This window comes from Victivallis vadensis (assembly GCF_003096415.1).
Taxonomy (GTDB): domain Bacteria; phylum Verrucomicrobiota; class Lentisphaeria; order Victivallales; family Victivallaceae; genus Victivallis; species Victivallis vadensis.
Window position 1 is genome coordinate 1 of sequence record NZ_QEKH01000026.1, and the last position, 83,866, is coordinate 83,866.

Consider the following 83,866-nt stretch of genomic DNA (forward strand, 5'->3'; position numbering starts at 1 on the left):
TTAACATACTTGGCATTATGCGAAACAACAGCCCCTTCAATCTGACACAGTCACATCTTCAATATAATTATATTACACTTTAAAATAAAAAGCAATACCTTCAAAAAGAAAAATCAGTTTTTTTGAGATAAAAAAACAGCATGAGACAAAATTGACCTCATGTCGGAATAGTTGACGACGGAATTTCAGAGGGCGCGCAATACGACCGACGCGCAGAAACAGCCGAAGGCGGCAGGCATATAGGAGAAGGTGCCGACCGTGGAGTGGTTATGGCCGGCTTCGTCCTGCCAGGCGTGAACGGCGGCCCTGGAAACCTCCTCCGGAGAAAAAACGGTTTTGACCCCTTTGTGGACACCGAGATCCCGCAGCCGGGTGCGAACCGCACGGGCCAGCGCACATCCCCGGGTTCTGGAGATATCCGCAACCTGAATCAGCGACGGATCAGTCTTGCCGCCGGAACCCATCGAGGAGATCAGCGGAATTTTCCGCTTCCGGCAGCCGAGAATGAAAAACACCTTCGGGGAAAGCTGGTCGATCGCATCCACCGCATAATCGAAACGGGTTTCCAGCAGCCGGTCGATCTTTTCGTCGCGGATGAATTCCACGAGCGGAATGACCTCAATGGCCGGATTGATTTCCCGGAACCGTTCCGCCATCACCTCCGCCTTGGGGCGGCCGAAGTTCGCGGTCAGCGCCGGAAGCTGGCGGTTACAGTTGGAGGGTTCGACCACATCGCCGTCCACCAGCGTCAGACGCCCCACTCCGGCGCGGGCCAGCTGTTCGGCCGCATAGGCGCCGACGCCGCCGACGCCGAGCACCAGCACGTGCGCCCGCCGCAGCCGCTCCAGCTTCCCATCGCCGACCAGCAGCCGGGTCCGCTGCTGCCGCCTCTCAAAATCCTCGTATTCATTCATGATGCAAAAACTCTTGAAAAGTTTGATCCGTGATCCGTTCCAGCTCCGCATAAGAGAGATTCAGCCGCCGGGCCGCCCGCTCCAGAATCCATTCGACCGGCTCCGGCGATGTATCGGTCTCAAAACCGATCCCGCCCAATCCGGCGGAACGCAGATGCTCCATCAGCTCCGGTCGTTCCAATGCCGCCGGGGCCAGCGATACATAAAAGCCATGACTTCGCAACTCCTCCAACAGCTCCGGGCTTCCCCGGAAACCGTGAAACAGCCGTTTCAGGCCGCCATAGGGTTTCGTTTCGGCCAGCAGCTCCGGCACCATCCGCACACAGTGGAACACCACCGGCTTTTTCAACGCCCGCGCCGCTTCCAGCAGCAGCTTCAGCCAGCGGCGCTGCACTTCGCAGACCGGCCCGCGCAGCCGGTCAAGCCCGACTTCGCCCAGCGCCGCCGCGCTTTCCAGCAACTCCGCAAAGCCGCCGGGCAATCCACCCTCCACGGTCTCCGGCAGGTGCCACGGATGGAACTCCAGCGACCACGGCCATCCGCCGCCCGGTTCCGGGTACGGAACCGACAACAGCGTGACGGCGCCGCTCTTACACACATGGCTGTGGAAATCGCTCGCCACTACAGGGGTTTCCCCATCTTCTCCGCCAGCGTCGGACGCATCGCCAGCTGTGCGTGGCAGATCGCCAGCGCCAACGCATCGGTGGAGTCCAGCGGAATGCGTTCGATTTCGATCCCGAGCTCGGCGGCAAGCAGGATCGCAATCTGCTCCTTGGTGGCCATGCCGGTGCCGACGGCGGCGCGCTTTGCGGTCTTGGGGGAATATGCGTAGGTCGGCACTCCGCTTTCGACAAGAGCGGTCAGGATGCCGCCACGCGCCATGCCGAGAATGATCGCAGTGGAGGCGTTGCGCCCCATGAACGGCTCCTCGATCGAAGCGTAATCGGGATGAAACGCCTGAACCAGCTCGCGGATACCGCCGGCAAGCCGCCGCAGACACTCGGAATGGGGCAGCTTTGGGGAGTTCGCGATCACGCCGCAGTCGAGGATTTCCAGATGCGACAGCGAATCCGTGCGGATCACGCCGTACCCGGTAGTGCGAATCGCCGGGTCGATGCCGAGAATGACCATAATGACCTTTCCATAAAAATTTACCCGCCGCCGGGTACTGCCCGGCCGGGGGTTCGGGAGGCAAAGCGCCCCGACCATCGGAGACTTTACATGGGCGGAACGCCCGGCTGCCGGAGCCGGATTGTAAATCCGGCCCGCCTTTGAAACGGCAGGCTTTCCCCCGCCTCCTGATCCTTTACAACTTCCGCGGTTAAAATCACTCTATTACAACTTGCGCGCCATCTCTGTTTACGCACATGACCGTATAAGGGCAATGTGCGACTTGAAGGCGGAGATGAATCTCCGCACTCCAAAGACGCTTCGCGTCAGGGGGGAACGCTCCCGCGCCCGCACGGTTGCGTCTGCAATTACCAACTGATGTTGACGCCCCTCGCAACGGCTCCGCGCTCCGAACCGGCCGCTCAAAGGCGCTTCGCTTCCTTGAGCGGCCGTGCACTCCGCCGGGCGGTACTGCCGCATCGCGGCCGGCAAGCTGCCGGCGGCGCAAACCGCCTTCGGCGTTTTTTATATGATTTTTTTATGTGAAGAGGGGACGGGTCCATCTCTGAAACCGCCCCCTTTGCTTCAACCGCGCACCGGCTTACTCTTCTTCCAGCTGATCCGCAATCGAATCGTCGATTTCGTAGTTCGCCGTCACCTGCTGCACGTCGTCCAGCTCTTCCATGCGTTCCACCAGCCGGAGCACCTGGCGCGCAATTCCCGGATCGGTCAGCGTCGTGACCATCTCCGCACGGCGGGTCACCTCGGCTTCTTCCGTCGGAATGCCCTTTTCCTCAAAGACCTTCGCCAGCGGTTCGAAGAATTCCGGTTCGGCCCAGACTTCCGCGACGCCGTCCTCGACGGTCAGGTCGTCCGCGCCCGCTTCGAGCACCACATCCATCAGCTTTTCCTCATCCGCCCAGTCGCCGGTGATCGTGAAGTGCGCCATGCGCTTGAACATGCGCGCCACCGCGCCGGAAGCCGCGAGGTTGCCGTTGTTGCGGTCGAACGTCATGCGCACATCGCTGATCGAACGGTTCTTGTTATCGGTCAGGCACTCGACCATCACCGCCACGCCGCCGGCGGCATAGCCTTCATAGGTGATCTCCTCGTACACGACGTCGCCGAGTTCGCCCGCGCCTTTCTTGATCGCGCGCTCGATGTTCGCATTCGGCATGTTGACCGCCTTCGCGGAGGTCAGCGCGGCACGGAGCCGGGGGTTCGCATTCGGATCGGAACCGCCCATCTTCGCGGCGACCATAATCTCCTTGGCGATGCGCGAAAACGCCTTGCCCTTGACCTTGTCGGCAGCTTCTTTCTTATGCTTGATGTTGGCCCATTTACTATGCCCGGACATGATGTTCTCCAGTCGTTGAGTTATGAAATTCCAAATAATTGCCTATAAATTAACCCGCGAAACCGCAAATTTCAAATTTTTTTACGGGTTTTCACGCGCAAGCTCTTCCAACGGAATCCGGTTGTCCTTTTTTTCGATCAGTTTGATCCTGCGCCACTTCCCGGTATTGAAGCGCCACAGGAAGATCATCGCATCCACCAGACAGACGCAGGCCACGAAGCCCCAGACCATATAGATGGAGCTTTTGAACACCTGCGTCAGCAGCACCACGCCCGGCACCAGCAATCCCCACGCCGTCAGCGAATTCAGCAGGAAAATCGCGATGGTGTCGCCCGCGCCGCGCATCGCGCCCATGAACACGAATTTCACGCTGTCCCCGGCGTTGAACAGCGCCGCCGCCGCCAGCACCCCGACGCAGATATGCCGTACCTCGTCGAAATCCACCGACTGCTCCGCCGGAGAAAAGAACTGCGCGAGCTGGTCGGGCAGTCCGGCGTAGATCAGCGCCCCCAGAAAAGCGTAGACCGCCGACAACCGCCACGCCCGGTAGGTCGCATTCTGCGCGATGCCGTGCCGGTTCCGGCCGATGTACTGGCCGACCACGATCGCGGTCGAATCCGACAAGCCCATCAGCGGCACGAAAAAGATATTGTTGATCGACAGAGCGATCACGCTCGCCGCCAGCGCCGCCGGGCCGAGGTTGCCGATCATGAAGGTCACCATCGTCCAGGCGCCGACGTCGATGAAGGTCTGGAAACCGGCCGGAGCGCCGAAGCGGACCAGCTTCATCAGCAGTTCCGGGCGGAACTCCCAGCGCTTCCGGGTCGGAATTTTCCGCTGGTTCTGGCTGTAGAAGTAGACCATCACCGCAATCATCAGCGCCATGCAGCAGATGCTGGTCGCGATGCCCGCGCCGAAAATGCCGTAGGCGGGCAACCCGAGCTTGCCGAAAATGAAAATGTAATCGAGAAAGATGTTCAGCAGACATGCGCCGATGTTGATCACCGCGACCGGAATCGTCCGCCCCTGTCCTGAAAAGAATGCGAAATAGGGCGCCGCCATGCAGATGAACACACCGCTCGGCAGCAGGCTGGTGAAATACTCGATCTCCCGTGACAGCAGTTCAGTCGGATGGCCGCTGCGCTCGATGAAAAAGATTCCGATCGGCGGGATCACGAAGGTAATCACCAGCCCGGCGAAAACCGCCAGCGTCTGCCCCGCCCACACCGCGCGCAGCAGATTGCTCCGGTCGTTCGCGCCGTGATACTGCGCAACCAGCGCCGACGTGTAGTTGCAGGTCGCCAGAAAGAACGCGAACAAGGTGAAATACAGAATGCCGCCCGGCATCGACGCGGCGACGTCAAGCGTTGAGTTTTCGGCCAGAAACTTCCGGTCGACGAACTGCATGATGCTGTTCGTCGCACTCATGATCACCAGCGGATACGCGATTTTGCAGATTTCCAGGTAGCCGCCGTGGCCGACAAAACTGCGGCGGCTGAACGAACTTCGAATTCCAAAGAGTTCCATATGATTCCTTTATAATAAAAGAGTCATTAATATAGAGGCTGTGTTGCAAAATTCAAACAAATCCGCCTTTTTATAATCAAAAAATCCGAATGGTTTTCATTCAGAGCCGTTCTTCGTCCGGGTCGAACTCGTATTCGGGAGCGGACTCCTGCGGCTCGATCCGTTCCCGCCACCGCTCGGGGCGGCGGTTTTTGAGCCAGAAGAGCAATGCGCGTACATCCGGCACGATCTCCTTGGTCACCTTGCGGCGTTTGGCGGTCTCCAGCACCTTGCCGGACTCCCGGTCGATCATCTCCTCGGTGTGGACCTCCTCCTGCTTGAAACCGAGCGCCCGCTTGAGCAGGGCTTTTTCAATCGCGTCGAGCGGCTTCTCCTCCGGCGCGGCGTATTTTTTCTGAGTCATGGCAATCTCTCCTGATTCCGGTGAAAACTTTTCAAAAGTTACAATTTTGTCAACCTTCCGCTTGTACGGAGCCGCTTTCGGGGTTAAATTTTATGGAATGCCATTGACACAGGAGAACAGTCATCATGCAATTGATTACCGATGAAATCAAAGGATACGTCGCGAATTCTTCCATGATCCGCCGGATGTTCGAGGCCGGGATCGAACTGCGCAAAAAATACGGCGCCGACAAGGTGTACGACTTCAGCCTCGGCAATCCCGACCTGCCGCCGCCGCCGGAGGTCAAACAGGCGCTCGAAACGATCGCGGCGCGCGCCGACCGCCCCTTCGCGCTCGGCTACATGCCCAATGCCGGTTATCCGGCGCTGCGCGAAAAGCTCGCGGTCCATCTCTCCAAAGAGCAGAACGTGACGGTTCCGGCCTCCCATGTGATCATGACCTGCGGCGCGGCGGGCGGCATCAACGTGTTTTTCCGTGCCGTGCTGGAGGCGGGCGACGAGGTGATCTGCCCGGCCCCGTACTTCGTGGAATACGGCTTCTACGCCGGAAACCATCGCGGCAGGCTGATCCCGGTGCCGTCGAAGGATTTCACCTTTGAACTCGACCTCGACGCGCTGGAAAAGGCGTTCACCGCGAAGACCCGCGCGGTCATCCTGAATACGCCGAACAATCCGACCGGCCAGATTTACACCCGCGCCGAGCTGACCCGGTTCGCCGAAATCATCGCGGCGATGGAAAAGAAATACAACCGCACCATCTACGTGGTTTCGGACGAGCCTTACCGCTTCCTGAATTTCGACAACGTGGAACTGCCGGGGACTTTCGAGCTTTTCCCGCACAGCGTGGTGATCGGTTCCTACTCCAAGAACCTGTCGCTGGCGGGCGAGCGGCTCGGCTACATCGCGGTCTCTCCGAAAATCGAGGGCGGCGACGAGCTGGTCGCGGCGCTGACGATCTGCAACCGGATTCTGGGTTTCGTGAACGCTCCGGCGCTGGCGCAGCAGATTCTGGAGGTGTGCATGGAAGCGCAGGTGGATCTTGAGATTTACCGGGCGCGGCGCACGGCGATGGCGAAAATCCTGACCGACGCGGGAGTGGAGTTCAACATGCCGCGCGGGGCGTTCTACTTCTTCCCGAAGTCGCCGGTGGCGGACGACCGGCAATTCGTGGACGCGCTGCTGAAGGAGTGCATCCTGGCGGTGCCGGGGTGCGGCTTCGGCGGGCCGGGCTACGTGCGGCTGGCGTTCTGCGTAGACGCGAAGGTGATCGAGGGAGCGGCGGAAGGGATGAAACGAGCCGTAGCCTCCCTCAAAAAATAAAAATTAAAAAGAATAGCCGCGCAGCGGCGTCCGCACCGGCACGTTGCCGGTCGCAGTCCAGCGCGCGAACTGCGCTGGTCGCTTTGCGCAGGCGCGGGGCCGGAGCGAAGCGAAATGTAAGGCCGGCGAATACCGGCCGCAATGCGGCAGTACTGCCCGGCGGAGCGCGCGACCGCTCAAGGAAGCGAAGCGCCTTTGAGCGGTCGGTTCGGAGCGCGGAGCCGCCGCGGGGGGGGGCGGCGACGTCAGTTGGTAATTGCAGACGCAACCGCGCGGGCGCGCGAGCGTCCCCCCGACGCGAAGCGTCTTGGGAATGTATGGCTGTTTTCAAGTCGCACATTGCTCTTATACGGTCATGGGCGTAAGCAGAGGTGACGTGCGATTGGAAAGCGGAGCTGAAGTCGGCTTCGCCGCCCCTGCGGGCTCCGCACTCCAAGGTTGTATAGGCTGCACGACCGACAACATGCCGGGGCGGAATATCGACAGGAAAGTTTCATGAACCGTTGCAAAAATCTTGAGATGGCCGTGCTGAACCAAATCAGCCAGGCCGTGCTTCGCGAGAAGAACGTCTCCGCGATGCTGCAGCTCGTGCTCGGCATTCTGTACCGCGAGATGGGGCTCCTGCGCGGCACCGTCACCCTGCGGCGCGGCGACCTGCTCTATATCGAAGCCTCCCACGGGTTGAGCGAGGCGGAGATGCGGCGCGGCAAGTACCATCTCGGCGAAGGCATCACCGGACAGGTCGCCCTGACCGGCAAGGCCCGGATCATCCCCGACATCTCCCGCGAACCCGAATTTCTCGACCGCACCGGCGCACGCGGCCGCAACTCCCACGTCGCCTTCATCTGCGTGCCGATCCTGCACAAGGACGAAGTGATCGGCACCATGAGCATCGACCGCGAAATGCTTCCCGGCGCCGACCTCGAACGCGACTTCAATTTGCTCGAAATCGTTGCCAACCTGATGGCGGAAGCGGTTTCGCTGTGGCTGGGCGAGCACGAGGAACGCTCCCGGCTGATGGCGGAAAACGCCCGGCTGAAGCAGGCGCTCGACCGCATCTCCGTCCCTGCCGAGGTGATCGGCAACTGCCAGGCGATGCGGGCGGTCTACGCGATGATCGAACAGGTGGCCTCCAGCAGCGCCACCGTGCTGATCCGGGGCAATTCCGGCACCGGCAAGGAGCTGGTCGCACGCGCGATCCAGCGCACCGGCAGCCGCAAGGACAAGCCCTTTATCGTGGTCAATTCCGCCGCCCTCCCCGAGAACCTGATCGAGAGCGAGCTTTTCGGCCATGAAAAGGGAGCGTTCACCGGAGCGGTCAGCCGCCGGATCGGCCGCGTCGAAGCCGCCCACACCGGCACGCTGTTCCTCGACGAGATCGGCGACCTCAGCATTGCGATGCAGGTGAAGCTGCTGCGCTTCCTGCAGGAGCGCACCTTCCAGCGGGTCGGCAGCAACGAGGAGCGCAGCTCCGACGTGCGGGTGATCGCCGCCACCAGCCGTAATCTGGAAAAACTGATGGAGCAGGGGCTTTTCCGCGAAGACCTCTACTACCGGCTGAACGTATTCCCGATCCACCTGCCTGACCTCGCGGAACGCCGTTCCGACATTCCGCTGCTGGCGGCCCATTTCCTCGCGAAGTTCAACAAGCTCCACCGCCGCCGCATCCGCCGGATCTCCTCCTCCGCGATGAACCTGATGACCGCCTACCACTGGCCCGGCAACGTCCGCGAACTCGAAAACTGCATCGAACGCGCCGTGCTGACCGCCACCGACGACTCCATCCACTCCTACGGACTGCCCGCCGCACTGCAGGCGGCGGCCCGCCATCCCGGTTCCAATTCGCTCGGCGATTTCGCCAGCCGGGTCGAAGCGTTTGAACGCACCCTGATCGTCGAGGCACTGAAAGCCAACCGCGGCAACGTCGCCGCATCCGCCCGGATGCTGAATCTCACGATCCGCATTCTGCACTACAAGATCGGCAAACTGGGCATCACACCGGCCCTCTACCGCTGATCCGCCGTTCATCCGCTGATTTTCCGTTACTTCCGCAATCAATTGCAGTTGTGTAGATTACAAACCGTCACTTCTCGATCACGCACGCGGAATGCGCCGCGAGACGCACGCGCAGCGGCGACAGGAAGTCCACCCCGGCATCCCCCGGGTTGAAGAAGAAATACAACGTGCGCCCATCCCGCTCCGCAACCGCGGTTCGAAATTCCGGGTCGAGAAAACGGGCCGGAGCCCCCGCCAGCCGGATCAGGCGGCGCAGCGTATCGCGGGCGGCGCCGTCCAATTCCGGAATCTTATCCCCGGAGAGGACCAACCCGCCGGAAGCCAGCAGATGCGCCGCGTGAAAGCCGAACTCCGCCGGGGTCAGCGCGGAACCGTTCTGATTGGTCAGCACCGCGCAATCCGGGTCGTTCAACCAGAGCCGCCCGTGCTGCCAGTTGCGGCGGAAACATTCGGCAGCCAGCATCCGGAAAGTTTTCCAGTTCCGGTTGATGTCCCCCGTGACCCGCATTCCGTCGCAGCAGCCGAGGCTCGGCCACATCGGCGCGTTGCAGCCGAGGATGAACGCCCCTTCGCCCGCGCCGTCGCGGATCGCCGCCATGCCGGAGCGGTACGCTTCCACCGAGGTCACCGCACCGTGCCGTCGGCCGAAGGGGAATCCGCCCCACACATTCGCATCGAGCTTGAAATAGCGGCAGCCCCACTCCCGGCGCATCACCCGGAACACCTCCCGCAGCCACGCACACGCGCCGGGGTGCGAACCGTCCAGCATATACCACGGCCCATTGCGCCAGCCGCCGAAGGAGCAGTCGCCCGACGAGAGCGGCTCGCCCGCTTCATTCCGCACGAAAAACTCCGGGTGTTCCCGGAACAGTTCGGAATCCGCCTCCGCGATAAACGGGGCCACCCAGAGCGCCGGTTCAAATCCGGCCTCCCGGACCCGTTCGCAAAGGCTCCGCACCCCGGCGGGGAAGTTCGGGTGCGGCGTCAGCCAGTCTCCCATCTTCGCCTGATAACCGTCGTCGATCTGGATGAAACGCAACTCCGGCAGCGACGCGCGGATCGCGGCGAGATTTTCAAAGATATCCCGCTCGGTCACCTCCGGCCCGTAACTGTACCACGAACACCAGCCCGCCGGCTGCGGCCCGTTCCAGCCTGGGCGCGAATGGTTCGCGGCCAGCCGGGCGGAGAACTCCGCCAGCAGCGTTTCCCGGTCGAAGCCGGAAGCGGTGAAGAACTCCTCCAGCTCGACCGTTTCACCGGGAGCAAGCTCCAATTGCTCCAGCTCCAGAACCGCCTCAAACCGCTCCGGGTTGAAATGGAATTTCCCGCTGAAGCGGCGGCAGGAGCTGAATCCGGCCAGTTGCACCGGTTCCCCGGCCGGAAACAGCAGCCACAGATTGTAACAGCTGAAAAAGCCCTCCTTCCCCGGCAGCCGGTAGTGCCCGGCGTCGGAGTAGGGGGTCAGGCTCTCGAACCGCTCCAGCGTGCCCTGATATTGCGAAAGCATACTGTATCCCTCGCCGTAGAAACGGGTCGATGCCGGACAGCCGGGAGTCCCGGCGAACAGCACCACCTCACCAAAGCGGCGCGGCGCATCGCCGGTGTTGGTCAGCATAATGCGGCAGCGGTTGCCGCTCCATTGAAAGTTCAGCTCCGGCGACGCGGCGGCACAGGCGGCAAAATCGATCATGGTTCCCGGCTCCCGAAATTCGGCGCGGTCGCGCCGGTTCTCTCTCCGTCATACACATTCAAAAACCAGCAGCGCGCCGTCTCCGGCAGCGCGGCCCGGATCACATTCCCGGCGATCTCCGCTTTGACGCTCCTGTAATTCCGCTTCTGCTGCGGTGTCTCCGCCGGGTCCTCGCTGCAGTACAGCTCCGCCCGGAGGTTTCCAGCCGCCGGACTCAGCAGCGGCGCGGAAACAACGCCGTCCGTCAGCGTCATCGCGCCGACTTCCGGCGGAGGCGGCGCCCCGTTCAGCCCGGCGTCGACGGCCCGGAGCACCGACGGCAGTTCAAAGCCGACGTGGGAATGCGATTGTTTCGGCAGCAGCAGCCGGCTCCGGGTGGTTGGCGCGGTTTCCGTGCTTTTCAGCCAGCTTTCCAAACCGAAAGAGCCGTCGTCCGCCCCGATCACCCAGTACAGCGGCACCTTCGCGAACGGCAGGAACCGCCCCGGATCGTACCAGCATGAACGCCGCCCCCTGCCGAAATCCGAACTGGCGTCCCCCGCCGCCCAGAAGCCGCAGCCGTAGACCGGCACAATGAGCCGGAACCGGTCATCCAGCGTCGACACGATCGAACCGAATACGCCGCCCCAGCTCACGCCGACCAGCCCGGTCTTTTCCGGGTTCACGTTCGGCAGCGAACGCAGCAGCGAATGCGCGCTGATCACGTCCGCCACGCTCCGCAACTGCCAGTCGGCGTCGGAGCCGCCCGCCAGCGGCACTCGTTCCGTACCGTCGGGAGCCAGCGGGCGCTTGCCGTAGAGGTCGGGAGCCAGCACCGCGTACCCCCGTGCCAGATACTGCTTCGCATAGCGGGCGAAGGCGGTTCCGCCGCCGCCGTGCACCAGCAGCACCGCCGGGAAACCTCCCGCCGGAGGCGTTCCGGCCGGAATGCCGCAGTAGGCGAACACCCGGCCCGGCCTGCCGTCCGGCAGCGGCCAGCCGTCGTAGGTCAGCGCCTGCAGTCCCGGCACCTCACTCTCCGGGAAGCCGGCAGGACGGTGCGGCGGCACCTGGAAAAGCCGTTCCGTATCCCAGATCGCGGCGGCCGGGTTGCCGTCGCGCCGCTCCGGCAGCAGCAAAGTCGCGAACTTCACGTCTCCCATGAAGAGCGGCACGCCGCCCGCAAGGCTCATCTCGCGGTGCAGGTCCTGCCGGACCTCCTCCGGCGTATCCACGTCGTGAAGCGTGATCCCCAATCCGAGTGATTCATCCGGCTTCGCGCCGAACAGCGTCAGCGGCAACGCCAGTTCGTAGACGGTGGTTTTGCCGTTCTCATCGCGCCGGATCGCCGCATCGAGCGTTCCGGCGGGCAGCGGCACCACTCCCTTCGGCGGCGAGCCGAAAATCTCCTGCGCCAGCACCGACCCGTCCGCATTGCGCGTGAAACTCAACCGGCGGCAGTTGCGGAATTCGCCGTTGCCGTCCGAATCGCGTCCCAATGCAATGATCAGCGAATCTTCCCGCCACGGCTGGGCCGGATTCACCGTCGGCAGCGCGACGTCGTCCTGTACCCGCACCGTCAGGAACAACCGTTCCCGGTCGACGCCCAGCGCATAGCGCGCCGAAAAATCGGCGTTTCCCCGGTGGCGCTTCTGCTGATAGGTCAACGCCCCGCCGCCGAAGTCGCGGCTGAAGAACTGCGGCGGCCAGTCCTGCTGCAGGCCGTCGATTTCCGGGGCGGCCATCACCGCCGGAAGCAGCGCGCCGAAGAACCGTTCCCGCTGCGCCTGCTTCCCGGCGGAGGTGGATGCCTCCACTTTCAGGGTCTTGAGCCTGAGCCCGTCGTATTCGAGCTTCCCCGCCGGAAGTTTCGCCTCGACGGTCCGCTTGCCCGGAACCGCAATCTCCGCCGCCGCGAACTCCCGGCCATCGTAGAAAGCGCGCAGTGTGAACCGCTGTTCCCGGGCGGAGAGATTGGCGACCGGCACGGTGAACTCCAGCCGCCCGGCCCCGTCCAGCCCCTCGCGAAGCTCTCCGAGTTCGGCCAGGCCGGTCACATCGAGCAGCATCGACTCCAGCGGCCGCCCCGCCGCATCCAGCGCCGCCAGCTCATAACAGCCGGTTGCCAACTGCACCGGCAGCCGTTCCGAAACCGGCTGAACCCTCCCGGCGCGACGCAGTTCCAGCCGGGGCGGTGCCGCGGCGCGGAACACTCCGGCCAACGCTTCACCCGGCGCGACGGCACGGCGGGAAACGGCGAACACCGACTCCGCGCTCCGCAGAGCCGTCGGCAGCACCGCGTCCGCCACTCCCAGAATATACTGCGGGAAACGGCCGACTGTCAGCGTCAGCACGCCGTCCTTTGTTTTCACGGTGCGCACATTGCCCATGATATCGTAAACGGCAAGCTCCGGCACTCCGGCCGGCAGGCTCAGTTCCCGCTCCCCCTCCGGGCTCCACACCGCGATCAGGTTCGCATCGCCGCGCCGGAAGCTGTACGCGAAGACCGCCGGATCGAGCTGATCCAGCCGCCCGAGCGATTTCGTCCCCTCCAGCAGCCGGGTCATCGCGGCGGCGGCCATCATGGTCGGTTTCGGCTCCAGCGAGGCCGCGCCGAATTTGTGATCCTTGATATAGCTCGAAGTGTTGAAGGAGATTCCGTACCCCTGTTCGCCGCCGGAGCTGTCGAAACTGCAATAGTCGGTGGTGTAGAAAAACCACGTCGCGTCGAAGCCCTCACCCAGCGCGATCAGGTGTCCCCGGGTGAAGCGCGAAACATGGTTCATCAGCAACTCGTGGGTCAGGTCGCGCACTTCGCCGCCGCGGTAGTCCACACCCCACTCGGTGTTGATCACCGGAGCGCCGGGCGCGATGTAGCGGTCGGCAAGCTGCCGGACCCGGCGGCAGTCACGGTGAAGTCCCGCCTTCTCCGGTTCTTCCCGGACCGGCAGGAAATAGAGGTGGATCAGGACGCCGTCCAGATAGTTTCCGAGCCCTTTTTTGAACAGCGTCTCCATCTTGTCCGCGCCGCGGGCGATCACGCCGTAGTTCGCGCCGAGCAGCCGGGCGTCCGGGTCGGCGGCGCGAAGCCCCTCGCGGGCGGCGCGGTAGTATTCGATGAATTCGTCGTCGTTGCCCTGCCAGTGCCAGTCCGGCTCCCAATGGAGCTGAAAATAGTTGTGTCTGCGCTGCGGGAAAAAGACTTCCCGGCGCGCTTTCAGATCGCGCGCAATTTTCTCCACCACGGCAGTGTAGCCCGCCGCGTCGCCGAGCGGCCACGCCTGCGCCTGCACGTTGTTCCACTTCCCCTCCTTGTCCACGTAGGCAGGCAGCTTCAGCAGATGGCGGGGGACGCCGTGCAGGTCATGGATCTCCATCATGCCGTTCCGCGCGGTGTAAGGCGGTTCCTTCCGGCGGTAAGCGGCGGCGTCAAGCGGCCGGAACGTCCCCGGGGTCGGCTCCAGGGCGGCCGGGGAACGGCTGTCGTAAACCCACTTCATGCCGACCGTCGGGTAAAAAGGGCGGTAGGGGTCCCCTTCCATGAATCTGCCGCTCTCAATGAAGTTCGTCCCCTGTCCGCCAAAACGGGATTCCGCGCTGTCGGCGAGCGGCAGCGGTTCGATTTCAGGTAGAACGCCGAAGCAGACATAACCCGGCAGCCGCGAACCCTTGAACGGAACCGTCGCCCCGGATTCCGCCAGTTTGAGGTAGAGAAAATAAGACCCCGCCGCAGCGGGGGGAGGCAACGTCAGCTCCACGCCTCCGGCGAGCTGCCCCGGAGTGACGGCGGAGCTGCCGCGCGCGACCTCCCGGTTCAGGAAATCGCACAGCTTCCACTCCAGCGTATCGTCGGCGGCGATCCGGTCCGAATGAATCCGCAGCATGACCGGCTCGCCTTTTCGATAGATGCTGAACCGCTGCTGTTTTCCGGTGAAATCGGCGGTGATCGCCGGAGCGTCGGGATCGTTCTCCAGCTCCGTAAAGCGGACGTCGTCCAGATAGATATCGCCGTCGCCGGTGGTGAACAAATGCAAATAAACATGTTCCGCCCCCGCCGGAGCCGTCGCCGTCACCTGAATCAGCCGGTATTCGCCGCCGTCGAGCGCCATCGGTCTGGTATCCAGCTGTGGTCTCGCGAGCTTGCCGAGCCACTGCATCTGCACCAGCCCCGTCCCCTTGCCCTTCATTTGCGCGCTCAGCCGGTAGGTCCTGCCCGGCGTGATTTTCCTGAAATCGACCGTGACCCGACCGTTGCCGGTCAACTGCATCGCGCCGACGCCCCGGTACGCCTGCTGCCCGGAATCGTCGTACCGGAAGCTGCCGGTCGGATTCACATAGCAGCCGCCGACGTTTCCGGCACCGGTCAACGGTTCTTCAAAGTCGAGCAGCGCCGGGTCCTTCTCCGCCGCGACCGGCTTCATATCGATATTGTCGATGTACATCGAACCGCCTTTTTCCGGGAAAAAGAACAAATAGGCGTGGTTTGCCCCCGCCGGAGCCGTCGAGGAAAGCGAAAGCCGCCGGTAGGCCTCCCCCAGCTTCACCGATCGCGTTTCGGAGCCGATGATCCGGTTGCCGTCGCGCCACTCCACCTTCGCCGCCGCCGTCCCGGAACCTTTCACGAACGCGCTCAGCCGGTAGCGGCTCTCCGTCGCCGGTTCCTTGAAATCGATGGTGATCCGTCCGTCGCCGGTAAGCTGCATCGCCCCGATGCCGTTCCGCGCCTGTTCGCCGGAGTCGTCATACCGGAAAGTCCCGGTCGGATTCACGAAGTGCGGCCCGATCCCGCCCGCCTTGCGCACCGGCGTTTCAAAATCCAGCAGCACCGGATCGGTTTCAACCGCCAGCGCCTCCATCGAAACATCGTCGAGCAGCATCTCGCCGCCTTTGGCCGGATAGAAGACCAGATAAACGTGCTTCACCCCCGCCGGAGCCTCGCCGGTCACATTGATCCGGGCATATTTCCCCGTCAGCGGCAGGGAGGAACGGTCGGCACGCAGCACCTTATGCTGCTCCCCGAGCCACAGCAGTTCCGCCTGCGCCGTCCCGGAACCTTTCGCAAACGCGCTCAACCGGTAACGCTTTCCGGCCTCCGCCTCCCGGTAGTCCATCGTCAGGCGGCCGTCGCCGGCCAGCGCCAGCGCCCCCTTGCCGGAGCGTGCGTTCTCTCCGCCGCCGTCATACCGGAAATTTCCGGTCGGATTCACGTAAACCTTCCCCGACGGCCCCGCCTTCAGCAGCGGCTCTTCAAAATCGAGCGTCCACGCCCCCGCCGAAATCCCGGCGAAGCAGCCCAGCGCCAGACAATAAGTAAAAACAGGATTCATCGAAACACCCTTTCTAACGTTTCACATAATAGACGCGGCTGTTGATCACGGTACTCTCCATCCCCCCGACCTGTTCCGGGGACTTCATCTGAAGAAAACCGTATGCGGCGACATGCCCGTCGATATGGCCGAAATTGCCGGTCATGCCGCTGTGCGGATAAGCCGTCCGGTCGATCGAATTCGTCAGAACCGGCAGATCCGGCATATTGTTGGTAAAGCCGGTATGAATATTGGAATCTCCAACCAGGATAATCTGACTGGGACGCCTGACCTGATTCAGTTTCAAATAATCATGCCACTCATCCACCGGTTTACCATTGCTCGGATTGATCCATCCCATGTGCATATTCCACGAAAGTGTGGGATTCTTGGTCTGTACCGGGTTCGCGCTGCAATCCCGCTTCCGATTGCGGGCGCGCGGAAAACCCCACGCCGCCTGATCCCACTCGTAGAACCCTTTGACGCCCATATAGGGAACCAGTTTGTACGACCAGTATTCCGAACCGTTGAAGCCGCCGGTGCAGTATTGGTCCTGCGCCTGCCGCGGCGTCGATCCGGGCAGCACGAAATCATCGTTGTCGCCGATGTAGAGATAAGCCCCCTGACTGATGCCCTTCAGATTCCCGGCGCACTCCACCGCGAACGCCTTCGCCCGCGCCTTGTTCAGCGCCGGCAGCAGCATCGCCGCCAGAATCGCGATGATCGCTATCACCACGAGCAGCTCAATAAGCGTAAATTTCCGATACATTTCCTCCCGCTGCCTCTCGCCAACCTTTGCCGCATTGTACATATTTCCTCCATTGTAAGCAAATTATGTTTACCGATTCCACGTCGTCCGATATCGACATCGCCGCGAGCCTGTTCCCGTGATGCGAAACATCTCTGGAGTGCCAAAGCCTTTTGGCTTGCTCCCGTGACGCGAAGCGTCTCTGGAGTGCCAAGCTTTTGGCTTGCTCCCGTGACGCAAAGCGTCTCTGGAGTGCGGAGATTCATCTCCGCTTTCCAATCGCACATACATAAGCAGCCTTGCCGCCCGGCCAATCCCCTGCTGTTTCAACCGCCGCTCACCGGCGGCGCGGCGGGGCTGTCGTCTTTTTCACGACCAGCTCCGGCACCACCCGGATCTCCTGCCACGGGGCTTCGGGAGCGGCGATCCGGTCGAACAGCGCCGTCACCGCCGCCTCCGCCAGTTTTCCCGCGTGCTGTTCCAGGCTGGTGATCCCGTGCGACAGAATCGCCGGATCCGACATATTCGCAAACCCCACCACCGACAGCTCCTCCGGCACCCGGCGCCCCACGATCCGCGCCGCTTCCAGCAACTGCGCCGCAAAGATATCGGTAAAAGCTCCGACCGCGGTCAGTTCCGGATGCGCCTGCAATGCGGCGGTCAGCACTGCCGCCTCCGGCGTGTCCCAGCCGCCGTCTCCGATCAGGATCAGCGTGCAATCGGCGTGTTTCCGGCAGAAATCTTCAAATCCCTCCCGCCGCAGCCGCGCCGGGCTTGCCCCCTGCGGCCCCTGATAGTATCCGAGACGGCGGTGTCCGAGTTTGTACAGATACTCCGCCGCCATCCATCCGCCCGCATAGTCGTCGGTTCCGACGAAATCGATATCCGCCGGGACCTTGCGGTCGATCGACACGATCGGCAATCCCCGGCTGGTCGCCTCCGTGAAATACCGGTTGTCCGCCTGGTCGTAGCGCGGCACGATCAAAATGCCGTCCACCCGGTGTTCAAGCAGCCGCCGGATGCACGCCTGATCGTCGATCTCATCGTCGTCGTTCAGCGAAACCAGCCCCAGATAATCCCGCTTCACCAATTCCCGGTTCAGCGCGGAAAAGAGTTCGGCGAAAAAGGTGCAGTGAATGCCGCTCACGATTCCGACGGTTCCGGTCTTGCCGGTGCGCATTCCGTTGCTCAGGCGGTTGTCGTGATAGCCGAGCCTGCCCGCCACCTCCAGAATCCGGTCCCGCGTGGCCTGCGCGATCTCCCCTTTCTTCTTGATCACCCGGGACACGGTTGAAATCGAATATCCCGTCGCTTCCGCGATATCCTTCAAATTGACGATGTAATCCTTGGTCATACCATTGCTCCAGAAGTATCCGCAAACGTTACCGCAAACGATTGCGGACTATTTTAATTATGATCGATTTCAATGGAAATGTCAATACCGGACGGAAAGAAATTCGTGATTTTTCGGGGATTCCGGCTGAAAACGGCACAAAAAAACGGCCGGAAGTCCAACTTCCGGCCGCCATTGCGTTCCGCTTACCACTTGTGGATATAGCGCAAATACAGATAGATCATGCTCAGGAACGTACTGATCAGCATCAGCGGCGCGCCGTAGCAGGTGAAATCCTTGAAGGTGAGCTTATACCGGTTCTTGCGGGCGATCTGGCTGATCACCACGTTGGCCGAAGCGCCGATCAGCGTGCCGTTGCCGCCGAGGCAGGCGCCAAGGGCCAGCGACCAGAACAGCGGCTCGCTGATCTGGGCGCGGATCGCCTCGGTATCGGCCTCGATTCCCATCTGCCTGGCGAAAACCGGCACGATCGAGTTGATCAGCGGAATCATCGAAATCACCAGCGGAATGTTGTCGATCACCGCCGACAGGATCGCCGCTCCCCACAGAATCACCATCATGGTCAACGCGAAGTTGCCCTTGGTGAGTTCAACCATCCCATGCCCGAGCATCGTGAAGACGCCGTTGATTTCGAGCGCGCCGACCATCATGAAGAGGCCGCAGAAAAACAAGATGGTGTTCCACTCCACCTTTTCGAGCATATGAGCCAGCTCCACCCGGCAGACCAGCGCCATGATGAAAGCGCCGCAGATTGCGATCAGCCCCGGCTCCAGATGGATCAGGCGGCTGGTGAAAAAGCCGAGCAGCACAAAAGCGAATACGATCAGCGAACCTTTCAGCCGCCCGGCGTCGAGAATCGCCAGGCGCGGTTCGGTCAGCTGCACCTGCGCCACCGCTTCCGGATTGCTCCTGAGCCTTTTCCCCATGAAAACCACCACGATGCCGAGAATCGCCAGCGTGATCACCACAATGATCGGGGTCAGGTTGATCAGGAAGTCATTGAAGCTCAGGCCGCAGCTCGCGCCGATCAGGATGTTCGGCGGGTCGCCGATCAACGTCGCGGTGCCGCCGATATTCGAGAAGATCGCCTCCAGGATCAGGATCGGCACCGTCGGCAGTCCGAGCAGCTGGGTGATCAGGATCGTCACCGGAGCCATCAGGATCACCGTGGTCACATTATCCATGAAGGCCGACACGATCGCGGTCGCCAGCAGGAATTCCACCGTGACCAATACGCCGTTTCCTTTGGTCTGCCGGGCAATCTGCACCGCCAGATATTCAAATACGCCGGTCGTGGCCATGATGTTCACGATGATCATCATGCCGACCAGCAGCCCGAGCACATTCAGATCCACCTTGCCCAACATGTCGTTGAACCCGGCGACCTTGAACACCACCATCAGTCCGGCGCCCAGCATCGCGGCGATCGTCTTATCGATTTTCTCCGATGCGATCGCGATGTAGGCGAGGACGAAAATAACAATTCCAGCTATCATGATCCGTCACGCTTTCTTACAGGTTGATGATTCGTTCGAGCAGTTGCGCCTGCGTGATCACGCCGAGCAGCCCGTTGTCGCGGTCGACCACGTAGACCACCGCCTGATGCTGAACGCTGATCGCGAACACGATTTCGATCAGTGTAGCTTCCTGCGGAAACAACGGAAGCTCCCGGTTCATCACATCTTCCACATGGGAAGCGGCTTCCACTGAAAAATATTTTTCAAACGGGTCGAAATAACGGATAAATCCGACACTTTTCAACTGGCTGAAAAAATCCGGGATGCCCAGCTTGAACAGCTCGGAACTGCTCAATTCTCCGACCAGCTTCCTGCCGTCCAGCACCGGAATCACCTCCTGCCGGTTCTCCGCCATCAGCCGGGTCGCCTCTTTCAGCTCCATCTTCGGAGTCGCGAAAACGCGGCAGGGCACCATGATATCCGCCGCAATCAGCGTATGGATCGCCTTGCGGACCTCCGCCAGCAGCTTTCTGACCTCCTCCGCTTCGCGCGCGCCGGACAGCCGGCGAGCTTTGTCGTCGGCCCGCAGACAGCTGCCGAGGTCGGCCATGAAACGCAATCCCTCCACCGGATTTTCCTCCGGAACCAGCAGCAGACAGGCCATCGTCAGCGGCCGATCGTCGGGAGTCGGGCAATCAAAGGGTTTTGCCAGCTTCGCCAGCACGACGACCGGCGACTCCAGGCCGGGCAACCGGATATGGGGCAGAATCAGTCCGTTGCCGACCGCAGTGGGGGACTGCTCCTCGCGGATTTTGACCTGTTTGAAGATTTCAGTCGGTGAGATTCCGCATTTTTTCGCGTACTCGTCCTTTACCGCGGCCTTGGCTAAAGTGAGAAAAAGATCGTCTTCGTCCCTGATCTCCAGATCGGGAAGAAAGCTGACCGACACCGGATATTCATTGAGGTTCATAATTGTACTCCTGAGTAAACAAGGAAACCATGTCAATTCAAATTCTGTTCAGATACCGGAATTCCCTGTCGCTGCAGGAAATTCAACAGAACGGCACAGGAGGCGACCGCCCGGCCGGCAGTTCCGAATAAAGCCTGTGCCGCGGCCGGCCGCGGAAATCGGGATGAAACTTTTTCCCCGCCGTTCCCGGCAAGCCCTGCTCGCCGCAGGGCTGAACTTCCGCATATTCACCGATAAATCCGGATTTTTTCCACGAGTCCGGCAACAGTTTTTCCATTCCGGTCACCGCCGGCTCCGTCATCCCGAAAACCGTTACGCCATTTCCCCGGTCCGGCGTGCCGACCGCTGCTGCCGTAATCCGGGCCGATCCGAAATTCACCGGCGCACACCACCCTTCTCCGGCGGCAAAAATTTCGCCGCCGAACCCGAATCCGCACAGCGCCGTCAGCACCAGGATCAATGATAGGCCGATAAACTTCAAATTCATAAAAACCGAACAGGTTTACAAATGGAACTCTCTTATAAAATAGTTGCATATCCCGTAGTTTTCAAGTTCAGAATAGTTCGGGAATGCTGAAAAAAATCCGAATCTTCCGGTTTCCCGGAGAATCAGGAGGGGGCTGTACAGTGCAAGCCGGGGCTACGCCAGCGGCAATGTTGTCGCGGCACGGGTCATCTCGTCGTGATACCCGATCACGGGGTCCAGCTTGCCGATATAAGGGCCGAGCGACTCCAGATAATGACAGGTCGCGAAATGCTCCGATTTCTCCTGATATCTCTCCAGCCAGCGGTTGAGCCGCAGCTCGTGCTCGGGAGTCGTCGGCCAGACCGCCTTGATCCCGGATTGGCCGATCCGGTAAGGTTTCGGAGTCAGCCGGGCGCGATAACAGTGCTGGGCGCAGCAGAGCTGGGCATACAGCGCGTCGGAATTGAAATCGGCCATCAATTTCTCCATCGGTTCCGAACCGGGTTCGAAGCCGCCGCGCGGCAGCAGCAGCCGGTATCCGGCGCAGGTTTTGTAAACCCGGATCGTCACTTCGCGGTACTCCGGCCGGGCCGCTACTTTGCGGATGCGGTCCAGAATCTCCGGGTCGGTCAGCGGCTTGCCGCCTCCGAACGAGATGCCCAGAAAACGGAACTTCGGCTCGGAAAAAATTTCATTCGCATCCACGTCGATAAAGACCAGCTTTTCGGAATTCAGCACCAGCGCCCCGTAGCGGTTGCGCGTGACGATGTTTTCCGGCGAAAACTCCCGGACGATCTCCTCGCGGATCGGCCGCTCCTGATATCCCCACTCCGTCTCCTCGCCGTTCACCCGCAGCTGGATCTGGCTGAGCAGCCACTCGGCGCGCTCCTCGGCATCCTCATGCGAGATGTCGGAGTAGCCGTAAACGCGGGTCGGCTGAACCGAATCGCCGACCTGAATCGCCCCGAGCTTCTCGACCCAGTAATGGTAAATCTTCATCGTACTTCCTGAAAATGTTTGGAAACCTGCAATTGAATTAATAATAACATCCTGACGCGGAAAAGCAAGCGGAATTTCCAACCAAACCGCTATTTCCGCATGAAAAGCATTTCCCGGCGATTGTAAAAACACCGAAAAAGTGGTATATTTCCAGTCAAGACAAGGGAGATTTTTTTATGAGAGACCTCAGGGAACTTCCGCTCGACCGGATTCTGGTTTCCCCGTCGGTGCTGGCGGCGGATTTCACCGAACTCGCCGCGGAAATCGACCGGGCGGTTCAGGGAAAAGCCGACCTGATCCATCTGGATGTGATGGACGGCTGCTTCGTGCCGAATATTTCCTTCGGGCCGCCGGTGATCAAAAGCATCCGCAAGCGGACGGAGCTGATCCTCGACACCCATATCATGATCGAACATCCGGTCCGTTATGCGAAAGCATTCGCCGAAGCCGGTTCGGATCACCTGACCTTCCATCTGGAGTGCGCAGATCCGACCGCCGAAGCGATCGAAGCGATCCGGCAGGCGGGCTGCACGGTCGGCATCTCCCTGAAACCCGCCACTCCGGCGGAGGCGGTTTTCCCGTGGCTCGACCGGATCGACCTGGTATTGGTGATGACCGTTGAACCCGGTTTCGGCGGCCAGAAATTCATGGCGGACCAGATGCCGAAAATCGCCGCGATCCGGCGTGAAATCAAACGGCGCAACTTGCATGTCCAGTTGGAAGCGGACGGCGGCATCGACGAAACGACCGTCATTCCGACCGCCTCCTGCGGCGCCAACATGATCGTGGCCGGCACCAGCGTCTTCCGCCATCCGGGCGGCGCCGCCGAAGGCATCCGGCTGCTGCACGACGCCGTTTCCGTACTGGATACGAACCTCTAACCCCGCAGGGAGCGCAGTATGGCCGCACTAAAAAACACTCCGATCGTGGAATACCATATCGAACTCGGCGCCAAGATGGTTCCGACCTCCGGCTGGAATATGCCGCTCCACTACGGCGAGGGGATCATCGCCGAACACCGGCACACCCGCAAGGCCTGTTCCGTTTTCGACATGTGCCACAAGGGCGAATTCCGGATCGCCGGGCCGGAAGCGGTCCGGGCGATGGACCGCATCCTGGCCCGCCCGGTCGCGGACCTGCCGGTCGGCGGCTGCCGTTATAACTTCCTGCTAGATGACGACGGCGGCGTGCGGGACGACCTGCTGGCGTTCCGGATGGCGGACGACGACCTGTTCCTGGTGGTCAACGCGGGCAACACCTTCGCCGACGCCAACTGGATCAGGGAGCGCCTGCCGGAGCGCGGCGCGGAATTTTACGACCTTTCCGCCGATATCGCGATGCTCGACCTGCAGGGGCCGCGCTCCGCCGACGTGCTGCTGGAGCTGGGGATGAAACTTTCGGACCTGCCCGGCCATTTCCATGTGTCGCTGGCCGATCTGGACGGCATCCGCTGCATCATCAGCCGGACCGGCTGCACCGGCGAACTGGGCTTTGAGATCTATTTCGACGCGGAGTACGCCGACCAGCTGTGGGATCTGTTTCTCTCCACCGACCCGGTGATGCCGGCGGGTTTGGGCGCCCGCGATACGCTGCGCCTCGAAATGGGTTATCCGGTCCACGACCACGAACTCCACCGCGAATGGTCCCCCTTCGACTCCGGCGCCGGCTCCCTGATCGACCTCGAATCGGAACGTGATTTCATCGGCAAGGCGGCGCTGCTGCAGCGCAAGGCGACCCGCCAGCTGATCGCGGTGGAACTGGAAGGGCGCCGCGCCTCCCGGCCCGGCAGCGCGGTGCTGAATGAACGCGAGGAGATCATCGGCGTGGTGACCAGCGGCTCTTTCTGCCCGACCCTTGAAAAGGCCGCCGCGCTGTGCAGTATCGAAATCGACTGCGCCAAAGTGCCCGGCGACCGGGTCCTGCTGGAAGCCGGTGACGTCCGGCTGCCCGGAACCGTGGTGGAGCGCCCGTTTTACCGCAACGGAACCGCCAAAGAAAAACTGGAACCCGAAGCATGATGATCCCGTTGCTGGTGCTGGTCGCGTGGGTGCTGCTCACCGTCTGGCCGCTTTTCTTCCGCCGCTGGAAATATTGGAAATACCTGCTGCCGCTCAGCAATTTCATCGTGGTCGCGCTGGGGGCGTGGCTGCTCTGCTACTTCCAGATGGAACGCAACTTCACCCGGGGAGCGGAGGCGGAGGCGGTCAGCACCACCCGGGAGTACCTGAAAAACGGCGGCGATCCGGCAATCCTTTCCCGGAAGCTCGAAGCGGTTTCCGATTCGCCGCCGCCCGCCACTCCGCGCGGAGTGATGCGTCATTGGCTTGACGCGATTCCGCCGCTGCCGGAGGAACAGCCATGAACATCATGATCATCGCCAATCTGCTGATCGTGGTCATGGTGTTTCTGGTGCTGCCGTACTGGCTGATCGGCAAACTGAAATTCGACCGCAAAGTAAAACTTTCGATCGGCTTCAACTACTACGGATTGATGATCGTGATCTATCTGGGGCTGATGATCTGCTCCAGCTTGAACACCGCCCGGAAGGTCGCACAGGAAAACGTGAGCACGCTCTCCCGGGCGCTGAAAGAATATCCGTCCGCCAGGGTGCAGGCGGCGCTGGAAAAATGGCTTCACAACGGGGAAGAGAGCTACTTCCTGCTGAAAAATGAGCTTCCGGTTGAAGCGCCGGAGCCGGAACCGCCGGCCGGGAAATAGTTTTTTGCAAGTTTCCCGGCTTCTCGGTTTGACAAACCCTCCAAACGGATATATATTCAATACCATCTCAAACGAGGCGTGGTAGCCAATCGGTTAGGCAACGGTCTGCAAAATCGTTTAGACCGGTTCGACTCCGGTCCACGCCTCCATTTTTTTGCCCTCAAATCCCGGTTTCCGCGATGGAAACCGGGATTTTTCTGTATCGTAATTGAAATTTCCCGTAAGCGGTTTATATTTACAACGGACAGGAGGAGATCATGTGCAAACTCGATGAACTCAGAGCAAAACGGGAAGATATCTACCGGATCGCGCGAACGCATAAGGTGGAAAAGCTCTACGTGTTCGGCTCCTGCGCCCGCAAGGAGGAAACACCGGATAGCGACGTGGACTTCATCGCCAAGTTTTCGCGTGGAACCACGCTGTTCGACCAAGCGGAGTTATTGGAACAACTGTCTGAATTTCTGCACTCCAAAGTTGATGTGGTTTCGTTGGGCGCGTTAAACGGCGATACGTTCAGCCGCGAAGTAGAAAAGGATATGGTGGCACTTTGAATCCTGACATCAATCGGTTGGAACATATACTCAAGGGCATTTCCCGTGTCGAAGAGACACTGACGGTGTCTTATGATGAATTTATCCGCAATCAGGATAAAAAAGACATTGTCTTCGCTAATTTCGCCATGATTGGCGAAGCCGCCGCCCGAATATCCGATGACCTGCGGAAAGCGCATCCTGATGTTTCATGGAAACGTTCCGTTGCCATGCGCAATGTACTGATACATAATTATATGGCTGTTGACTACAGCATTGTCTGGGATACGGCGATGGATGATTTGCCGGTTCTGAAAAAAACAGATACAAAAGATACTGGAGGATATATCGGAGAAATAACCGAATCTTACAATTGTATATGACAAGTCTATTTTGACTTTCAGCAGATGCTCAACTAGAAACCCACTACACTTCTAACACGAGAGCCATTGCTGGAGGAGGGTGCCATATTTGGTGCTCCCCTCTTGCATTCTCGTGTGGGCTCGTAGTGGGGCCTCTAGTTGGTGCAATTGGGGTTGCACCTCTTTTTTTGCACAAATTTTCATCTGCCGCGTAAGATTGCCGATAGCTTCCGTATAAAATGACGAAGGAGATGAAAACAATGAAACGAGTATTGCTTCCGCTGTTCGGAATCCTGCTGCTGGCCGGATGCGCCGCCGGTCCGCAAACACGGAATAAGCCTTATCCCGATGTCAAAGTCTCCCGCCTCCTGAAAGTGATCGACGGCGACACCTTCCGCTGCGACATCGACGAACACTCGGCTATCGCGGGCAAAAACATCTCCATCCGCCTCCGGGGGATCAACACACCCGAACTGAGAAGCAGGAATAAAGAGGAGCGCCGATCCGCCCAGCTTGAAAAACAACGCCTTTCCGATCTTCTGCACAACGCCCGCGTGATCGAGCTGCGCAACATCGGCCGGGACAAATACTTCCGGATCGACGCCGACGTCTATATCGACGGCGAGCCGCTCCTGCCGAAGCTCAACCGGCAGTATCTGACCCGGGGGAAATAATCCACAAAGGCAAGCAAAGCAAAAAGCGCGTCGATGCCTTTCGGCCTGCTTTCCGGTAGTTTCCGGTTCAGAACCGGAGCCGCAGCAGCCCCGCTGCCGGCACTCCCACCCGCTGCGGCCCGGCGGCCGGCAGCGCAATCTCCAGCGCCATCCCGGTTGCAGAGAAGAGCTCCACCGCAACCGGGGCTTCCGCCAGATCCAGATAAACGCCGGACTTGCCGGAAGCGTTCACAATACAGAGTTCATCTCCCGGCGCCGGAGCGAATTCCACCACCTGATCCTGCGCATACAGCGCCGTCACCTGGCGCCTGCCGCGGATCGCGGTCACACGCGGATAGTCCAGTTCCGGGTGATCCGCCCGCAGCGTGCCGTCCAGCAGCACGTCGCGGTACTCCCTCCAGAATCCCAGATAGAAACGCAGCATCGCCCGGTGTTCCGCCGGAACCGCCTCCAGCCGCACCGACACCTGCGGCACCGAAAACAGCACATTGAGCAACTGAAGCGCCGCCGTTTCGACCGGTTCGGCATAGTTCCACATCAGCATGTCGGCGTGGACGGCGCTGTCTCCGGCCAGCATCCGCACATCGATCGTGCGCACCCGGTTGGTCACCGCGTCGTTCGGACAGTCCGCGGCGCGGAACATATTGCCGTACTTGCGCATCGCCGGGCCGATATAACGCTGCCGGAATTCGATCATCACCTCCGGCTTGATCGCCCGCAGCCGCCGCATCGTCTCCGACAGCAGCACATCGACCGCCTCCGGCAGGGATTTGAAGTCGCGCCCGGCGTAATTCTCCGCGACGGCGGGATCTTCGCCGCGAATCTCGAAGGTGTCGATGAAATCCAGCTTGAAGCCGTCCAGGTCCCACTCCCGCAGCGCCTTCTCATACAGGCCGATCAGGTAGTCGCGCACCTCCGGGAAACGCGGATCGAGCGCCGCCGCCCCGAGGCGCTCTTCAAAAAACAGGGTCTTGTCCCGGAAACGCTCAAACGCCCGGCACTTCTTCCCGAGCCACGGCATCGAATACCACAGCACATATTTCAACCCCGATGCGTGGACGTTGCGCACGTGCGCCGCCATATCCGGGAAACGCTCCTGGCAGACCTCCCAGTCGCCGCAGAACGCATATCCCCGATGGTTGTCCAGCGTCTGCCAGCCGTCGTCGACGATGATGCTCTTCATGCCGAATCCGGCCGCCGCCCGGCACTCCGCCTCCAGCTCCGGCGCGAACAAATCCTGATGATAGCTGTACCACGAGGAATAGACCACCTCCCGCGCCTCCGCAGGAACCGGGCTGGGACGGTATTCGGGCATCTCCGCCCACCAGGCGGCGACATCGTTCAACGCGCGCTCATAACGCACCGGACGGATATCCAGCCGCAAGGTGCACTCATATCCGGAAACGGGAGCCGTCGGACTGCGGAAGGCCTCAAGCGCGCACTCCATCACGGAATTGCGCTCCTCCACTCCGCAGTGCATCTCAAGTTGATTCATCGCATCGGAAAAAGCGAACGTCAGACGGTTCTCACCGGCCTGATTGAACAGCGTCATCACCGGGGCACCGCTGGCCAACTGGCTGACCTCCCGGCTCCCCCAGTTCGGCGGAATCAGCTTGCTCCGGAATGCCAGCGGCGACCACCGCCCCTGCAAATCGATATCGGGGAACTCCCAACGCAGCGCAAAAGCCGGCATCACCGCCGGTTCCGGGCGGCTGAATTGAAAATGAAACTCGGCAATTCCACTTTCCACCTCTTCCATGAAAGCCGCCACCTGCCAATCGGCGCACTCCCCCTCCAGCCTGACCTCGATTCCCGCCCATGCCATCGGCTTTACCATAGTTTCCTCCCGAAAATTTTTCATTCCAACCGGCACAATTCAAAACACTCTCCAATATACCCGTCCCGCACCGGATTGCAAGCGGCAACCCTCAAGCGGCCTGCCGGTTCGCACAAAAAAACCCGCACTGCGATAAGCGGTGCGGGTCTTCTGTTTCAGCTTCGGGCAATTACTTACCGGAAACGACGCCGTGATCCTTGAAGGAACGGGTCAGGGCAAATTCGCCGAGCTTGTGTCCGACCATGTTTTCAGTGACGAAAACCGGCACGAACGACTTGCCGTTGTGGACGTTGAAGGTGTGACCGACAAAGTCCGGAATGATCATGGAGCGACGCGACCAGGTTTTGATCGCAGTCTTGGGACCGGTCATCTTCTCGACCTTGTCGATCAGATACTGATCCACGAACGGGCCTTTCTTAATCGATCTGGCCATTACTTCTTCCTCCGTTCAACGATGAAGTTCTTGGAAGTCTTCTTCGGGTTGCGGGTACGCTTGCCCTTAGCCAGCACGCCCCACGGCGAAACCGGATGGCCGCCGCCGGAAGTGCGGCCTTCGCCGCCGCCCATCGGATGGTCGACCGGGTTCATCGCCACGCCGCGGACATGCGGACGGAAGCCCATATAGCGCTTCTTGCCGGCCTTGCCGAGCTTGACGTTCATCCGTTCCAAGTTGCCGATCTGCCCGATCATCGCGCGGCAGTTCAGATGCAGCATCCGGACTTCGCCCGAAGGCAGCTTGATCTGCGCATAGGTCTCTTCCTTGCCGCGGAGAGTCGCCACCTGGCCCGCGGAACGGACCAGCTTGGCGCCGTTGCCCGGCTGAAGCTCGATGCAGCAGATGTTGATGCCGACCGGAATATCCCGGAGCTTCATGCTGTTGCCCGGCTTCAGTTCGGCCTTCGGGCCGTTCATCACCACATCGCCGACCTTCAGGCCGACCGGGGCGAGGATATAGGCCTTCTCGCCGTCGGCATAGCTCAGCAGAGCGATGTTCGCAGTACGGTTCGGATCGTATTCGATCGAAACCACCTTCGCCGGCACGCCCTCCTTGGCGCGGACGAAGTCGATCATACGATAACGACGCTTGTTGCCGGCGCCGCGGAACCGGGTCGTGGTACGACCGTAGTTGTTGCGTCCGCCAGTGGACTTCTTACCCTTTACCAGACTCTTTTCCGGCTTGTCGGTGGTGATTACAGCTGCGTAATCCAGCACCGCCATATGACGCCGGGAGGGAGTCACGGGATTAAAATTCTTAACCGCCATTTAAACATTCTCCCCCGTCTTAAATGATTTCAATGCTGCCTTCGGACAAGGTGACAACCGCCTTTTTCCAATCGGAGCGGCGTCCCGTCTTCATGGAACGGCCGGCCCGCTTGGCCTTGCCCTGATAGTTCAACACATTCACGGATTTGACCTTGACCTTGAAGAGTTCTTCGATGGCCCGGCCGATCTCAATCTTCTCGGCATCGGTCCTGACCTTGAAGGTGTACTTCTGCTCCGCAATCAGAGCATTGCACTTCTCGGTGACGACCGGCGCGATGATGATATCAAACGCACTTCTCATTGTTGTTCCTCCTTACGCCAGCCGCTGGATGAACGCGTCCAGAGCATCCTTCGTGAAAAGGAGCTTCTTGAAACGCAGAAGTTCATACACATTGACCGTGTCCGTCTTGCGAAGCACGACGTTCGGGATATTGCCGGTGGCGCAGACTGAAGCCGCATCAAGTTCCGGCAGCGAAATCATCACCGTCTCATTCGCGACATTGAGATTCTTCAGAATCGCGAACGCATTCCGGGTCTTGTGATCCGCCAGTTCGAACTTGTCGAGCAGCACCAGATCGCCTTCGACGATACGCTCGGAGAGCGCACGCTTCAGCGCCAGCTGCAGCACCTTCTTGTTGACCTTCTTCGCGAACGAGCGCGGACGGGGTCCGAAAATCGTACCGCCGCCGACCCACACGGGACTCCGGCTCGAACCGGCACGGGCACGGCCCATACCCTTCTGACGGAACGGCTTCGCGCCGCCTCCGGAAACTTCGCCGCGGGTCTTGGTGCAGGCGGTGCCTGCCCGCTGTCCCGCGAGATAAGCGACCACCGTGTCATGCACGGCCTGCTCACCCTTTTCCAGCTCGATCACACCTTCCGGAATGACATATTCGCCAACCCGGGCACCTTTGCAATCAAGGATATCTAACGTATTCGACATCTTGCTCACCTATTACTTCTTCGCCCCGGTTTGCTTTTTGATCGCACTCCGGATCAACAAGATACCGCCGTTGGCGCCCGGGATCGCTCCCTTGACCAGCAGTACATTGTCTTCCGCCATCACGCGGACAACCTGCAGATTCTGCACGGTGCGCGGAACGTTGCCCATATGGCCCGGCATCCGCTTGCCCTTGATCACGTTGCCCGGCCATTCGCAGCAGCCGATGGAACCGGTACGCCGGGTCCAGACACCGCCGTGGCTCGCGCGGCCGCCGCCGAAGCGGTAACGGCGCACAACACCCTGGAAACCGCGGCCCTTGGTGGTGCCGACCACATCCAGATAGTCGTTGGCTTCAAAAACATCCGCATTCAGAACAGTACCCGGCGCAGGAGCCTCGTCGCCGGCGGCGGTGCGGATTTCCCGCAGCACCGACGGCAGCTTGTCGCCCGTCACTCCGGCTTTCGCCAGGTGGCCGGCACGCGCCTTGGTCACATTCTTCGCCTTACGCTCGCCGAAACCCAGCTGAACTGCCGAGTATCCGTCGCGCTCGACCGTCTTGACATCAGTCACCACGCAGGGACCGGCCTGAACCACCGTCACGGGGATCAGCACGCCCTTCTCGTCGTAGACCTGAGTCATTCCGACCTTTCTACCGATTAATCCTTTCATACTTTCTCCTTTCGTGAGAAATTTCGATACTTGCCCCCAATCGGTCGGGGGCCTTGGTATCTAGGGTTCCGACTTAGAACCCGGTCTTGATCGTGATGTCCACGCCGGCGGGAAGGTTGAGCTTCTTGAGCTCGTCGACCGTCTTCGCCGTCGGGTTTACAATGTCCAGCATCCGCTTGTGCGTGCGGATTTCAAACTGCTCCATCGACTTCTTGTCGACATGGGGTGAACGGTTGACCGTCCAGCGTTCGATCCGGGTCGGAAGCGGAACCGGGCCCGCAACCATGGAACCGGTGCGCTTGGCAGCCTCAAGAATCTCATTGACCGACTGATCCAGAATCCGATGCTCGTAAGCCTGAAGCCGGATCCGGATGCGCTGGTTTTTTCCCGTAGCCATAGCTTATTTCTTCTCCACAATTTTATCTTGGATTTGTTTTGGAACACGTTCAAAGTGGGCCGGTTCCATCGAGTAGGTGGCGCGGCCGCGCGACAGCGAACGGATCGCGGTCGCATATCCGAACAGCTCGGAGAGCGGCACATTCGCGTTGATCCGCGAGTTGCCGTTGCTGCCGGCGTCGATGGAAACGATCTGGCCGCGGCGGCTGGTGAGGTCGCCGATCAGGTCGCCGGTGTTCTCATCGGGAGCGGTCAGCTCGACCTTCATGATCGGCTCAAGCAGCATCAGGCCGGCCTTGCGGGCGGCATCCTTGAACGCCATCGAACCGGCGATCTTGAACGCCATTTCCGAGGAGTCGACTGGGTGATAGGAACCGTCGATCAGCTCGACCTTGAAGTCGATCACCGGATAACCGGCCAGCACGCCGGAAGCGGCCGCCTCGCGGATGCCCTGTTCGATCGGCTTGATGTATTCTTTCGGGATATTGCCGCCGACGACCTTGTTTTCAAACACAACGCCGCTGCCGCCTTCGCCCGGGATAAGATTGATGATACAGTGGCCGTACTGGCCGCGGCCGCCCGACTGGCGGACGAACTTGGTATTGGAGTCGGCCGGCCCGCACAGCGCTTCGCGGTAGGCGACCTGCGGCGCACCGGTGTTGGCCTCGACCTTGAATTCGCGGACCAGACGGTCCAGAATGATCTCAAGGTGCAGCTCGCCCATACCGGAGATGATGGTCTGCCCGGTTTCCTCATCGGAGTGAATCTGGAAGGTCGGGTCCTCATCGGACAGCGCAATCAGCCCCTTGGTCAGCTTGTCGCGGTCGCCGGAGGATTTCGGCTCGACGGCGATCGAGATCACCGGCTCGGGGAAACTCATCGATTCGAGGACGATCGGATCGTCTTCCAGGCAGATGGTATCGCCGGTGGTCACATTCTTCAGACCGACCGCCGCCGCGATATCGCCGGAGAAGATTTCGTCGTGCTCCTCGCGCTGATTCGCGTGCATCTGCAACAGACGGCCGAGGCGCTCGCGCTTGCCGGTACGGGGATTGAGCACGCTCATGCCCTGCGCGGCGACGCCCGAGTAAACACGGAAATAGTACAGCTTGCCGACGAACGGGTCGGTCATGATCTTGAAGACCAGCGCCGCAAACGGCTGCAGGTCGCCGACGTGACGGGTCAGCGGCGCGCCGGTGGAGGGATCGGAACCGTGGATTTCCCAGATGTCGACCGGGCTGGGCAGGTAGTCGACGACGATGTCGAGCACCGGCTGCACGCCCTTGTTCTTGAACGCGGTGCAGCAGGCGACCGGCACGATGCGCGCGCCGCAGGTCGCACGGCGGAGAGCCGCCTTGAGCTGGTCGTGCGTCGGAGCTTCTTCCGCGAGGAAGAGCTCCATGATCTCATCGTCGACTTCCGCGAGGCATTCCACCATGTGGTTGTACGCCTCTTCACGGCGCTCGGCCAGCTCGCCGGTCAGCTCCTCGGTGGTCATCTTGACACCGTTCGTAGCGTCGTCGAAATAAACCGCCTTGCCTTCGAGCACGTCGATCACGCCCTTGAAATCGGCTTCCTTGCCGATCGGCAGCATCAGCGGAACGGGAGTCGCGCCGAGCTTGCTCTTGATTTCGGCGACGACGCCTTCAAAATCGGCGCCGGTGCGGTCCATCTTGTTGACCAGCGCGACGACCGGGACCTTGTACTTCTGCGCCTGGCGCCAGACGGTTTCAGTCTGGGGCTGAACTTTGCCTACCGAGCAGAAAACCGCAACCGCACCGTCGAGGACGCGCAGCGAACGCTCCACCTCTGCGGTGAAGTCCACGTGTCCGGGAGTGTCGATGATATTGATACGATGGTTTTTCCAATAACAGGTAGTAGCAGCGCTGGTGATCGTAATTCCGCGTTCGCGCTCCTGCTCCATCCAGTCCATCGTGGCAGTACCTTCGTGGGTATCACCGATCTTGTAGTTCACGCCGGAATAGAAGAGAATGCGTTCCGTCAGCGTGGTTTTGCCGGCATCGATGTGCGCCATGATGCCGATATTGCGGGTGTCCTTCAGCGCAACCTTGCGGTGCGGAGACTCATGATATTGGGTTTTGTCTATCTCGGTACTCATAATCGTTCACTGCTTCCGGCGATTACCAGCGGTAATGGGCGAACGCCTTGTTCGCCTGCGCCATTTTAAAAGTATCTTCCTTTTTCTTGATCGAGGAACCGGTATTGTCAAACGCATCCAGCAACTCTCCGGCGAGGGACTCGGTCATCGACTTGCCCTTGCGGCCGCGGGAATAGGTGACAATCCAACGCATCGCCAGCGCGACCTGACGATCGGGATCCACTTCGACGGGGACCTGATAGGTCGCACCGCCGACGCGGCGGCTCTTGACTTCCAGCTTCGGCTTCACGTTCTCCAACGCCTGATTGAAGACCTCGATGGCCTCCATATCGGCCTTCTTGCCCTGAATCATGTCCAGCGCGCCATAGACGATCTGCTGCGCGGTGGACTTCTTGCCGCGGGTCATGATCGTATTGATCAGCTGCGCGACCAGTTTGCTGTTGTACTTCACGTCGGGAATCAACTCCCGCTTCACGACACTGCGTCTTCTCATGTGTTTCGCACCCTATATAGTTAACTGAATCGCTTACTTCTTCTTGCCTTTGCCCTTGCCCGCAGCCTCTTCCTGGCCCGGCTTCGGACGCTTCGCGCCGTACTTGGAACGCCCCTGACGGCGCTTGTCGACGCCGAGGCTGTCCAGCGCGCCGCGCACGATGTGATAACGGACGCCGGGAAGGTCGCGGACACGGCCGCCCTTGACCAGCACCACGGAGTGCTCCTGCAGATTGTGGCCTTCGCCGCCGATGTAGGCGGTGACTTCCTGACCGTTGGTCAGGCGGACGCGGGCGATCTTGCGCAACGCGGAGTTCGGCTTCTTGGGAGTGCGGGTGGTGACCTGCAGACAGACGCCGCGACGCTGCGGACAGGCGCTCAACGCCTTGGATTTGCTCTTCTTAACCTTTTCTTCGCGCCCGAAACGCACCAATTGGTTGATTGTCGGCATAACAACTTCCTGATTTTTTATATTTAAATGCGATTGTCAATCCTGTTCAGCATACATCAAAGACTCATAAAATAATACCTGAAAGCACGTTTTGCAAATTGCGCAACTGCTTTTTCGGCAAAAAATCCTGAATAATGCCGAATTTCGCGCTTCCGGGAGACGGATTTCCAACCCGGCTTCCCGGAAGCGTTTACCAACTTTCCTTAAAATTCGTCTTCAGAGGGTTCGTCGCCGAAATCGGTGTCAAGCTCGCCGAAACCGTCGTCTCCGGTTTCCGGCAGAAGCTCATGCGCCTCATCGGGCAGGGAATCCCCGTCGTCGCCGAAATCGACGGCGGCGTCATCCTTGAGATCCGAGTCGCGCCAGGCGGCCGCAATCTCTTCGACCGAGCGCTCGCCCGGCTCCTGAGTCGGAAGCTCCGGCTCGATTTCCTGGCCCAGATACTTGAGACGGATCGACTGCATCAACTCCGTGCCGGTACCGGCCGGGATCAGATGGCCGGTGATCACGTTCTCCTTGAATCCGGTCAGGTTGTCCACCTTGCCGACAGTCGCCGCCTCGGTCAGGATTCGGGTGGTATCCTGGAACGACGCCGCCGAGATGAAGCTCTCGGTTTCCAGCGCCGCCTTGGTGATACCAAGCAGAATCGGCTCGGCTTCCGCCGGCTTGCCGCCCTTGTCGATCGCCTCGCGGTTGACGCGGTCGAACTCGGTGCGGTCGAGCTGCTCACCCGGCAGATAGTCGGTCGAACCGGAATCGGTGATCCGGACCTTCTGCATCATCTGACGGATGATGATCTCCACGTGTTTGTCGTTGATTTCCACGCCCTGGGCGCGATACACCAGCTGAATCGCGTCAACCAGGTGGCGCTGCAGCTCGTGGATGCCGCAGACTTCCAGCAGCGTGTGAGGCACAATCGAACCTTCAGTCAGCTTCTGGCCCTTGCGGACGAAGTCGCCTTTGCTGACGGTCAGGTGCTTATGCGCCGGAATATTGTTGTGCTCTTCGGTCATGCCCGATTCCGGATCGCGGATCAGCAGCTGGCGTTTGCCGCGGGTGATCTTGTCGACCTCGACGTAACCGTCGATGCGGGCGATTTCGGCGACATCCTTCGGGATGCGCGCTTCGAACAGCTCCGCAATACGCGGCAGACCGCCGGTGATGTCCTTGTTCTTCGCCGACTGCCGCGGCACACGGGCGACCACCATGCCGGGGGTCACCTTCGCACCGGCCTTGGTCATCAACACCGCGCCGGCCGGCAGCGGATAGTTCGCGAGGAACTGGCCGTCCGCGCTCATGATCACGATCTGCGGGTGGAGGTCCTCACGGTGCTCCATCACGGTCGCCTGATCCGAACCGCCGCGCTTCTGCTTCTGCAGCGTCACGCCTTCGACCAGGTCGTGCAACTCGACCACACCGGCCTCTTCGATGATGATCGGCACGTGGTTCGCTTCCCACCGCACGAAGACCTCGTTGGCCTTCACGGTGTCGCCGTCGTTCTTGTCGAGGATCGAACCGGCTTCCAGCTCATAGCGGTCCAGCTCAGCTTCCCGCAGCGCATCCGACCAGAAATCGTAATCCTTGTTGTAGATGGTGCCGAGCGCCTCGGCCTCCACCTGCGCCCGTTCACGGGCGGCCTTTTCAGCGGCCCTGGCAACGGCGGCATCGTAGACGATCACATAGCCGTTCTTGTTGACGACGACGGTCTTGCCCTTCTGGTTCTTGATCGAGCGGACGTTGAACAATTTAATCGTACCGTCGTGGCGGGACGCGATCACCGGCTGCTTATAGGCGCTCGACGCGGTACCGCCGATGTGGAACGTACGCATGGTCAGCTGGGTGCCGGGCTCACCGATCGACTGCGCGGCGATGATGCCGAGCGCGTCGCCTTCCTTGGCCAGACGGTCGCTGGCCAGATTGCGGCCGTAACACTTGATGCAGACGCCGCGCAGAGTTTCGCAGGTCAGCGTGGAACGGATCAGCACGCGCTGGATGCCGCGCTTCTCGATCAGTTCGACCACTTCCGGCGTGAACTCCTGGCCGGCGCCCACGATCAGGCGGCCGTCCGCAAACGCGGGGTCGCGGATATCCTGCGCACTGAAGCGGCCCAGAATGCGGTCCTTCAGCGGCATGATGGTTTCGTCACCCTCGATGATCGCGCTGGTCCAGACGCCCTTGCCGGTACCGCAATCCTCTTCGCGGCAGATGATATCCTGCGCGACGTCGACCAGACGGCGGGTCATGTAACCCGAGTCCGCGGTCTTCAGCGCGGTATCGGCCAAACCCTTGCGGGCGCCGTGGGTGGAGATGAAGTATTCCAGCACCGACAGACCTTCGCGGAAGTTCGAGATGATCGGCCGTTCGATGATGTCGCCCGACGGCTTCGCCATCAGGCCGCGCATACCGGCCAGCTGACGGATCTGGTCCTTGCTGCCGCGCGCGCCGGAGTCGAGCATCGCGTAAACCGGGTTGATCTCGCCGCGGCGCGACGCCGCTTCGAGGCGGACGAACAACTCGTTCGCCACCGCGTTACTGGCCTGGGTCCAGATGTCGATCACCTTGTTGTGGCGTTCGCCGTCGGTCAACAGACCATTGTTGTACTGCTCAAGCACGCTGTCGATCTGGGTGCGGGCGTTCTCGATGATCTCCTCTTTCTTCTCGGGGACCTGAAGGTCCGCGATGGAAATCGAGAGACCGGCGAGCGTCGCCTGGCGGTAACCCATGTCTTTCAGGTCGTCCAGCAGCTTGATCGTCGCTTCGTGTCCGGCGATCTTGTAGGAGTCGCTGATCAGGCGGCCGAGGTCCTTTTTCTTCGCGATCTGGTTGTAGAAGCCGAGACGCTTGTCCCAGATTTCATTGAAGAGGCAGCGGCCCGGAGTCGTCAGGATGAATTTGCTCTCCTTGTCGCCGTACAGCGTGTCGCGGCCGAAGTCGGGATTCGGAATCTTCACCGCGTCGTGAATCTTCAGAAAGCCGGACTGCATCGCGTAGATCACCTCGAAGTAGTCGCGGTACAGCTTCGCCTTCTCCTTGTTGCGCGGCTCGCAGGTCATGTAGTAGCTGCCGAGGGTGATGTCCTGGGTCGGCGACACGATCGGCTTGCCGTTCGCGGGCGAGAAGATGTTGTTCGGGGAGAGCATCAGGAGCTTGGTCTCCATCTGCGCCTCATTCGACAGCGGCACGTGCACCGCCATCTGGTCGCCGTCGAAGTCCGCATTGTAGGCGGTACAGACCAACGGGTGCAGACGCAGCGCCGAACCTTCGATCAACACCGGGTCGAATGCCTGAATCGACAGGCGGTGCAGCGTCGGCGCGCGGTTCAGCATCACGGGATGCCCCTTGGTCACTTCGTCGAGGATATCCCAGACCTGCGGCTCGCCGCGCTCGATCATCTTCTTGGCGCCGCGGACAGTGTGCGCGAAACCGCGTCCCTTCAAGTGGCGGATGATGAAAGGTTCGAACAGGATCATCGCCATCTTCTTAGGCAGACCGCACTGGTGAATCTTCAGCTCCGGCCCGACCACGATCACCGAACGGCCGGAGTAGTCGACGCGCTTACCGAGCAGGTTCTGGCGGAAGCGGCCCTGCTTGCCCTTGAGCATGTCGGAGAGCGACTTCAAGGGACGATTGCCCGCGCCGGTCACCGCACGGCCGTGGCGGCCGTTGTCCAGCAGCGAGTCGACCGCCTCCTGCAGCATGCGCTTTTCATTGCGGATGATCACATCCGGCGTATGCAGCTGCAGCAGGTTCTTCAGGCGGTTGTTGCGGTTGATCACGCGACGGTAGAGGTCGTTCAGGTCGCTGGTCGCAAACCGGCCGCCCTCCAGCGGAACCAGCGGACGCAGGTCCGGCGGAATCACCGGCAGCACGGAGAGCATCATCCACTCGGGACGCGAATTGCTCGCCATGAATCCCTCCACCAGGCGCAGGCGCTTGGCCAGCTTCTTGCGGATCGCCTTGTTGCGGGTGCCTTCGAGGTCGACCTCCAGCTCCGCCTTCAAGGAAGGCATGTCGACGCGCTCCAGCAGCGTCTTGATCGCCGGAGCGCCCATATCGGCGATGAACGCATCGCCGTAGTCGTCGCGGGCCTGACGGTATTCGATCTCGTCCATGGTCTGGCCGATCTGCAGCGGGGTGTCGCCCGGATCGGTGACCACGTACTCTTCATAATAGATCACCCGTTCCAGCGATTTGGCCGCCATATCCAGCACCAGGCCGATGCGGCTGGGCATGCACTTGAAGAACCAGATGTGCGAAACCGGCACCGCCAGTTCGATATGGCCCATGCGTTCACGGCGCACCTTGGCCTGGGTGACTTCCACGCCGCAGCGGTCGCATACGATGCCCTTGTGCTTCACGCGCTTGTACTTGCCGCAGTTGCACTCCCAGTCGCGGGTGGGGCCGAAGATGCGTTCGCAGAACAGACCGCCCTTTTCGGGCTTGAAGCTGCGATAGTTGATGGTTTCCGGGTTCTTGACTTCACCGAACGACCAGGAGCGGATCACTTCCGGAGACGCCACATTAATCGAAACCGCGCTGAACGAAGTCGTCGAGCTTTTGCCCAACAGCTCCCGATAAGCATAAGTATTGTCAATCAAGGTTATTTCCTCCTCGAATTAGTTTTCGGACGTCTTTTTGACCGTGCGGATGTCAAGACCGAGACTCTGCATTTCCTTCAGCAGCACGTTGAAGGACTCAGGCCGTCCGGCTTCCAGCACATTGTGCCCCTTGACGATCGATTCGTAGATGCGGGCACGGCCGGCGACGTCGTCCGATTTCACCGTCAGCATCTCCTGCAGGTTGTAGGCGGCGCCGTACGCTTCGAGCGCCCACACTTCCATTTCTCCGAAGCGCTGGCCGCCGTGCTGCGCCTTACCGCCGAGCGGCTGCTGGGTGACCAGCGAATACGGGCCGACCGCACGGGCGTGGATCTTGTTGGCGACCAGGTGGTCCAGCTTCAGCATGTACACCTGACCGACCATCACGCGCTGGTCGAACTTATTGCCGGTCCGGCCGTCATAGACGTCCGCCTTGCCGTCGTAGACCCACTCGCCGGCCTCGTTCTGCTTGAAGCCCCAGTGGTAGTCATGCCCCTCCTTCGCGGTGAAAGCGTCGTTGCCCTTGCGCATCAGGTCGATGATCTCCTGCTCGCCGATACCGTCGAACACCGGAGTGGCGGCCTTGAAGCCGAGCATCTTGGCGGCCCAGCCCAGGTGAGTTTCGAGCACCTGGCCGATATTCATACGGCTCGGCACGCCGAGCGGATTCAGGATGATGTCCACCGGCGTACCGTCCTCAAGGAACGGCATGTCCTCCACCGGCACAATCCGCGACACGATACCCTTGTTGCCGTGACGGCCGGCCATCTTGTCGCCGACCTGCAGCTTGCGCTTGCAGCCGACATAGACCTTCACGCGCTTGATCACACCGAGATCGGCGTTGTCGCCGGAATCCATATTGTCAGCCATCCGGCGGCGCTTCTCCTCGTTCTCCTCGAATTGCGGGATGAACGAATCAATGATTTCGGTCAACGTCTTCTTCAGGTCGCAATCCTCCATGCTCCAGCAGTCGTAGTGAGCCGCCAGCTTCTGGATCGAGCTCTTGGTCACCTTGCGGTTGGAACTGATCAGCACCGCGTTCTCACGGGCCGGGGACATATCGAAAATCGGATACGGCAGCTTGATGCCGAGCATCACATCGGAAAGACGGCTGGTCAGATCGTCGATCAGGCCGTTGTAGATATCCCGATAGTCGTTCTTCATCATCTTCTGCTGACGTTTTTCCTCGGACTTGGACAGGCTGGAGCGCGACGGATCCTTCGCATATTCGATGCGGATATCCATCACGATGCCGCCCTTGCCGCTCGGCACGGTCAGGCTCGAATCCTTCACATCCGCCGCCTTCTCGCCGAAAATCGCGCGCAACAGGCGCTCTTCCGGCGCCAGTTCGGTCTCGCTCTTCGGCGTGATCTTGCCGACCAGAATATCGCCCGGCTTCACCTCGGCGCCCTCAAACACCACGCCGCGGCTGTCGAGGTTGCGCAGCGCATCCTCGCTGACGTTCGGAATATCACGGGTGATCTCCTCCGGCCCGAGCTTGGTTTCACGGCTGGTGATCTCGAACTCATCCACATGGATGCTGGTGTAGACGTCCTCCTTGACCAGACGCTCGGAAACGATGATCGCGTCCTCGAAGTTGTACCCGCACCACGGCATGTAGGCCACCAGCACGTTGCGGCCGAGCGCGAGCTCGCCGTCCTGGGTCGCGGCGCCGTCCGCCAGGATGTCGCCCTTCTTCACGGCCTGGCCGTGCTCGACGATCGGGCGCTGGTTCACGCTGGTTCCGGCATTGCTGCGCAGATACTTGTAGAGACGGTAATACTGATAGGACTTCTTGTCCGCATCGGGAGCCGGCAGATTGCCGTCCGGCGTCACGATGATATGCTCGGAACAGACCTCCGCGACGATGCCGTCCGCCTTCGCGGCGACCACGGCGCGGGAGTCGCGGGCGATCCGCGCTTCCAGACCGGTGCCGACATACGGCGACTCCGGCATCAACAGCGGCACCGCCTGGCGCTGCATGTTCGACCCCATCAGGGCGCGGTTCGCGTCGTCATGCTCCAGGAACGGAATGATGCCGGCGGCGGCGCTGATCAGCTGCTTCGGCGACACGTCCATATACTGAACCGCCTCGCGCGGATGCTCTTCGGATTCGCCCTTGTAACGGCTCATGATCATCGGGCGGACGAACCGGTTGTTCTCGTCGAGCAGCGCGTTCGCCTGCGCGATCACGTACTGTTCTTCCTTGTCGGCGGTCAGATAGTCGATCTGATCCGTGACCTGACCGTCCACCACCTTGCGGTACGGAGTTTCCAGGAAACCGTACTCGTCGATGATCGCATACAGCGACATCGAACTGATCAGACCGATATTCGGACCTTCCGGGGTCTCGATCGGACAGATGCGGCCGTAGTGGCTGGAGTGAACGTCGCGCACTTCAAAACCGGCGCGGTCGCGGGAAAGACCGCCCGGACCGAGCGCCGACAGACGGCGCTTGTTGGTCAATTCGCTCAGCGGGTTGGTCTGGTCCATAAACTGCGACAGCTGGCTGCGGGCGAAGAAATCGCGGATCACGCCGGCGAACGCCTTCGGGTTCACCAGCTTGGACGGAGTCACGTTCTGATCGTCGAAGGTCATGCGCTCGCGGACCAGGCGCTCGGTGCGCAGCAGGCCGGCGCGGCACTGGTTCTGCAGCAGTTCGCCGACGGTGCGGACGCGGCGGGCGCCCAGGTGGTCGATGTCGTCCACCGCGCCGCCGGAGTGACGCAATTTGATCAGCATCTTGGTCGCGGCCATCAGGTCCTTCGGATCGAGTACGCGCAGCGTCAGCGGGATATCCTGCTTCAGCCGCTCATTGAGCTTGTAGCGGCCCACCGCGCCCAGATCGTAGCGGCGGTTGTCGAAGAACAGGCGCTTGATCAGCAGCTTCGCGTTGTTGATGTTCGGCGGATCGCCGGGACGCATGCGGCGGTAGATCTCCTTGAGGGCATCTTCCTCGTTGCGGGCCGGGTCCTTGCGCAGGCAGCCGATCAGATAGTTGTCGCCTTCCGCGATGTAAGCCAGCTCAACTTCCTTGATGCCGGCGTCGATCAACTGCTTCAGATGGTTTTCGGTCAACTGCACCAGCTCGTCGATCACCAGCACATCGTCTTCGGTGGTGATGTCGTCGACGGTGTAGAAGCCGGAAAGATCCTTCTGCTTCAGCAGCGAAGCGGTCGTGTGCTTCTTGACCTCATAGCATTCCGCCAGAATATCGCGGTTGGTGGGATAGCCGATTGCGCGCAGGAAAGTGGTGATATAGAACTTCCGGCGGCGGCGGCGGCGGTCCAGATAGATATAGATGAAGTCGTTGATGTCAAACTGGACATCCATCCACGAGCCGCGGTCCGGAATGATCCGGTAGGAGTACAGCGTGCGGCCGGAGGTATGGCGGGTCTTTTCAAAGCAGATGCCCGGCGAACGGTGGAGCTGGCTGATGATCACGCGCTCAGCGCCGTTGATGATGAAGGTGCCCTGCTCGGTCATGATCGGAATATCGCCCATGTACACGCGCTCGGGAATCTCGGTACCGTTGACCTTCAGCAGGAAATCGACATACAGCGGAGCATCATAGATTTTGCCGTCCTTGATGCAATCGACGACATCGCCCTTCTGGTCGGTGGAATTACCGATTTCATAGGAGACGAATTCCAGCGACATCTGCTTGTCGAAGCTCTCGATCGGGAAAATCTCGTTGAAGACCTCCTGCAATCCCTGATTCTTGCGCTCCGCCGGCGGCACATCGCGCTGCAGAAAATTGAAGTAGGAGTCAAGCTGGAGACCGATCAAATCCGGCACGTCGAGCACGTCCCGAAGCTTTCCAAAATTAATTCGTTTTGTCATATCCTGCTCGTTGTTTGGTTTTATGTGAATGAAAAAAATTCAAAAAAAATATAAAAATATCCGGTATTTAAAGACGGAAAAAGAGATTTTCCGTTGAAAATCCCGAAAAAAGCCATAGTCAAAACACAAAAGAACCGACCTGTCGACAAAAAACCACATCGACAGTTCGGAATTCACGAAAAAAATCGCAATTTTTCTTCAAAATATTTAAGGATATCCAGACGGCGCGGAACCGACAAAAAACCACATCGGCTCCGGTCCGGAGAAACGTCTTGCGACAAAAGTCCACATCGTAAAACGCTTCGGCAAGGGGAAAGTTCCGTTTTCTCACAGCCGGTCCCGCTTGCGGAACCGGTATGAGACGAAACAACGGCAGTGGGTATCCCGCAGGAGACCCGCCGCCGTTAAAAGAGGTCAATCTTACTTGACTTCGACCTTCGCACCGGCGGCTTCGAGAGCAGCCTTGAGCTTTTCGGCTTCGTCCTTGGCAATACCTTCCTTGATCGCCTTCGGAGCGCCCTCGACGAGGTCCTTCGCTTCCTTCAGGCCGAGGCCGGTGATGCCGCGGATTTCCTTGATGACGCCGATCTTCTTCGCAGCATCAAAGCCGGCGAGGATCACGTCGAATTCGGTCTTCTCTTCAGCGGCCGGAGCAGCGGCGCCGGCCGCCGGAGCGGCGGCGACCGCCACCGGAGCGGCGGCGCTGACGCCCAGACGCTCTTCCAGAGTCTTGACCAGCTTGGACAATTCCAGCACGGTCAGGTTCTCGACATAAGAGACGAACTCTTCCATTTTGTTCTCTTCGGACATCTTAAATGCCTCCATTCGTTATTCTAGTTAACTATTGCTTTTCGACTTTTTCTTTATATGCGTTGAGCACATTCAAGATGCTCGCAGCCTTGGCGTTGAGAACGGTGACCAGATTCCTCGACGGAGCCTGAAGCACACCGAGCAACATCGCCTGAAGCACGGGCTTCGACGGCAGTTCAGCCAGACTTCCGACCTCGGCGGGCGAAAGCACCGCACCATCCATGTAACCGCCCTTGGCGGCCACTTTGTCGTTCTTCTTGCCGAACTCCGCCAGAACTTTGGCGGCGGCGCTGCAATCGCCCTTGCCGGCGACGAGCGCAGTGCCCTGAGTGAAATCGATCGTTTCAAGCCCTTCGATCTTCAGGGCTTCTCCGGCTTTCTTGATCAGCGTGTTCTTCAGCACATGGCAGACCGCGTTCTGGGCCGCCAGCTGATTGCGCAGCTCGGAAAAATCCTTGACGGTAAGACCGGCAAAAGAGATGAAATAAACGTAATCGGCGTTGCCGATCATATCACTGATCTGCTTGACCAGAAAATGCTTTTCGTTTCTCATTCTTTCGACCTCACCAGTTCCTTGACGTTGATCTTGACTCCGGGAGTCATCGTCGCAGAGATCGTGCAGGAGAGGATATACGCCCCCTTCGCAGTGGTCGGCTTCGCCTTGATCAGCGCATCGACGATCACATCGAAGTTCTCTTTGAGAGCATCCGACTCGAACGACATCTTGCCGAACGGCACATGCACACAGGCGCCGCGATCCGCACGGAATTCCGCACGGCCGCCCTTCGCCTCGCGAACCGCAGTTCCGACCGATTCGGTCACCGTACCGGTCTTCGGGTTCGGCATCAGGCCGCGGGGACCGAGCTGACGGCCGAGGGGACGGACCAGACGCATCGCATCCGGAGTCGCGATCAGGATATCGAAATCCTGCCAGCCGTCTTTGATCTTCTGAACAATGTCTTCATAACCGACGAAATCGGCGCCGGCATCCTTGGCGTCCTGGGCCAGCTGGCCGTCGGCGACGACCGCAACGCGGACCGTCTTGCCGGTGCCCCGGGGAAGCGCAACCGCACCGCGGACCGTCTGGTCGGACTTGCGCGGATCGACGCCGAGCTTGAAAGCGACTTCGGCGGTCTGGTTGAACTTGACGCCCGGCATCGTCTTCAACAGAGCGATTGCCTCGGCCACGCCATAGCGTTTCTGCAGATCGAAACCGGCGGTTTCCACCTGCTTCTTGTAAAGCTTACTTCTACGCATCGACCACCTCGATTCCCATGCTGCGCGCGGTTCCTTCGATGATGCGCATTGCCGCTTCCTCGCTCCGGGCGTTGATATCATCCTTCTTGATCTGAACGATTTCACGGATCTGCGCACGGGTGATTTTGCCGGCCTTTTCAGAGCCCGGCTTTTTCGCCGCGGAAGCCACTCCCGCCGCCTTCTTGATCAGAACGGCAGCCGGGGGGGATTTGCAGATGAATGTGAACGACCGGTCCTGATAGACCGTGATCACGACAGGAATAATCATTCCGCTCTGAGACTGAGTGGCGGCATTGAACTGCTTACAGAACTCCATAATGTTGCAACCGGCCGAGCCAAGGGCGGGACCGATCGGCGGAGCCGGGTTAGCGGCGCCGGCCGGAATCTGCAACCGGATCAAGCCTGTAACCTTCTTTGCCATGATTAAACTTCCTTTTCCGATTCCAAGGTGGTCCGGACTGACAGGCATCCCGCCACCAAAGAATCATACACCATTTAGAAAAAGTTTCGAACCCAGCCTTAAACGGTGCGTTCGACCTGCCAAAACTCCAATTCAACCGGGGTGGAACGACCGAAAATGGAAACCATCAATTTCAGCTTGCCGCGTTCGTTGTCGATCTCCTGAATCGCCCCTTCAAAATTCTCGAAAGCGCCGTCCTTGATCCGGACGACTTCGCCGACCTCAAATGCGATTTTCGGCTTGACTTCCGGCGCTCCGGCCTGGGCCGGGCGCATGATATCTTCCACTTCACTCTCAGTCAGCGCGGTCGGCTTGTTGTCGCCGCCGAGGAATCCGAGGACTCCCTGCACGCTACGGATGAAGTACCAGGCCTTCTCATTGATCATGCCGAGATCATCGTACAGATCCATGCGAACCCAGATATAGCCGGGGAAAAGCTTGCGGGTCGTCGTGGTTTTCTTGCCCTGCCGGACTTCAGCGACCTTCTCCGTCGGAATGAAGGCCTCGTACACCGGAACCTGATCGCCGGTCTGAAGCTGACGCAAAATCTTGTCGCGGACCTTGTTTTCGTGACCCGAGAGCGTGTGGATCACAAACCATTGTCCCCGCTTATCGCGCTCGGTTTCTGCGGACTCGTTCATGATTGATCATTACCTTCAAAACTTACCAACCGTTACCAGGCGGATTACGATCCGCGCCACTTCATCGACACCGGCGACGAACAGCGCGAGAATGGCGATTGCCACCACCACCAGCACGGTAGATTCAAACAACTGCTGGCGATTCGGCCAGGTGCAGCGGCCTAGTTCGGCCATCGTTTCGGAAATAAAGCGCCGAATTCTGCCCATAAACGAATCGAAACCGGCGGTGACCCCGGTCTGCTGCATGCTGCGCTTCTGATCGTTTCCCATATTTCCTGTTACCTGCCTGACTTTCTATCAAAAAATTGGCAGGAGAGGTGAGGCTCGAACTCACGACCTGCGGTTTTGGAGACCGCCGCTCTAGCCAACTGAGCTACTCTCCTGTCTCAATCATAAAGCAAACTTCAATGCTCAGCGCGTTTCCTTGTGAATCGTATGCTTGCGTTCAAATTTGCAATACTTCTTCTTTTCCAAGCGCTCGGGCGTATTGCGCTTTTCCTTCATCGACGTATAGTTACGCCGCTTGCACTCCGTGCATTCCAGAATGATTAATTCGCGCGCCATTTTTCTTACCTAGTTTTACATGATTATCCCGGAACCGCCGACCGGCGGTCCGGGATGATAGTCCGAGACCGAAATTACTTGATGATTTCGGAGACTCGGCCGGAGGCAACCGTACGGCCGCCTTCACGGATCGCGAAACGCAGACCCTTTTCCATGGCGATCGGAGCGATCAGTTCCACGGTGATCGAAGTATTGTCACCGGGCATGACCATCTCGGTGCCTTCATTCAGGGTGATCGTGCCGGTCACGTCAGTCGTACGGAAGTAGAACTGCGGACGATAGTTGTTGAAGAACGGGGTATGACGGCCGCCTTCATCCTTGCTCAGCACGTAGATTTCGCCCTTGAACTGGGTGTGCGGGGTCACGCTGCCCGGCTTGGCCAGAACCTGACCGCGCTCGACATCTTCCTTCTTAGTGCCGCGGAGCAGGCAACCGACGTTGTCGCCGGCCTGGCCCTGATCGAGCAGCTTGCGGAACATTTCGATACCGGTGACGGTGGTCTTGACAGTCGGCTTGATACCGATGATTTCGACTTCGTCGTTGAGCTTGATCACACCGCGCTCGACACGGCCGGTGACCACGGTGCCGCGACCTTCGATCGAGAACACGTCTTCGATCGGCATCAGGAAGGGCTGATCCACATCGCGCTTCGGCTCGGGAATGAAGCTGTCGACCGCATCCATCAGCTCGAGGATGCACTTGCAGGCCGGGTTCTCCGGATCGCCGTCGGCTTCGATCGCCTTCAGAGCGGAGCCCTTGATGATCGGGGTGTCGTCGCCGGGATATTCATAACTGCTGAGCAGCTCGCGGATTTCCATTTCGACGAGCTCGAGCAGTTCCGGGTCATCGAGCTGGTCGCACTTGTTCATGAAAACGACGATCGCCGGCACACCCACCTGACGGGCGAGCAGCACGTGCTCGCGAGTCTGGGCCATCGGGCCGTCGGTCGCGGCGATCACGAGGATCGCACCGTCCATCTGCGCGGCGCCGGTGATCATGTTCTTCACATAGTCGGCGTGTCCCGGGCAGTCAACGTGAGCATAGTGACGATTCGCAGTCTGGTATTCAACGTGGGAGGTGTTGATGGTGATACCGCGCTCTTTTTCTTCCGGAGCATTGTCGATTTCATCATATTTACGGACTTCACCGCCGAACTTCTTGTTCAGCACCATGGTGATGGCGGCGGTCAGAGTGGTTTTGCCGTGGTCGACGTGACCAATCGTACCAACGTTAACGTGCGGCTTGGTTCTTTCGAATTTTTCCTTAGCCATTTTTCCCTCCTGAAAGGTTTAGAGTTTTCCAACTGCTTCAAAATCTATTAAAATAATGGAGCCTACATCCGGACTTGAACCGGAGACCTCATCCTTACCAAGGATGTGCTCTACCGACTGAGCTATGTAGGCATCAATCCGCATCCATTCGATTTGACGATCGAAGGCGGCAGAATTTTAAAATACACCGTCTCAACCGTTTTGCAACCCTAAACTTGCAAAAAAACGGAAAAATGGTACTCGGGGGGGGACTTGAACCCCCAAGGATTGCTCCATATGGACCTCAACCATACGCGTCTGCCAATTCCGCCACCCGAGCGCATTCATTTAGTGAACCGCATTTATCAGCGAGAACAGGACATAATATATTCGCCCTCGCCCGATTTGCAAATCCCAAAACCAACTTTTTCACAGAAAAACAGCAAAAAACAGCTTTTCCCGACTGAAATCATTCATTTTCCCAAAGCGCGAAGCCACGATCTTCCCCGCTCTAATGCCGGAACGTCGCAGGATTCCCGCCCCATCCCGGCACCCGGCCGCCGTCTATTCGCCGACCAGTTTGCCGTTGTCCACCGCGGCGTTGCGCCGCTTGAAAGTGGGGATGTCCAGGTCTTCGCCGTTCCACAATACCGGCATGGTCTTCTCCATGATCCCTTTGGAAAGCGGTTCCAGAAGCGGAAAGAGTTCGAGCTGCGTGGAGGCTCCGTCGGCCGCTCCGGCGGCGGCGCGGCCCCGGCGCGGCATCCGCGAGGTCTCCTTGCGCATCGCCTCCACCGTCACGGTTTCGGCATCGAATCTGATCGTAACCGCGGTCAGCTGGAGCATGCCGCTCCACTCCTCCCCGGTGGAAGCTCCGATAATCAGTTCGGCCCCCGGTTTCACATAGCGGCCGGCCAGCTCCAGCGCAGCTTTGGTCTCGCCGATCGAGAGCTCCGGCCCGCCCAGCAGCGAAAAAACCACCGCATCGGCTTCACCGAGCTTGTCGGCGCCCCCCAGCAGCGGAGAGTGAAGCAGTTGCTCCATCGCGGCCTCGATCCGGCCATTGACTTCCGCGCTTTCGACCAGACCGACGCCGATGCTGCAGTAACTTTTCTTGCGCTTCAGCAGCGCCACGAAGTTGTTGAAATCCGCCGCCAGCAGATTGCCGTGGCGCAGCACCGCGGTCAGGGCCAGCACCGTCCGCGAAAACTCCCGGTCGGCAAGCCGGAACGCCTCGCTGAGCGGAGTGGTCGAGTCCAGAATCGAAAAAAGCAGATCGTTCGGCAGGCACAATACCGCATCGGCGAGCCCGAGCAGTTCGTTCTTCACCGTCTCCTCGGCCGTCTTGCGCTTGCTGTGTCCCTCCAGCGTGAAGGGAAGCGTCACCAGAAACAGCGTCGGAATTTCCAGCTTCCGCGCCACGCTCAACACCACCGACACGCCGCCCGAAGCTGTTCCCCCGCCCAGTCCGCCGACCACCAGCAGCATCGAAGTCCCGGCCAGCATCCGCTCCAGCGCGGCCCGCTCATGCGCCAGCGCCCGCTGCCCGTCCAGCACATTGCCGCCGCAGCCGCGTCCGCCGCGCCAGCGGGCGCCGGCCAGCAGCATCGAACCTTCCGGCAGATTCAGCCCTTCCAGGCCCCGCCGGTCGGTATCCACGGCCAGCAGCCGCAGTGACGCGGCGGCCGGACTCCCGACAAAACCGCGCAGCACCCGGCACCCGGCGCCGCCGATTCCGAGTACGGTAACCATTTTATTCTCAACAGGATTTTCCATGATTACCCCCTCCTGTTCCAGAGCTTTTTCCGGGTCCTGCTCACCAGTGAATCCACCATGTCGAGCAGGCTGCCGAAACCGCCGCGGCCGGAACAGCCCGGCTCCATCGCATTGTATGCCACCGCCAGGCGCAGCGCCCCCCAGACCGTGCTGAACCGCGGATTCTCCGCCAAGGCGACCGGGTCGCCGTTTTCCAGCGGCTGGGCAATCCGGCAGCTCATTTCGAACACCTCCCGGAACATGGCTCCAGTCCGCTCGAACATCGCGCCGCCGCCGGTCAGGATGCCGCCCGCCTCCAATTGGCTCAATGCGTTTTTCTCATTCAAAATCTGCTTGATGATCTCAAAGGTCTCCCGCAGCCGCAGGTCGATGATGGTCTCGAAGGAGTTCAGCGGAATCCGCCGGGGCGTACCCACACTGCTTCCCGGAAACTCCAGGCAGTCGCGATGCTCCCGGATCGCCCGGCTCAACGAGCCGTCCTCGACCAGCTTGCGGCAGACGCCGATATTCAAATCCAGTCCGACCGCCAGATCGTTGCAGACGTGGTCGAAGCCGACCTGCAGCACGCCGGAAGCGCGCACGCCGGAGTTGCATTCGACATCGTATTCGGTCGTCCCGGCGCCGATGTCCACCAGCAGCGCCCCGCTGCCGCGCTCCTCTTCCGAAAGGATGCCGTAGTCGGTCGCCAGCGGCGCAAACACCGGATAGATCATCGAATCCTCGAAGCCGGATTCGCGCACGATCGTCCTGAAATTTTCCAACCGGGTGGTAACGCCGTGCACCAGATGTACATAGGCATCCAGCCGGCGGCCGCTCTGAAGCAGCGGATTGCAGACCGGGCGGCCGTCGATCGCGAAGCAGGATTCGGAGATATTGATGATTTCCCGCCCGGCCGAAACGTGCTGGTCTTTCGCATTTTCAACCGCTTCGGCCCGCTCCTTTTCGGTCACGACGCGCTGCTCGCTCCTGATCGTGGCGGTGCCGACGCCCTGCATCGACTCGATGCCGCAGCCGGTCACCGGAACGATCACCAGACGGCTGTTGCCCAACTCCCGGTCCGAACTGCGGTCGGCCTCCTCCAGCGCCGAGCCCAGCAGCTCGAACGCTTTATCCATATTGTAGATTTCGCCCTTGACGATCGAGCCCTCGCTGGGCACGCATCCCTGGCCGATGACCTTGACCTTGCCGTCCGGCAAGGCTTCGCCGACCAGCACGCAGATCTTGGAACTGCCCAGATCGACGGCAGTCACGATTTCCCGGTTGTTGAACATGGCTGTCTCACTTGATTCGGATTGTATTTATTCAGATTAAATATACCGGATGTGATCCGAAAATGCCAGTCCCCAACCGGATTTTCCGCCAAAATCACCGGCTCCGGCCCAATCCGGCGCCGACCGGAAAACGACGACGGATCAGTCGCCGGTTTATCGGTGCTGATAACGACTCGGCTTCCGCCATATCCATGCAGTTTCCATCCGGTCCGCCGGAATGCCGGGAACAGGGAATTTCAATCCGGCGCATTCCTTGTAATCGGAGGAACTCCAGATTATATTATACTTCGAGTTGAATTACAGAGACTTAAATGAATTGAGAAATTCCGCATGGCAGGTCCGAATTCAGAGAGAAGAGCGGCGTACAGGAATTGTTTTTCCGCGGAACCCATTCTGCGGAAAGCGGATTCGGATTTTGCCGCCGGCCGGATTTTACCGCGTTTCAAACGCCTCGCACTTCGCAAATATCCTCAGGGGAATATGGTTCCCCCGCACCGCCACCTCGATTATGAAGCGGTCCTGCTCTGCTCCGGGGCATACCGGTTCAGAATCAACGGGACCGAGATGGAACTGACGCCCGGAGAAGGAATTCTGGTCAATATCGGCGACCAGCACGAGGACTGGAGGGGAGACGGAGCGAAATTTATCGGTTTCTCCTTTACATTGGAAGCCTTTCCCGCAACCAACGGCATCCCGGCTCTTCTGGCTCCCGGAGTCTCTCCGCAGGAGCAGCGATTTCGGATTGATTTGAAAGAAGCCGAAGGACTGGCCAGAAAAATTTATGAAGAAGAACAGCGGCAGACGGCATTTTCACGGCTGATTCAGGAAGCGATTTCTCTGGAATTGTTCTGGAGAATCATCCAGGGGCTTCCCCGGGAATCACTTTCGACCGGTTTTCTGGATAATACAGCAGACGGCAGTTTCAGGGCCCGGCTTTCCAGATTGTTCCAGGATCATATTGAAGAAGTTCTAACGCTGGACGATATTGCAAAACAGCTGGGAATCAGCCGGACTTCGCTGACGAATAAATGCAATGAACTGTTTCACATGTCGCCCGGCAAGGCCTTCTGCCGCTGCAAGATGGAACGCGCCGGGTATCTGCTGGTCAATACCCGGCTGACGGTCAAGGAAATCGCCGGCAGATTGGGATATGCGAGCGAATTCGCCTTTTCGCGCGCTTTCCGCAGGGAGTTCAATCTGTCACCAGCCGAATGGCGCAGAAACTATATTTACTGATTTCTCGATTTTGTATTTTCTGCAATGTTATATGTCATTTCGGAGCTTGCCGAAACTGTCTTTTTCAGGTATAATATAAACAAACATTCCAGATCGAATTACCGGGAAAGCTGCTGATGCAATGAAAAGTTCCGTATATATCGTGCCGAGTTTTCATTATGATGTCGTCTATCTGCAGGACTACCAGACTTATCTGGAACGGGGATTCGCCATTCTGGACCGGGCGCTCTGCCTTTTGGAAAGCTCTTCCGAATACTGTTTCCTGATTGAACAGGTCATTCTGGCGGAGGCATACTGTGCAGGCCGCCCGGACCGCCTGGCCAAGCTGAAACGCTTCACGGAAGCGGGAAGATTGCATTTTGCTCCCGGCATGTACGTCATGCCGGATATGAATATGCCGGACGGCGAATCTTTGTTTCTGCAAATTTCCGAAGGTTTCCGGTGGTTGGAGGAAAAGCTGCACTACCGGCCCGCCATCTGCTGGATCGCCGACTGCTGGGGGCATCCGGCGCAATTGCCCCAGATACTTACCCGATGCGGATTCAAAGGATACGCTTTCTGGCGCTGCATGAATCCGGATTTGCGGAAAAACCACTTCCTCTGGCGCGGAATCGACGGCACGACGATCAGAACCCACTGGCTCAGCAAAGGTTACAGCCCGATCCACTTTCCCGACACCGCCGAAATCGTCAATGCGCCGGATCAGAAGATTTTCACAAGCTCCTGCGAACAGCTCGAAACCCTCTGCCGGGAATTTGAGGAGATCGGCGCGGCAGGCCACGTGCTTTTGTGCAATGGCGGCGACTTTACAATGCCGCAGGAATCCGCTTCCGCCACGCTCGCGCATCTGCGTTCTACCGGCCTTTTTGCCAAGTTGGAACTCTCCGGCCCGGAACAATATTTCGACAGCCTCGACTGGAAAAACACCATTCTGTATGACGGAGAGTTCAACAGCGCTCTTCAGGGGACGTTCTCCTCAAATATCCGGCTCAAGCAGCAAATCCGGGAGTGCGCGTTCTTCTTTAACGCTCTTGAACGGCTGGCAGTATTAACCGGACGCCCGTGGGAAAAACGGGAGATGTTGCTGAAACAGCTCCTGAAGCAGCAATTCCATGACACGATCTGCGGCACGCTCGCCGACGCTCCCTTGAATGACACGCTGCGCGAGCTCGCCGCCTGTCTCAGGCAGCTTGAAGAAGCGCGGCTGGAACTCGGCAGTTCCGCCGTACCGGAAAAAAACCTGTTCAATCCAACCCAGTTCGACCGCACCGAAATCATCCGCGACGGCGACAGGCCTCTCCTGCTGTCCGTCGGACCGCACGCCAGCTCGCCGCAACGGACGGCGCGGGTATTATCACCGGACGGCGACACATCGCTGCCGCAGACATTCACCAACGGCTTCTATTCCGCCCGGCTTGACGCGGAAGGCTTTATCGCTTCGCTGAAAGTCGACGGCGGAGAACTGGTCAATCCCCATGCCGCGGTAAAGTTCGGCGCCCTCACCATGCAGATGGACTACGGCGACCTCTGGCTCCACTTCGACGCACCGTTGAGCGGGGGTTCTCCGGCGGCCGCCCTGACGCAGAACCGGGAGGACCCGCTCGATTTCCCGGATGACTCCGGACTGGTGAACCGCGGCACGTTCCGGCCTGAGATCCGGGAGGCCGCGCTGGTCTTCCGTTCACCGGAGCTGTGGATCGTCCGGCAGACCGGCAGGCTTTGCTTCTGGCAGCTGAATATCGACTTCACGGTGGAAACCCACTTCCGAAGCGATTCCCCGCGCATCGCCTACCGGGTGGAATTTACTCCGAAAGGGAAACATTACCGTATCCGGGCGGCATTCCCTTCCACGGTCGGCGCCGACGGCGCGGTTTATTATGAAATCCCGTTCGGAATCCAGAAGCGCGGCCGGGCGGTCCATGCGGCACAGAACTGGATGGATTTTTCAGACGCGGATAAGGGAATCGCATTGCTGAACCGCGGGTTGCCCTCAAACAGCGTCGACTCGGCGGGAAACCTGCTGCTGACGCTGTTCCGTTCAGCCGCCATGGAATATAAAGCTCCCAGTGAAGAATCGTTCGGAACAGGTGTGCGGCACAATTTCGAGTACGCGGTCGTACCGCATGGGAAACGCAATTTCGCAGCTCTGGTCAAAGAAGGAATCCTGTTCAATGCTCCCCTTCTGGAAACCGGCTGCCGTTTGCCGAGGGCTTTTGTTCCCGAAGCGGAAAACATCATGATCAGTGCGATCAGAAACAGCGAAGACGGCGTGCTGTTGCGGCTGTACGAATGTGCCGGACTCCCGACCACCTCTTCCATCCACATTCCCGAATGTTTCCGGTCCTGTCTGGATGTGGATGGATTGGGCGAAAGAAGCGGCGGAAAGGGATTTCCGGTCTTCGGAACCGTCCCGGTCGAACTGAACCCATTTGAAATAAAAACCCTGCTCCTGCTTCCCAACAGAAAAAATTAATTCACGGAGGAAATAAAATGAGCCTTGATGAATTTCATTCGGTTTCCATGGAAAAGCAGTCCCTGACACAAAAATTTACATTGATTGAGCTGCTCGTGAACATCACTTGTAAAATATATAATCCATCCCCGTATGCCGCTCTGCGTAAAAGAGAGGGGTTCGGGGGAGAGAAAGCGGCGATAAGCGCCGCATCTCTCCCCGTACCAAACATCCCCAACTTTTCACATACTCCCGGCAAGCTCTCACGCCTCCGCCAATGCTCTGCAAGCGGCAAGCCGGAGCAAAAACGTGAAGTTGCCTTTCCGCAGAAAAGCGGGAAGACAACTTCACGTTATTGCGGCTCTTCCTTCCCCGCCGGCCGACCGCGCCTCCGCCTGTCGACCGTCCCGTACCCGGCACCGGCACCTTGCCGGACGCAGGGGGCGCGGGGGACGGCGGACACGCCCCCCGCATACCGCCATGTAAGGCCGTTTACCCTGATTGAGTTGCTCGTCGTCATAGCGATCATTGCCATTTTGGCTTCCATGCTGCTGCCTGCATTGAACCGGGCACGCCAGAAGGCCCGTGAGACCGCATGCCTGAGCACGATGAAGCAACAGATGCTTTATACCCAGATGTACCTGGATCAGTTTAACGGTTCGATCATATCGGAATGGTCCTCTTCCTCGGTTCAGGCGCGTTCCTGGGTGGGATGCCTGTTGAGCGCCGGATATCTTTCCGCGGCAAACGGCAAGGAGTGGACCTGTCCCGACTTGCGCCCGCGGCGGGCACTGGATGAAATTTCCGAGGCCCCCGATTACGGATACGGGCAGAACTACGGCGCTTATCGCGTAGTGGAAGGTGTGAACCAGCAGGACGGCACGATCCGCATCTGGATCGCCTCCAGTTGTTACATTATGAATTTTAAAAAGATGCGGTCGCCGAGTTCTTTCATCTTCATTGCAGACGGAAAGACCAGCAACAATCTCTGCCATGCCAAGCTGACTCCGCAATGGGGACCGGCCACCTGGGCAGCCTCCCCGTGGCGCGCCCATAATTCCAACGCGGTCAACACGGCTTTCGGAGACGGCCGGGCGGCCGCGCTGAACCGAAACGAGCTGGAGCAAACCCTTTACAATGGAATCGTCTATGCCGTAGACTAAGAGCTTATCCCCAAATAAGCTCTAAGCAATAAGGAAATAAAGATGAAATATTGGTTCACAGTTCTTGTATCCGGAATCGGATCGCTGCTTGCCGCCGCCAATTTGCTGATTGCCCCGGAGGGGTCATTGCGCTGCGACCGGGCGGGCGACGGCATAACAGTAGAAATCCGAAACGGCTTGGTGAATCTGACGCTTGAAGGAGCGGAACGCCAGCTCGGCTTTTCCCTGCCGATCGAACCTGACGCCAAATTGGTCCGGCTCAGCGGCAGGATGCAGGTCAAAGGCGTCAGGCGCGGAAAAGCAAACTGGCAGGACGGCAGGATGGCCATGCGTTTTTACGACAGACAGGGAAAGGCGGTCGGAGAATGGCCGCGCGTCTTTTCCGCTTCCGGAACATCCGGCTGGCTGGATTGCGACCGGCTTTATCAGGTCCCGGAAGGCGCGGCTACATTGAGATTTACCCCGGCCAATTTCGGGACAGCCGGCAAGGTGAAAATCCGCAACCTGCGGCTGGAAGCCCTCCGCTTCCCGGAAGAGGCAAATATGGATGCCCCGCCGCCGGATGGTTCCGATCAGGAAGCACTGTTCACTCTGGATGACGCGCAGAAACTGACCACGCCGACGCGGGAACGGATCTGCCTGAACGGATTATGGAGTTTCCGGCCGGTTTTTCACGGCGAAAGCCCCGCCCGCTTCCCTGCGGACGGAAGCGGCTGGGGATACTTCAAAGTCCCCGGCTCCTGGCCGTCATATCCAAACGGAATGAAATTTTATCTCTCTTCGCTTGCATTGCACAAGCTGGATGCGGCCAATCTCAACAGCGCCTGGTACCGGCGCACCATCACGGTGCCCGCCTCCTGGAAAGGACGCCGGATTCTGCTGAATGCCGATCTGATTCAAAGCTGCGCAAAAGTATTCGTGGATGGAACGGAGGCCGGCGAACTCTATTATCCGGGCGGAGAACTGGACCTGTCCGGACGGCTGATCCCCGGTCAAAAGCACACGGTCTCCCTTCTGGTCAGCGCCCGGCCGGAGGTACTGACGACCTTCATGGCCCAGAACCGCCTGATCACGGAGAAAGGGCAGTTGCAGAACCGGGGAATCACCGGCGATCTCTATCTGGAATCGCGTCCGATGATGGCCGCCGTTGCGGATGTGCATGTAATCACCTCCGTAAAACATCGGGAGATCACTTTTGATACCGGCTTCGCCGATCTTCCCGCCGGCCGATACCGGCTGGAAGCGGAAATCACTGCGGGGAACAAAGTTGTAAAATGCTTCACTTCAGAACCGTTCCGGACGGAAGGAGGAAAAAACTTCCGCCACCGTTTCTCCGGGAAATGGAATGACCCGCTGCAGTGGGACACGGATACTCCCGAAAATCTGTATACGGCAAAGCTCCGTCTTCTTACCGGTCACGACGAATTGCTTGACGCGTTTCTTCCCCAGGAATTCGGTTTCCGGGAATTTTCCGTCAACGGCCGCGATTTCTACCTGAACGGCAGGAAGATCCATTTGCGCATGCTGGTTACCAGAGCCCCGCAGGAGCCTGATTTCGCTTCGCCCGGCCGGATCGGCCATCTGGTGAAATCCGCCCGGCAATTCGGCGTGAACTGCCTGATCGGCTGGAATTACAGCTTCGCTCCCGGCATATTCTCTTATCCGGACGGTTTTCATAAGCTGACCTCAAAACAAGGAATGCTGACCACATTGACACTTCCCCACGTAAAGGATTTTAAAACGAATCTGTTCGATCCGGCGCAGGCCGAAAGTTATCGGCGTCAGGCGGAACATCTGATCCGGCGTTACTGGAATGTACCGGGCGTGGTTATGTTTGTGATGAACCACAATGCGATGGGGTACTCCGGAGATCAGAACCCGGAACGGCTCGGAACGGCCTACCGCCCGGAAGATGCCGTCGTTCCGGGAACGTTTCCGGGACGAGCCCAGGCCATGCTTGCCGAAAAACTCGTCAAAAGCCTGGATTCCTCCCGCCCGGTCTACCATCATCAAAGCGGCAACCTCGGTGATGTCTATACATTGAACTGTTATCTGAACTGGGCCCCGCGCCAGGAACGGAGCGACTGGCTGGAACACTGGGAAAAATACGGCACGATGCCGGTGATGTTCGTCGAATGGGGGATTCCCCATGTGGCGAGCTGGTCCAGTTACCGGGGCCCCGCCTTCATCTGGCGCAGCCCCGGCGTGCAGTGCATCTGGGTCAACGAGTTCAATGCCGCCATCCTCGGCGAGGAAGCGTATCGCGCCGAACCGGCCAAGACCTCATATTACGAACTTCAGGAAAAGCTGGTCAAGGGGAACCGGCCGGTCCTGTTTCACACCCTGGGCGGCAACGGCCCGCTGAACCGGATTGCGGATGTGAACCGTGTCCGCAATTATTATGCGAGGCGGAACTTCCGCGATATGCGCGCCCGGGGGATATCCGGCATCCTGCCGTGGGACCAATTCACTTTCTGGGAGTGGGAGGGCCGGAGAGCGGGCATCGGCAACAACCCGGAGCGTTTCCATAACCTGAAACGCCCCGGAATCGTTCCCGACGAACTGCTCAACCGCGGAGAGCATATCAACAATCCCTTCGGCAGCTACCGGTTGTCGCAGACCGGCCTGCCGATCGCCGAGAATTTTACTGAATATCTCGGCTGGATCGCCGGAAAAATCGGAGAGTTCACCGAAAACAGCCATCAATTCCGCCCCGGTGAAACCGTCGATAAGTCGTTGATGCTGCTGAATGACAGCCGGCGGGACGCCGATATACGCTGGGAGTGGCGGGTGCCGTCCCTGCATCTCAAACAGAACGGAAGTGTGTCGGTCGCCCCGGGAGAGCGCGGCGAAGTTCCGGTTTCCTTCACAATTCCCGCCGATTTCAGCGGGAAACCGGTGCTGGAAGCCGATATCTCTTTCCCTGACGGCAGCAATCGCCAAGATCGGTTGGAGCTTACGGTTCTGCCGCCGGAATACCCCCGGATCAACTCCGTCGTCGGCTTATTCGATCCTGACGGCAGCGCCGCCGCGCTGCTGGAACGCGGGAAAATCGGATTCCGCACCGTAAAATCCGATGCGGATCTGGCGGGCGTCGAACTGCTGATCCTCGGACGCCGCGCTCTGGACCGTCTGCCCCTGCATCTCTCCGGCAGGCTGAAAGCCGGCCTGAAGCTGATGGTACTGGAACAGAGCATCGGCAGCCTGAACCGGCTTGGACTTCGCGGGACGGAACAGGGATACCGGGAAGTTTTTCCGTTGAATGACGAGTATGCAGTTGCGCGCGATTGGCGCGGCAGCGCCACTTTGCTGCCCCCTTATCTTGAAGTTCCGGCTTTCGAGGCCACCAATCCGAAATGGAATTGGAACGGCTTCGACAATACCCGGGTGTGGCGGGCGGGAAACCGCGGCTGCGTCACGCAGGTTCCGCTGGAAAAACCGGCCATAGGGAATTGGAACCCGCTGCTGCAATGCGGATTTGACCTGCAATACACGCCGCTGGCGGAATTCCGGGAGGGAAAAGGACGGATTCTTTTCTGTCAGCTTGCGGCGACCGGACGGACTGAATGCGAACCGCAGGCGGAGGATTTCTTCCTGAAAGCTCTTTCCCGTCTGGATCGGGCGGAGATTCCGCCGGAACGCATCGTTTTCTATGCGGGCGCGCCGGAGGGAGAGGCCCTGCTCGCATCGTTGAAAGTCCCATTTCACGCCTATGCCGGGAAGCTGCCGGAAAATGCCTTGCTTGTGCTCGGCCCCGGAGCGAAAGTCCCACAGCTTTCGAATGCAGTCGAAGCCGGAGCGAATGTTCTGGCGCTCGGACTTGGCGCAACGGAGTTGGAAGCGGTCCTGCCCGGTGTTTTTCAGTTGGAATCCGGCAATTTTGTTTCCGATTATGCGGCCGGGCTCAGGGATTATCCGGAATTCACCGGGGTAGGTCAGGCTGAACTTCACTGGCGCGGCAAAATGCAATTTGACGGCTTCCCGGCAACCAATCCCGGAGGACGGGCGCTTGCCGTACACCGCATCGGCCGGGGAAGCTTTGTCGCCATGCAGCTGCCTGCCTGGAAATTCGACGGAAAAGAGTTTTACAATCGTACCACGCTCCGCCGGACAACTTTCCTTACGTCCCGCCTGCTCGCCAATCTCGGCGCCCCATCCGATACCGGTCTCTTCGATCTGCTGGATGGAGTGAAGGGAAACCTATCGCTGCCGCTCCCCAACGACCAATGGCTCGGCATCCCCGATCCCGGAAAGACCGGTCATAACAGCGGCTGGTTCCGCTCGGATTTCACCCCGGATAAAAGCTGGCGGAAGGTTTCGGTGCCCGGAACATTTCAGTCCCAGTTCGCGAAACTGACGAACTATCACGGATATTTCTGGTACCGTCTTGAATTCAACCTGCCGGAGAATCTCCCGGCAGATGATTATGAGCTTTTCATCGGCGCGGTCGACGATGAATCATGGGTCTGGCTGAACGACAATTTTCTCGGAGAAATTACCGCGGGAAACCGGCCGGACGACTACTGGCAATTCTCCCGCGACTTCAAGTTGAAACCGGGCAGCCTGAAAGCCGGGCGCAACGTTCTGGTTGTGCTTTGCAATGATCTGCGGGATACCGGCGGAATCCTCGGGATACCGTCCCTGAAAACTCAAAACCGTTATAATTTCTATACGGATAAGCCCGAAGCTGCCGACGATCCCTATCGATACTATCGGTGGTAAGCACTCAATATACCAGACGACCGGGGACGTCCCATTTTCCTATGGAACGCTCCCCGGACGGTGTGCCTCGAACCATGCGACCAGCTCGCGATCCAGTTTCGGCATCGGATATTCCAAAAACGTCCGCTTTTTCCAGTAAACCACCAGAACCGTCAGCACAATCAGCAGCGCGCCGGCCGTCAGATTCTGCCAGGAGTAAAACTCCCACGCATATCCGGTGCCGACCCGCAGTCGGCTGAACGGCCACAGGTATTCAAAATACCACCCCTCCCCGGAACCGAAAAGGTCCAGCAGCAAATGCAGGTGCGCCAGCAGGAAGTAAACGATGAATGCCGTCACGCGCGACTGCGAAAAGAACGCCAGCCCCCCGGCCAGCACCACCGCAAACGGCAGGTTGTGCGCCAGGACATGATGATAGTCATAATAACACTCCCAGCCGCCCAGCAGCGACAGGCCGTCAAGATCGGAAAGCGAAGCGGCAAGCATGCAGAAAAACCGTTCGCGCGGCCCGAAGGCAGGAACCAGATTGCCGGCCAGCCAGCCGCTCAGAATATGGGTCTGCACGTGCATACCGTCACTCCGTCACGCCCCAGATCTGCCGCAGCGCGGGAGCCATCAGCCACCACAGCGAATAGCACAGCGCCAGAACCGAAATGATTTTGACCAGCAGGTTCGGCCATGCGATCCGGACCTTGTTTTCGGTTCCCGCAATCCGGATCAGGTCGGCCGTCAGCAACAGTATCACGATTGCGGCGGGAACATACAAATGGAGCAATCCGGTTCCCTGCGCGGCAGGATTGATTTCCTTGAGCTTCAACACGGTAAAGGAAAGAATCACCCAGACGCCCCAGGCGGCGAGATGGGCGATATCCCCGGCAATCGCAAAGAATTTGAAGTGCGTCATTCCTTCCCTCCCGGGTTACCGGATGTTCATTCGGAAACGCCGCGCGGCTGTTCCCTGTTGTTCTTCAATAGATGAAAAGGAGTTCGCGGTACTTCGGCAGCGGCCACAATTCGTCGTCCACCACCTTTTCCAGCCGGTCCACCAGCTTGCGCAGCTCCGCCTGTCTTGCCCGGATCAGCTCCGGGTCTCCCGTCGGCAACACCTCTTCCAACGCCGCTTCCGCTTTCGTCAGCTCCCCGTACAGCGAACCGGCCACTTCCAGCTCCGCATCCAATGCCGGAACCGTCGCCGCTCCGGCGGCGGCCCCGATCTGTTTCAGGTGCCTGACCACCGCCGGGTTGATCACGGTCCGCGCCATGATCAGCGCCAGTTCGCCCTCGATCCGGCTGCGCGTCTTGAAATCCTCGTAGTAAACCTCATAGCGCGACCTCAGCTCCGCCTCCGTGAACACGCCGTACTTGCGGAACATCGCCACGCTCTCCGGCTTCAGGATCGTCTTGAGCGCCTCCGGCACCGAACGCAGGATCGGCAGCCCCCGCCGCTCCGCCTCCGCCACCCAGTCGGTGCAGTAGTTGTCGCCGTTGAAGATGATCCGCCGGTGCGCCTTCAACACCCGCTTCAGCAATGCCTGCAATGCGTCGCTGAACTTCTCCTCCGGCACCTGCTCCAACTCGGAAAGAATCTCGTCGAGCGATTCCGCCACGATCGTATTCAGGATCACATTCGGTCCCGAACAGGACTGGCTCGAACCCGGCGAACGGAATTCAAACTTATTGCCGGTATACGCGAACGGGCTGGTGCGGTTCCGGTCGGTCGCGTCCTGCGGCAGCGGCGGCAGCGTATCCACGCAGATCTGCATCGCGTGCCCCTTTTTCGCCGGACCGGCCGAACCGGATTCCAGTTCGTCGATCACCGCCGTCAGCTGATCGCCCAGATAGATCGAAATGATCGGCGGCGGCGCTTCATTCGCGCCCAGCCGGTAACTGTTGCCGGAATTCGCGGTCGCCATGCGCAGCAGCTCGCCGTGCCGGTCGATCGCCTGGATCACCGCCGCGATCGTGGTCAGGAACATCGCGTTGCGCAGCGGATCCTTGCCCGGATTCAGCAGATTGATCTTATTCGTGCCGAACGACCAGTTGTTGTGCTTGCCCGAGCCGTTGACTCCGTCGAACGGCTTCTCGTGCATCAGGCAGACGAAACCGTGCCGATCGGCGGTTTCGCGCAACACATCCATCACCAGCATGTTATGGTCGCAGGCGAGATTCAGCTCCTCGAACACCGACGCGATTTCAAACTGCGCCGGAGCCGCCTCGTTGTGGCGGGTCTTGGCCGGAATCCCCAGCCGCCACAGCGTCTGGTCCACCTCGGTCATAAACGCCAGCACCCGCGGCTTGATCGCGCCGTAGTAGTGGTCGTCGAGCTGCTGGTGTTTCGGAGGCGGCGCACCGAACAGCGTGCGCCCGGTCTGGATCAGGTCGGGACGGCAGGTGTAGAGCCGCCGGTCCACCAGAAAATACTCCTGCTCGGCCCCGAGCGTGACCTCCGGCGTACCGCCGTCTTCGACGCCGAACACCTTCAGCAGCCGTTCGATCTGTTCCGACAGCGCCTTGATCGAACGCAGCAGCGGCGTCTTTTTGTCCAGCGCCTCGCCGGTATAACTGCAGAACGCGGTCGGGATGCAGAGCGTCGCGCCGAATTTATTCTTCTTGATGAAAGCCGGGCTGGTCGGATCCCACGCGGTATAGCCGCGCGCCTCGAAGGTCGAACGCAGCCCGCCCGACGGGAAACTCGACGCGTCGGATTCGCCCACCACCAGATTCTTGCCGGAAAATTTCAGAATCGCCCCTTCGCCTTCCGGCTCCAGAAACGCGTCGTGCTTTTCGGCGGTTCCGCCGGTCAGCGGCTGGAACCAGTGGGTGTAATGGGTCGCGCCCTTCGCGATCGCCCACTCCTTCATCGCGTGGGCGACGTCCCCGGCGATCGCGGCGTCCAGCGGCGCGCGTTCCCGGACGGTTTTCAACAGCTTCTCATAGACCGCGCTCGGCAGGAACTCCTTCATGGACGCCAGGTTGAACACATCTTCGCCGTAGCTTTCCTCGGGGCGCTCCGCCGCCTGGAAATTCACCCGGCACGGTTCGGGGTCGGCTGCAATGTCCCTGATCGCCCAACGTCTGGATTCGCTGCTCATATTCGGCTGTTCACTCCTGTATATTCAAAAATTGCACATCTTACAAATATACAGCCGTAACCGTTGAAAATCAAGAAATACAGAAATTGTAACAAAGGAATTGTCACGCCTTTTCAAACACAATTCCCGCATAGTCGACCACCGTGCGGTAGTCGCCGCTGACCGCGCCCGAATCGGCCATCGCCGCCACGCGTCCCCGGACCGTCCTCTCCGGATCAAGCCGGTCCAGCATCGCCAGATAGATCGCGATCGGGTGCGCGCCGCAGATCGTCGCACCGGTACGCCCCAGAAACTTCACGAATCCCGTCAGGTCCCGCGCCGCGATCAGCTCCGCCGCCTCGCGGTCCAGCCGGTTCAGTTCCGCCGGATCAGCACTCTCACCGAACGGCGTATAACGGAATTTCCTGCCGTAATGGGTAAAGTCCGAACTGATCAGCCACAGCACATCGGGCGCATCCAGCTTCGCCAGCGCCGCTCCGAGGCTCTGCGCATCCTCCGCCGAAATCCCGCCCACCACCAGCGGCAGCACCACCGGCGCATCGAAAAAATATTGAATCAGCGGAAACTGCACTTCCAGCGAATGTTCGTTGATGTGGGCGTCATCGTTCACCATCACCAGCGGATTGCGTTCCGCCTCCAGCACATCGAGCAGATCCGTTGCGGTGGACAGGTCGCCGAACGGCGTCCGCCAGCTCGTGAAAGTGGCAGCAGCGATACCGCGAAAGCCGACGTAATGCGACGGCCCGAGCAGCACCACCTTCGAACAGCCGCAATGCCGCGCCGCCCGCAGCGTCTCCATCGCCACTCCCAGTGAAAACATGTAACCCGCATGCGGCAGCACACAACCGCGCACCGTCTTCCCGGCCGGGACTTCCGGCGGCAATCCCGCCTCCGTCTCCGCCATGCGGCGGCGCAGGCTCAACGCGTCTCCTTCATAGAAACGCCCGGCCGCCGCCGCGCGCCTCACCTTCTGCTGATCCCGAATCGGCATCTCCCGCTCCTCCTGCTTTGCACAATTTGCTTCCGGCGGCCGGGGCGTTGCCCCGGACCCCACCGGGGGCGCTCCGCCCCCCGGCCCCCCGACCGGCAAGGTGCCGGCGCCGGGTACGGTTTTGAATTTTTACTGCGTAAAAATTCAAAACCGGGGTTACTTTATAATGGTTTGAGTTTACTCTATGGGCGGTACTTGCCACCGGGTGCCCCCCGGTCGGGTTGCAAGGGCGAAGCGCCTTGCCCGCCGGAGACAGTCACGGCAGCGGTACCTCACCGCCGCGAAGCGCCCAGCTACCGGAGCCTGATTGGAAATCAGGCTGCGTAGCGCACAAGGTCGGCAAACCGCAGGCTTCCCCGCCTCCCGCGCCTCAAAACCACTCCGCCGTCCAAACAGCTCCACTCAAAAGACTCCACGCCGCCAGCTCAGTTCTGAATGCGCGGATAGCTGCCGAACACCTTGAAGAACGAGCAATCCGACTTGAGTTCGGCGCACGCCGCCGCGACTTCAGGATCGCTGATGTGGCCGCGGATATCGACGAAAAAGTTGTACTCCCAGTGGCCGCTCTTCAACGGGCGGCTCTCGATCATGGTCATCGAAATGTTATGGTTGCGGAACGGACGCAACGCATCGTACAGCGCCCCCGCCCGGTCGTGGAACGCAAAACACATGCTGGTCTTGTCATCCCCGGTCGGTTTGTTTTCCTGCTTGCCGATCACCAGGAACCGGGTGATATTGCGCAGATTGTCCTCGATGTTTTCCGCGACGACCGGCAGGTCGGTGTTGTCCCCGGCGAGTTTGCCGGAGATTGCGGCGGCATCGCGCTCCCGCTCGGCGAGCTCGACGGCGCGGGTGGTGCTGGTCACTTCGATCAGGGTCGCGTTGGGCAAATTGGCCCGGAGATATTCACGGCACTGGCCGAGCGGCTGCTGATGGCTGTACACGCAGCGGATTTCCGACAACGGACTGGCGCTGTAGAGCAAGAGATGGACCGGCAGGTTGAACTCAGCCACGATTCTGACGTTCGCCTCCGTCAGGGAGTCGAGGGTCGGGTTGACCACACCCTCGGTGGTATTTTCTACCGGCACCATGCCGTAGTCGGCGCGCCCGGCTTCGACGGCGCTGAACACGTCGGCGATGGTCGGAACCGGCTGGCAGGTCACGCCGCGGCCGAATTTTTCCAGCACCGCCTGATGCGAAAAAGTACCCTCCGGCCCCAGAAATGCGATATTCATCGGCTGTTCAAGTTTGATTGCGGCGGACATGATTTCGCGGTAGATCGCGATCAGGGAGTCCCGGTCGAGGGGGCCGGGGTTGTGATCGGCCAGGCGGTCCAGCAGTTGCTGTTCGCGTTCCGGCACGTAGATCGGCAGGTTGTTTTCATGCTTCCAGGCTCCGATCTGCCGGGCCAGTTCACAGCGCCGGTTCAGCAGACGGATGATCTCGGAGTCGATTTCATCGATTCCGGTCCGCAGGTTTTCAATGCTCATATTTCACAGTCTCACGCTAAATGGTTGCCGTTCGCCCCTGTTCACCCGGCAGAATTCGCGATTTTTGGACACGCGCCGGAAATCGGGGGTTGAATTAATAAACTTTGTAATGTACTTTATTTCAATACATAATATGGAGAAATCTGATGTTTTTTTTGAAAAATTTGATTCCGGCTGTGTTGACGACGCTGTTCGGCCTGTTGCTGCTGGCCGGCTGCGCTTCACGCGAAATCAAAACCCGCTACTTCGACTCCAGCCGGAAAGCCGATTCCGAAACCATGCGGAAACGGGCGGAGGAGTTCAGGACCGCCACCGTTTCGCTTGCCTTGTCCGGCGTGGCGCTCCATCCGGAGCTGATGACCGTCGACGATGACGCCGACCCGGATGCGCTGGTCGCCCGGCTGCGCGGTTTCGGTTTCAACCACGTCTATTACCACATCCCGCTCAAGTCCGATCTGGACGGCCGGCTGGAGAATTTCCTCGCCGCGGCCGGACGCGCCCGGCTGCCGGTCGACCTGGTGATCCGGCAGGACGCTTATTTCCGCGTCTTTCGCGGCGGTTCGCTGGTGCGCCCCCTGATCCCGGAAAAGACCACCCTGCCGGAGATGGCGGAGAAAATCGTCGATTTCAACAACGGTCTCCCAGAAACCGACCGGATCGCGGGCCTTACCGTCGTCGTCGCCCCGCATGAATTCACCACCGCCAACGTCAACCGGCCCAAACACCTGATGTACGCCTGGAGCCCGAAAACCTTCGGTCCGGGGCTGGACAACGACATGCTGATGAAATACACTTTCAACCAGCTCCGGGAGATCGCCGTCCTGCTCGGAGACCTGCCGCTGACCGTCGGCGTGCCCGACTTCTACCACCAACTGGCCGCCGAAGGAAAGATTTCCGTCGGCAAGGTCGGCGACTTCCTCGCGATCGCGCCGGGACGCACCCGGGTGTTGCTCCAGAACAGCGGCAACAAGGCGAGCGAAGCGGTTCAGGCGGTCAACCTCGAACTGCAGGAGACCCGGCAGAAAGAGAGTGTGATTGTGCAGCTCAGCCTGGCCAACCATACTTCGGTGACCGCCGGCGCTCTCCGCCGCCGGGACTGGACCGATTTCACCCGGAATGTGCAATACCTCGCCGGTCAGTGGGAGAAGGCTCCCGCTTTCGCCGGCATGGTGATCGACCCGTTCGCGTTCCTTGAACTGATTCATCAGGAGGAGTGATCCATGCGTTGTCCGAAATGTGCTTGCCTGGATGACAAGGTCGTCGATTCCCGGGCGGTCAAAGAGGGCGCGGGCGTCCGCCGCCGCCGCGAATGCCTCTCCTGCGGTTACCGTTACACCACCATCGAGGGAATCATCCCCGAAGAGTTGAAGGTGGTCAAGCGGACCGGCGACCGGGAGGAATTCGACCGCGACAAGCTGCGCCGCGGCATCGCGAACGCCTGCTACAAGCGCCCGGTCACTCCGGACGATGTCGACAAGGCCGTCGAGGAGGTCGCCACCTCGCTGCTGCGGGATTTCGACAAAGAGGTCGCCAGCAGCGAAATCGGCCGCCGGGTCATGGAGCGGCTCCGCGGCACCGATCAGGTCGCCTACGTTCGCTTCGCATCGGTCTACCGCAAATTCCAGGACGTCGACGAATTCATCGAAGAGATCCGGCAGCTGAAATAACCATATTCATTACATACTGAGGCAATCCATTGGAAAACAAATTCCTGAAACTCAATCCCGGCCGTGAAAAATCCCTGTTGCGCCGCCACGTCTGGATCTTCTCCGGCGCGGTCGCCGACTACCCCGGCGAAGCGGCTCCGGGCGAAACCGTTGAAGTTTTCGACGCCAAAAACAACTTTCTGGCCCGTGCCGCCTATTCCCCCGATTCCCAGCTGATCGCCCGGGTCTGGACCTTCGACCGCGACGAACAGATCGACGAGGCGTTTTTCGCCCGCCGGATCAAGGCCGCCGTGGAATACCGCCACTTCCTGAAGCTCGACGATCCGAAAGGGGGCTGCCGGCTGATCAACTCCGAAGCCGACGGACTGCCGGGACTGGTCGTAGACCGCTACGCCGGAGTGCTGGTGATCCAGATCACCTCCGCCGGTATCGAATTCCACCGCGACACCATCGTGAAACTGCTGGCCGAAATCACCGGCGCGGCTTCCATCTATGAGCGTTCCGACGTCAGCGTCCGCGCCAAGGAGGGGCTTGCCGAACGCAGCGGCCTGCTGTACGGCGCCCAGCCGCCGAATCCGGTCATCATCGAGGAGAACGGCGCCCGGTTCGCGGTCGACGTCCGCCACGGGCAGAAGAGCGGTTTCTATTTCGACCAGCGGTGCGCCCGCGCCGTGGTGGCCGCTTATGCGGACGGCCGCACCGTATTGAACGCTTTCAGCTACACCGGCGCTTTCGCGGTTTCCGCGCTGCTGGCGGGAGCCGAACATGTGATCAACATCGACTCCTCCGCCCCCGCGCTGAAGCAGGCCGCCCACAACCTCGAAATGAACAGGATCAAGCCGGAACGCTATGAAAACCGCACCGCCGACGTGTTCACCGAGCTGCGCAGGCTCGTCGAGGAGGGCCGCAAATTCGACTTGGTGATTCTCGACCCGCCGAAATTCATCGAATCGCAGAAGGCGCTGGTGCGCGGCTGCCGCGCCTATCAGGACATTGCACGGCTCGGCTACCGGCTGCTGAATCCGGGCGGGCTGCTCTTCAACTTCTCCTGTTCCGGGCTGATGACGCCGGAGTTGTTCCAGAAGATCACCGCCGATGCGGCGCTCGACGCCGGCGTCCGCGCCCGGCTGGTCCGCCATCTCGAACAGGCCCCCGACCATCCGGTCTCGCTCGCCGTTCCCGAAGGCTTCTACCTGAAGGGACTCGTGACCCGCATTGACGCGGAGTAAACAAAATAAGCCCCGCTTCACCGGCGGGGCCAGTTTTATGCCGATTCGCTTATTCGTATAAACAACCAATTATGATAAGGAGCTGCCATCATGTCAACCACCGCTTATCCTCATTATCCTGCCCGGACGCTGCTGAATCTCGATGGAATTCATGAGTTCGCGTTCCTCGGCGACGGGGTGCCGTCGCTGGAGAAGATCGATGCCGCCGCAATCCGGTACGACGACCTGATGCCGGTGCCGGGCTGTTTCGACGCCTCCCCGCGTTACGCGGGCAAACGGGGCGTCGCCGCCTACCGGATCACCGTCGAACTTGCCGACGAATCTCTGCTGCTGCTGCGCCTCGGCGCGCTCGGCCTGCGCGGCCGCATCCTGTGGGACAATACTGAAATCGGCATCGACGAGCTTCCTTATTCCCAGGTGGAATACAAATTTGAATCCGGTCCGGCCGGTACGCACCGGCTGGTCCTGCTGATCGACAACCGGCTGAATTTTCAGGATTCGCCGCTTTTCTCGGTCTTCTACGACTTCTACGGGTACGGCGGCATTTACCGTTCGCTGGAACTCTTCACGTTGCCGCAGGGCTCCCGGTTCGATCGGGTTCGGGTCACCACCGTCGATCCGGCGGCGCGCCGGGTACGTCTCGAAGGGCGTATGGCCGGCGGTTCCACACCGCTGCGGCTCGGCTTCGACGGCGCGGAACCGCAACCGGTGGAACCGGTCTGGCACGGCGACCGCTTCGAACTGGAACTGGCCGTTCCGGGAGGGCAGCTCTGGACTCCGGCAGCTCCGCAGCTGCACACGGTCCGGCTGGAATCCTCCTCCGACGCGATCGTCGAACGCTTCGGCATCCGCACCGTCACCGCCGCCAGAGGGCAGATCCTGCTGAACGGCGAGCCGCTCCGCCTCTACGGCTACAACCGCCACGACGCCCATCCCCAGTTCGGCCCGGCCATGCCGCCCGAACTGCAGATCGCCGACCTGCAGTTGATGCGCGACCTCGGCTGCAACTTCGTGCGCGGCTGCCACTATCCGCAGAGCCAGCGGTTCCTCGACCTGTGCGACCAGCTCGGGATGCTGGTCTGGGAGGAATCCCTCGGCTGGGGCGACCGGCTCGAAGTCCAGCAGGACCCGAAATTCCGCGAACTCCAGAAAATCCAGACCCGCCGGATGGTCTGCAACAGCTGTAACCACCCGTCGGTGATCCTGTGGGGCTTCATGAACGAAGGCGGCGACAACCACGAAACCGGCGAATCTCTGATGCGCGAACTCGCCGCCGTGATCCGTGAGGAAGACCGCAGCCGCCCGCTGACCATGGCCACCATGCACATCAAGGAGAGCCGCTGCCTCGACGCCTACGACGTGATCAGCTTCAACACCTATCCCGGCTGGTACGACGATCCCGACGGCGCGCCGCGTCCGCTCAGCCGCATCGCCGAAGAACTGGACCTGATCCTCTCGAAGCTCGCCACGCCCGACCGCATCGACAAGCCGGTGATCCTCAGCGAAATCGGCGCGGGAGCCATCTACGGCTGGCGCGATCCCCTGAACTCCTTCTGGTCGGAGGGCTATCAGGCCGACTACCTCGACGAGGTCTGCCGTTACTTCGCATCGCATCCGCGCCTGAACGGTCTCGCACTGTGGCAGTTCTGCGACGGCCGCACCTATGCGGCGCCGCGCGCGCTCGGCCGTCCCCGCGCCTTCAACAACAAGGGAACCTTCGACGAATACCGCCGCGCCAAACCCGCCGCGGAAGTCGTCAAACGCCACTTCACCTCCTGGAACTGACCGGGAGATGCCTCCGGCGGCCGGGGGCGCTTCGCCTCCCGGTTATCATCTATCAGTTTATCAGGTCTGGCGGCGGTATATGCCACCGGGTGCTACCCGGTCGGGTTGCAAGGGCGAAGCGCCTTGCCCGCCGGAGGCAACTTGTGCGCTATGCGCACAAGGTCTGGAGGCCGCAAGGCCGTAAGACCCGCCTGCCTTCAAAACGGCAGGCTTCCCCCCCGGCGAATCGTCACAACATTCAACGGAAGCCCGCGACGACCTGAAAGAGGCCGATCACGAAGCCGAGCACGTAACCGAGCACCTGAATCGCGCCGAGATGTTCGGCGGCGACGGCGTTGATCATCGCGTGAAATTCGCGGACATCCTGTTCGCGGATCGAATTTTCGATCCGCCTGGAGAGATCGAGCTTTTCGATCACCAGCCGCTTGCCGTTGTTCCGGAGCCAGTAGTTGAGATGCTGCTGAACCTGCGGCAGGAGTTCATTCTTCACCCAGTCCCACAGCGCTTCGGAGTTCAGAATCTGGTCGGCGGTCGCCGGAATGACGCGCTGCAGGTAGTCGCGCAGGAAATGTTCCAGCTTCACCCGGGTGCCGTTCAGGAAGCCTTCGATCTGCGGTTCGGATTCGGGCGAGGCGATCCATGCCCGGAAACGTTCCGACTGATGCGCCAGCTCGGAGCCGATCAACTCCTGCAGCGAGGGGTCCTCCAGTTTGCGTTCGACCTGCCGCCGGATGTCGTCCCAGTCCAGATAGGCGACGAACCCGGCGGCGAATTCGCCGGAACGCGGCAGGAACGGCAGCCGCGTATTCACATAGTCGCGCACGCCGTCGTGCATCGTCCGGCGCAGCAGTTCGCAAAGCTCCGGCGATTTGGCTTTGAGCCCGGAGACGATTCCGGCGGAAAGCAGCTGGCGGTTCTCGGGACGGTCCAGCCAACGCGCCAGCACCCGGTCCCAGAAAAGCTGGAGATTGGCGGCGGTGAAGTTTTCCCGGAGCGCCTCTTTCAGCGAGCTTTGGATCTGCGGAACCAGAAAGGCGGCGATCCGCTCCTTATGGTGGTTCAGCAGAACCTGCACCGATTTCCGGATCCGTTCGATGAAAGCGGGGTTGGAGGTGAAGTCGGCGGCGGTTTCGCAAAGCTCGGCTGAAATCGCCTCCGGGTTCAGCAGCCGCTGCGGGATCTCCTCACCCAGCACCCGGCCGATCTTATCCTTGTTGGCCGGCACCATCCCCTGCCGCCACAGCCCGAAAGTCGCCAGCCGGATCCAGTGGAACTCCCGGCGCTCATAGGGCTTGAACAGCATTTCGATCGCGATGTAGTTGGTCAGGTAGCCGACCGCGGCGGAGAGCAGCACCGGAAAGAGATAGAGCCGGAACCACTCCGGCCCCGCGATTCCGGTCGTCACCTGGAGCAGCAGCAGCACAACCGTTGCAAGGCTGACGATCGACAACACCTTCTGCAGCCGCCGCAGAAACAGCTCTTTGATGGATTCCGTGTCCGCCATGATTTCACCTCGCTATTCAATGTAATGGCTTTCCATTGAAAATGCAAACTTGAAAAAAACGGTTCCGGGGATAATGTACATTCAGAACATCAATCTTGAGGAGAATCGACGATGCTGAAAAAAAGTATGATCCTGATCGCCGCGCTGGCCGGGCTGGCGCTGGCGGCGGCCCCCCGGGAGCCGGAAACGACAGTGACAGAGGCCCCCGCCCCCTCGGAAACCGCGGAACAAACGCCGGAAACGAAAAACGATGAGACCATCATCTGCCTGCCCCCCGCGACCGGAATTTTCTTCCCGGTCATCATAAACGGGCAAAACGGCGACGCCGGACTGATCCTCTCCGGCCGGCCGGCGGAAAGCGAACCGTCCTTCCGGGGCGGCCTGATCTTCAGCCTGCTCGGCGAGGAGTACGAACATTGCGACATCTACGGAATCCATATCGGCTGGTTCGGCAATACGCGCAACCAGACCGGCCTGCAGATTGCGATGGTGAATCAGGCCCCAGAGGGAACAGCCACCGGACAGATCGGCATATTGGCGAGCGGATCGCTGGCCACGCGCGGCCTCCAGACCGGCGGACTGGTGGCAGCCTGTACCGATATGGCGGGAATTCAGGTTGCCGGGATGGGAGCGATGACCCGGCAGCTTCGCGGCGTTCAGGTTTCCGGACTGGCCGCACTGACCGCGGAAGGCAGCGGGCTCCAGATCGCCCCTTTCAACGTATCCGGCATGGTCCTGAAAGAGAGTGAACTCAAAGAAGCCGAAATTTCTCCGGAAACGGACGGTGTGCTGACGCAGATCGGCCTCGAAAACCTCGCCGGGAAAGAGTGCGCCTTCCAGATCGGCCTGATCAACCAGAAAGCCGGAAAGGGCTTCCAGATCGGCTTGCTGAACTATTCGCAGAACAGCCCGATCCCCTATTTGCCGCTGATCAACTGGTAAAATTACAACCTGCTATTCTCCAAATTCTTATAAAAATGACGGACAAGTGACGGATTATTGACGGCTCAGCAGCTCGCGGGCCTCGGCGTCCCCCGCCGCCGCAGCGGCCTGAAGCAGCCGGGCGCCTTCAGGGCGGTTAACTTTCACGCCGCGACCGGTCAAGAGGCAGAGTCCGAGTTCACGCATCGCATCCAGATTGCCGCGCCCCACCGCGTTCCTGAACCAGAACACCGCCCCGGCCGGATCGGCGGCGACGCCGGTTCCGTCGAGATAACAGCGCCCGAAACGGTACTGTGCCGCCGCATCGCCCGCGCGGGCCGCCTTGCCGTACTCCTCAAACGCCCGTTCCAGGTCTTTTTCCACACCGATCCCCTCGGAATAGGCGTTGCCCAATTTCAGGAAGGCCGGAGGATACCCCTGCTCCGCCGCCTTGCGGAAGCACTCCACCGCCGCGACCGGATCATGGGTGATGAACTCTCCCTGCAAATAGTAATCGCCGAGCCGCAGTTGGCCGCGCGGCGAACCCGCCTCCGCCGCCTGTTTCGACAGCTCGAACGCCCGTTGCCGGTCGATCGGACGCCCCAGTCCGTAATCAAGCAGCTCCGCATACCGGGCCATCCCCTCCGGGCTGCCCTGACCGACCGCCCGCTCCAGGCAGTCGGCGGAGCATTTCAAATCGATCAGGCCGCCGATGCCGTCCCGGTAGCAGTCGGAAAGCAGCAGCAGCGCCGCCGGGTCCGCCTCGGCCGGTTCACAGGCTTTTTCCAGCAGTTCCCGGATCTCATTCGCATGTTCCCGCCGCAGCCCCGCCTCTGAAAAGAACAGGTTCGCCAGCTCAAACCGGGCCGGAGCGACCCCCTCCCGGATCAGTTCGCGCAGCAGCTCCGCCGCCTTTACGGGAGAGGCGGTGACTCCCGGCAACTCCCCCGAATCGGTCTTTTCCGGCGCAACTCCGCGAAACAGCAGGATCGCCCGGCGCATCCTCGCCGCAGGCAGACCGGCCTGCGCCGCCTTTTCAAATGAAAGATAAGCCGAAGCCCGGCTGCGGCCGATTCCCCATCCCTGTTCCTGACAGACGCCGAGGTTGTACAGCCCCGCCGCGCTTCCCTGCTCCGCGGCCTGCCGGAACCAGTAGGCCGCCACCGTCGGATTGCGCGGCCGGTTCCGGCCGAAGAAAAATTCGTCGCCCAGTTTCAACTGCGCTTCCACATCCCCCTGCTGCGCCTTTTCCCGCAACGGGTCGGCTTTTTCCTCGGCGGCGTATGCGCCGAGGAAAAACAGGAGGAATAAAGTTGTAAGGCAGAATCGTTTCATTTTCCAGCAGTACTCCATCACACCGGCCACGTTGAAGTGCGGAACTTCAGTTCCGCTTTTCAGTCCGGCATGATGCCGTCGATCGAAAAATATCAGCTCGCAGATCGTTTTCGGACCAGCGACAATACGAAATATCCATCCCGGTAAAGACCGAAATGCGATTGAAAAGCGGAACTGAAGTTCCGCACTCCAAAGTCATCATTCTGCCTTCAAAGACGAGGCGCAGGAGAAAAATTTGCCGTTTAAAAAACAGGCGCATGACGGCAGCAAGATACCGCCGCCGTCACTCCGACAAGGCAATTCAACCCATTATAAACCTCGTTTTTGAGATTTTTGCGTAGCAAAAAACTCGAAACCGTATCCGGCACCGGCACCTTGCCGGTCGGGGGTCCCGGGGGCGAAGCGCCCCGGACCGCCGGAGGCACTCCCCCTCTGTTACTTCTTGAGCGCAGCTTTGAGCTCTTCGACCTCTCTGGTCAGTTCCTTGAACTTCGTATTCAGCTTCTCGAAGCGGCTCGGCAGCGTGAAGCGGGCCATGAATTCGCGCTGGGATTCCGCCGGGGTTCCGAGCGCAATCGCACCGGCGGGAAGGCTCTTGACCACGCCGCTGGTCCCAGCGACCTGCACACCGTCGCCGAGGGTGATATGGCCGTTCACGCCCGCCTTCGCGGCGAGGACCACGCCGCGGCCGATTTCGGCGCTGCCGGCGATGCCGCACTGGGCGACGAGAATCGAGCTTTCGCCGATCACCACGTTGTGCGCGATCATCACCTGATTGTCGATTTTCACATTGCTTTTGATCCAGGTCTTGCCGAACCGGGCGCGGTCGACGGTGGTGTTCGCACCGATTTCGACATCGTCGTCGATCTGCACGATGCCCGTCTGCGGCACCTTGACCAATCCCTGCTTGCCCGGAATAAAGCCGAAACCGTCGCCGCCGATCACCACGCCGGGGTGCAGGATGCACTTGCGGCCGATGGTGCAGCGGTACATCACGGTCACATTCGGATAAAGCATGGTGCCGTCGCCGATTTTGACCTGATGGCCGATGTAGCAGCCCGCGCCGATCCGCACGCCGTTGCCGATTTCAGCCCCGGCTTCGATCACGGCGTTCGCGCCGACAGAGACGCCCTCGCCGAACTTCACGTCCGCGGCGACCACGGCGGAGGGGTGGACGCCGGCTTCCCACGCCGGCGGTTCCTCGGCGAACATGCCGACCACCGTCGCAAAGGCGTGGTCGACGTTTTCACAGACGATCAGCGAACGGTTTTCAGTGGATTCCCCGGCCAGATCGGCGCAGACCAGTACGACGCCGGCCTCCGTGCTTTCGAGCTGATGCTGGTATTTCTTGTTGCCGACGAAAGAGAGCTGGTCGGCTTTGGCATCCTTGATGCCCGAAACGCTGGTGATGACCCGGTCGGCAGCTCCCTTGAGGGTGCCTTTGACCATTTCGGCGATCTGTCCGGCGGTAAGTGAAAGATGTTTCATGGTTCCCTGTCCTCTTTATTGTATTGTAAGGTTATTGACGGTACATCACTTTGAAGGTGCCGCGCTCCGGTTCGCCGGTCGGCGCATCGATCGGCCCCTGCCGGTCGACCCAGCCCCAGCGACGGGTAAAGGGCCAGAAAACGATCCACGCCTTGCCGACCAGATTCTCGCGCGGAACCGCGCCGAAAAAGCGGCTGTCGAGGCTGAAGCTGGAATTGTCCCCCATCATGAAATACCGGTCCGGCCCGAGCTTGAACTCCTCGCCGGGCGTCGCCAGATATCTGCCCATGTGGTTCAGGTGGCCCTGATAGCCCCCCTTGCCGGAGTAGATTTTTTCAAACGCGGGCGCGATCTCCTGAATCTTTTTGAACACCTTCGCTCCCTGCGGCTTCACATAGAGCTGGTTGCCGACGATTTTCAACGTGTCGCCGGGCAGGCCGACCAGCCGTTTGATGTAGTAGAAGCCGCTCGCATCGGCGAGCCGGCGGCCGTCCACGGTCAGCCCGTCCGTGTTGAACACGATCACGTCGCCCCGTTTCAGCGGGGCCAGGTAGATGCTGAACCGTTCGACGAACAGATGATCCCCCAGCGACAGGAAACCGTCGCAGAGCAGGTCGCCCTTCGCGTAGCTTTTCCCGGCTTCGAGGTTGCTGTACTCCTCGACCTTGCGGATGTCGCCGGGCAGCGAATACCGGGTGCCGCCGATCCGGAAACCGGTGGAATCGGAGAGAAAATTGCCCTGACTGGTCAGCGAATTCAGGTCAAGCTCGCCGGGCGACTGAATCTCCAGCTTCGCCGGACGGGCGGAAAAGAGCAGCCAGTTGAGCGGATTCGGCAACTTGCCCAGCACCGGGTTGGATGCGTTCTCCCGGTCCAGAAAGTGGATGCCGTACAGCGTCGGCTGCATACTGCTGGTCGGAATCCGGAACGGCTGGAAAAACAGCCCCCGGATGCCGAACGCCACCGCCCCGACCACCAGCAGCAGATCCAGAAACGCCCGGATCTGGAAGTGGCGGTACAGCGGGGCGATCCGGTGGTATTTCGGCACCGCCGTCTCCAGAAACGCCGCCGCGTCCGCCGGCCGGACCTGCGCCGTTTCGGCGATCAATGCGTCGAGTCCGGCGCGCTGCTCCGCCGAAAGCAGGTCGTCGTCGGCATGGCGGCGCACTCTCACTTCGGTCAGGAACTTCGCGAGTTTTTTCGCTTCTCTGCGCTTTTTCAGGAACCCGAACATGATCGCAATCGCTCCCGGTTAAATCAGTTGACGTCGGAATTCTTCAGCACCGCGACAAAGGCCTCCTGCGGGATGTTGACCTGGCCGATCAGCTTCATCCGCTTCTTGCCCTCCTTCTGCTTTTCCAGCAGCTTGCGCTTGCGGCTGATATCGCCGCCGTAGCACTTGGCCAGCACGTTCTTGCGCAGCTGCTTAATACTCTCGCGGGCGATCACCTTGCCGCCGACCGCGGCCTGAATCGCAATCGTGAACATCTGCGGCGGGATTACGTCGCGCAACCGCTCCGCAAGCTGCCGTCCCCGGCTGTACGCCATATCCACGTGGACGATCGAACTGAATGCGTCCACCGGTTCACCGTTGACCAGAATATCCATTTTGACCAGTTTTCCGGCCTGATATCCCGCCGGTTCGTAATCCATGCTGCCGTAACCGCGCGTGATCGACTTGAGCTTGTCGTGGAAGTCGATCAGGATTTCGTGCATCGGAAGCCGCGCCGTGATGATCACGTGGTTCGCGTCGATCGAATTGGTATTCGTGCAGATGCCGCGCTTGCTCATCACCAGATTCATCACGTCGCCGATATATTCGGTCGGAATCATGATGTGGCAGTCGATGATCGGCTCCTCGATCCGCTCGATGCCGGAGGGATCTGGCATGAAAACCGGGTTGTCCACCTGAATCATCTCGCCGGACTTCATATAGACGTGGTAGATCACCGACGGATAGGTCGCGATGATGTCCATGTTGTATTCGCGCCGCAGCCGCTCCTGGATGATCTCCATGTGCAGCAGCCCGAGGAAGCCGCAGCGGAAGCCGAAGCCCAGCGCCGCCGAAGTTTCGGCCTGATACATGAACGCCGCGTCGTTGAGCTGCAGCTTCGCCATGCTCGCCTTGAGCTGCTCGTAGTCGGCGGTGTCAATCGGGTAAATGCCCGAAAACACCATCGGCCGCACCTCCTTGAATCCGGGCAGCGGCTTGTCGCACGGATCCTTGATGTCGGTGATGGTGTCGCCCATTTTGGTGTCGGCGGGGCTTTTCAGGTTCGGGATCAGGTAGCCCACCGAACCGGCAGCCAGCTCCTCATCCGCCCGCATCTCCGGGCCGAAAAATCCGACCTCCTTGACTTCACTCTCGATCCCGTTGTTGAACAGGCGGATCTTCGTGCCGCGCTTGAAACTGCCGTTCTTGACCCGCACGTAGTTCACCACGCCGCGGTAGGCGTCGTAGTTGGAGTCGAAGATCAGCGCGGAAGCACCGCGTTCATCCAGCAGCACAGGATGAGGAATCCGTTCGATCACCGCCCTCAGCAGCTCCGGTACGCCCTCGCCGGTCTTGCCGGAAACCGAAAGCGCCTCCTCGCGCGGCAGCGCCAGAATCTCCTCCATCTGCTCGTAGCAGAGCGGCAGGTTCGACGCGGGCAGGTCGATCTTGTTGATCACGGGGATGATCTTCAGATTCTGACGGATCGCCAGATTCACGTTCGCGACGGTCTGGGCCTGCACGCCCTGCGTCGCGTCGATCAGCAGGATCGCCCCTTCGCACGCGCCGAGAGAGCGCGACACTTCATACGCGAAATCGACATGTCCGGGCGTGTCGATCAGATTCAATTCGTAGGTGTTGCCGTCTTCATGCTTGTAATGCATCCGGACCGGATGGGACTTGATGGTGATGCCCCGCTCGCGCTCCAGATCCATCCCGTCCAGCAGCTGCTCCTGAAGATCGCGCGCGGCAACGGTCCCGGTCAACTCCAGCAGCCGGTCGGCCAGCGTGGATTTGCCGTGGTCGATATGCGCGATGATGCAGAAGTTGCGGATCAGTTCGAGTTTTGCCATGGCTTTCTTCCAAAAGTGTTGTAAATCACGTTCATCCCGGTAATATAGCACTTTCCGGGAAGTAACTCAAACCGCCTTTGCAAAAAATCCGTCAGGAGGCCCCGTCCACCTGTCCCGGGAACACCTCGCGCAGTTTCCGCCGCAGCGCCGCGAGCCGTTGCGTCAGCAGCGAAAAACGCGGCTCCAGCCGGGCGTTGTCCACCGCCATCTGCACCGCCCGGCGGCTGCCGACCAGAATCAGCAGCTTGCGCGCCCGGGTCATCGCGGTGTAGAGCAGATTGCGCTGCAGCATCATATAGTGCTGGCTCAGGAACGGCAGGATCACCACCGGAAACTCGCTGCCCTGCGACTTATGCACGGTGATCGCATAGGCGCGGGTGAGCTGGTCGGCCTCGTCGAAATTGTACTCCACCAGCCGGGAGCCTTCGAAGATCACCGTGAAGGTCTTGTCCTTCAAGCTGATGCGTCCGAGCCGGCCGAGGTCGCCGTTGAACACGTTCTTTTCATAGTTGTTGGCGGTCTGCATCAGCTTGTCGCCGGCGCGGTAGACCCGGTCCCCGAACCGGAACTCCGGCTTGTCGCCGGGATTCAGCAGCGCCTGAAGCCGCTCATTGATCGCGACGGTGCCGCAGCTGCCGCGGTTCATCGGGGTCAGGATCTGCACGTCGTCCACCGGATCGAAGTGGAACCGCGCCGGAATCCGTTCGGCCACCATCTTCTCGATCACCGCCAGCGCCTTGTCGGGATCGTCCTGCTCGATCCAGTAGAAATCGGAGAGCGCCTGACTGCCGGGCTGCGGCTTTTCCGGCAGCAGTCCCCGGTTCACCCGGTGGGCGTTGGTGATGATGTGGCTGTTCTCGGCCTGCCGGAAAATCTGCACCAGCCGGGTCACCTGAAACCACTCCGACTCCAGAAAGCCGGCCAGCACCGTCCCCGGCCCGACCGACGGCAACTGGTCGGCGTCGCCGACCAGCACCACGCTCGTCCCCGGCCTGACCGCCCGGAACAGCGCCAGCGCCAGCAGGATATCCAGCATCGAAACCTCGTCGACGATCAGCAGATCCACCTCCAGCGGGGAGGAAGAATCCATCTGGAACCGGTTGCTGTTGGGGTCGAACTGCAGCAGCCGGTGCAGCGTTTTGGCCGTCAGCCCGGTCGAATCCGAAAGCCGCTTGGCGGCCCGTCCGGTCGGGGCTGCCAGCCCGATGCGCAGTCCGGCGGCCTCCGCCCGGCGGACGATTTCGCCGACCACAGTGGTTTTGCCGACGCCGGGACCGCCGGTGATGATCGACAGCGGCACAAGGGAGACCTCGTCGACCGCCCGCTGCTGCTCTTGGTTCAGCACGATCCCGTTGTCCCCGGGAACGGGGTGCATCCGCTGCCCGGCGAACTTTTTGACCAGCGCCAGCGAAGCGACCAGCTCCGGCAGTTCGGTTTCGGCCCGGGCCAGCTGCGGGGTGTAGATCATATCGTCCAGCTTCCGCAGCAGCCGCCGTTCGATGGCCGCTTCGATGCCCGCTTCGGCCTGCGCGGGCGGTTGTTTGGCCAGTTCGGAGGTCTGGCGGACCAGCTCGGCCAGCGGCAGGCAGACATGGCCGTTTCCGACCAGCGTATTCACGCTGAACACCGCCGCCGCCGCCAGCCGGTCGATCGAATCGGGAGCGATGCCGAGGTTCCGGGCGATCTCGTCGGCCTTTAAGAAACCGATGCCGTCCACCTCCTCGGCCAGCCGGTAGGGATTCTTGCGCACGACCTGCGGAGCCGCGTCGCCGTACCGCTTGAACAGCCGGGCGCAATAGGCGGGGGTGATCCCGAGTCCCTGCAGGAAAATGAAACTTTCGCGGCGGCCGGCGGATTCGCGCCACCCTTTGACCACCGCCGCGGCCTTCTTTTTGCCGATGCCGGGGACCTCCTCCAGCCGCTTGGCGAAATTGTCCAGCACCACGAGCGTCTGGTCGCCGAAATAGTCGACGATCAGGCTCGCGGTCTTTTTGCCGATCCCCGGAATCGCGCCGCCGCTCAGGAACCGTTTGATGCCGTCGGCGGTGTTGGGCAGCCGGATCTGGTAGGATTCGGCCCGGAACTGGCGGCCGAACTCGGGATGGCGCTCCCAGTAGCCCTCCATTTCAAGGTACTGCCCGGCGGCCAGCCCGGCCATCGGGCCGGTCGCGGCGTGTTCCAGCCCGGAGTCGTCCACCACTTTCAGCACCGCGAACTGAGTGTCCTCGTTTTCAAAGACCACCCGCCGGATTTCGCCGCGCAGCCGGGCGAGCGTCAACCCCTGAACGTCATTCATGGTCAGCCTCCGTCTTCAGCTCGAAACAGTAAAAGCCGTTCCGGTAAATCACCGGCGTAAACCACTCGGGGTGACTGCGCGCCCACTCCGCCTCCTGCTCCGCGCCGGGTGCCGGCGGAAGCCGGAGGTCACAGATCACAAAGCGGACGCCCTCCCGGCGCAGCCGCGCCAGCCATGCTTCAAAACTGCCCGGCGTGCGCATCTCTTCAAAGGTCCGGTAATCGCTGAGCAGTTCCCTGCCCGACTCCGAAACCGGAACCGCGATGACCCGGTTTTCAAACTCATCCCCGGAGAAAAGATAGTAGTTCACTCCGATATAGGCGATCACGCAGGGTTCGCCGCCGGTCCGCCGCCGGATCTCCAGCCGGGCGGTTTCATCCTCGGGCGACAGCAGCGCAATCCGCAGCTGCGACGCGACGGCATCGGAGCGCACCAGCCGCAGACCGGCATCCGGCACCAACACCACGGCGAACAGAACAGCGGCTCCCCACAGATACTTCGGTTTCGCAATCCGCGCCGGCACCCCGAAAATCACGAAACAAACCGCGATGTGAACCAGCAGCTCAACGCCTTTGCTTCCATACGCATACTGGCGGAAGCTCTCCGCGCCCGCCAACACCAATGCGGCGACGGCCACAATCCACGCACGCCCCCGCGCCGCCCGGAACAGAACCGCCGCCGGAAACATCGCCAGCATCACCAGCGGCACGATCTGGCGCGGCTGGGTCATCGTCGGATAAATCGCCAGTTGAAGCAACAGCAGCAAAACGAAACCGGCGGCGACCGCTCCCGCCGCCGTCCGCCGGAAACACCGGCGGAGGCAACCGGCAGCAATTCCCCCGGCGGCCACGGCGGAAACCACCAGCAAAGCGGTGCCGAAGGAAACGTTGTTCTCCTGTTCATTCACAAAGAACCCCCAGGCCGCCCACCGCCAGCCGATCGCCGGAGCCTGAACCGTCATGAAATGCTCAAACAGATTCCAGCTTCCGATGCCGATTCGCGCCGGAAACACCGGATTGCCGTAGGTGATCCAGTTTACGATAAAGCAGGGGCTTCCGGCCACGGCCGCAGCCGCGAAAGCGCTCCACAGATTCCGGCGGCACTGCGGCCTCCCGAACCAGATCACCAGCGCCCCCAGCAGAAAAGCGGGCGGGGCGAGCATCAATCCCAGATACTTCATACCGGCGGCAATTCCGAACGAGAGCCCGGCCAGCAAAAAAGCGCCGCAACTGTTCCGGCGGGCGGCGATTACGAACCACATCACGCCGCCGAGCAGCATGGCTCCGGTCATCAGGTCCGTGTTCGATACCGAGGCGTTGCGGAACACCACTCCGGCGAACACCAGCAGCAATCCGGCCGCCAGCGCCTCGATCCTGCGGAAGCCCGCCGCCAGCGCCCCTGCGGCCAGCGTGATCCACGCCAGCCCCAGAAAATAAAACTGGAAGCTGCGGGCGAAAAAGTCATGGAGCAGAGGGGCCATCTGCCACGCGTAAATCAACTCTCCGTAAAACGGATAAGTTGCGGTCATCATCCCATGCTGAGTCATCCGTTCGATGCTTCCGGTCCGCAACCACGTTGCCGGATAAAAAATATGATAGAGTTGCGAATCCGTCCCCACCGTCGGCACCAGGCTGAACGCCCGCCACTGGCAGACCAGAAATCCCCACGCCACCGCCGTCAGCAGCAGTTCCGCCGGAGTGAAAGGCTGAAACGGCAGCCCGGCGGCAGGACGCTTCGGCTTCGCGAGAAAGGCCGCCGCCCCGAATCCCCATGAGGCGAACATGACGCCGGACGGAGTCAGCAGGCCGGCCATTCCGAGCACTCCGGGAATCGCGATCATCACCGCCGTGAACAGCAGCCCGGCGGCGGCGAGGTATTCAAACCGGTTCCGGCACCGGAAATACCGCGCCAGCAGCAGCGCCCCCGCAATCGCGGGAAGCTGGCACAGCAGATAGATCAGCACGGAAATACTGCCGGCGCCTGCGATTGTGATCTCTTCCACCTGATAGTCCTCTGTTTTCCGGTAATATATCAGAGTGGAGCGGAAATTTCAAAACAAATCCGGTTTTCTTCCGCCGTTTTCCCCAAATGCCCGGACCGCGCGGCGCTCCGCCGGCCCTTTCCGGCCATCGCGGCCGTACCCATGCAGTTTACATTCAAAATGCGGATCGGTTCTCAGCCCGCCCGCTACCGCTCTGTCGCTCCCGGTCCGACAGCCGCCACCGAATAGAACGGATGCAGCAAGCGGTGCACTCCGGGTGTTTTCAGGAACACATTCGGCAAGGTCCCGACGCAGGCCGGAGTGGAAGCAACGTGGAAACAGCGCGGCGTCTCCGGGGGCAGGCCGCGCGCCAGACAGAAACAGGCAGGACTCCGGCACACCCGAGTATGAGCGCTACCTCCCTTTACGTTCCGCCGCGATTCCGGAAAAGAAACCGCAGCGTACTCCCGGAGCGTCTGTCCGCCGGACCATTTCCCAGCGGACAGACTGTAATCAACTTTATCTCTGGGAAAATATTTGCGATTTATTCATAATTATCCTTTTTGAACAGCCTTACTCTTTTGAAATTCGATATAACAGGACCAATTTACTTCTATTTTCCCACTATAGGTCATATTCAAAGCTGGTGAATTGTTCAAATGAGTCTCCAAGTTGGCTCAAATAACCATTCCGATTATATATCGCCGTAGCACTAGTTTGACCATTAGTTATATTAGTCGGCTGATTATACGTGTTATAACGGATACGAGTCTCGATTTGCCGTTTGCCAGTTTGGGTCAACAGGCATGCGCTTATCGGGTTGCGCTTCGCATCGTAGCGGAACGCCGCCACCGGTTCGCGCTTGAGCTGGTTCGCCGCGCGGCGCTCCACCAGCTCCACCTCGCCCAA

General features: G+C 60.2%; 68 protein-coding genes and 4 tRNA genes. 19 read left to right on the plus strand and 53 right to left on the minus strand.

Going from position 1 to position 83,866, the window contains the following annotated elements; genetic code table 11:
* Positions 1-185 precede the first annotated feature (185 nt).
* The 6 genes from C8D82_RS14625 to C8D82_RS14650 all read right to left on the minus strand — a co-directional run bounded on the left by C8D82_RS14625 (position 186) and on the right by C8D82_RS14650 (position 5,311).
* On the minus strand, positions 186-914 hold the full coding sequence (locus C8D82_RS14625) for a tRNA threonylcarbamoyladenosine dehydratase (RefSeq protein ID WP_116885091.1): 729 nt from the start codon (positions 912-914) through the stop codon (positions 186-188).
* Complete coding sequence (locus C8D82_RS14630; RefSeq protein WP_165833100.1) at positions 907-1,536, minus strand: TatD family hydrolase; 630 nt, start codon at positions 1,534-1,536, stop codon at positions 907-909. The genes C8D82_RS14625 and C8D82_RS14630 overlap by 8 nt, the downstream gene beginning before the upstream one ends.
* Positions 1,536-2,045 (minus strand): crossover junction endodeoxyribonuclease RuvC, encoded by a 510-nt coding sequence (gene ruvC, locus C8D82_RS14635; protein WP_165833101.1) that lies wholly within the window; start codon positions 2,043-2,045, stop codon positions 1,536-1,538. The genes C8D82_RS14630 and ruvC overlap by 1 nt, the downstream gene beginning before the upstream one ends.
* A 580-nt stretch (positions 2,046-2,625) precedes the next feature.
* Positions 2,626-3,381: a YebC/PmpR family DNA-binding transcriptional regulator gene (locus C8D82_RS14640; protein ID WP_116885030.1), complete on the minus strand. Its 756-nt coding sequence runs from the start codon at positions 3,379-3,381 to the stop codon at positions 2,626-2,628.
* 81 nt (positions 3,382-3,462) lie between these two features.
* On the minus strand, positions 3,463-4,908 hold the full coding sequence (locus C8D82_RS14645; protein ID WP_116885031.1) for an MATE family efflux transporter: 1,446 nt from the start codon (positions 4,906-4,908) through the stop codon (positions 3,463-3,465).
* A gap of 100 nt (positions 4,909-5,008) precedes the next feature.
* A complete protein-coding gene (locus tag C8D82_RS14650) occupies positions 5,009-5,311 on the minus strand; it encodes a hypothetical protein (protein ID WP_116885032.1) in 303 nt (100 codons plus the stop codon).
* 125 nt (positions 5,312-5,436) lie between these two features.
* On the opposite strand from C8D82_RS14650, the gene C8D82_RS14655 reads away from it, so the two are divergent.
* Together C8D82_RS14655 and C8D82_RS14660 are read left to right on the plus strand one after the other, a co-directional pair.
* A complete protein-coding gene (locus C8D82_RS14655; RefSeq protein ID WP_116885033.1) occupies positions 5,437-6,630 on the plus strand; it encodes a pyridoxal phosphate-dependent aminotransferase in 1,194 nt (397 codons plus the stop codon).
* A 495-nt stretch (positions 6,631-7,125) separates the two neighbouring features.
* Complete coding sequence (locus C8D82_RS14660) at positions 7,126-8,646, plus strand: sigma-54-dependent Fis family transcriptional regulator (protein ID WP_116885034.1); 1,521 nt, start codon at positions 7,126-7,128, stop codon at positions 8,644-8,646.
* Between the two features lie 67 nt (positions 8,647-8,713).
* Here the strand turns inward: C8D82_RS14660 and C8D82_RS14665 are convergent, their stop codons facing one another.
* The 8 genes from C8D82_RS14665 to C8D82_RS14700 all read right to left on the minus strand — a co-directional run bounded on the left by C8D82_RS14665 (position 8,714) and on the right by C8D82_RS14700 (position 21,615).
* Positions 8,714-10,336, minus strand: a complete 1,623-nt coding sequence (locus C8D82_RS14665) for a glycoside hydrolase family 36 protein (protein WP_116885035.1) — start codon at positions 10,334-10,336, stop codon at positions 8,714-8,716.
* Entirely contained in the window at positions 10,333-15,642 is a 5,310-nt protein-coding gene (locus C8D82_RS14670; protein WP_116885036.1) for a dienelactone hydrolase family protein, read from the minus strand. The genes C8D82_RS14665 and C8D82_RS14670 overlap by 4 nt, the downstream gene beginning before the upstream one ends.
* Before the next feature lie 13 nt (positions 15,643-15,655).
* A complete protein-coding gene (locus tag C8D82_RS14675) occupies positions 15,656-16,390 on the minus strand; it encodes a prepilin-type N-terminal cleavage/methylation domain-containing protein (RefSeq protein ID WP_207776144.1) in 735 nt (244 codons plus the stop codon).
* A 316-nt stretch (positions 16,391-16,706) separates the two neighbouring features.
* A complete protein-coding gene (locus C8D82_RS14680) occupies positions 16,707-17,723 on the minus strand; it encodes a LacI family DNA-binding transcriptional regulator (RefSeq protein ID WP_116885038.1) in 1,017 nt (338 codons plus the stop codon).
* Between the two features lie 185 nt (positions 17,724-17,908).
* The gene (locus C8D82_RS14685; protein WP_116885039.1) at positions 17,909-19,219 is read right to left on the minus strand and encodes an ArsB/NhaD family transporter; all 1,311 of its coding nucleotides are present in this window, start codon (positions 19,217-19,219) and stop codon (positions 17,909-17,911) included.
* Between the two features lie 16 nt (positions 19,220-19,235).
* Entirely contained in the window at positions 19,236-20,150 is a 915-nt protein-coding gene (locus C8D82_RS14690) for a PTS sugar transporter subunit IIA (protein WP_116885040.1), read from the minus strand.
* Positions 20,151-20,232: 82 nt separating this feature from the next.
* Complete coding sequence (locus C8D82_RS14695; protein WP_116885041.1) at positions 20,233-20,637, minus strand: hypothetical protein; 405 nt, start codon at positions 20,635-20,637, stop codon at positions 20,233-20,235.
* Positions 20,638-20,790: 153 nt separating this feature from the next.
* Positions 20,791-21,615: a hypothetical protein gene (locus C8D82_RS14700; RefSeq protein WP_116885042.1), complete on the minus strand. Its 825-nt coding sequence runs from the start codon at positions 21,613-21,615 to the stop codon at positions 20,791-20,793.
* 176 nt (positions 21,616-21,791) lie between these two features.
* On the opposite strand from C8D82_RS14700, the gene rpe reads away from it, so the two are divergent.
* The 8 genes from rpe to C8D82_RS14740 all read left to right on the plus strand — a co-directional run bounded on the left by rpe (position 21,792) and on the right by C8D82_RS14740 (position 25,899).
* Complete coding sequence (rpe, locus tag C8D82_RS14705) at positions 21,792-22,496, plus strand: ribulose-phosphate 3-epimerase (protein WP_116885043.1); 705 nt, start codon at positions 21,792-21,794, stop codon at positions 22,494-22,496.
* 18 nt (positions 22,497-22,514) lie between these two features.
* Entirely contained in the window at positions 22,515-23,633 is a 1,119-nt protein-coding gene (gene gcvT / locus C8D82_RS14710) for a glycine cleavage system aminomethyltransferase GcvT (RefSeq protein WP_116885044.1), read from the plus strand.
* On the plus strand, positions 23,630-23,977 hold the full coding sequence (locus C8D82_RS14715; RefSeq protein WP_116885045.1) for a hypothetical protein: 348 nt from the start codon (positions 23,630-23,632) through the stop codon (positions 23,975-23,977). The genes gcvT and C8D82_RS14715 overlap by 4 nt, the downstream gene beginning before the upstream one ends.
* Positions 23,974-24,333 carry a hypothetical protein gene (locus tag C8D82_RS14720; protein WP_116885046.1) on the plus strand — a complete coding sequence of 120 codons (360 nt, stop codon included), beginning with the start codon at positions 23,974-23,976 and terminating at the stop codon, positions 24,331-24,333. Before C8D82_RS14715 ends, C8D82_RS14720 begins: the two co-directional genes overlap by 4 nt.
* Positions 24,334-24,408: 75 nt before the next feature.
* Positions 24,409-24,482: transfer RNA gene (locus C8D82_RS14725), tRNA-Cys, on the plus strand.
* 108 nt (positions 24,483-24,590) lie between these two features.
* Complete coding sequence (locus C8D82_RS14730; RefSeq protein WP_116885047.1) at positions 24,591-24,884, plus strand: nucleotidyltransferase family protein; 294 nt, start codon at positions 24,591-24,593, stop codon at positions 24,882-24,884.
* On the plus strand, positions 24,881-25,246 hold the full coding sequence (locus C8D82_RS14735) for a HepT-like ribonuclease domain-containing protein (RefSeq protein WP_116885048.1): 366 nt from the start codon (positions 24,881-24,883) through the stop codon (positions 25,244-25,246). Before C8D82_RS14730 ends, C8D82_RS14735 begins: the two co-directional genes overlap by 4 nt.
* Before the next feature lie 239 nt (positions 25,247-25,485).
* The gene (locus C8D82_RS14740; RefSeq protein WP_165833102.1) at positions 25,486-25,899 is read left to right on the plus strand and encodes a thermonuclease family protein; all 414 of its coding nucleotides are present in this window, start codon (positions 25,486-25,488) and stop codon (positions 25,897-25,899) included.
* Between the two features lie 67 nt (positions 25,900-25,966).
* Here the strand turns inward: C8D82_RS14740 and C8D82_RS14745 are convergent, their stop codons facing one another.
* From C8D82_RS14745 to ftsA, 25 genes are all read right to left on the minus strand, one after another.
* Complete coding sequence (locus C8D82_RS14745; RefSeq protein WP_165833103.1) at positions 25,967-27,736, minus strand: glycoside hydrolase family 36 protein; 1,770 nt, start codon at positions 27,734-27,736, stop codon at positions 25,967-25,969.
* A 169-nt stretch (positions 27,737-27,905) separates the two neighbouring features.
* A complete protein-coding gene (gene rpsS / locus C8D82_RS14750; RefSeq protein WP_116885051.1) occupies positions 27,906-28,169 on the minus strand; it encodes a 30S ribosomal protein S19 in 264 nt (87 codons plus the stop codon).
* Positions 28,169-28,999, minus strand: coding sequence for a 50S ribosomal protein L2 (rplB, locus tag C8D82_RS14755; protein WP_116885052.1), 831 nt, complete (start codon positions 28,997-28,999; stop codon positions 28,169-28,171). The genes rpsS and rplB overlap by 1 nt, the downstream gene beginning before the upstream one ends.
* A gap of 19 nt (positions 29,000-29,018) precedes the next feature.
* Entirely contained in the window at positions 29,019-29,300 is a 282-nt protein-coding gene (gene rplW / locus C8D82_RS14760; RefSeq protein ID WP_116885053.1) for a 50S ribosomal protein L23, read from the minus strand.
* A gap of 12 nt (positions 29,301-29,312) precedes the next feature.
* The gene (gene rplD, locus C8D82_RS14765) at positions 29,313-29,942 is read right to left on the minus strand and encodes a 50S ribosomal protein L4 (RefSeq protein WP_116885054.1); all 630 of its coding nucleotides are present in this window, start codon (positions 29,940-29,942) and stop codon (positions 29,313-29,315) included.
* Between the two features lie 12 nt (positions 29,943-29,954).
* A complete protein-coding gene (gene rplC, locus C8D82_RS14770; protein WP_116885055.1) occupies positions 29,955-30,611 on the minus strand; it encodes a 50S ribosomal protein L3 in 657 nt (218 codons plus the stop codon).
* A 73-nt stretch (positions 30,612-30,684) separates the two neighbouring features.
* A complete protein-coding gene (rpsJ, locus tag C8D82_RS14775; RefSeq protein WP_116885056.1) occupies positions 30,685-31,008 on the minus strand; it encodes a 30S ribosomal protein S10 in 324 nt (107 codons plus the stop codon).
* A 3-nt stretch (positions 31,009-31,011) separates the two neighbouring features.
* A complete protein-coding gene (gene fusA, locus C8D82_RS14780) occupies positions 31,012-33,126 on the minus strand; it encodes an elongation factor G (RefSeq protein ID WP_116885057.1) in 2,115 nt (704 codons plus the stop codon).
* A 22-nt stretch (positions 33,127-33,148) separates the two neighbouring features.
* Positions 33,149-33,619 carry a 30S ribosomal protein S7 gene (rpsG, locus tag C8D82_RS14785; RefSeq protein ID WP_116885058.1) on the minus strand — a complete coding sequence of 157 codons (471 nt, stop codon included), beginning with the start codon at positions 33,617-33,619 and terminating at the stop codon, positions 33,149-33,151.
* A 33-nt stretch (positions 33,620-33,652) separates the two neighbouring features.
* On the minus strand, positions 33,653-34,069 hold the full coding sequence (gene rpsL, locus C8D82_RS14790) for a 30S ribosomal protein S12 (RefSeq protein WP_116885059.1): 417 nt from the start codon (positions 34,067-34,069) through the stop codon (positions 33,653-33,655).
* Positions 34,070-34,272: 203 nt separating this feature from the next.
* Positions 34,273-38,664 carry a DNA-directed RNA polymerase subunit beta' gene (gene rpoC / locus C8D82_RS14795; protein WP_187144150.1) on the minus strand — a complete coding sequence of 1,464 codons (4,392 nt, stop codon included), beginning with the start codon at positions 38,662-38,664 and terminating at the stop codon, positions 34,273-34,275.
* Between the two features lie 21 nt (positions 38,665-38,685).
* Complete coding sequence (rpoB, locus tag C8D82_RS14800; RefSeq protein WP_116885060.1) at positions 38,686-42,510, minus strand: DNA-directed RNA polymerase subunit beta; 3,825 nt, start codon at positions 42,508-42,510, stop codon at positions 38,686-38,688.
* 420 nt (positions 42,511-42,930) lie between these two features.
* Entirely contained in the window at positions 42,931-43,302 is a 372-nt protein-coding gene (gene rplL, locus C8D82_RS14805) for a 50S ribosomal protein L7/L12 (protein WP_353891047.1), read from the minus strand.
* A gap of 49 nt (positions 43,303-43,351) precedes the next feature.
* The gene (gene rplJ / locus C8D82_RS14810; RefSeq protein WP_116885062.1) at positions 43,352-43,873 is read right to left on the minus strand and encodes a 50S ribosomal protein L10; all 522 of its coding nucleotides are present in this window, start codon (positions 43,871-43,873) and stop codon (positions 43,352-43,354) included.
* Positions 43,870-44,577 (minus strand): 50S ribosomal protein L1, encoded by a 708-nt coding sequence (gene rplA, locus C8D82_RS14815; RefSeq protein ID WP_116885063.1) that lies wholly within the window; start codon positions 44,575-44,577, stop codon positions 43,870-43,872. The genes rplJ and rplA overlap by 4 nt, the downstream gene beginning before the upstream one ends.
* Positions 44,570-44,998 carry a 50S ribosomal protein L11 gene (gene rplK, locus C8D82_RS14820; protein WP_116885064.1) on the minus strand — a complete coding sequence of 143 codons (429 nt, stop codon included), beginning with the start codon at positions 44,996-44,998 and terminating at the stop codon, positions 44,570-44,572. Before rplK ends, rplA begins: the two co-directional genes overlap by 8 nt.
* A gap of 98 nt (positions 44,999-45,096) precedes the next feature.
* Positions 45,097-45,678: a transcription termination/antitermination protein NusG gene (nusG, locus tag C8D82_RS14825; protein WP_116885065.1), complete on the minus strand. Its 582-nt coding sequence runs from the start codon at positions 45,676-45,678 to the stop codon at positions 45,097-45,099.
* Between the two features lie 15 nt (positions 45,679-45,693).
* Positions 45,694-45,948, minus strand: coding sequence for a preprotein translocase subunit SecE (secE, locus tag C8D82_RS14830; protein ID WP_206212513.1), 255 nt, complete (start codon positions 45,946-45,948; stop codon positions 45,694-45,696).
* Between the two features lie 36 nt (positions 45,949-45,984).
* Positions 45,985-46,061 (minus strand) — tRNA-Trp (locus tag C8D82_RS14835).
* A gap of 28 nt (positions 46,062-46,089) precedes the next feature.
* Positions 46,090-46,242, minus strand: a complete 153-nt coding sequence (gene rpmG, locus C8D82_RS14840; RefSeq protein WP_116885066.1) for a 50S ribosomal protein L33 — start codon at positions 46,240-46,242, stop codon at positions 46,090-46,092.
* A 74-nt stretch (positions 46,243-46,316) separates the two neighbouring features.
* Complete coding sequence (tuf, locus tag C8D82_RS14845; RefSeq protein WP_116885067.1) at positions 46,317-47,513, minus strand: elongation factor Tu; 1,197 nt, start codon at positions 47,511-47,513, stop codon at positions 46,317-46,319.
* A 56-nt stretch (positions 47,514-47,569) separates the two neighbouring features.
* Positions 47,570-47,645 (minus strand) — tRNA-Thr (locus C8D82_RS14850).
* Positions 47,646-47,747: 102 nt separating this feature from the next.
* Positions 47,748-47,832: transfer RNA gene (locus C8D82_RS14855), tRNA-Leu, on the minus strand.
* Between the two features lie 224 nt (positions 47,833-48,056).
* Positions 48,057-49,268: an FtsZ/tubulin family protein gene (locus C8D82_RS14860; RefSeq protein WP_116885068.1), complete on the minus strand. Its 1,212-nt coding sequence runs from the start codon at positions 49,266-49,268 to the stop codon at positions 48,057-48,059.
* 2 nt (positions 49,269-49,270) lie between these two features.
* Positions 49,271-50,539, minus strand: a complete 1,269-nt coding sequence (gene ftsA, locus C8D82_RS14865) for a cell division protein FtsA (RefSeq protein ID WP_116885069.1) — start codon at positions 50,537-50,539, stop codon at positions 49,271-49,273.
* Positions 50,540-50,869: 330 nt separating this feature from the next.
* On the opposite strand from ftsA, the gene C8D82_RS14870 reads away from it, so the two are divergent.
* The 4 genes from C8D82_RS14870 (at position 50,870) to C8D82_RS14885 (ending at position 60,112) form a co-directional block, all read left to right on the plus strand.
* Positions 50,870-51,775: an AraC family transcriptional regulator gene (locus tag C8D82_RS14870; protein ID WP_116885070.1), complete on the plus strand. Its 906-nt coding sequence runs from the start codon at positions 50,870-50,872 to the stop codon at positions 51,773-51,775.
* 121 nt (positions 51,776-51,896) lie between these two features.
* Complete coding sequence (locus tag C8D82_RS14875; RefSeq protein ID WP_116885071.1) at positions 51,897-54,248, plus strand: glycoside hydrolase family 38 N-terminal domain-containing protein; 2,352 nt, start codon at positions 51,897-51,899, stop codon at positions 54,246-54,248.
* Positions 54,249-54,265: 17 nt separating this feature from the next.
* Entirely contained in the window at positions 54,266-55,390 is a 1,125-nt protein-coding gene (locus C8D82_RS21635) for a type II secretion system protein (protein ID WP_206212514.1), read from the plus strand.
* A 42-nt stretch (positions 55,391-55,432) separates the two neighbouring features.
* The gene (locus tag C8D82_RS14885; RefSeq protein WP_116885072.1) at positions 55,433-60,112 is read left to right on the plus strand and encodes a beta galactosidase jelly roll domain-containing protein; all 4,680 of its coding nucleotides are present in this window, start codon (positions 55,433-55,435) and stop codon (positions 60,110-60,112) included.
* A 39-nt stretch (positions 60,113-60,151) separates the two neighbouring features.
* On the opposite strand, the gene C8D82_RS14890 is transcribed toward C8D82_RS14885, so the two are convergent.
* The 5 genes from C8D82_RS14890 to pheA form a co-directional block, all read right to left on the minus strand.
* The gene (locus C8D82_RS14890; protein WP_116885073.1) at positions 60,152-60,682 is read right to left on the minus strand and encodes a metal-dependent hydrolase; all 531 of its coding nucleotides are present in this window, start codon (positions 60,680-60,682) and stop codon (positions 60,152-60,154) included.
* 4 nt (positions 60,683-60,686) lie between these two features.
* Positions 60,687-61,016, minus strand: a complete 330-nt coding sequence (locus tag C8D82_RS14895) for a hypothetical protein (protein ID WP_116885074.1) — start codon at positions 61,014-61,016, stop codon at positions 60,687-60,689.
* 64 nt (positions 61,017-61,080) lie between these two features.
* Positions 61,081-63,204 carry a glutamine synthetase III family protein gene (locus C8D82_RS14900; protein WP_116885075.1) on the minus strand — a complete coding sequence of 708 codons (2,124 nt, stop codon included), beginning with the start codon at positions 63,202-63,204 and terminating at the stop codon, positions 61,081-61,083.
* Between the two features lie 103 nt (positions 63,205-63,307).
* A complete protein-coding gene (gene amrB, locus C8D82_RS14905; protein ID WP_116885076.1) occupies positions 63,308-64,195 on the minus strand; it encodes an AmmeMemoRadiSam system protein B in 888 nt (295 codons plus the stop codon).
* A gap of 425 nt (positions 64,196-64,620) precedes the next feature.
* A complete protein-coding gene (pheA, locus tag C8D82_RS14910; RefSeq protein ID WP_116885077.1) occupies positions 64,621-65,685 on the minus strand; it encodes a prephenate dehydratase in 1,065 nt (354 codons plus the stop codon).
* A 146-nt stretch (positions 65,686-65,831) separates the two neighbouring features.
* Between pheA and C8D82_RS14915 the strand changes: the two genes are divergently transcribed.
* From C8D82_RS14915 to C8D82_RS14930, 4 genes are all read left to right on the plus strand, one after another.
* A complete protein-coding gene (locus C8D82_RS14915) occupies positions 65,832-66,902 on the plus strand; it encodes a hypothetical protein (protein WP_116885078.1) in 1,071 nt (356 codons plus the stop codon).
* Positions 66,903-66,905: 3 nt separating this feature from the next.
* On the plus strand, positions 66,906-67,352 hold the full coding sequence (gene nrdR, locus C8D82_RS14920) for a transcriptional regulator NrdR (RefSeq protein ID WP_116885079.1): 447 nt from the start codon (positions 66,906-66,908) through the stop codon (positions 67,350-67,352).
* 29 nt (positions 67,353-67,381) lie between these two features.
* A complete protein-coding gene (locus tag C8D82_RS14925) occupies positions 67,382-68,581 on the plus strand; it encodes a class I SAM-dependent rRNA methyltransferase (RefSeq protein ID WP_207776145.1) in 1,200 nt (399 codons plus the stop codon).
* A gap of 90 nt (positions 68,582-68,671) precedes the next feature.
* Positions 68,672-70,366: a glycoside hydrolase family 2 protein gene (locus C8D82_RS14930; protein ID WP_116885080.1), complete on the plus strand. Its 1,695-nt coding sequence runs from the start codon at positions 68,672-68,674 to the stop codon at positions 70,364-70,366.
* Positions 70,367-70,604: 238 nt separating this feature from the next.
* Here the strand turns inward: C8D82_RS14930 and C8D82_RS14935 are convergent, their stop codons facing one another.
* A complete protein-coding gene (locus C8D82_RS14935; RefSeq protein WP_116885081.1) occupies positions 70,605-71,870 on the minus strand; it encodes a DUF445 domain-containing protein in 1,266 nt (421 codons plus the stop codon).
* A 111-nt stretch (positions 71,871-71,981) separates the two neighbouring features.
* Here C8D82_RS14935 and C8D82_RS14940 point away from each other — a divergent pair, with 111 nt between their 5' ends.
* Positions 71,982-72,812, plus strand: coding sequence for a hypothetical protein (locus tag C8D82_RS14940; protein WP_116885082.1), 831 nt, complete (start codon positions 71,982-71,984; stop codon positions 72,810-72,812).
* A gap of 54 nt (positions 72,813-72,866) precedes the next feature.
* On the opposite strand, the gene C8D82_RS14945 is transcribed toward C8D82_RS14940, so the two are convergent.
* The 8 genes from C8D82_RS14945 to C8D82_RS21645 all read right to left on the minus strand — a co-directional run.
* A complete protein-coding gene (locus C8D82_RS14945) occupies positions 72,867-74,126 on the minus strand; it encodes a tetratricopeptide repeat protein (protein WP_165833106.1) in 1,260 nt (419 codons plus the stop codon).
* 435 nt (positions 74,127-74,561) lie between these two features.
* Positions 74,562-75,614, minus strand: a complete 1,053-nt coding sequence (gene lpxD, locus C8D82_RS14950) for a UDP-3-O-(3-hydroxymyristoyl)glucosamine N-acyltransferase (protein WP_116885084.1) — start codon at positions 75,612-75,614, stop codon at positions 74,562-74,564.
* Positions 75,615-75,645: 31 nt separating this feature from the next.
* Positions 75,646-76,848: a signal peptidase I gene (gene lepB / locus C8D82_RS14955; RefSeq protein WP_116885085.1), complete on the minus strand. Its 1,203-nt coding sequence runs from the start codon at positions 76,846-76,848 to the stop codon at positions 75,646-75,648.
* A 23-nt stretch (positions 76,849-76,871) separates the two neighbouring features.
* Complete coding sequence (gene lepA / locus C8D82_RS14960; protein WP_116885086.1) at positions 76,872-78,680, minus strand: translation elongation factor 4; 1,809 nt, start codon at positions 78,678-78,680, stop codon at positions 76,872-76,874.
* A 91-nt stretch (positions 78,681-78,771) separates the two neighbouring features.
* The gene (gene recD2 / locus C8D82_RS14965) at positions 78,772-80,976 is read right to left on the minus strand and encodes an SF1B family DNA helicase RecD2 (protein WP_116885087.1); all 2,205 of its coding nucleotides are present in this window, start codon (positions 80,974-80,976) and stop codon (positions 78,772-78,774) included.
* Entirely contained in the window at positions 80,969-82,978 is a 2,010-nt protein-coding gene (locus C8D82_RS14970; protein ID WP_116885088.1) for a glycosyltransferase 87 family protein, read from the minus strand. Before C8D82_RS14970 ends, recD2 begins: the two co-directional genes overlap by 8 nt.
* Positions 82,979-83,163: 185 nt before the next feature.
* The gene (locus tag C8D82_RS22350; protein ID WP_206212516.1) at positions 83,164-83,358 is read right to left on the minus strand and encodes an AAC(3) family N-acetyltransferase; all 195 of its coding nucleotides are present in this window, start codon (positions 83,356-83,358) and stop codon (positions 83,164-83,166) included.
* 223 nt (positions 83,359-83,581) lie between these two features.
* Positions 83,582-83,866 (minus strand): hypothetical protein (locus C8D82_RS21645; protein ID WP_207776146.1); only part of this gene is annotated, 285 nt, incomplete at its 5' end.

Excerpts from the sequence above, each read along its gene's own strand:
- rplA (WP_116885063.1), bottom strand. The coding sequence starts at position 44,577 with ATGCGTAGAAGTAAGCTTTACAAGAAGCAGGTGGAAACCGCCGGTTTC.
- rplK (WP_116885064.1), bottom strand. The coding sequence starts at position 44,998 with ATGGCAAAGAAGGTTACAGGCTTGATCCGGTTGCAGATTCCGGCCGGC.
- C8D82_RS14670 (WP_116885036.1), bottom strand. The coding sequence starts at position 15,642 with ATGAATCCTGTTTTTACTTATTGTCTGGCGCTGGGCTGCTTCGCCGGG.
- C8D82_RS14625 (WP_116885091.1), bottom strand. The coding sequence starts at position 914 with ATGAATGAATACGAGGATTTTGAGAGGCGGCAGCAGCGGACCCGGCTG.
- C8D82_RS14660 (WP_116885034.1), top strand. The coding sequence starts at position 7,126 with ATGAACCGTTGCAAAAATCTTGAGATGGCCGTGCTGAACCAAATCAGC.
- rpsJ (WP_116885056.1), bottom strand. The coding sequence starts at position 31,008 with ATGGCTACGGGAAAAAACCAGCGCATCCGGATCCGGCTTCAGGCTTAC.
- rplB (WP_116885052.1), bottom strand. The coding sequence starts at position 28,999 with ATGGCGGTTAAGAATTTTAATCCCGTGACTCCCTCCCGGCGTCATATG.
- C8D82_RS21635 (WP_206212514.1), top strand. The coding sequence starts at position 54,266 with ATGAGCCTTGATGAATTTCATTCGGTTTCCATGGAAAAGCAGTCCCTG.
- C8D82_RS14935 (WP_116885081.1), bottom strand. The coding sequence starts at position 71,870 with ATGGCGGACACGGAATCCATCAAAGAGCTGTTTCTGCGGCGGCTGCAG.
- ruvC (WP_165833101.1), bottom strand. The coding sequence starts at position 2,045 with ATGGTCATTCTCGGCATCGACCCGGCGATTCGCACTACCGGGTACGGC.
- rpmG (WP_116885066.1), bottom strand. The coding sequence starts at position 46,242 with ATGGCGCGCGAATTAATCATTCTGGAATGCACGGAGTGCAAGCGGCGT.
- nrdR (WP_116885079.1), top strand. The coding sequence starts at position 66,906 with ATGCGTTGTCCGAAATGTGCTTGCCTGGATGACAAGGTCGTCGATTCC.
- C8D82_RS14685 (WP_116885039.1), bottom strand. The coding sequence starts at position 19,219 with ATGATAGCTGGAATTGTTATTTTCGTCCTCGCCTACATCGCGATCGCA.
- pheA (WP_116885077.1), bottom strand. The coding sequence starts at position 65,685 with ATGAGCATTGAAAACCTGCGGACCGGAATCGATGAAATCGACTCCGAG.
- lepB (WP_116885085.1), bottom strand. The coding sequence starts at position 76,848 with ATGTTCGGGTTCCTGAAAAAGCGCAGAGAAGCGAAAAAACTCGCGAAG.
- C8D82_RS14945 (WP_165833106.1), bottom strand. The coding sequence starts at position 74,126 with ATGAAACGATTCTGCCTTACAACTTTATTCCTCCTGTTTTTCCTCGGC.
- C8D82_RS14715 (WP_116885045.1), top strand. The coding sequence starts at position 23,630 with ATGATGATCCCGTTGCTGGTGCTGGTCGCGTGGGTGCTGCTCACCGTC.
- rplL (WP_353891047.1), bottom strand. The coding sequence starts at position 43,302 with ATGGAAGAGTTCGTCTCTTATGTCGAGAACCTGACCGTGCTGGAATTG.
- C8D82_RS14640 (WP_116885030.1), bottom strand. The coding sequence starts at position 3,381 with ATGTCCGGGCATAGTAAATGGGCCAACATCAAGCATAAGAAAGAAGCT.
- rpsL (WP_116885059.1), bottom strand. The coding sequence starts at position 34,069 with ATGCCGACAATCAACCAATTGGTGCGTTTCGGGCGCGAAGAAAAGGTT.
- rpsS (WP_116885051.1), bottom strand. The coding sequence starts at position 28,169 with ATGGCCAGATCGATTAAGAAAGGCCCGTTCGTGGATCAGTATCTGATC.
- C8D82_RS14860 (WP_116885068.1), bottom strand. The coding sequence starts at position 49,268 with ATGGAAAATCCTGTTGAGAATAAAATGGTTACCGTACTCGGAATCGGC.
- C8D82_RS14650 (WP_116885032.1), bottom strand. The coding sequence starts at position 5,311 with ATGACTCAGAAAAAATACGCCGCGCCGGAGGAGAAGCCGCTCGACGCG.
- amrB (WP_116885076.1), bottom strand. The coding sequence starts at position 64,195 with ATGCCGATTCGGGATCAGCAGAAGGTGAGGCGCGCGGCGGCGGCCGGG.
- C8D82_RS14900 (WP_116885075.1), bottom strand. The coding sequence starts at position 63,204 with ATGAGCAGCGAATCCAGACGTTGGGCGATCAGGGACATTGCAGCCGAC.
- C8D82_RS14690 (WP_116885040.1), bottom strand. The coding sequence starts at position 20,150 with ATGAACCTCAATGAATATCCGGTGTCGGTCAGCTTTCTTCCCGATCTG.
- C8D82_RS14875 (WP_116885071.1), top strand. The coding sequence starts at position 51,897 with ATGAAAAGTTCCGTATATATCGTGCCGAGTTTTCATTATGATGTCGTC.
- lpxD (WP_116885084.1), bottom strand. The coding sequence starts at position 75,614 with ATGAAACATCTTTCACTTACCGCCGGACAGATCGCCGAAATGGTCAAA.
- ftsA (WP_116885069.1), bottom strand. The coding sequence starts at position 50,539 with ATGTTCAACAACCGGGAAATCGTGACTGCCGTCGATCTGGGCAGTTCC.
- C8D82_RS14885 (WP_116885072.1), top strand. The coding sequence starts at position 55,433 with ATGAAATATTGGTTCACAGTTCTTGTATCCGGAATCGGATCGCTGCTT.
- recD2 (WP_116885087.1), bottom strand. The coding sequence starts at position 80,976 with ATGAATGACGTTCAGGGGTTGACGCTCGCCCGGCTGCGCGGCGAAATC.
- C8D82_RS14665 (WP_116885035.1), bottom strand. The coding sequence starts at position 10,336 with ATGATCGATTTTGCCGCCTGTGCCGCCGCGTCGCCGGAGCTGAACTTT.
- C8D82_RS14680 (WP_116885038.1), bottom strand. The coding sequence starts at position 17,723 with ATGACCAAGGATTACATCGTCAATTTGAAGGATATCGCGGAAGCGACG.
- C8D82_RS14870 (WP_116885070.1), top strand. The coding sequence starts at position 50,870 with ATGGCAGGTCCGAATTCAGAGAGAAGAGCGGCGTACAGGAATTGTTTT.
- C8D82_RS14930 (WP_116885080.1), top strand. The coding sequence starts at position 68,672 with ATGTCAACCACCGCTTATCCTCATTATCCTGCCCGGACGCTGCTGAAT.
- nusG (WP_116885065.1), bottom strand. The coding sequence starts at position 45,678 with ATGAACGAGTCCGCAGAAACCGAGCGCGATAAGCGGGGACAATGGTTT.
- C8D82_RS14730 (WP_116885047.1), top strand. The coding sequence starts at position 24,591 with ATGTGCAAACTCGATGAACTCAGAGCAAAACGGGAAGATATCTACCGG.
- C8D82_RS14915 (WP_116885078.1), top strand. The coding sequence starts at position 65,832 with ATGTTTTTTTTGAAAAATTTGATTCCGGCTGTGTTGACGACGCTGTTC.
- rplC (WP_116885055.1), bottom strand. The coding sequence starts at position 30,611 with ATGAAAGGATTAATCGGTAGAAAGGTCGGAATGACTCAGGTCTACGAC.
- C8D82_RS14740 (WP_165833102.1), top strand. The coding sequence starts at position 25,486 with ATGAAACGAGTATTGCTTCCGCTGTTCGGAATCCTGCTGCTGGCCGGA.
- secE (WP_206212513.1), bottom strand. The coding sequence starts at position 45,948 with ATGGGAAACGATCAGAAGCGCAGCATGCAGCAGACCGGGGTCACCGCC.
- C8D82_RS14695 (WP_116885041.1), bottom strand. The coding sequence starts at position 20,637 with ATGAATTTGAAGTTTATCGGCCTATCATTGATCCTGGTGCTGACGGCG.
- rplJ (WP_116885062.1), bottom strand. The coding sequence starts at position 43,873 with ATGAGAAACGAAAAGCATTTTCTGGTCAAGCAGATCAGTGATATGATC.
- gcvT (WP_116885044.1), top strand. The coding sequence starts at position 22,515 with ATGGCCGCACTAAAAAACACTCCGATCGTGGAATACCATATCGAACTC.
- C8D82_RS14645 (WP_116885031.1), bottom strand. The coding sequence starts at position 4,908 with ATGGAACTCTTTGGAATTCGAAGTTCGTTCAGCCGCCGCAGTTTTGTC.
- rplD (WP_116885054.1), bottom strand. The coding sequence starts at position 29,942 with ATGTCGAATACGTTAGATATCCTTGATTGCAAAGGTGCCCGGGTTGGC.
- C8D82_RS14745 (WP_165833103.1), bottom strand. The coding sequence starts at position 27,736 with ATGGTAAAGCCGATGGCATGGGCGGGAATCGAGGTCAGGCTGGAGGGG.
- tuf (WP_116885067.1), bottom strand. The coding sequence starts at position 47,513 with ATGGCTAAGGAAAAATTCGAAAGAACCAAGCCGCACGTTAACGTTGGT.
- C8D82_RS14675 (WP_207776144.1), bottom strand. The coding sequence starts at position 16,390 with ATGTATCGGAAATTTACGCTTATTGAGCTGCTCGTGGTGATAGCGATC.
- rpsG (WP_116885058.1), bottom strand. The coding sequence starts at position 33,619 with ATGAGAAGACGCAGTGTCGTGAAGCGGGAGTTGATTCCCGACGTGAAG.
- fusA (WP_116885057.1), bottom strand. The coding sequence starts at position 33,126 with ATGAGTACCGAGATAGACAAAACCCAATATCATGAGTCTCCGCACCGC.
- rpoB (WP_116885060.1), bottom strand. The coding sequence starts at position 42,510 with ATGACAAAACGAATTAATTTTGGAAAGCTTCGGGACGTGCTCGACGTG.
- C8D82_RS14700 (WP_116885042.1), bottom strand. The coding sequence starts at position 21,615 with ATGAAGATTTACCATTACTGGGTCGAGAAGCTCGGGGCGATTCAGGTC.
- lepA (WP_116885086.1), bottom strand. The coding sequence starts at position 78,680 with ATGGCAAAACTCGAACTGATCCGCAACTTCTGCATCATCGCGCATATC.
- C8D82_RS14940 (WP_116885082.1), top strand. The coding sequence starts at position 71,982 with ATGCTGAAAAAAAGTATGATCCTGATCGCCGCGCTGGCCGGGCTGGCG.
- C8D82_RS14720 (WP_116885046.1), top strand. The coding sequence starts at position 23,974 with ATGAACATCATGATCATCGCCAATCTGCTGATCGTGGTCATGGTGTTT.
- C8D82_RS14895 (WP_116885074.1), bottom strand. The coding sequence starts at position 61,016 with ATGACGCACTTCAAATTCTTTGCGATTGCCGGGGATATCGCCCATCTC.
- C8D82_RS14890 (WP_116885073.1), bottom strand. The coding sequence starts at position 60,682 with ATGCACGTGCAGACCCATATTCTGAGCGGCTGGCTGGCCGGCAATCTG.
- C8D82_RS14655 (WP_116885033.1), top strand. The coding sequence starts at position 5,437 with ATGCAATTGATTACCGATGAAATCAAAGGATACGTCGCGAATTCTTCC.
- rplW (WP_116885053.1), bottom strand. The coding sequence starts at position 29,300 with ATGAGAAGTGCGTTTGATATCATCATCGCGCCGGTCGTCACCGAGAAG.
- rpe (WP_116885043.1), top strand. The coding sequence starts at position 21,792 with ATGAGAGACCTCAGGGAACTTCCGCTCGACCGGATTCTGGTTTCCCCG.